Genomic DNA, 115343 nt, shown 5'->3' with positions numbered 1-115343 from the left:
ATGATACATATGGTGCTGGTGTCTGGTATGAATACAACTGCTATCGGACCGAGCAAAAATATTTTGGCCCATATGCATACCGGGATGGTGCGAACATTACCTTTGATGCAGCACTATTCAGCACCGAAGAATATGACTATCCTAATCAGGAATGGTATGTGAATGGCAAATCAGCCAATGGTGAAATTGCCTGGTCGGCGCCATTTAAAGATGAAACCCTGGGAATTTCCATGGTAACCGCTACTTCCGCATTTTACGACAGTGGCAGAAAATTACAGGGGACAGTCACCGGCGATATTGATTTAAGCAGTCTGCAGAAGCTTGTCAGTGAAATCAAAGTCGGTGAAACCGGCCGGGCCTTCCTCGTGGATCAAACCGGCCTTTACATTGCCGATCAGGATACTTCCAAAAGTATGCGTGTCAATCTTCTTGACGACACCGACGAAAGCCTTTCATCACTAGGAGAACGCATTATCAGCGGTGAAACCGGAAGCGGCGTTTTTACGGATAGTGCCGGAAAAAACAATATCTATTATGCACCCATTCCCGCAACCGGTTGGACACTGGCCATCATGGAACCCCAAAGCGAACTGAACAAACCGATTATGATGCTGATTTATCAGCTCGTTGGATTGTTTTTGCTGACCCTTCTTATCCTAAGCATTATCCTAATGAAATTGATTAAAAGCATGGTCAATCCCATCGTTTTAATTACCGAGCTCTTTCGTAAAGCGGAAATTGGAGATTTTGATAATGAAATTACCAATGACATCATCAAGCGTCAGGATGAGCTGGGCATGCTTGGTTTATCCTTCAAAAAATTATCAGAAAACATCCAGGAAAATATAATGACACTTGAACAGATCTCCTTGGGAAATCTCAACGTTCAGGTGGACGTGAAATCAGATAAGGATGTTCAATCCAGGAGTTTAATCAAAGTTGTGGAAAATCTGAAAAATCTGGAAACCGAGGTGGAGATGCTTACCCAATCAGCCGCCGATGGCCATTTATCGATCCGCGGCGATGCCGGCAAATTCCAGGGCAAGTACCGGGATATTGTGGTTGGCGTCAATAACATGTTAAATACCGTGGTCGAGCCCCTGAATACATCGGCAGACTACGTCAATAAAATCAGTCGCGGGAATATACCCGAAAAAATCATCGCCACCTATCATGGCGACTTTAATACCATTAAAGAAAACCTGAATTCCTGTATCGACAATATCAATGCCCTGGTGTCCGATGCCGAAATGCTGGCCCGGGCAGCTACCGACGGCCAACTGGAAATAAAGGCAGACGCTACCCGCCACAGCGGCGATTTCCGTAAAATCATCGCGGGCTTTAACAATACCTTGAGCGCCCTGTTGGTACCCATCAATGAGGGTCGCCAGGTGATGAATAAAATGGCTGTCAATGATTACACTATTTCCATGACCGGCGCCTATAAAGGCAATATGGCCGAGTTTGCCGAGGAAATCAACCGGGTTCATGCCAATCTGCTCAATGTTTCGGATGCCTTTGTCGATATTTCCCAAGGCGATGCCAGTCGGCTTAACGACTTTGTTGCCATTGGCAAGCGTTCCGCTAACGATAAGCTGATCCCATCGATCATTGCCACCCTGACCACCATTGACAATCTGATTGCAGAATCCCGAAATCTGGCTCAGGCCGGGATTAACGGTAAACTGGAAATCCGCAGTGATGCGACAAAATTCGCCGGCGGGTATCGGGATATCGTCGCGGGCTTCAACCAGACCCTGGATTCCATCGAACAGCCTATCAATGAGGCTGTCATCGTACTTGAACAGATGGCCACCGGTAATCTGACCCAATTCATGAAGGGCGATTATCAGGGCAGTTATATGATCATCAAAAACTCGCTGAATGATACCATCCGGTCATTTAATGAGATTATCGGCAATATCAATAATGCCGCCGATGAGGTCGCTTCCGGATCCAAACAGGTATCCTTCGGCAGTCAGGCCTTGGCTCAGGGCGCCACCGAGCAGGCCAGTTCCATGGAAGAACTCAATGCTTCCATCACCGAAGTTGCCGTTCAAACCAGAGATAACGCCCAAAATGCCGACCAGGCCAATCAGCTGACCCGTATCGCCCGGCAAAATGTCGAAAACGGCAACACCCAGATGCAGCAGATGCTTAGGTCAATGGAAGAAATCAATGCCGCCTCGGCTAAGATTTCGAACATCATCAAGGTCATCGATGATATCGCCTTCCAGACCAATATCCTGGCCTTGAATGCAGCGGTGGAAGCCGCCCGGGCAGGACAGCAGGGCAAGGGCTTTGCAGTGGTGGCCGAAGAGGTCCGAACTCTGGCGGGACGCAGTGCCGAAGCTGCCAAAGAAACCACCGAACTGATTGGAGGTTCCATTACCAAGGTTTCCGAGGGAACTGTCATTGCCAACAACACCGCTGAATCGCTCACAGAAATTCTAGACGGGGTTACTAGGGTTGCCGTACTGGTTAGTAAAATTGACACCGCTTCCAACGAGCAAAACACTTCCATCAACCAGATCAACATCGGTATCGATCGGATATCGCAGGTCGTTCAGACCAACTCAGCCACCGCCGAAGAAAGCGCCGCCGCCAGTGAAGAACTTTACAGCCAGTCGGAAATGCTTAAAAACATGGTCAGTAAATTCGAATTAACCAAGACAAAATTAGAGGAGTGACTATTGATGCTAAGATCGTCCTAGGACAATGGTAAATTAGAGACGATACTTGTTGTTATACTGGTGATACTGAATCAATATGCCGCCGTTGGAATAATCTTTGCAGCAAAATTACTGATGTGATATGATAGAATTGATAAAGATCCATCATTTGCAGAATATTATCTTATTGGAATCCTGTTAAGTTTACTGATAGCAATTAGTACAGTGTTAAGCATTTAACCAGAATAAGCGGCGTAAATTTTCCGGAGTATTACAAGATGCTCTGATGGGGAAATTGCATAACCATCAGTATAACTTGGAAAGGAAGCACTAACTGTGAAAAAATTAAATGATTACTTATACTCAGGCGATACCGTTCTTAAGATTTTACAGCGATATTCAGAGGATTTAAAACAGTCAGCGAAAGAAACGAATAATCAGATTGATCTGTTGCATTGTAATTTTCTGCTTCAAATTGCGGAACTTTTGCAGCACAACGATTTCCTGACTTCGCAGTCTCAGCGGATTCGGGAATTCTATAAACTGATGGCAAATGAATATCCTTTTCTTCCATTTACTTTTAAGGGCCGAATTAAATCCCTGATCCGCGCGGAAGCAAAATTTAACGGATATATTGTGGAATACATTTACGAATATTATATCAAACACGGCAATTACCCTTCGCTTCCGAAGCTAAAGAACGCAATAAATTGTTTTCGGGATCTAATTGCTTACAGGATTGTGATTTCGCTTCCAAAATGTCATCTGAAAGAAGGGGAGATTCGTGCGGATGAAGAAATAAAATATCTCTATGATGTAGCCAACCAGTTGCCTGGTTTTCTGGAGGAACGCGGATTTACCGCAGAGCTGTCGTCATTAAAAGATCAGAAAAAATCGCCCTTGTTAAAAGAGAACATCAGCCCGTATTATCGGGATTATATTGCTAATTCAGAGCCTAATGGCTATCGCTCACTGCATATAACATTTTATGATAACATTGCCCGTTGCTATGTGGAAGTACAACTTCGGACAAAAGAAATGGACGATTTTGCTGAGATTGGTCCTGCTAATCATTTAGGTTACGAAAAACGGCAAGAAAGTGAAAGAGCCAGGCGCGATGCAATTCCCAAAGGGGAAAATATTTATTTTGATGATGCCTATGAAAGAGGGATTCTCCTACAGCAACTTGAATTATCAAAATTAGACGTGAATATGTTTTCAGCAATGGATAATTCCCTGATCAACGATGGCTGTGGCCTCTACCGCGGAAGACTGATCCTTCCGTATGAGCATCTGTCAAGATTCCAGTATGATCTTGTTGATTAGTATTTTTTTAGAATAAAATGCAATTATTAAAAAAGTCTTCATAGTGTTTTTCTATGGGGCTTTTTTGATGCAAAATCGAGATAAATATCACATAAAACTTAACATTTTTAAAATACAATACGAAGCCAATCACGGTGTTCATTTTCGGTTGGCCCCACCAAAAGTGATTTAAGTATATTTGTTCGGGTATAAAAATATAAATACATAGTTAAAGCTAGGAAAGTGGTGAACAGGATGGATAAAGAAGATACAAGTAAGAATTCAAAGAAGGACTTATCAAACGAAGAAGTGATACGTGATAAACACAAAACCCATCAGGAGCATAATGACCATCAACATCATCAGGAACACAAGGCGATTTTACAAAAAACAGATGAACATGTGCATCATCAGGGTCATGAGGAAATGAATCAGATACATGACGAAGAACGGGTTCCCGGGGCGGAAAAAGAACATTTGCACCAGCATGTTTCAGCAAATGGAGGACATGATAACCACAATGATCACCATGCAATGATGGTGGCGGATTTCAGAAAAAGGTTTTTTATTTCTTTGATTATTACGGTCCCGATATTATTGTTATCACCCATGATCCAGATGTTTCTGGGTGTAAACTGGCGATTCTTCGGTGATTCTTATTTACTGGTTGGCCTTTCAACGATACTCTTTATTTATGGAGGTAAGCCTTTTCTTACAGGTGCCAGGGATGAGCTTAAAAAAAAGACGCCAGCAATGATGACGCTGATTGCCCTCTCCATAACGGTCGCCTATATTTATAGTACACTCACCGTATTTTTTATTAGCGGGGATGACTTCTTTTGGGAGCTCGCTACATTAATTGTCATTATGCTTTTAGGTCATTGGATTGAAATGAAATCCGTGATGGGAGCATCAAAGGCACTCGATGAACTGGTCAAGCTCATGCCAGAAGAAGCACACCGGATAACGGAGAACGGGGAAACCACGGATATTTCAGTAAAACAATTAAAGCCAGGGGATTCCATTCTGGTAAAGCCAGGCGAAAAGATACCGATTGATGGTTTAGTTTACGATGGAAAATCTGCCGTTAATGAAGCGATGATTACCGGAGAATCCGCCCCTGTTGAAAAGGAAAAGGGCGATCAGATCGTTGGTGGCTCCATCAATGGCGAGGGAATTCTAAAATTCAAGGTGACTCACGTTGGGGAAGAGACCTTCCTATCACAAGTATTAAAACTTGTTCGCGAAGCTCAGGATTCAAAATCGAATACCCATCGATTAGCAGACAAAGCAGCCAAGTGGTTATTCTATATCGCTGTGACTGCCGGAATATTGACTTTCTTAGCGTGGATGTTCATAGCACAAGATCTGAATTTTGCAGTCACACGGGCAGTCACCGTCATCGTAATTTCCTGTCCCCATGCATTAGGTTTGGCAGTTCCTCTGGTGACAGCAGTATCGACCAGTATCGGAGCTCAAAAAGGTCTCTTAATTAGAGATCGGGCAGCATTTGAAAACGCCCGAAAGGTAAATACTGTCGTTTTTGACAAGACCGGAACCTTGACCGAAGGTACCTTTGGGATTACCGATATCAAGGCCATTGGAATATCCCAAGAGGAACTTCTTTTACTTGCCTATTCAGTTGAATCAAACTCAGAACACCCCATTGCACAGGGCATTGTTAACGAAGGAAAAAAACTAAACCTTAAGCTTAAGGCAGTAAAAGATTATCAGAATCTGACGGGTAAAGGACTAAAAGCGACAGTGGATGGACGTGACATTAGGGTTGTGAGTCCAGGCTATATGCGATCGGAAGCGATAGCTTTTGATATAAACCATTATGAAAAACTTGCCCAAATGGGAAAAACAGTTATATTTGTATTAGATGGCGACACCCTCCTGGGCTATCTGGCACTATCCGACATTGTAAGAGATACCGCCAGAGAAGCTGTTGATACACTAAAGTCGATGAAGGTAGAAACCATCCTATTAACTGGGGACAATCAAAGAGTTGCGGCTTACGTAGGCAATCAACTGAACATCGATACCGTCATTGCGGAGGTATTGCCCCAAGAAAAAGCATCCAAAATTGATGGACTTATTAAAGAAGGCAAGATTGTTGCAATGACCGGTGACGGTGTGAATGATGCACCGTCGCTGGCAAAGGCAGATTTAGGGATCGCCATTGGAGCTGGAACAGATGTCGCCATTGAAACGGCGGATGTTATTCTGGTACGAAGTAATCCACTCGATGTGATAACGATTTTAACGCTTTCAAAAGCGACCTATCGAAAGATGATCCAAAATTTGATATGGGCTACAGGTTATAATATGATCGCGTTACCTTTAGCTGCAGGTGTCCTCTATAATCAAGGTATTATTATTAATCCGGCGATAGGGGCTGCGCTAATGTCATTAAGTACAGTCATTGTCGCAATCAATGCAAAACTACTAAAAATTGATTAATCATGCGCTTTGGGTATCCCGGACGAGTTAGTTCAGATGATCGTGCTACTAAGTGTCGCTACCTGGCTAAATCGATACGGGCCGACTAACAATGGCATCATACCCGTCCGGATCGGTATTGCCTTCGGTGCTAAAAAGCAGGACACTTGAATCACGATCGAGCTGAAGCTGCTGTTTTAACGCTGCCAGATTTTTATCTTGACACAAGCAAACCAGTAGTCCCAATCCCACGGCACCAGATTCACCAGAAACAACAGCAGGGTCCAAACCGCAGGGGTGAGCCAGAGTCTGCATCCCCAGTTCTGTTACCCAGTCCGGGCAGCTGGCATAAAAGGCGGCAAAGTCTCTCAGGATTGGCCAGGTCAGGGGGTTGGGTTCCCCACAGTTTAATCCGGCCATAATTGTTTCCGGGTTACCGCCAACAGCCAAGGGGTGGCCATTGCCCAGCTGAACTGATTTGTAAATGCAGGCGACAGTATCGGGTTCCACAATGGTGGTAATCGGTGGATGCTGTTGGTAATAATGGGCCAGATAACCCAGTACCCCGCCAGCCATAGAGCCTACTCCGGCCTGTAGAAAGATATGACTGGGTTTTGGAATGCCGAGGTTAGACAATTGTTCCAAGGCCTCCCCAGCCATGGTCGTATAGCCTTGGGTAATCGCGTTAGGAATCGCTTCATAGCCTTCAAAACCGGTGTCCTGAATCAGATAATAGCCATTTTTCTCAGCCAACTGAGCAGCCAGGCGAACGGCATCATCGTAGTTTAGGTCGGTGATTTCTACCTTGGTATGATTGATGGCCCGGATGGCTTCGGCCCGGCAATCACGAGTACCTCGGGGCATCAGTATAATGGCCCGACAGCCAAAAAGAGAAGCGGCCCACGCCACGCCCTTGCCGTGATTGCCATCGGTGGCGGTAATAAAAACCAGATTTTTAATCTGATCACGCACTGCCGGGGTCGTCAGGAACTGATAATTAAGCTCGCTTTCGTCGGCTTTGATATGTCGGGCAATGATGGTGGCCATAGCATAGGCGGCCCCCAGGCCTTTGAAGGCGTTAAGCCCAAAGCGGCGGGATTCATCCTTGACAAAAACATGGCGCAGCTCCAATTTATCGGCAAGTTCAGGCAGGGAAAGCAACGGAGTCGGTTGATACAGGGGCAGCGATTGATGAAAGCGGCGGACTTCGGCGACGGCTTTCGGGGTCAAAAATGCGGTTAAGGTCTGATTTAATGATGGATTCAGGGACGGATTAGAGATGATTGAGATTGCTGATTTCATAGGCGTCTCCTTTAAATAAAAAAAAAGAATTTGTTGGTAAAAAAGAATCAACAGGCATTGCTTCACACTGACTGACAGCGAAGCAGACAGTAGATTAAAAAAACGATCGGTAACCCTTAAATCGTGTTACAGTGCCAGATAATCTTTGATTTTAAAAGCAAGTAGTAGATTGAACTTTTCTTCCATGGTCAGGAGGTCTGTTTTTAAAAGCTGACGGATTTTTTTCATTCGGTAGTTGATGGTATTGCGATGGGTGAAGGACGCATCAGCCACGGCCTGAATGCTACCATCGTGCTCCAGGTAAAGCCGCAAGGTTTCGCTCAGATTGGATTGGCTGCGGGCATCCTGAGCTTCTAGCAGACTCAAGCTTTCGGCCGCCATGGTGGCGAGGATGGCTTGGCCGGGAAGTGCAAAAAAAACTTTAAACAACCCCAGGTCATTAAAACTGACTTGTCGGAGATGTTGCTTTTGGGCGACTCCTAGGGCGAATAGACTTTGTTGATAGCTCGTGTTAAGTGTTAGCAGGGAGTCAGTCAGAGTACCACTGCCAAAACATACCGGTGCCTCGGGACGAGACTGAGGGGAAGCATCAAAGCTTGATAGCACCTCCATCAGGGCGGTAACATCGGGATTTTGAAAAATTTGAACAAAAGCTTCCCGGAGCGAAAAAAAATAGGATCGGGTACCAATTTGTCTAAGCCGCTCAATCAGTCGGGGTGGAATTTCTGGAGACTCACCAACGATTACCAGGTAGGAGGAATTGGTTTCGTAGCCCAAACTATTTAAGGTGTCAAGGCTCGATTCCGGTTCGTCGGGGTGCAGCAGCAGCCGGGAAAACGCCATGGTGGTCCGGTCTTCCTGGTAGGACTGCATAAAAATCCGGTTGCAGTAATCCTGCATAATGGTAGCGAGGTGGATTTTCCAGGGCATTGTTAACAGTGGGAACTGACACTGGGTACACAAAGTGATGACCGCTTCGGAGATATCATCCGCAAAATGATAGCGTCCGGTATTGAGAATCAGGCCGCAGGTTTTCTGATGGATTAGTCGGGTGATAAAATCAAAGAGCCAGGTGTTGCTGTCGGCGCTCATACCGGTGGTGATAATTAGCTCACCACCTCTTAAAAAATCGGTGGTGGCAATATCCTCAGTAAATTGGACCCAATGGATGGGCCTGTTCAGGCCAGCTTCTCCAGCGATTAGCTGGAGCTGATAGGTGTTTTGGGTGGAATGGAATAAATCGGCTAACATAATCGACATAAAATACCTCATTTTTAATATCGGTGTAAACATAAAGCAAAGAAACTGGAATTTTTCTCGTTTTACTTAGTATACAAAATATATCTTTGTCTGTCCAGCACAAATAATGACAAATAATTTAGGCTAGATGGACATTGCGGAGAAGATTGATTGTGCTATAATGAGAGACATAACAAGACAAGGAAGTCGATTCCCGGTCTTGTTTTTTTTGTTTACTTTCGAAACCGCAGTCAAAGCAATGATGGTTTGACTATAAGGTTATTTAGTTAACTTAGATCGGCGTTTGTAAAACGGAACCCAAAGTTCATCGCACTTTCGCGATGATGGATTAGTTTAAAAATGAGGAGATTAAAATGTTAAAAAACGCATTACCAGAAATAATTACCAAACAGGTGCCGGGGCCCAAGGCGGCGGCCATCATTGCCAGAAGAGGTGACGCCATTCCCGGTGCCATCAAATGTGTTTATCCGTTAGTTATCGACAAGGGCGAAGGGGCCATGGTCGAAGACGTTGACGGTAATCACTTTGTGGACTGGGTTGGCGGTGTGGGAGTGCTAAATATCGGTTATTCCCATCCTGAAGTAGTAGCAGCGGTGAAAGCCCAAACGGAAAAGTATTTTCATGGGATGTTTAATATCGTTACCCATGAAGGGTATGTCAAGCTGGCTGAAACCATGAATGCCATTGTACCGGTCCGGGGCGACGAAAAGATGACTTTTTTTGCTAACAGTGGTGCTGAAGCGGATGAGAACGCCGTAAAAATCGCTAAAGCTTTTACCAAACGGCCCAATATTATTGTTTTTTCCGGAGCTTTTCACGGGCGCACCATGCTGACCATGACGATGACATCAAAAAAAGCGTATGCCCATGGTTTGGGACCATTTCCTGATGGTATTTACCGGGCTCAGTTTCCCTATCTGTATCGAAACCCGGCCGGTATGAAGCAAGAGGACGCCATCGACTATTATACCGAAAGTATCTATAAGGTGTTTGAGGAATCTTCACCTGCCGAACATGTGGCAGCTATTGTGGTGGAACCCCTCCAAGGTGAGGGTGGATTTATTCCCGCACCGCTGGAATGGATCAAAGCAGTCCGAGAAATCTGTGATGAAAAGGGAATCTTATTAATGGCTGATGAGGTGCAAACTGGATTCTGCCGCACCGGAAAGATGTTTGCTTCACAGTACTGGCAAGAAGTTGGCGTGGAACCGGATATTATTACGACGGCTAAATCAATCGCCGCTGGATTGCCACTTAGTGCCATCACTGCCAGAAAAGAAATTATGGAATCCGTAAAAGGTGGCACTATCGGGGGAACCTATTGTGGTAATCCCGTGGCCTGCGCCGCCGCCTTAAAAGTCATCGAAGTTATGAAACGGGATCGTCTGGATGAACGGGCTTGCGAAATCAGTAACACAATTTTTGAATGCTTTAATAAATGGAAAGACAGCTATGACGTGATTGGCGATGTCCGCGGCATGGGTGCCATGGTCGGGATTGAATTTGTCAAAGACCGGACCACCAAAGAACCCTACCCGGAACTGGTGTCGGCGATTGTCAATGAGGCAGTCCAAAATGGCCTGATCATCGAAAGTGCCGGTGTCTACGGTAATGTAATTCGTTTTCTGGCCCCGCTGGTCATCACTGACGATCAACTTCGGGCCGGCCTAGATATTTTTGAAAAAGCTATCTTAAAATGTGTGTAAAACTTTATCAACTGGCTATGTAACAAATAGAGTATTTTGTAACTCAATTTATAGTTAACCTGTCGTAAAATGCTAAAACCAGTACCGACAATTGTTAAATCATGTAGTACGCATCGGAGCGGACACGGCACTAGCCTGTCCGATTCCGCAGCGAACAACAGATTGACAATTGGTCGGTACGGTAGTCAGCATTAAACCCGTAGTGAAAAGACGCATTTGTCGCCAGCTAAACTAACGACCAGCCGGAAAGGAGAGATAATGAAACAATTTGGAATTACACCGAAGATATTGGAATTTGAGCACTGCCACGAAGTGGCGGCGCATTTTCAGATCGGTAAAGGGGATCTGGTTTTTATCAGTGATCGAACCGATGAACACTATTTTAAGGATACCATCAGTAATGAAGCTTATCGTGTCAATTACCGAAAATATGTAAGTGGCGAACCCACCGATGTAATGGTGGAAAAGATTTACGCAGATATAAAAGACTATCAGTATACCCGGGTATTTGGTATCGGCGGCGGTACCATCCTCGATGTTGCTAAGCTGTTTGCGCTTAAAAATACTGTACCGGTGGTGGACCTGTTTAACAAAGAACTGGAAATTATCAAAGACAAGGAATTAATCTTAATTCCCACCACCTGTGGCACTGGTAGTGAGGTCACTAATATTTCTATTCTGGAACTCACCGCCATTTCTTCAAAATTTGGTCTGGCGGTGGATGAACTCTATGCTGACTACGCCGTGTTAGTGCCGGAACTGCTTAATGATTTGCCGATGAGCGTTTTTGCTACTAGTTCCATTGATGCCTTTATTCATGCCATCGAATCTTACACCTCCCCCAAGGCCAACGCCTTTACTCGGCTGTATTCGAAAAAGGCCATGGAAATGATTCTCACCGGCTATCAGACTATTGTAGAACAGGGACCAGAAGCCCGAAAATCCCTGCAGAAAGACTTTATGATCGCTTCAACCTTCGCCGGGATCGCCTTTGGTAACGCGGGTTGTGCTGCGGTTCATGCCATGAGTTACCCCCTGGGGGCAGTTTACCATATCGCTCATGGCGAAGCGAACTACGCGATGTTTACCGAGGTTTTTAAAACCTATGCTGCCATTGATCCCAACGGCAGCATCAAAGAACTCAATCTTTTTCTGGCTGGAATTCTGGGTTGTGAACCCGCCTTTGTTTACGAAGAAATTGAGAAGCTGCTTAATCATATTTTGTTAAAAAAAGCACTCCGGGACTACGGCGTCACCAAAGTAGATCTGGAAACTTTTACCGAAGCAGTAATGACCAAACAAACCCGGCTGATGGCCAATAATTATGTCCCCCTCGCCCGAGAACAGGTGCTAGGAATCTATACGAAACTTTATTAATTTACTTTAGTGCGATACAGCTGTACCGATCAATTATTAATCTGTTGTTCGCTGCGGGATCGAACAGTTTATCAACTGTTTGCCCCGATGCGTACAACATGATGTAATAATTGTCGGTACTGGGTCAGTGCTGATCTATATTCATATGACCGCAACACAAAGATTTATGGTATCCATTGATTTTAGCTTTCTGTTAAGTTAAACTTAGCCTTAAAGAAAGATGAGGCGAAGAGGATGGATTACTTAAATAAAAATATATCAATCAATTTAAAAACAATACGCCGCGAAAAAGGCATGAGCATGGATGAGGTCGCCGAACAGACCGGGGTTAGCAAAAGTATGTTGGGGCAAATTGAGCGGGGGGAAGCCAATCCTACCATTGGGACCCTGGGAAAGATCGTCAGCGGACTCCGGGTGGATCTTTCAGATCTGACCCGAACTCCGGGGATCGGTGTCTATGAGGTCAACCGACAAAAACTGATTCCCTCCAAAGAGGTGCCCGGTCACTACGCAGTTTACACCTATTTTCCCTATGAAAAGAACCGATTGTTTGAAATCTATGAAATTGAAATTGAACCCGGTGCCTGTTATGTCAGCGGCGCTCATGGGCAGGGAACCAACGAGTACATCGTCGTGCACGTGGGTGAATTGACCTTAGAAATTGATAATTCCTTTTATCAGATTAAAAAAGAAGATGCTATCTGTTTTGGCACAGCGATGAAACATACCTATTGGAATAAGGGAAGTGAGCTGCTGAAATTTATTACGGTATTCGTCTTTAAACAGTAGAATAAACTCACTGTTTAATCACAAAAAACTTTCGGGTCAATACTAAAAAAGTACAATATACTGCACAAATTATTATCTTTTAATGCCTTATAACCCTTTAAATAGCGATTTTAAAAAATATTTAAATAAAATCACTGTGTGTATTGACATTATAATGCACACATGTTATATTGTACTTGTCAATTGACAGAACGAAGGCGTTCGAAACATGATGGTTCATGTTCCGGCGTTTTTTTTTATTTATCCGACAAACGAAGATGTTTGTCAGAAATAAAGTACTTATGTAGCGTTAATGGAAAAGGGAAAGGAAAATTGGAATGAAACTTAAAGACACCGGACTTACAAAAGAGGAATTAAAGCAAAAAGTTAACACCTATATGATTGAAACCTATGAACGGTTTGATTTTATCGCCGAAACAGCAAAAGATATGTATATTTATGATGAAAATGGCGAGGCCTACCTGGATTTTTATGCCGGTATCGCCGTCAACAGCGCTGGCAACTGCAATGATAAAGTAGTTGCAGCGGTTCAGGATCAGGTGGCTGATGTGATTCACACCTTCAACTATCCTTATACCATCCCCCAGGTGCTGCTGGCCGAAAAAATCTGTACTAGCATTGGTATGGATAAGATCTTTTTCCAGAACTCCGGAGCTGAATCGAATGAAGCGATGATTAAAATGGCCCGGAAATATGGGGTCGAAACTTATGGCCCAGAGCGCTATAACATCGTTACCGCCAAGATGTCCTTTCATGGTCGAACCTTCGGTGCTATGAGTGCCACCGGGCAGCCGGACAACGCTTGTCAAATCGGCTTTGGGGATATGACTCCCGGTTTTAGCTATGCTGAATTTAATAATCTAGCGTCATTTAAAGATGCTGTCAACGACAATACCATTGCCATTCTCATTGAACCGGTCCAGGGGGAAGGGGGAGTCCATCCGGCAACAACGGAGTTTATGGAAGGACTTCGGGCCCTCTGTGATGAAAAAGGTTTGCTTTTATTACTAGATGAGGTTCAGACAGGCTGGTGCCGAACCGGAGCGATTATGTCATATATGAATTATGGAATTAAGCCTGACATTGTCTCAATGGCAAAAGCCATGGGCGGAGGTATGCCAATCGGTGCGATCTGTGCGACTGCTGAGGTGGCCAAAGCCTTTACCATGGGCTCTCACGGGACGACCTATGGTGGACATCCGGTTTCTACCGCCGCTTCTCTGGCCCAGATCACCGAACTACTCGATCGTGACCTGGCCGGCAATGCCCGGGAAATGGGGTCCTACTTTATGGAACAATTAAAGGGACTGCCAAAGGTTAAAGAAGTCCGAGGACAAGGTCTTTTAATCGGGGTAGAATTTGAAGACGGCGTTTCGGGCGTGGCTATCAAACATGGCGTGCTGGAGAAAAAACTGCTAATTACCGCCATTGGAAAAAACATCATCCGCATGATTCCACCGCTGATTGTATCAAAAGAAGACTGTGACAAGGCTTACAGCATCATCGAAGCGACGGTCAAGGAATTGGTCAACTAATTTTAATCAAATTAACTAAATAAAGTTTTAAACAATGGGGTTTTTACAGCTTTCTAGTATCGGTCTAAATGAGACCGACACCAGAAAGCTTGTGAAGATCCTATTTTTTTATTGACAACCACGCAATTATCTTAACAAATCAAATTTGAAAGGGGTGTATGATCCAGAATTGGATCATACGAAAAGAAAAATGAGTGGAAAAACAAACAAGTCGAAATTTGACAAGGTTTTAAGTACCAAAGATATCTTTGTGCTGGCCTTTGGTGCCATGATTGGCTGGGGCTGGGTAGTGAATACCGGTATCTGGATAGAAACCGCTGGCGCTCTGGGAGCGGCCCTGGCTTTTTTAATCGGGGGGATTATGGTCGTCTTTGTAGGACTGACCTATGCAGAACTTACAGCTGCGATGCCTCAATGCGGCGGCGAACATGTCTTTAGCTATAAGGCCATGGGACCCACGGGTTCCTTTATCTGTACCTGGGCTATTATTTTGGGGTACGTCAGCGTTGTGGCTTTTGAAGCTTGTGCCTTTCCGACGGTCATCCAATATTTGAGTCCTGATTTTTTACAAGGGTATATGTATACTGTGGCTGGATTTGACATTTATGCTTCATGGGTGGCCGTAGGGGTGATTACCGCTATTATTATTACCGCCATTAATATTCTCGGTGCTAAAACAGCAGCCAAACTCCAAACTGTTTTTACCGCTTTAATTGCCGGTGCTGGACTCCTTTTAATTGCTGGATCAGTAATCAATGGTGATCCTTCTAATATTGCCGGAAACATGTTTGGTGGTAGTATTGAATTGGGCACCACCGCTCTGGGGAGTGTGCTTACGGTAGCAGTTATGACACCTTTTCTCTTTGTTGGTTTTGATGTAATCCCTCAGGCCGCTGAAGAAATAAATGCCGGATTTAAGAAAATTGGCGGGATTATGATTCTTTCGATTCTGATGGCAGTCGCTTTTTATGCTCTGATCATTCTGGCTGTGGCTTATGTGATGCCTGCTAGCGCAATGGCCGATTCAACCCTCGTAACGGCTGATGCGATGGGGTTGGCTTTTAACAGTGAAATTATGACCAAGGTACTGATTGTTGGTGGGATGGCCGGAATTATCACCAGCTGGAACTCCTTTTTAATCGGGGGCAGCCGGGCGATGTATTCCATGGCTGAATCCAATATGATTCCAAAAGTGTTTGCTAAACTTCACCCTAAGTATAAAACTCCGGTATTAGCAATCGGCCTAATTGGCGTATTGTCGGTAATTGCTCCGTTCTTTGGACGAAAAATGCTGGTCTGGATTGTTGATGCCGGAAGTTTCGGGGTCTGCCTGGCCTATGCTATGGTATCCTTGTCCTTCCTGATTTTAAGAAAAAAAGAACCGGATATGAAACGACCATACAAGGTTCGATTTGGCACCTTCGTGGGAATTGTGGCAGTTGCTTTATCGGGTATGATGACCCTGTTATATGTGATTCCGTTGCCTTTTGCTTCCACTGCACTGGTAACAGAAGAATGGATCATGGCTGGTGGCTGGGCCGTATTGGGCGTAATCTTCTATGGCTACTGTAAATTCAAATATGGTGATGAGTTTGGCGCTCATATTGATGTAGAGTATGTCGATGTCGATGAAAAGCCTGCCTTTGCCGCTCGCGTTGGCAGTGTAACTGAATAGTCTTGTCGGGAGTTATGAAAGGAAAAGAGATGAATAGTTTTAGTTTTAAAATACCGCAAGAAATAATCTGCGGGGTGAATAGTATTGAGAAATTACCGGAGCTTTTAAATAAGCAGGGATTAAAAAAAGCGATGGTGATTTCGGGACCGCATCTGAATAAGATGGGGGTGGTTAAGAAGATTACGGATATTTTAGAGCGGGCCGGGCTGACTTTTGACAGTTTTACCCAAACGGAGGCCAATCCTTCAGTAGAAACCGTCGATAAGGCCACCAAGGCGTTTGTTGACAGTGGGGCAGACTGTATTATTGCTTTGGGTGGCGGTTCCCCCATGGATGTAGCTAAGGCGGTGGGGATATTGGCGAAGTTCGGTGGGTCAATTGGTACCTATGAAGGGGCTGATAAGGTCCCCGGTGCGATTGTGCCGCTAATTGCCATTCCCACCACTGCTGGCACCGGTTCTGAGGTAACAGCTTTTGCGGTGATCACGGACCGTTCCCGGAATTATAAGCTGACGGTCTTTAGTTATGAACTGATTCCGGCCTATGCAGTACTGGACCCAACCTTAGTTATGACAACCCCGGAAAAAACGGCGGCAGCCTGCGGAATTGATGCTCTGGTTCATGCCATTGAGGCTTATCTATCGAAGGCCGCTTCACCTTTTTCTGATGCAATGGCTGAAAAAGCCTTGGAATTGATCGGTAATAATATCCGTTTGTTTGTGGCAGATCGAACCAATCCAGAAGCAGCAGCCAATATGCTTTATGGTAGCATGTTTGCCGGGATCGCCTTTGCCTGGGCGCGGCTGGGTAATGTCCATGCGATGGCCCATCCCCTGGGCGGTTATTTTGATGTCCCTCATGGGGTTGCCAATGCGATACTGCTGCCAACGGTGCTGGAATATAACGCCCTAGCCGATACCGGACGTTATCAAAAAATTTATGACGCGATTAAATGCGGTGAAGGATGGGAGGATTTTACGTCTCAGACTTTGGTCGATGAGATCCGTAGCTTAACTTGTGCACTGGGGATTCCCAAAACCCTAAGTGAGGTGGGCGTCACGGTCGATAAGATCCCTGCGATGGCTGTAGATGCCATGAAAAGTGGTAATATTCTGGTTAATCCCAGAAGTACAACCCTGGAACAGATTGAAGCGCTGTATCGACTGGCGTTATAGAGGAAGGACAACATGGAAGTAATTGAACAGAAAATAAAACTGGTAGTTGAGGAATCGGGTTGCCCGATATATTCGGCGGGGGATGAAGTCATTTTTGACGGACCCCAGCTGGATAAGGACAAGAGTGGAAATTTCTGCATGATGGCACTCAGTGCAGTGTTTCCCTTTGTCTATGCGGCTCGCAAAGGTGTGATTACCGATGCCCCGCTCCAATGCCCGGACTGTGGAGAAAAAGTGGTGTTTAGAATTAGAAAAGCCTGAAGAACTCAAAGTGTATAAAAAAAGATCAAAGGGATCAAGTATCTGTCCTTTTGATCTTTTTAGTTATTTTGCATCAGTAAGAATTGCATTCTAGTCCATTGATTTTCGCTTTTAAAGTCGTAATATAGCGTATTCCAATATCACTTAAGGTATGTTCCCTGCGCATAATATAACCCGCGTGTAAAATTTGATCACTTTCGCAAAACTCGATCGTCTGAATCTCATTTAGTTTTGAGTGCATCTTATCGCCATCGCTGTTAGTCAGATCTGGACCGATGCTAAAACAATCAGTGCCACGAACCAGGGCGATTTTTGTGCAACGGTCAATGACATGAATGTTTTTATCCAGGATTTCATTAAATAAAATTTCTTCAGAAAAATGAAGCAGATTGTCATCACCCTGATCATAGGTGACAAAAGGGTATGGTTTTAAGTCATCAAGGGTTAGCAATTCTTTCTTAGCGAGGGGATGTAGTTTTCTTATAAAAACATAGGATTTGATTTTTCCCAGAATATGAAAGGAGAGATTGCTGGTATCTAAAAGTTTTTGCATCGTATTCAGGTAATGATCATTAATGCACATAACCCCGATTTCGCTGCGACGGGTGGCCACGTCGTGGATGACCTCATGGGTTGGACATTCCCGAATGGCAATATCATAGCGATCCAAGCCGATTTCATCAACGATTTTGATAAAAGACATGGTCGAAAAGGGCAGTCGCTGGGTGGAGACAGAAAAGCGCATCGGGATCGATTTCTGATGCTGATAACGTCGTTCCAGATAGTCGGCTTGCTCAACGATATCTCTGGCATGGTTTAGATAATCTTGTCCTTCATAAGTTAATTCAATCCCACGGCTGTTTCGCTTGAACAGGAGAATTCCGAGACTCTGTTCGACTTCTTTGATTGCAGTGGATAAAGTGGATTGGGAAATATAGAGGGCCTTAGCCGCCGCCGAAATTGATTGATGCCTTGAAATTTCGATCATATATTTCATATTTTGTAGTGAAATCATTGGTTTCCTCCTTGTTTGTTTAGCCCTATACTATCAAAAATATTGATAGCTGGCAATTGGAAATTAGAAGAACCGCTGAATTGTTTGCTCCTCTTTCTTGTGATATAATACGACTTAATTGAATAACAAAGTGTAGTATGAAAATCGGTTAAAGTCCGATGCGGTACCGCCACTGTAAAAGTGAGCCGCTGTAAATTGATCAACACTGGAAAGAAATTTCTGGGAAGTTGTTACAGCAGGCGATGATCTTAAGCCAGGATGCTTCTATATTTTGTGATAACCAAGCCTAACGGATTATTGGGTGAGGGATTTATTTTTATAATAAACTCTTCTGTCTAATAATTCAGAAGAGTTTTTTTATTGGAGGAAAAATGAAGATAAAACTAAAACGGATCGCATTTTATGGCAAGGGAGGGATTGGTAAATCGACGATTGCCGCCAATGTATCGGCAGCGCTTTCAAAAGCTGGGAAAAAGGTTCTCCATATCGGCTGTGACCCGAAATCGGATTCGACCCGGATTCTGATGAAGCGACGGATTCCCACCGTCTTGAAAACACTCAAGGAAAAAGGAGATCAGCTGAATAAAGCAGATATTTTATATAAAGGAGTTTATGGCGTTACTTGCGTTGAAGCTGGCGGCCCGGAACCGGGGGTCGGTTGTGCCGGGATGGGCATTTCGGCGGTGATCGAGACCCTGGAAAAGCTGGAAGTCTTTGCGATGGACTGGGATCTGATTGTCTATGATGTGCTGGGTGATGTGGTCTGTGGTGGTTTTTCCATCCCCATGCGCAAGCAATGTGTTGATGCGGTTTATATTGTGACCTCATCAGAATTTATGTCGTTGTACGCTGCCAATAATATTTTAAAGGGTATCGCGCACTACGAAACCCCGAAGAAAAAACTATTTGGCGGCTTTATTCATAATCGCTACTCGTCCCAAACCGATAAAGATGTGGTTGATCATTTTATCAAAATGACCGAAAGCCGTCTGATAGCCTCTATTGAACAAAACCAGGCGATCAAGCTGGCCGAGTATCAAAGAAATACCATGATTGAGGCCGATCCCCAGGCCCCCCTTTCACAGGTAATTAAGACCTTGGGGAAGGATCTGTTTTGCGAAGTTCCTGCCAGTGACTCTCGTCCCCTTGATGACGACGCAATGGAAGCCCTCTTTGATTTTGTTTCCGCAAAGAACCAGGAAATCAGCAGATGAGTAGCATCACCATTGAAACGTCGATCTATAATTTAGGTGATATGGAAATGGCGAAACGAATTTTTGCGATACCGGAAACCTTAGTCGTGGCCGTCGGACCGCCAACTTGTATCCGTATTTTATATTTTAGGGCTTTGGAATGTGGGCAGTTGTCCAAGCTCAAACTCGTTCCCATTCGTGCATTGGATTATACCTTTGGGGATTATCTGGAAAAAATCAAAGGCGTTGTTGAAGCGGCGTTACGAAAAGCCTGCTATCAGGGTATTATTCTTTATGTTTCATGTCCCGATTTGCTCAGCCAAACCGATTTTGATACGATGATCGAGGGACTTGATAATCCCCATCAGATACCTGTCGAGATTTTCAAGCGTGGTCCCATGGAGAAACGAAAAACCAGTCCATCCCAACGTTTGGATAAGATTGCAACAAAAATTGCGGACTTTGTCAAGACCCGGCCACTGGTTTTATCAAAAAATGCAGCGGTTTGTGAATTACCGCCGCTGGCCGCAGATTATACGGGGGTACTTTCTTTATTCCCCGATGATGAGGCCGTTTGTCAGTTTTTAATGACGGGCTCCGGCTGTGCAAACTGTCCTAGTTCCATTGATAAACTGAATCACAATCCGTTTATTTTTTCCCGATTTAATGACTTGCAGGCGGTTAATGGCTGCACAAATGAGATCGGTGAAGCCATTACAAAGCGCTTTCAAATGAATCATCAAACCAAAGATATAAAATTATTTCTATCCATTGGCACACCGGTTACCTTTATGACCGGGATGAATGATCATTTTTTACAGACCTGTGATCTATTTGAAATGACCTGTGCAATAGATACCAACGGTTTTCAGACGGCCGAAGAAGGGGTAGCAAAGGCCTTGTTAAAAATCGCCAAAGCAACGTTAAAAAAAGTTGAAAACCGAAAAAAACGGCTCAATATTATTGGCTATAATCCATTTTTGTTTGGGAAAAGGCAACACTTTGATGAAATTGAAACCTGCCTGACGTCGCTGGGTTATGCGGTGAACTTTCTCGGCTATGAGAGTCTGGGTTCCTTTAAAACGGCAGCAGAAGCTGAGCTGAATCTTGTTTTTTCCAGACACGGTCTGTGTTTGGCAAAATGGATGGCGGAGATGTTTGAAATACCCTATCATTTTGCAATGCCGATCGGCATTGACGGCTTTAATCAGTGGCTGAGAGCCGTCGGTACGTTATTAAAAACAGTGATCCCGGAATCGTATTACTTAAATAAAGAGCCGCAGCCATGCCCGGCTTTCCGGGTGCTGCTGCTGGGCGAAAATGAAATTCTGGATCGGCTTGAGACAGCGATCCCAAATGATTTTGGGATTATAACCATCCGGGCAAATAAAATTACGGATCAGGAATTATCGCAAATGACCGTTACCCATGTCATTGCGGATCCGCTTTATCAAAATAGAATCAACACGATATCATATAAATTTATTCCCATGCCCTATCCCAGCCTTAGCGGTAACGCGTTTATCGAGCTGGATTATCAATATATGGGACAAACAGGCTACGCTTATTTAAAGCGTTTCTTTGCAAATGAAGTAACGGCTTAAATTAAAAATAAAAAAATACCAAGGAGTAGAAGAGATGAAAAAAAGAATGTTACTAGTTATCTGTATCGGTCTGATTATGTGTATCGCCATTGCCGGTTGCAGCAGTCAGGCAAAGGAGTCGGAAAGTAAAACCGCCGAAAAACTGACATCGGTGGTAGATCAGGGTGGTAATGAGGTGCAATTACCGGAAACCATCACCAAGGTTGCCATTACCCCGATTCCCTGGGCGTCGGCAATGTGGGCCATTGATGGTGGCAGTCAGCGGATTGTATCGATTAATCCCAGCGCGATGGCTGCGTACAAAACCAGTTTTATGCCCACCCTTGATCCGGCTTTTGCCACTATTTCAACGGCTGAAATTACCAAAGACTTTACCATCAATGTGGAAGCGTTAATGAATTTAAAGCCAGAAATTGCCTTTATTTGGAACGATCAGACGGCTGAAGCCGAACAATTAAAAGCGGTGGGAATTACCCCGGTAATGCTGAATTATGCGGAAAATCTGGAAGACTTAAAAAAGGATTTACTGCTGGTTGGTCAGGTTTTGGGAAAAGAAGATGAAGCTGAAAAACTGACGGCTTATCACACCGAGATAGAAAATTATTTTATTGACAAGAAAGCTGAACTTGACAGTGTTTCAAAAAAGAAAGTAATGTATTTACGTAATAGCAAACTTAGCGTGGCAGGAGCAAAAAACATCAATAATTATCTGTTAGAGTTAACCGGTGGTGCGAATGTCGCTGCCGGACTGGATAAACAATGGTCAGAAGTAAATATGGAGCAAATCCTTCAGTGGAATCCGGAGATCATCTATCTGTCAAATTTTGACGAAATCGTACCGGAAGATCTGTATCAGAATAAAATTGAAGGTCAGGATTGGAGCAATATCGATGCGGTTAAAAACCATCGGGTTTACAAAACCCCGATGGGAATTTATCGTTATGATGCCCCTTGTGTTGAAACACCTCTGATGATTAAGTGGATGGGCAGTATTCAACAGCCGGAACTATTTAAAGATTATGATATCCGTAAAGATCTGAAAGCCTTTTATAAAGCGTTCTTTTCTGCCGATCTGACCGATGAAAATATTGATACGATTTTGAAAGTCGATGCCAACAGTTAAGTCGGCTGCAACCGCAAAATCAGAAAGTTGTAGTAAATGTTAAAAGATATCAATCTTAAAGAAAAGCGCTTGAATTTTTCAGCTTTGCTGGTGCTGTTAGTTATCATTTTGGGAGCCCTGGTGATTGTTTCATTATGCATGGGACGCTTTCCCATTTCAATTCCGGAAGTGATCCATGTGCTGGCGGCCAACATTTTACCGCTACCACAAGTCGGGGATGCGAATGTGGAGAGCGTTGTTATGACGTTGCGTTTCCCCCGGGTGGTGGCAGCGATTCTGGTGGGTGGTTCATTGGCTTTGTCAGGGGCGGTGTATCAGGGGGTTTTTCAAAACCCTCTGGTATCGCCTGATTTGCTGGGGGTATCTTCCGGCGCCTGCGTTGGAGCCGCCATTGCAATTTTAATTGGGATCGGAACCATTGGTATTCAGATTGGTGCCTTTGCTGGCGGCATTCTGGCGGTGGCGTTGACAACAACGACTCCGAAGCTGATTAAAAACAGCTCCAATATGATGTTGGTGATGTCAGGGATTATTGTTGGGGGACTGATGAGTTCAATTATGGGGATTATTAAATATATTGCCGATCCGGAAACGGAATTGGCTGAAATAACCTATTGGCAGATGGGCAGTATCGCCAAGGTATTGCCTAAGAGTATCCTGATGGTGGCACCGGCGATGATCCTGGCAATTATCATTATCATGGTACTGCGTTGGAAAATCAATGTGCTGTCACTCGGTGAGACGGAAGCCCGAAGCCTGGGGATCAATGTGAAAACCACCCGTCGGATTGTCATTATCTGCGCCACCTTATTGACAGCCAGTTCTGTTTGCATTAGTGGAACAATCGGCTGGGTAGGCCTGGTGGTGCCACATCTGGGGCGATTGATGGTCGGTCCCAATAACATGAAATTATTACCGGTTTCTTTCGTTTTGGGAGGAATCTTTTTACTGATGATTGACACCATTGCCAGAACCATCACCAGCGCCGAATTACCGCTGAGTATCTTAACCGGTTTGATTGGCGCACCATTCTATTTTTATCTGTTAAAAAAAGAGAGGATGAATCTGTCATGAATTTAAGGATCGTTGAACTGGGGTTTGCCTATCCTAACGGCAATCAGATATTTACAGAGGTCAATTTCAGTCTGAAAAAGGGTGAAATATTTACCATTTTGGGTCCCAACGGTGCCGGTAAATCGACCTTGCTGAACTGCATCGGCAATCTGAGTGAGCCAACACAAGGAGGGATCTTTTTAGAAAAAGACAATATTAAAGATCTGTCGCTGCGCCAATTCGCTATGCGGATTGGCTATGTGCCCCAGATTCACCAGCCGACCTATGCCTTTACCGTTGAAGAATTTGTTGCCATGGGCAGAACCCCCTATTTAAGTGCCTTTAAAAAACTGAGTCTGCAGGATCAGCGGATGATTGAAGAAGCCATGGAATTGGTCAGGATCACCGATCTCCGGAACAAAGCCTATACGCAGTTAAGCGGTGGGGAACGACAGCTGGTGACTATTGCCAGAGCCATTGCCCAGGAGCCGGACTTTATTTTACTGGATGAACCCACCGCCCATCTGGATTTCGGGAATCAGATTAAAACCATGAAACTGGTTAAAAAATTGTCGGATCAGGGTTATGGTGTTATTATGACAACTCACAATCCGGATCAGGTGTTTTTTATTGGCGGACGAGTCGGGGTGCTCAATCGCTCGGGAACCTTTGAAATCGGAGTGGTGGATCAGTATTTATCAGAAGATTTGTTAAGTCGTCTCTACAATGAACCGGTCCATCTATTTTACTCCAACCAGCTCAATCGCAATATCTGCACGGCTGGTGCTTAGTAACTTCAATGCGTCAGAGCCGATGGTTCACAGGGGATTGCTCCGGGATCATTCATTTCGTTGCATAAACAATTGACACCGCTTCTTGATCAATGTATGCTAGTGATAAATAGGGTTATCATTGTTCACTACCTGCGTTTTAAAAAGGGAGAATTTACGAAAGTTGGATTAATTCGCTGTCAACAAACTGAAGATATGTGTCCCGGCACTACTGATTTTAAGGTGATGCGGAACAAAAAAGCGGCCTTTGAGGGAATTGAAGACGATATTGAGATCGTTGGCTTTGTCAGCTGTGGTGGATGTCCCGGGAAAAAAGCCGTGACCCGGGCGGCGGAAATGGTGAAGCGCGGCGCGGATACTATTGTGCTCTGCTCTTGTATCACCCGGGGTAATCCGAACAACTTATCATTGGTGGCGGTTTTGAGAAACGCAATGACTTAAGCCCGCTTTTGAGCAGTTTTGCCTTTGTCATGATTGGTGTTGGCTTTGCCGCATCGGCAGCTATGAGCCATAATCTAATTGTTTCGGTAATCGGGATCATCGGTGCTATTTCGTTTTCAACCTTTGCACTACTGGTTTTAGTGGTAATGCTGACGCTAGGGATTCAAGCGATCTTAAAAGACGGGATTGCCTTGGAAGGCGCACCAACCCTCTGGATGCTGATCCCGATTATGACCTTGTTGGGGATTACCAGTGTCCGGGTTATCTCGGGTATTTCTCATAATCTGATGGGAACAGAACCCCATCCAGCGGTGATTTTAGTATTCTTATCCGTTTTTGTCTCGATTCAGGTATTGTTTGGACTGATTGGTTATCAAGCGCTACACAAAATGGGTTATTTTAAAACATTTATTAACGGCGATCAGAACAGTGTGGGTAGTTATGCGCTGATCTGTCCGGGTGTTGCAACCTTTGTCATGGGGATGTTCTTTATTGAATGGGCCCTGGTTAAAACGGATGTGATCACAAAATTCAGTATTGCCTATTTTGCCATCATACTGCCACTGGTACTGGTTCAATTAAAAACCATTCATGTGTTGTTTAAAATCAATCGTAAACTGCTATGTAGTGGTAAAAACTGTAGTGCAAAAAATTCCGATTCGGTAAATCCTGCTGTGATCTAAATAGAATTACTGTTAAAAAGTTAGCCCCGAATGGGGCTTTTTTGATGCCCTTTTATTTAGAATCGAATTTCGATTCGGTAACGCGCAATTGTGATTTATCTAGACACTCGATTTTAAATGAATTATTCAAACAACTTAAAAATAATCAGAGTGACGGTAATCCGTTGCAAAAACAGTGGAATAAGTGTAAGATAAGCATAAAGTAAAATTTTGGTTAAGAATGCTATCATTTATCCGGCCTTGATTTATAACGAGCAAAAAAACATGTCAGGTTTAGTTTGAAATCGGTTTTAAAACACAAGGAGCAATAGTTTGGTCAAAGCGACAGATCATAAAAAAGATGAATTTTCCCAGCAGTTTTCAGCGGGCTCTATTTTGTTGTTGATGCTGCTTTTAATGGGCCTTTTTTTATTTCAGTATTCAATGGTGACTGCTTTTTTCTGGATTAGCGGCATTGCTTTTGGTTATACATTGCAACGCTCCCGCTTTTGTTTTGTGGCGGGGCTTCGGGACCCAGCTTTGACAGGAAGCACCGCCATGACTCGGGGGGTACTGGTGGCGCTGGCAGTAACAAGTATCGGGTTTACCGCGATCAAATATTTTTATTATATCACCGGCCAGACGATTCCGGGACAAAGCTATATTTCGTCCATTGGTATGCATACTGTTATCGGCGGTACTATTTTTGGCATCGGAATGGTGATTGCCGGGGGTTGTGCCTCCGGGATGCTAATGCGTATCGGCGAAGGGTTTGAAATCCATCTAATCACCCTGCTCGGCTTTTTTTTCGGCACCTTGTTGGGTAATAATCATCTTGAATGGTGGCAAACTCATTTGATGTGGATAGAAGACGGGGTGTTTCTACCGGATGTGTTCGGGTGGGCGGGTGCATTGATTATCCAGCTCCTGGTGATTGGTCTGCTGTATGGATTAGCCATGAAATGGGAAGAAAAGCAGGAGCTATAGTGGTAGTTTGTACAAAAATGTATTTTCTGAAAGTCCGATACAGAGGATTGCTCGAGTATGATAAAGGCTGAAAAATGGGGAAAAACGATGAATGCAGAAGATCAGAAAAAATTCAGAAAGTGGTTTAAGCCAGCCTGGTCCTATGTGACCGGGGCGGTGTTATTATCGATCCTTCAGATAATTACCCTGATAGTCACCCAGGAACCGTTGGGTATTACCAGCGCCTTTTCTTACTGGGCCATGCGTTTGCAAGGGTTTTTGGGCTTTGGAACGCCCGAGCATTTAGGGACGGTTCTGGGGTTAATGGGAACAACAGAGACCTTGTGGTTCGAGGAGAATCTGGTAACGCTACGAAATCTGGGAATTATTTTGGGGGCTTCATTATCAGCTTTACTGGCGTCACAATTTAGACTCAAGAAAATAAAATCGGGGAAACAGGCAATGGCAGCAGCGCTAGGCGGTCTGTTGATGGGCTATGGTTCAAGTATCGCATCCGGTTGCAATATCGGAGCATTTTTCAGTGGGATTGGATCGATGTCCTTATCCGGCTGGGTATTCGGTCTTTTTTTATTTATTGGTGCGCTAATCGGCGGAAAACTGCTGATCCGATTTTTGATTTAATTAAAAAAACCAGGAGAAAACCCCGGAAAGAACAAATTGCTAATGTTCAGAAAAGCAAACTGTGATAAAATGATAACAAAGAACTAAAAATGAGGAAGTGATAATTCTTGCATATTGAATATCTTGAAAATTTTTATCAGGTGGCAAAAGCTAAAAGCATTTCAAAGGTGGCCACCGAAAACCATATCTCTCAATCGGCATTAAGCCAGCAGATTTCCAAGCTGGAAAAAGACTTTGACAGCACTCTGCTGATTCGCAGTAACAAAGGGGTGGAATTAACAGAAAAAGGGAAGATTGTCTACCAGTATGCAGGTAACATTGTGCGAACGCTAAACATGATGCGCACAAAACTGGAAGAAAGCGATCAAGTTTTAAAAGACATTAAAATTGAAGCCTTCTGGACCATTGCTAATTATTCATTGCCCTGTGTGATGTACAAGGTCAAGAAACGGTTTCCCCAAAACAATTACGAAATCCGCTCCAATAAAGCGTTGGTAATCGAGGAAAATATCATCAATAATATCTGTGATCTCGGGGTTATTTACGGTAAGCCTAAGAATGAACGGCTTTCTTATTACAAAATCGGTATCGATAAGCTGGTACTGGTTGCCCCGGCCGATCTTGAGATTCCTGACATCATCAGTCTGAAGGATCTGCCTGATTATCCGTTGATCATTCTCAATGACAGCATGGATTTAACCCGGGTGATATTAAAAAAAATGCAGCAGACCGGCAATAGTGATACGCCCCTGAATATACTCTACAAAAGCGATTCCATCGAATCGGTGAAGGCTTCGGTGATGAACGAATTCGGAATTGGCTTTTTGCCCTATATTGCCATTAAAAAAGAGTTATACCGCAAGCAGATCAAGGCCATCGCGATTACGGATATGACCATCGAGTATGAAATGTATCTGATTTATGACGAAACAGAGAACAACCATGTAATTATCGATTTTATCAAATATTTTAAGGATATCGCCAGAAAAAGTCTGTGTTAGTTTTTAACAGGATTAAACGCATAGTCAAGACAAAGACGAGGCTTAGGATTTGGTGATAAAGATTTCCCAGACACCGACAATGATCTCATCTGAGCTAACCTGATGTTTTTTAAACTTATTGGTTACGGATTCCAGTGCGCAACTGTGATCGGTAATGATTTTGATGGTTTCGCCGGAGTTGAGTTTTTTAAATTCTTTTTGTGCTTTCAGAACTGGGATGGGACACATTTCTCCCAGACAATCAATGGTTATCATGGATCGACCGCCTTCTCTTTTTTGCATAGTATAACATATTAGGATATCTTTAGGTAGGGTTATTTATCAGCCAGCAAGGAGTCAAATTGGATAAAGCAGTTAAATTAGATCAGGATGTTAGCATTGTCATTCCGGTATATAACAGTGCCCAATCGATCAGAGAATTAATCCGTCGGTTGGTGACGACTCTAGAAGCAAGAGAATCAACTTTTGAGATCATTCTGGTGGATGATTGTTCTAAGGATGATTCCCGCGAAGTGATCCGGGTGCTGGAAGCGGTCGATTCCCGGATTGTTTTAATCGCCCTGGATCAGAATTCCGGTCAGCAATCAGCCATTAAGACCGGGCTGGCCCAATCCCGGGGACGTAAGGTCATCACCATCGATGACGATCTGCAACAGCAGCCGGAAGACATTATGTTGTTGCTGGATGAAATAAAGAAAGGCTTTGACGTGGTTTACGGCATTCCGGACCGGGCCGGATATCCGTTTTACCGGCAATTGGGATCCAATCTGGTGGATCTTTTTTTTACTCTGATTTTAAAAAAGCCCAAAAGAATCCGGGTGGGTAGTTTTCGCGTGCTCAATCGAGAAACCGTTGAACAAATAATTAAAGATCAAACACCCTTTGTTTACATCACGGCGATCACCCTTCGGTTTACCAAAAATATCGGGAATGTCAAGGTGGCTTTTAAGCAACGGCGCTATGGAAAATCAAATTATACGATTAAAAAGCTAAGCCAGTTGTTATTGCGATTGTTTTATTATTATGGTTGCCTTAACAGCGACTACCAGCGAAGAAAATAATGATATCGATAAAATTAAAAATAAAGGACGGAAAAACGATGCGACTGCAAATTTTAGGTGGTGGTAATAATCAGTTGGGAGCCATCCGCCGTGCCGCTGAACTGGGACACGAAGTGGTGCTGGTGGACTATTTAAAAAATCCGCCGGGTCGGATCTATGCGGCCTTCAATGAGGAAGTCAGCACCTTTGATGTAAAAAAGAACTTAGAGATTGCAAAAAAGTACCGGGTTGATGGGGTTATGACGATGGGCACCGACCAGCCCGTTTATACCGTTGCCCGGGTGGCCGAGGCCTTGAAGCTGCCCGCTTTCCTCGATGTGCCGACAGCCCGGGCAGTTACCAATAAAGAAAAGATGAAGAAGATTATGACCGACAACCAGATTCCCACGGTGCCTTATCGTTTTCTAACGAAAGAAGCCCGGGCAGAAGATCTGGGCAAAACCTCATTTCCAGTGGTGATCAAACCCCTGGACAGCCAGGGTCAGCGCGGGGTTTTTAAGCTTTACTCTCCAGCAGAGGTCTTAAAAAATTTGCCGGTAACGCTTTCTTTTTCCCGCGAAGAAAAAGTGCTGCTGGAGTCCTTCTATCAGAGTGATGAAATCACGGTCAGCGCCTGGGTAGACAAGGGGGTACCGGAGATTCTTACCATTACCGATCGGGAGAGCTTTTCCTTCGATCGCAACATCGGGATCTGTTATGCCCATGAATACCCAAGCCGGCACCAAAACCGGGCGGCAGAAATCCGCGATCTGGTTTTAAAAATCACCCGGGCCTTTGCAATTGACGCTGGCCCTCTTTATATCCAACTGCTGGTGGGGGCGCAGGGGATTGTCGTCAATGAGGTCGCTTGCCGGATTGGTGGTGCCCATGAAGACATTTTTATTCCCTATTTGACCGGTTTTGATATTCTCGATCGCGTCATAAATTTCTCCCTGGGGATCGATGATTTATCGGCTGATGATGATCAGCCGCTGATAAACTCAGAGCCTGTGATTGAGCGTCGGAGTGATCATTTGTCGGTGCAGTTGTTTTTTGCCAAACCAGGAAAAATAACCAGTCTCACCAGTCTGGAGACCCTGAGAAAGATTCCCGGCGTGATTGCCGCGGGCTACAATGTTAGCACCGGACAGACGCTAAAAACCATTGCTAACGCCACCGCTAGAGCTGGTTATCTGGTGATTGCCGGAACCTCGGAACAGTCTTTGCATAGCTCCATTAATCAAGCCTTTCGTGATCTAAAAATTATTAACGAGCAAGGTCAGAACCTGGTGATTCAACCTAAAGACTATCTTGCGTGATCATAGCAAGCGGCAGGAATAAGTGTTAGTGTACTGACTAATAAAAAAAGGGGGAAACAATTGAAAAAGTTTGTAATTATCTTATCTATGATGGCGCTGTTACTGACAACTAGCTGTGCCAAAACAGAAACGGCTGGTGGGGAAAAAACCATCCGCATCGCCGAACAATATGGGATTGCCTATGCACCAGTCCAAATTATGAAAGCACAGGGACTACTGGAAAAAAATTGCCCGGGGATTGACATTTCATGGGAACAAATGAGTAATACCGCGGCCATTCGGGAAGCGATGGTAGCCGATCGCCTGGACGCCGGGTTTATGGCCATCCCGCCATTTCTGATTGGCTGGGATAACGGCATGGACTGGAAAATTGCTACGGGCCTCTCATCGGTGCCCACCGGGCTGGTAACTAAAACCAGTGTCAGTGGTCTGGCTGAGCTGGGCGAAAATGACCGCATTGCACTACCACAACCGGGCAGCGTTCAGCATATTCTGCTGGCTATGGCCTGTGATCGGGACTTTGGCAATCCCCAGAAGCTGGACAATAATCTGCTAACCCTGTCGCATCCGGATGGGATGAATGCCTTACTTTCAGGTAGTGATGTGACCGCTCATTTTACCTCCACCCCGTATCTGGAAAAAGAACTGAGCACCGAAGGATTCCATCAGATCCTCTCCGGTAACGAAGCCTTTGGTGACGAGTTTTCATTTATTGTGGGCGTGACGACTAAAAAACTCCACGATCAAAACCCGCAAGTTTATGCTGCTTTTAATCAATCGGTCGCTGAGGCGATTACCTTTATTAATGACCATCCCCAGGAGGCAGCGGTAATTCTCAGTGAAGCCTATAAGCTGCCGGAAGCGGAAGTGCTGGCATATCTGAGTGCGGCTGATACAAAATACAGCACCACCGTCAAAGGTCTTCAGACCTTTTCGGATTTTATGCTTAAAACCGGCTATCTGAAAAAAAGTTACGAAAGCCCGGAGTCGGTCGTTTGGGAGCATACCGATTATGAAGATTAAAGCGCTTTTTTTAAAGCCTTATTCAAAATATATCTGGATTGCGATCATGCTGCTGGCCTGGGAATTAACGGCAAAACTCTCGCCAGTGAGCCCTTTGGCGTTTCCATCTCTGGAATTGATTTTTGCTTCATTGATTGACTCGATCATCAATGGTGACATCCTGCTACAGATGCTTTTTTCCCTGGGCTTGATCGTAATCGGCCTTGGGATTGGTGTGGTTTTGGCTTTTCTGATGTCATTTCTGTCAGTGGTGAGTCCGGTGTTTGCCAGTTTTACCGACACCTGCGTTTCCATTTTTCATCCCTTACCGGGAATTGCCCTGTTGCCACTGATCATTCTCTGGATTGGTACTGGCAGTATGGCCGTTTTGTTTATCATCGTCCATTCGGTTTTATGGCCGATGATTCTCAATATGACTGCCGGCTTTAAGGCCATTCCCGAGGTGTATAAAAAAATCGGTCAGAACTATGAGTTTAATACCTTCCAGAGCATCCTCCGGATCTTTATTCCGGCGTCGCTGTCTTATTTGCTTGCTGGTCTTAAAATTGGTTGGGCCAGGGGTTGGCGGGCGGCCATCTCGGCCGAAATGATTTTTGGGGCATCTGGGGGTATCGGCGGGATCGGCTGGTATATTTTTAATAAACGGGTTTTTATGGATACGGCCGGTGTATATGCCGGGCTTCTGATAATCATTGCAGTGGGAATTTTTGTGGAAGATTTTGTCTTTGGGAAAATTGAGAAAAATACCATCAATAAATGGGGTGTAGCATGAAGCCAATCATTGAAATTCGTTCACTGAACAAATCTTATGAGGACTATCAGGTCCTTTATAATCTCAGCCTAAAAATTTGGCCGGGAGAATTGATCTGTGTCATTGGCCCTTCCGGCTGCGGCAAAAGCACGTTGCTTAACCTGATTGGTGGATTTGTCAAAGGTGATCAAGGAGAGATTCTACTAAATGGTTTGTTGGTCGAAAAACCCAGTCGCAAATGTATTATGGTGTTTCAGGAGTTTGATCAGTTGTTTAGCTGGCAGACAGTCCGACATAATATTGAATTTCCGCTGAAAAAAGCGCCGGATCGGCTAACGAATCAGGAAATACGAACCCGTGTGAACCATTATCTGGCGATGGTAAACCTGTCCGATTTTGGTGATTATTATCCCAATCAGCTTTCCGGCGGGATGAAGCAGCGGACGGCTCTGGCCCGGGCCCTGGCGTTATCCCCCCAATTATTGTTAATGGATGAGCCCTTTGGCAGTCTGGATGCCCAAACCAAACGGGATCTCCAGGACACCCTGCTGAAGATTAAAGAGAAAACCCGGGCCACCACAGTTTTTGTGACCCACGATATCCGGGAAGCTCTTTATTTAGCCGATCGGATTGTCGTGCTAAGAGCCGGTACCGTGGCAGCGGTAATAAAAAATCAGTCCCGCAATGTCAGTGAGACCCGGGTGGCCGAAATTACGGCCCTGCTTTCACCCTGAAAATATGGATCTGCCAGGGCTTCGTATCAATCAGGGGAGCCAGATTGGTGCCGTAGCTGCTGTTACTAAATACTGTGATTTCTTCGCAGTGCTCAGCGAGAAAGGTGGTCATTTCAGCAAAAATCGGGGTGATATCGCCGTACATTACATCATAGGCGGGATGATTTTTGGTGATAAAGGTCAGTTCATCATAATAGATGATGTACTCAATCTGCTGTTTGGCAATGTAGTCGGCAAAGGTCATTCCCCGGTCATCGAGGTATTGCAGATTGCGATAGTCAATTAGTTGGCCATCGGCAAAGGCATACTCGGCGTTTAAATTGCCGAGAATTTTCGGACGTCCGGGAATGGCAGCCTGGATTTGGTTGAGATAGACAGAATAGGGACTGGCTGTGGGTTGCAGCCCAGTTAGTGTCAGCACAGCGGTTATCAGGACTAACAGTCCGGGTAATGGCTTTTTTTTATTTTCTGGTAGCTTGGGTTTGCTTAACATTTGTTCGGGATAGCATTGGTCAGAAATCATTTCGAGTAATAGCACGGTTAGTAAGTACATGAGCGGAAAGACAAAGACAATGCTGGTGACATTGTATCGGCCGATTAGAAAAATCCCCAGATTAACCCCAAAAACGATCAGTAGGGGGAGCTTCAGTTTTTGATAACGCGGGCAAGATCGGTGCTTTGCTAAGAGCAGCAGGCTAAGTAACAGCACCAGCCCAAAGACGATCAGTTGAAAACGGATATTGGGCATATAATACTCGATGCTAAATTGGGTAAACAGGTGCCGATAAAAAATCAGAAAACCCTGTAACTTGCCCGGTAATCCATCACCAACTCCAAAATTTTTACCTTGCTGGAGATAGTGTACCAAATAATCCGGATCCATAATCAGGCTGATGCCGATAAAAAAAAGGGCAGACAGGGCTATTACCAGAACCACTAGAGTTAGATTCTTAAAAGTAATTTTTTTCTGATAGAGAAAGTAAAGATAGCACAGTCCGATGGTTAAAGCGACTATAAAACTGTTGGGATGGACGCCAATCCCTAAACCGACAATTAACCCCAGCCACAGATCATCCGTTAAGTGATGGGTAGCGATTCGGTTAATCAGAAGATACAAGGCCAACACCAGAATAAATAGAATAATAATTTCCTGCCGGGCCAGATGGGAGGCGTAAAGATACTGAATGTCCAGAGATAACAAGAGGGTGGCTAGCAGTGCTGTACCATCAGAAAGACAAAAAAGCCGGCTGAGCTGATAAAAAAAGTAAAGGGTTCCCACTGAAAAAAGCAGAGAAATTAGTCGGAAGGTAAAAATCTGATATCCGAACACCTGCATAAACCCGGCCTGGAGCAGATGAAACAGTAGCCGGATGGCATGGGGATAGCGCTCATAAATGTTAAAAAAAGGCTCAGTGACACCGATATCACCGGTTACTGCGATATGTCGGGATAACCCGCTGAGCCACGACTCGTCAGAATGAACATAGGGAAAAGTAGTTAGCAACACCAGATTGACAAGAAAATAAAGCCCCAGATACCAATAGATCGCCTTATTTGGCCGGGCCAGTTGTTTAAGCGCTGTTTTTATTTTTAGCGCATTTTTTTTTTGTTTATTATTGCTGCTTTTCATGAAAGGTACCTCAAATGGATTTGCAGATACAAGCCAGAACCGGCCAGTTGCTTTTAACTGAGTATAACACAAAGCTGGGAAAGGATCACGCGACAAACAGCAATTCTACAATTAGACGGTGCGGTCAGTCATGAGTGCAACGTTTTGTTGACTGCCATTAATAACATTAATACAGCATTACAAAGTCCGTGAACCAAACCCCTTGATTATCGGTTACAATGTTGTTAATTAAATAATTAACGATCTGGAGGAAAAGAAATGTTAAAGAGAAGTCGTATTTTTGTATTAATGGCCTTAATCGCCACCATGATGTTTGTCAGTGCCTGTACGCCGGCAACAACCGGAAGTACCCAATCAGGTGACAGTAACGAACCAAATGCAGTGGTGACAGCTACCAATGAGTATTTTGCCAACATGCCTGAAGACATCAATAAAATTGATCAGGTTGCCTTTATCGATAAGGTAAAAGCTGGCGAAGAGATGACTATCATCGATATTCGCAGTGCCGATGCTTATGCCGAGGGACATGTAAAGGGAGCCCTTAGTATGCCATGGGGTCCCAACCTGGCTGAAAATCTGAATAAGATTCCTGCTGATAAGCCGGTTATGATCTATTGTGTTACCGGACAAACCGCAGGACAGACGGTGTTACTTTTAAACCTGGCCGGATTTGAGACAAAATCGGTAAATCTTGGTTATAAGCTGGGGATTTCCAAGGTTGAAGGTGTTGATGCCGTGATTGAAACAACCCCCAACGCTTTTGATGATTCTGTGAAAACGGTAATTGATCCTGATATTCAAGAAGCCATTGTTGCTTATTATGCCGGTCTGACAGATGTGAAGGATACTAAATATGCCAACTACAAAATTACCGAGGATGATGCGAAAGCCGCGATGGACGCCAAAGACGAAACCATCACCTTCCTGGATGTCAGAAAAGCAGAAGATTTTGCCAAAGGCCATATTGAAGGCGCAGCCAACATTCCTTTTGGTAAAGGCATGGAAACTGAGTTTGATACCCTGCCCACTGACAAAACCATTATTGTCTATTGTTACACCGGACAAACCGCCGGACAGACCGTAGCGGGACTACGATTACTGGGCTATGATGCCGTATCCCTCAATTCTGGCGCTGGAACAGCTGCTACCGGAACCGCTGGTTGGGTGAACAAAGGCTACCCACTGGTTACCAATTAATTGATCATTCAGATACTAAATATGAAGTGGCATCTTGCCACTTCATGTTTGTTTTAACCTAATAGGAGGTAAAGTTATGGATATTTCCAATCGAGTCGACATTCCCAAAACAATTGATATAAGTAAAAAGCAACGCGTACAGCCTTATATTGGTCTGGTTTTATTAATTGCAGTTATTCTTTTCGGGGCTCTCAAAAGCAATGTGGATCAGAAACTGACCTTGTTTCTAATCACTGGTTTAGCACTGGGTTACATTTTAACGCGGTCCCGCTACGGTTTTGCTGGCGGATTTAAACGGATTTATGTGACTGGCGAAGGCAGTCTCAGTACCGCACTGCTGGTAATGTTTGCTATTTCTATGGTGCTGGCCGCTGGAATTCAGTTTTCTGCCACGATGATGGGGATCGATCCCCCGGGACTTAGTTCTGTCAAGTTTTTAAATGTTTCCGTTCTATTGGGTGGTTTTCTCTTTGGTATTGGCATGATGTTAGCCGGGGGCTGTGCTTCTGGGACACTTAGTGACTTAGGCGAAGGAGCCGGCCGGTCGATGATCGCGATGACGACTTTTGTGCTGGGCTCTCTGCCCGGACTGATGGCCCAGGATGCCTTAAACAATTCCGCCATCGGACAGATTGGGATGAAGCTTTATCTGCCGGATGTGATGGGCTATGTGGGAGCGGTGATCTTCTCAGTCGCACTTCTGGGTATACTCTATCTGGTAGTACGTAAGTATGAGAATTTCCGCAAAAAAGAAGGCTACTATGAAAAGACCGTTTATGAAGATCAGGAATTGCCTATTCCTAATAAAGAACCGTTTAAACTATTTAGTTATGCCACTTTTCACAAAATTTTTGTACAACGTTGGAGCTTTATGACTGGCGGTATTTTGTTGGCGATTATGTTTGGATTCATCTTAATCTCAACCGGACATAGCTGGGGCGTGACCGGACCGTTTGTGACCTGGGGCGTGGCTTTCTTACAGATGTTTGGGATTCATTTTACGGCACCGGTTTTTGCAGACTATGTAGCAACTGCCAATGGTGGAATCTTAAATGATCCCGGTTCCTTGCGAAATATCGGTATTATTCTACTTAAATGATCCCGGTTCCTTGCGAAATATCGGTATTATTCTACTTAAATGATCCCGGTTCCTTGCGAAATATCGGTATTATTCTAGGTGCGGCCATCGCTTTTCTTCTGGCAGGACGCTTCGCATTTGACCGACACTTTAAATTAAAAGATGTTATTTATTACTTAATCGGTGGTTTTTTAATGGGCTTTGGTGCCAGACTGGCTGGTGGTTGTAATATCGGTGCCCTGTTTTCAGGAATTGGCAATTTTTCACTTTCCGGATGGGGATTCTTTGTGACACTGGCTCTGGGTGGATTTTTAGCCCTGAAAGTCTTTGCTGGAAAAGTTAATATTATTCCCCCGGACCGACATCAGAAATAGTAGCTTGGCAGAAAAACATAGAACGTTGTAAATGCAAAAAATCTACATATAAGGAGAAGACAAATGGGTAAAAAAGTAGTTATTATCGGTGGTGTTGCTGGAGGTGCTTCAGTAGCGGCGCGAACACGAAGACTGGATGAATCCGCAGAGATTATTATGTTTGAAAAAGGACCAAACGTATCCTTTTCAAATTGTTGTTTGCCCAATCACCTCAGTGGTATGATTGAAAATAGTGAAGATCTGGTGTTGATGACACCGGATGTCTTTAAAAAACAATATAATATTACCGCCCGGGTTAACCAGGAAGTTGTTGGGATCAAGCCTGAGCAGAAGACCGTTCAGGTTAAGGATCTGCTGGCCGGGAAAGAATATGAAGAAAGCTATGATGTCCTGTTTATGGCACCTGGGGCCAACCCAATCGTACCTAAAATTTCTGGTTATGACAAAGCCCATGTTTTTTCGGTCAAAAATGTGGTAGATATTGATAAGATCAATAAGTTTGTTCAGAATGGCGTCAAAGATGTGGTTGTTGTCGGTGGTGGCTTTATTGGAGTAGAGGTTGCCGAAAACCTGAAACTGGCAGCGGCTGGTTTTAATGTTACCCTGGTAGAAAAAGCTGATCAGATCATGTGTACCCTCGATTACGACATGGTCCAGATTCTCCACAAAGAGCTGATGGACAATGGGGTAGAACTGATTTTAGAAGATGCCATTGCGACCATTGGTGACGATGCAGTCGTTTTGGAATCCGGAAAAACGCTAAAAGCCCAGGCCGTGGTAATGGCCATCGGGGTCACTCCAGATACCCGACTGGCCCAGCAAGCCGGACTTGAAATTGGTGAAACTGGAGCGATACTGGTGAACCACCACTATCAGACCAGTAACCCAAACATCTATGCGGTAGGTGATGCCGTTGAAGTGTATCATCAGTTGACCCACAAGAAAACAAAGTTGGCGCTCGCTGGCCCAGCTCAGAAACAGGCCAGAGCGGCTGCCGATCATCTGTATGGGATACCAACCCGAAATAACGGCGTTATTGGTTCATCCTGCATCAAGATTTTTGAAATGAACGTGGCCTCTACCGGTTTAACTGAATCCATGGCAAAAAGATGCGGTATTCCCCATGACATGGTTTACTTGATTCCCAGCGATATTGTTGGCATCATGCCTGATGCGAATCCCTTCTTTTTTAAACTGGTTTATGAAGTGCCTACCGGAAAGGTGATCGGGGCCCAGGCTGTCAGTCGGGGTAATGCCACCAAACGGGTGGATGTCGTTGCCGGGATGATTTCCATGGGTGCTACCTTAGAAGATCTTAAAGAACTGGAGCTCTGCTATGCACCAGCCTTTAGTACTGCTAAGGATCCAGTAAATTTTGCCGCCATGGTTGCCCTCAATATTCTCAATGGCGATTATAAGCAGGTACCGGTGACCGCGGCTCGACAATTGGTAGAAAGCAATGCCTTTATCATCGATGCCAGAGAACCGGATGAATATCAAAAAAGTCATCTGATCAATGCAGTAAATATCCCCTTAAGTCAATTCCGTCAGCGACTGGCTGAGATTCCCAAAGATCAACCCGTTTACATCCATTGCCGTAGCGCCCAACGTAGCTACAACATGGTTCGGGCGCTGGGACAGCTGGGTTTTGACAATATTTTTAATATTTCAGGTTCCTTCCTGGGAATTTGTACCTATGAATATTTCAATGATCAGATAAAGAATCGCAAACCCATTGTAACGAACTATAATTTTTGTTAAGATAAGACTTAAATAAACAACAGGCTAAAGGCCCAGAAATCAGGAGGACGCATGCAGAACAAGAAGGATTTTGACAAAAACCATCGGATGCTGACGCTTTTGACCTGGGCCTTTATTTTTCTGGTTTGGTTTATCATTACCCGGTTTAATCTCGTTTCAAGCCTGATTGTGCCATCACCCGGGGAAGTGGTCCAGACCTTTTTTGCGATTATTAAAGACGGTTATAATGGTATTAGTCTATGGGAACATCTGGGCATCAGTCTGTTTCGGCTTTTTATTGCTTCAGTATTGGCCATTGTTACGGCTGTGCCACTGGGATTATTTAGCGGCTACTTCAGTAAGTTTGGAGCGATTGTGGATTCCGTCGTACAGTTTTATCGACCATTGCCGCCACTGGCTTATTATGTAGTGCTTATTCTCTGGTTGGGGATTGATGAGTCATCTAAAATTACGCTTTTATATCTGGCTGCATTTGCGCCTATTTACATTGCCTGTGTGTCGGCGGTGTCCAATATCCGGGTTGAGTATCTGCTCAGTGCCAAGTCTCTGGGAGCCAGCGGTAAGGATTTGTTTTTTCAGATCGTTTTTCCGGCCTGTTTGCCGGATATTTTCACCAGCATTCGGACGGCGGTGGGGGTAGCCTATACCACCTTGGTATCGGCGGAGATGATTGCGGCCACATCCGGTCTGGGCTGGATGGTTATTGATGCTTCCCGGTATTTAAAAAGTAGCGTGATTTTTGTTGGCATTATCATTATGGGGATATCAGGAGTCCTAATTGATCAAGGGCTGAAGGCCCTGGAAAAGAAAATTGTCTTTTGGAAGGGATATCAATAGGAGGTTAGGAAATGAAAAGAGTAATAAAGAATAAGGTCTGGGTGCTGGCAGTGCTGGTAATTATGGTTGTAGTGGCAGGGCTGTTTAGCGGCTGTCAAAGTCAGAATGATGGGGGCGCCTTACCAAAGAAAGTGAATATCGGTTATCTGCGGGTACCCAATGATGAGACGGTGAGTAAGACACGCGATATCTTTGACGCTTATTTTAATGAACTGGGTGTACCCTATGAGTTTATCGTTTTTGACTCTGGCGTAGATGCCAACAAGGCCCTGGCTTCTGGCAGTATCGACTTTGCCACCATGGGAAACACCAATGGGATTATTGCTTTGTCCAGGGGTATTGATGTGGAACTGATCTGGATTCATGAGGTGCTGGGGGAAATCGAAGGTCTGGCGGTGAAGAATGGCTCTAATATCACTAAACCAGAAGACCTGGTCGGTCAGAAGATTGCCACCCCTTTTGCCAGTACCGCTCATTATAGTCTGCTTAATTATTTAAAAGAAGCTGGCATAAAAGATCAGGTGCAACTGCTTGACATGCAAACATCGGAAATTGTGGCCGCCTGGGAGCGGGGTGATATTAACGCTGCTTATACCTGGCAACCCACCCTCGGTGATCTCGAAAAAAATGGCAGCATCCTGGTTAACAGTGCAGAGATGGCAAAAAAAGGCTATGTCACAGCTAATGTCTGTCTGGTTCGAAAAGAATTTTCTAAAAACTATCCGGATCTGGTCGCCGGTTTTGTAAAAGGCCTCAGTGAAGGTGGAGATCTTTACCGCAGCAATCCGCAGGAAGCGGCCGAAAGTGTAGCGGCTGAACTGGGTATCACCGCCGAAAATGCTTTGATGCAGATGACCGGTTCAATCTGGCTGACGCCGGAGGAACAACTGGGATCAGATTATATGGGGTCTGTCGGTAAGCCCGGGAATTTTTCTAAAATCATGAAAGATACTGCGGATTTTCTGCAAAGCCAGAAATCCATTGACAATTCACCAAGCCAGGAAGAATTTGACGCTTTTATTAATTCAACGTATATTGAGATGTCATTAGAATAAGGATGGATTAAGATGAAAAACGAGCTGATTATCGAAATTGACAATTTAACCGTGGATTACCCCAACGAAAACGAACCCGTCCGCGCCCTGGATGGGGTAAATCTGAAGATCAATCAGCATGATTTCATCTGTGTCTTGGGACCTTCGGGTTGCGGAAAAAGCACCCTGCTTAATGTTATTGCCGGGTTTACCCTGCCGAGTGAGGGCACCTTTTTAATGCAGGGTCAGCCGGTTTCAGGGCCGGACCGTCAACGGGGTGTGGTTTTTCAGTCGGCGTCTCTTTATCCCTGGATGAGTGTCCGTAAAAATGTCGAGTTTGGCCCTAAAATAAAAGGGCTTCCCAAAGACGAGATCACCCGGATTGCCAACCATTATCTGACCCAGGTGCATCTGCTGGAGGTGGCCGATCAGCCGCCCTTTCAACTGTCCGGGGGGATGAAACAGCGGGTGGCGCTGGCCCGGGCACTGGCCAATGAGCCAGCGATTCTGCTACTGGATGAACCCTTTGGCGCTTTGGATGCACTGACCCGGATTCATATGCAGCAACTGGTGCGAAAAATCTGGAAGGATGATCAGAACACCATTTTTATGATCACCCATGATGTGGACGAAGCCCTGTCGCTGGGCACCCGCCTGCTGGTGATGTCCAAAAGTCCCGGCACCATTATTCAGGAATTTACCGTCGATTTTTGTGACCGGGTTGATAAACGCACCGGACGGGTTCAAGTGGATGCAAGCTATTTGGCCCTGAAAGAAGAAATCCTGGATTTGATTGACGTTTAAAGAACCGGTCAAGTCCCCAATCATTCACCAGATTAAGACAAAAGAGGAAATGACCATGATACCATTTAATATGCCCCTTTATTTGGGAACCGAAATAAAATATATAAAAGCGGCCATCACTAAAAATCATCAGATTGGTGGGGATGGCCCTTTTACGAAAGCCTGTTCGGACTGGTTGTGTCAAAACGCCCAGATCCCCGGGGCTTTTTTAACGAACTCCGGCACCGCGGCTCTGGAAATGACGGCCCTGCTGGCCGGCATCAAGCCCGGAGATGAGGTGATCATGCCGGCCTTCACCTTTGTGACCACCGCCAATGCCTTTGCCCTGCGCGGTGCCACCATTGTCTTTGTTGATATCCGGCCGGATACCTTAAACATTGACGAAACCCTGATTGAAGCCGCTATCACGTCCCGCACGAAGGTGATGGTGCCGGTCCATTACGGTGGCATTGGCTGCGAGATGGATGCGATTATGGCTATTGCCAGACGCCACGATCTGTTGGTGGTGGAGGATGCGGCGCAAGGTGTGATGGCCAGCTACAGAAATAAAGCCCTGGGAAGCATCGGAGATCTGGGCTGTTACAGCTTCCATGAAACCAAAAACTACACCATGGGGGAAGGTGGCGCCCTACTGATTAATCGCGAGGATCTAATCGAGCAGGCCACAATTATCCGCGACAAGGGCACCAACCGCCATGATTTTCTGGCGGGCCGGGTGGACAAATATTCCTGGGTCGATCTGGGTTCCTCCTATTTACCCAGCGAACTCAACGCGGCTCATCTTCTGGCTCAGCTGGAAGCCGCCGAAATGGTTAACCGGCAGCGGCTGAACCTGTGGCAGCACTATTATGAACGGTTAAAACCGCTGGTTGCGGCTGGCTATATTGAGCTGCCGGTAGTGCCGGAACACTGCCAGCATAATGGTCATCTGTTTTATATCAAAACCGCCAGTCAGCAGGAACGGAACGATCTGATTCACTGGCTCAAGCAGCATCAGATCTGTACCGCCTTTCACTATACCCCCCTCCATGAAACCCCCGGCGGCCAGAAATTCGGACGCTTTCACGGTGCCGACCGCTTTACCAGCAACGAAAGCCTGCGGTTGCTGCGGCTGCCATTATACTTTAGCCTTTCGGAGCCAGAGCTGGAGCGGGTGGTCGCAGAAATTGTCGCCTTTTATAAACGTTAACCCTGCAAGATATCGGCGATATTGTCGTAAAATCGGCATCAGAAATGTTTGTTGAGACTAAATAAAAGACTTGACGCGGTAACTGGTTAGTTGTATACTAGGCATACAATTAAATCAGAAATAGAGGTGGCTGGCATAGCAATGCCGGCATAATAGGGAAACAGGTGAAAATCCTGTACGGTACCGCCGCTGTATAAGAGGAGTTTTTCCAGGAATACCACTGATCATTTGGGAAGGTAGGAAAAATGAAGACGCTTGAGTCAGAAAACCTGCCTGTGTGGATATTCTTTTATTCTGCGTGATTACAGAATAGGTGAAGAACAAAGAAAGGCGTAGCGATGCCATTTCTTTGTATTTTAAATTCAGCATAAATACGGAGCTGCAGTTGTCATTATGATAACTGCGGTTTTTTTATTTAGGAAAAAATGGAGGTAAATTTTGGAAAGAATAGCGATTTATGGTAAAGGGGGAATTGGAAAATCAACCACGGTGTCCAATCTTTCCGCGGCTTTGGCCCAAAAAGGGTTAACAGTGATGCAGATCGGGTGTGATCCTAAATCAGATTCAACCATCAACCTGACTGGCGGAAAACGCATCCCGACAGTGCTGGAAGTGATTCGGGATAAGGATATAGCTACGAGACTTTCTGATCTTGTATTTACTGGCAGTGGCGGGGTCCTCTGTGTCGAAGCTGGTGGACCAAAACCTGGAATCGGCTGTGCCGGTCGGGGAATTATTGCGGCCTTTGAAAAACTGGCTGAATTGAAAGCCAATGATGTTTATAACCCGGATGTCGTCATTTACGATGTGTTGGGAGATGTGGTCTGTGGCGGTTTTGCCATGCCGATCCGTAATGGCTATGCCGACAGCGTTTGCATTGTGACTTCGGGAGAAAGCATGTCGCTTTATGCCGCCGATAATATTGCTGCTGCGGTGCGATCTTTTGGTTCCCGGGGATATGCCAGTCTGAAGGGGCTGATCCTCAATAAGAAGGGGATTGTCAATGAAGCGGCTATTGTTGCTCAGTCCGCCCGGGAAATTGACACCGCAATTCTCCACACGATTGAACGCGATCCACTGGTGCAACAGGCCGAAGCCTTACATCAAACCGTGATTGAGGCCTTTCCGGAAAGCCCTCAGGCGCGATCCTATGCGGCGCTGGCGGATAAATTGTTTGACTGTGAAAAAACCGCCGGGAGGGCAGCAGCATGCGTTTAAACAGACTGTCAGAAATTAACCATAATAAGGATATTTATGGGGCGTCGGTGGCTATTTCATGTGGGGTTTTTTGTCCAACCTTCGGGGTGGCCGTAGCAGCGCCGCTGATCAGAGAAGCGGCTGTCCTGGTCGTCGGAACGGCTGAATGCACCTGGTATGCCCGAAACAGCTGCATCTACCACAGTGAAGAACCGGGCTACGAGCGGTTTTTTGCCGGTGTCTTTGAAGACACCGATATTATTTTTGGCAGTCGCGATGGCATCCTGACAGCCTTGCTGCAGATCGCCAAAGATCCCCGGATCCGTTGTATTTTTTTAGTCAGCACCTGCATTCCTGAAATTATCGGTGAAGATCTGGAAGCCATTAGTCAAGCCGCCGAAAAGGAATGTGGCATTCCGATTCTGCCCATTCATGTGGCCCATTATGACCGAAACTGCAATGAATTTGGGGTGGCGGTGTCCCAGACCATGAAAGCAATGGTCCGGCTGATGAAACCGCAAACGGTCAAACCGGGAACGGTTAATCTGTTGGGACGAAATTTTCATGCCGGAATCGAAGGCTCTCTGAAGGATTCGGAACTGCTGGGACTGCTTACGCAAAACGGGATTACGCTTCATCTGATCATTCCGGAACCCTGTAACATTGAAGCCCTTCAGAGCGCCCCGGCGGCGGCCCTGAATATCGTCACCAGCGAGGTCGGTCGGGAACTGGCAATGGCCTTGGAAGACCAGTTTGGCACTCCCTACGTTTTCTTTGAACCCTCTTTTGAGCTGGATAAGATCCGATCAGGTTACCAGCAGCTGGCAGGACATTTGGGTATCTCGATTCAAAAAATAATTGAAAAAGCTCATCAAAACGCCGTTTCGCAGCTGCAAGAGGCGCGGCAGGTGCTGGCCGGAAAAAGCTTTGTCAATGGTGGTCGGCCGCCGGATGCCTTTGAAGCGGCGGCATTTCTGACCTCCCTGGGAATGGTGCCACTGCTGATTAACGCCTATCGGCTCACGGATAACAGTCAGGAGCAGATTGATCGGATTCTCGATCAGGGTTGGGATCCCTATGTGAATTACGTAGCCAATCCCAATGCGGCAGTCAGTCTGATGCCGGAACTTTTACCGGATTTATACATTGGTTTTGGACCGGTGGATTATTTAAAACAATTGGGAATCTTGCACCTGGAACGACTCGTGCCACCGGGAAAAATTGGCTATGAAGCGATCACCTGGGCACTGGCGGCGGTCAAATCAGTTTTAGCGGGAGGTGCACCGGATGTATCTTTCTAACAATTATCCCGTCCCATCGGAACGGATGGGTTTGCTGTGGGCCCTCAGCGGCGTCAGGGAGCTGGTGATTGTGGAGTTCGGGCCGGAGGGCACGACCCGCTATTTGCTGGAATCGTTAAAAGAATTCGGGAATGCGGCGCAGGCCAGCTTTTACACCACCACAATGGATGAGGATGTCGTGGTGTTTGGTAACTATGACCGGCTCAATCAGGTCTTGATGGAAATTGATCAGCGCCTTCACCCCGAAGTGATTGTGGTTCTGGATTCATCAGTGGCCGCGGTGATCGGGGTGGATCTTGATGGCATCTGCCATGAAATCAAACCGCACATTGACGCCAAACTGATAACAATTAAAGGAGGTGGTCTGAAAAACGACTGGACCGTGGGGATTGAAACGGCATTGCGTTTACTGGGTCAGATAGCCATTAAAAATCGGCCTAAAAAGAATCGGTTTAACATCATCGGCTGCTGTGCCGATGAATACAATCATCTGGCCGAAGCCGCTGAAATTAAAGACATGATGGCAAAGTGTTTTGCTATGGAACTTAATTGCAACCTTTCCGGAAACACCAGTGTCGCCAGTTGCAGAAATATCGGGCAGGCGGTGGTAAATCTGGTGCTCCGGCAGGAGGGACTGGCGCTCGCACAAGATCTGCAGCAGCGGTTCGAGATTCCCTATGTTGATGGCCGGCCTTACGGGTTGGTAGGAACCCGGGCCTGGCTGCAGAAGATTGAACGTGTTATTAACCAGAAGGCCGATTATGCCGCCGTTCATCAGGCCGTAACAGCACTGAAAATAGCCAAGGAACAGGTCATTCAAAAGAATTCGGGAAAAACCATCGTACTTTGTGGCCATGAAGATAGCGTCCGGGGTTTAGCTGAGTTTTTTAAAGACGAGCTGAATCTTGAAGTATATTTTCTAAAGAGCAGTTGGTGCTCCCGTTCCACCGAGTTGTCGGTGATCAGTCAGTCGGCCTATGAAAAACTCAGAAGTCATCAGGACGTTCTGGTTCTGGCAGATGGGTTGCAAATCAGAGACCTGCCGAGCGTGGATCGGATTCAGGTTGCCCATCCCAAAATTGCCGGGTTCACTGAAGATCAGCCGGGTTTAATGGGTTTTCGTGGAGCGGCCTATCTGCTGAACAAACTAACTAAATAAATTGATTAAATCTTAAAGGAGACAGGAAGAATGAAAAACAGATTAAAACGTGTCTTAATTATCAGTATGTGTTTGCTGATGGTCAGTCTGTTAGCGGGCTGTGGCGAAACAAAAAAAGATGAAACCAGTGAGGCTTCAAAATCAGAGCGAACGATTACCGATCTGGCTGGAAAAACAGTCACCCTGCCAGCCGTGGCAGAAATCAAAAATGTGGTGATCATTGCGCCACCGCTGTTATCCACCTATGTCAGCAACGGATTGAGTACCGACAATATCGTTGGTGTCAGTGCGATCGCGCTGACCGAAATGAATAAAGTTTTATTGGATTACTTTGTTCCCAATAATAAAGAAATCAACACGACCTTTGTATCATCTGCCTATGAATCTAATGCCGAAGAACTTCTAAAGCTTGATCCGGATATTATTTTAGTCTATGGAGATACCCAAAAAAAAGGTCTGGAGACGATTCAGGTCCCCGTGGTGGACTTTTTTATAAAGAATCAGGTTAACGAAGACTGGTCGGTCCAGATTGATCAGTTGATGCGGGAAATTTTTGGTTTGGAAGATGACAATTCGCTACAACAGGAATGGGATATCGCCAATAAAAAGGTCGATACCATTCTTGCTGAAATCGGCAGTGTCGAAAAACAAAAAGGTCTGATGATTATGAGTAACACCGGAGATAAGATTACTGTTCGTGGTGCCGGTACTTATGGGGATGACTGGTTAGTGAAAAGTGGATTGGTTAATGCTGCGGCTGAGCTAAGCGGTGAAAACATTGAAGTAACCATGGAACAACTGCTAGCCTGGAACCCTGATATTGTCTATGTTTTTCGGGGATTACCGGCAGATCAGTATTTATCAGGTTCGATTGCCGGCCAGGACTGGTCTCAGATTCAGGCTTTCAAAGACGGTAAAATCTATAATACTCCGGTGGGGATTATGAACTGGGGTACTCCTTGTGCTGACTCACCGCTGATGATTCAATGGCTGGTCAGCAAAAACTTTCCCGAAAAACTGTCAGACAATGAATATCAAACGATTCTGAAGGAGTTTTATGAGCGCCGTTATGAAATTAAACTCAGTGACGAAATGATCCAGTCTATCTTGATTCCTGGTAGCGGTAAGTAAGATTTCAATGAAACCAATCACCAGGAATAACACATTTATAGTATTGCTTTTGGGGTTACTAATCGTTTTTTCTTTTGCTTCACTATTTTTAGGTCGGTATTATGTCGAGCCGGAGCATGTTTTAAAGCTGCTCTGGTCCGGACTGTTAGGCAGTCCTCTTGATAGTGTTGATAAAACGGTAGTACTTGACATTCGGCTACCGCGGCTTTTTATAGTTATTCTGGTGGGCGCTGGTTTGTCTGTCAGCGGGGCGGCTTTTCAGGGCTGTTTTCATAATCCTCTGGTCAGCCCTGATGTATTGGGGGTTAGTGCCGGGGCCGGTTTTGGTGCCGCCCTGGGAATTCTTTGGACTAATGGGGTTACCACCGGGGTTACGGCTGCGATGGCTTTTGCTTTTGGGCTTTTAAGTGTAGTAGTAAGCCTACTTCTTTCGCGGTTAAAAAACGAATCCTCAATTTTAGCGCTGGTCTTATCCGGGATCATTGTTTCGGCCGTGTTTAACGCCCTGATTTCGCTGGTCAAATTTGTGGCTGATACCGATTCTCAGTTGCCGGCGATTACCTTCTGGCTAATGGGAAGCTTTTCAAACACGACCTTTGAAGACCTTGGTAAAATCATTGTACCGATTTTGGTTGGCATTGGGGTATTAATCGCTGTTCGATGGCGGATAAACGTTTTAACATTGGGGGATGAAGAAGCCAAAACCTTGGGGATCAACCCCGGAAAAACACGTATGATCATTATTGCCGCGGCTACCATTATTACGGCATCGTCGGTGGTGGTAGCGGGCATCGTCGGTTGGGTAGGCCTGATTATTCCAAATTTGTGCAGAATGATTGTTGGCTCAGACCATAAATATCTGATGCCGGCATCCTGTTTATGTGGCGCGGTATTTTTATTGACAGTGGATTTTATTGCCCGGGTTTTAACCCCCTCTGAAATCCCCATTGGAATTCTGACAGCCATTATCGGAGCGCCTTTTTTCGCGCTGGTTTACAAGAAAACAGAGGGGTGTTGAGATGCAACTGGCAGTAATTAAGGGTAGCTATGGCTATCATCCGGAAAATAAGGTGCTTTCGCAAATTAGTTTTGAACTTGCACAAGGGCGGATTATGACTATCCTGGGGCAAAATGGGATTGGCAAAACTACCTTGCTGAAATGCATGATGGGCCTGCTCAAGTGGCAGGAAGGCGAAACCCGGGTTGATGGCCAGGTGTTTACCTCAATGCTGGATCGTGATGGGATTGGCTATGTTCCTCAGGCGCATAAAACTGTTTTCGCTTTTTCGGTTTTTGATATGGTCACCATGGGACGAAGCCGTCATGTGTCGATCTTTGGGATGCCTTCAAAGCTGGACCGGGAAAAGGTACTGGAGGCGTTGTCCATAGTCGGCATCATCGATTTCAAAGATCAACTTTGTTCTCAATTAAGTGGGGGACAATTACAACTGGTTTATATTGCCAGAGCATTGGCTAACGAACCGAAAATTCTGATTATGGATGAGCCGGAATCCCATCTCGATTTCAAAAACCAGTTTTTGGTTTTAAAACTGATCCAGCGGCTCAAAGACGAACAGGGGATCTCCTGTATCATCAATACCCATTATCCTGAACACGCCTTACGGATTTCAGATGATACCTTGCTGCTGGGAAAAGGTCAGTATGGATTTGGACCGAGTCACGAAATGATTACTGAAGCAAATATCAAAGACTATTTTGAAGTAAATGCAAAAATTTATACCATTCCGGGGCTGAACAACCAGAAAAAAGCCTTTACGGTAGTGGATTAGAGAATTAATGAAAGAGGAAAAAAATGGCTACTTTTGATGAAGAAATAAAAACGGTCTGGAATCAGCATGCAAAACATTATGATAAAAAACATAATCAGCGCGAAGATCGCGATATTTGGAAACAAATTCTGGTGGAACATATTGGTAAAGATAAAAACCAGAGAGTTTTGGATATGGGAACCGGCACTGGTTTTTTGGCGCATTTAGCAGCAGAGGCGGGTTATCGTAGTGTGGGTATTGATTTTGCGGAAAAAATGGTGGCACAGGCAAAAGAAATTGCTAATGAAACTAACCTGGACATTGACTTTATTCAGGGAGACTGGAATGAGCTTCCTTTTGAGAATGATAGTATTGACGTGATCGTTAATCGTCTGATTATGTGGACGGTTTTCACGCCGGAAGAAACCCTGAGGGAGTGGTGGCGGGTTTTAAAACCAGGTGGCAGGATTTTGTGTTTTTGTCCAGAAGATACAAAAGAAAGGATGCCAAGTCATTATACCGAAGCGATTGAAAAGCTGTTACCACTGCGTAATGCCAATTCAGTACAGTTTGCGCAAACGCTGAAAACGACTGGGTATCAGCAGATCAGCATTACTGAATTACCGGAATTATGTGGTGATAAACTCTTTAGGCACTGGGCCCTGATTAAAGGTGAAAAGGAAATTATGTCGTCAACTAATTGAATTATGCCAAACCATCGGTTATAATTTATTCATGAAAGAAGATGTAAATGCTGTAATTAGTGAATATATAAAAATGGTTGAAAAGATTGCCAATGGAAAGACTAACGTTCTTGACTTTGGAGGTGATCTGGTTTTTTATCGCGGGGAAATTCATATGATCAAGATGATCGGCGATTTTCCGGGAATCTTTGTATCGGAGATGGCGAGAAACTTTAATATTACCCGAGCGGTGGTTTCCAAAACCATTAAAAAGCTGGAAGCGAAGAATGTCGTCTATAAGGCAATTGATGAAACGGATAAAAAGAGGATGCGGCTTTATCTGACAGAGAAAGGAAAAGATGCTTATCGGGCGCATCAAAAGTATCATAATCATTATGACAGTCCACTTTTTTCCTACCTTGATGGACTGGCGAGGGAAGAACTTGAAGTAATTGACGCTTTTTTAAAACGGGCAAATTTACTGATTGACAATCATTTTTAGCAAACGGCACCGGGACTTTAAACCAGAGTCCTGGTGCTGTTTTTATTTGCAGTGAAGAGTATTCATCAATGATTCAAATTGCGCAAGTATAAATGAAATAAAACAAGTGATTGCTAAACGAAAAATAAGAGCGTATACTGATTGTAATACATTTAAAATAATTAGTCAGGAATCGAAAATATCAGTTTAAAGGAGGAAAAATGAAAAAGTCTATTATTACTTTAACCCTTGTCTTGGCATTGGCACTGGGAGTTAGTTTTTTTATGATGCCAGCAGCATCGGTTCAGGCTAAGAGAACGGTTGAAATTGGGGTCTTGTTGCCGATTACGGGGACCTGGAAGGCCACCGGAACGGCTGGCGAAACAGCGTTAGATGCGGCGCTGCCATTTGTCAATGATTATCTGGCTGACCGTGGGATGCAGATGGTACTGGAGATTCGGGATACCCAGAGTAACCCGGATAAGGCCTTAAGTGAATTGGAAGCACTAAAGGCAGCGGGAATTACCACGGTGATCGGACCAATGATCAGTGACGAGGCCCTGGCGGTAGTACAGTATGCCAAAGACAACAAGATGCTGTTGCTAAGTCCATCGGCAACTGCTACCGAATTATCTCAGCCGGACACTTTCTTTCGAATGGTGGGTACCGATGCCAGTCAGGTTGATGGTTTGACCCGGATTATGAATACGGTTTACAAAAAGAAACATCTCATCACCGTTTTTGTGGATGATACCTATGGCCGGGGATATGATACCTATCTCCAGCAAATGGCCCCGGCTCAGGGGATGGATGTGATCGGAACGGTTGCCATAGCCGCTGAAAATCCAGATCTTGCCAGTGTAGCGGAAAGCGTGAAATCACTGGCAGCTGGTGCGGATGCGACCAATACCGCCGTGGTGATAATTGCCCCCAGTCAGACTGGCGCAGATCTCATTAAAAAGGTAATGACTGATGATCAGCTGTCGGCTATGAAATGGTTCGCCAGCGCTGATATCATCGGTAATCCAGCAATTTTAACGGATCTTCAGGTAGCTGCCTTCCTGGAAAAAACCGGGATGGAAGGGTTGACCCTTGGAGATAAGGGGGTTTCTCTGGATGCAATGCCGATAATCAGCGAATTGCTCAATGGTGCCACTGATTATTCTCCCTATGCCATCACCACCTGGGACGCCCTGTGGTTGCTGGCAGATACCTACGCTCAGGCGCCGGAACTGGATGAGGTGAGCGATTTTGATACCCTGAAAGCTAATCTGGTTAGGGCTGCGGGCAATTTTAGAAATGCCTTTGGTTCCTTTAATACCATGGATGAAAACGGGGATACCCGCGGCTCTAAATACTTGCGCTATATCTGCATTAAAGATGGTGATAGCTATAGCTGGAACTGTAAGGGACATATTGTCGATCTGGGAAAAGGTGAGCCGATTATTCAAACCATTGACTGGAAAGTGGCCGCCGATGGAGGCAAGGTTCAGGTTGGGGCATTGCTGCCATTGACGGGTAACCGCTCGGAAAACGGTGAAGATATTCAGATGATTCTGGATCAGGCTATCACACGTTTCAATACCTATGCAGCATCGGTGGGATCGGATCTGGAATTAGCGCTGGTGGTGGAAGACACCGGCAGTGATAACGAACAGGCTAAGCAGGCGGCCCAAAAGCTGGTCGATCAGGGCGTTACAAGTATCATCGGTCCGATTAACAGTACCGAACTGGAAGCGGTTAAACCGATCATCGATGCGGCGGGAATCGTGGCGATTTCACCGTTATCCTCCAGTGCTTCATTAAGCGTGACCGATCGGATCTATCGGCTGGTCTTAAATGACAGCATCGAAGCCAAAGCCCTGTCGGGCTTGCTGAAACAGGATAGCATTGACAAACTGGTTATCATCCATGCGGATGATAGTTATGGCACGGATATGGTGGAACTGATGAAACAGGCCTTTGTCGGTGATGTGATGGCTGTGGCTTACGATCCGGCTAGTGATGATTATAGCGCGACGCTGGCCCAGGCTGAGGCGGCTGTCGAAACCGGGGATGCTGCTAGAACAGCCGTATTAACCGTTTCATATGCTGAGATTGTCGATTTGTTTGGCCGTATCGGCGACGCCAGCCCGCTGTTGCAGGTGAAATGGTACGGAACTGACAGCTCAGCCCTTTCCAAGGCAGTGCTGGCTGATCAAACTGCCGCTCAAAATGCGGCTTCGGTTGATTATACCACCATCGACTTTAGCCCCTATGGCGATAAGTTTGATCCGCTCTATTATGTTATCAATAGCAAACTGAAAACCGATGAACCACTAAAGGAAAGTCTGATCAGTTCATTTGATGGGATCTGGCTGTTGGGTTGTGCCTATCTATCTGAAGGCACTGCTGCAACCCCGGAAACAATCAACACCTATGTCGATAATAACGGCTTCCGCGGGGTTGGCGGGGTATTGCGGTTGGATAAAAACGGCGACCGTCAAATTGGCTATTATAAATTCTATCATCTGATACCAGATGAAGCCGGATATTTATGGGAGAATAATGGGATTTACAGTCAGGATATACTCAAACCGGGCGTTATGGAAAGGTGGTGAGCAGGATGGCGTTAGATAACTTATTTAATCGCATAAAATTAAAAGAATCGTCAACTTTACCGGAAAAGGATCAATGGTACCTCGAGAATCGTCGTCATGCTCAGGAAATGATGAAAACGGGAAGTTGGACCTACGAAATTGGGAATGATACGGTCTATTTTACCGATGAGTATTATCGTATTTTTGAGACAGCTCCTGATCAATTAGGAGAAAATGCGGAGTCTTATTTTCAATATGTCAGCAAAGAAGATGTGAGCAAGGTAAAGAATTCACGTGAGCTGGCATTTTTGGGAAAGGATCAGGAACTGGAGTATCAAATTATCACTGGCCAGGGAAATGAAAAATTTGTCAAAGAAAAAACCCGAACCCTGGTGGATGAAATGGGTAAGCCCAAAAAAATTATTGGTGCGCTTCAGGATATTACCAGTGAAAAAATTATTGAAAACAGTTTAAAAGAACTGGGTGAGAACCTGAATTTAGGCCAAAAGGTTGCTGGCTTAGGCAGTTGGAAATACAATGCGGTAAAAAATGAACTCTTCTGGTCTGACGAAATCTATCGAATTTATGATCTCAAACCACAAGAGTTTAGAGGGACCGTTATTGAATTAATTGACTTCACCTATCCGGAAGATCGTTGTGTTTTAGAAGAGCTAACCCAAAAACGGTTAGCCCGTGAAAAATTTGATCTCCAATACCGGATTCAATTAAGAAACGGGACCATTAAATACCTGCGTCTGGTAGGGGAACCCATTAAGAACAAAGATGGACTTAATACAGATCTGGTAGGAACCATCCAGGACATCACTGAGATAAAAAAACTGGAAAATGAAATTATTTTTATTAAAAAAAATCTTGAGCAAGCGCAGCGACTGGCAAAAATTGGAAGCTGGGAAATGAATGTCAGGAAGGAGGAGAATTTCATGTCAAATGAAGCGCTCCGCATTTTTGGCATCACAGCCGGGGAATTTGAAGGGACCTTTGAGGATTTCATGAACCGGGTGCATCCTGAAGATCGTGATATCATTATTGCTTCCATGTCTGGTCAGTTAACTGAAGATCCTTTTGAACTTGAATTTAGGGTAATTAGAAAAGATGGGACCTTTCGTGATGTTTTTCAAGTAGCAGAATTTAAGCTTGATGAAAGCGGTCAGATGATGCGGGCTTACGGGACCATCCAGGATATTACCGAAAAAAAAGAGTTCGAACGCGCCATCGAAACCAAACAGCAGGAGATCGACAAAATACAGCAACGAACAAGAATGCTCATTCAGGAGTCCGGGATGGTTTTTGAGATTATTGACGAGAATGGCATTATTAAATATATCAGTGATACCTCTCAAAAAGTTATTAATTACAATCCCGGGAGTATGATCGGTAAAAGTGTCTATAACTATTATGACCACGATGAAGCGGCTTATTTAAAGGGCCTGATTCATAGCGCCATGGAAAATAAAGAGAGCCCGGAAACGGGGATTATAACCTTTGGTAGAAAAACCGAGAAGCCAATTTACCTTGAGGTTCATATCCAGAATTTTCTGGATCATCCCATTATTCAGGGATTAGTTCTGGATTTTCGGGATGTAACTGATCGCATCATCATGCAACGGAAAATAGAAAAGCTGGCATCCTATGATGAAACAACCTCTCTGCCCAAACAAAATCAGTTTAAAAAAGAGCTAGCTGAAAAATGCCTAAAAGCGACAATTGACCAGCAAAGCCTGATTGTGTTAATGCTGGATTTTGAAGGGTTTAAAGAAATCAATCATTCGATGGGATTTAATGTCGGGCAACAGCTGATTGTTCAGATTGTCATGCGACTACGGGGGCTTTTGGGAAAAGATACCCTGATTTCTCGGTATTCGGAAGACCAGTTTGCCATTGTCATTGAGAAATTAATTAACCTGGAGTCCTACGAAGCCAGAGTTTTGGAAGTTATCAATTTTTTTGACCGTCCCTTTAAAATAGATATCTATGAATTTGATGTCAATGTGAATGTGGGAGTCAGTGTTTATCCGCTCGAAATACAAGCAAAAGACGGGGAGCAAGAGGACGAGTTGACGACAGAAACTCAAGCGCCGGATGAAATTGAACAGTTGGTTCAGTATGCCAACATCGCCCTGGTTTGGTCTAAAAAAGAAGGCAAAAACGGCTATCGGTTTTATTCCTCAGAGCTCAACATCCAAAACTATAAACAGCTCCAACTGCGCCACGATTTACGGATGGCCGTTAAACGCGATCAGTTTATGGTTTTTTATCAACCCATGGTACGGATAAAAAACAATGGGATCTTAGCCGTTGAAGCCTTGATTCGATGGAATCATCCGGATTGGGGAATTGTCTCGCCGGAAGAATTTATTTTCCTGGCCGAAGAAACCGGCGCCATTGTAGAAATGGGGAAATGGGTGCTTAGGAAAGTTTGTGAAGATCATCGTTATTGGATGATGAAGGGCTACGAACCAGTCTATGTTTCGGTTAATTTCTCCAGCATCCAGTTTTACGAGCGTGATTTTGTCAACAATATTACCGCTATATTAGCAGAATATGAGATGGATCCCAAATATCTGATCGTCGAACTGACTGAAAGCCTGATTATCGAAAATGCTTATAAAGCCATTGATGATATTGAAAAACTCCAGTCGGCGGGTATTCAAGTCGCACTGGATGATTTTGGTACCGGTTATTCTTCGCTAAGTTACTTGCAGTACTTTAATATTGATATCATAAAAATGGATGCGTCCTTTTTAAAGAATATTATGGCAGATAGGACAACAGCCATCATTGCCCAGGCGATTATTAATCTGACCAAGGAGTTGCGCATTAAACTGGTTTGCGAAGGTATCGAGAATTGGGATCAGCTTTCATTTCTCAGAGAAAATAATTGTTTTTCAGGGCAGGGATACCTTTACTCACGACCCGTTCCCTTTTTGAAAATTGATGAACTGCTGGAAAAAGGAAAGTGCCGACCGGTTCTCAGCAACACAACATTTAAACCCCGAGTTGAAAGGCGACGCTATTTCAGACAGGCCTTTCGTGATCTATTACGAACAGATCTGACAATTTTGAGAATTAAAGACAAAAAAATGAACGTGGGAAATTCAAAGGCCCTGATTAAAAATATTGGTCCCGGTGGGCTTTGCTTTATATCCAACATCCAGTTTCCACTGGAACGGGATTTCACCCTCAAGTTTAGCACGACTCTTTTAGGAAAAGAAATCATTGCCTTGGGGACCCCAGTTTGGAGCCAGGAAGCGGAGGGCAATCTCTTTGAGTATGGGATTAAGTTTATAATGGATGAAGCTGAAGCCGAGGAACTGACCCGGATTCTTTATGAGCTTCAGGTAAAAATGAAAAAGAATATTCTTTTTTCAGACGGCAGCTTTACCGATAAAACAGCCTATAACTATTTTAACGATCTCACCGGACAGCAGATCCCGGCGAAGGTCGATTTCAGCCAATATAAAAAAAGATGAACCCGCGGGTTCATCTTTTTTATGCCGTTTAAGGGCTAACAGGGAGGGGTTGCTGGGTTTCCAAAAAATCGACGCAGAGGATGTATTTTTTGGCTGCCAGTCGAAAAACCCGGGAATAGGTGATGCAGAGATTCCCGGTAGCCATCGAGACATAGGGTTCGGAAATGTAGGTATCCTGTTTGCGTTTGATCAGATTATAATAGAAGTTTTTAATTGAGTGATCGACCCCCATCTTAGCAGAATGAAACACCAGTTTTTCGCAGGCACCCATGTTTTTGGCACCAATTGTGTCGCTGCATTGAATTCCGGATTCATCCAGCACATAGGCACAATCCACCGCTTCTGTGAGGATCAGGCATTGGAGGAGCTGGTTGTCAAATTCATTGGGGTGATCCACCACCGCCAGAGCTTTGATCATCCCATTAACGGTTTGGGTGTAAGCCATACACTTCTGATTGTAATCCTCCAGCTCCTGGAGCAACAGGGCTTTATAGTTGTCTACCACCAAAGCGGTTTTAGCAATCAGTTCAGCTTTGAGAACAAAATCATCGCTGGGTTTGGCAAAATAGAAACCCTGGATTACCTGACCGCCCAATTTTAACACCTGAATCGCTTCGGTCCGGGTTTCCACCCCTTCGGCGACAATCAGGGCACCAATCTTATTAGTCAGATTTACCAGCGATTTAAAGACTTCCTGCTTGTGATAAATGCGATCGATATCCGCAATAATGGAGCGGTCAATTTTGACGATGTCTGGTTTTAAGCCGGCGATACGGTCCATATTGGAAAAACCGGCACCGACATCGTCCAGAGCGATCAAAAAGCCCTTGTTTTTATAGGTGGTCACAAATTGGGTCAAGCCTTGGGCGTCCATAGCTTTTGACTCATTGATTTCGATGACGATATTTTTAGGACTGATGCCGCTGCTATTAACTTGTTCCCAAAGGTAATTGGAGCCGCCCACCTTATCGATGATGGCCGTGTCCAGGTTGAGAAATAAGAGCAAGTCCCGATTTGTCTGATGATAATCCCGGAAGGCAGTAAGAACTGCATCCCGGCAAGCCCGATCCAGTGGGGTCGTCAGCCCGACTTTAGCAGCAGCGTCAAAAAGCAGCTTTGGTGGAATAATTTGGGTTGAACCCGGAATAATCCCCCGGATCAAGCCTTCCAATCCCAATATTTTTCTCCCAGTGACGGACATAATGGGTTGAAAATAAGCCATTAGTCTCTTTTGTCGGATGACTTCACTGATATTAAATGTCTTTTCTGTACAGATAATTTTGTGCGTTGTTATTTCCAATTTCTTCTCCAGAATTTTGCGATTTTCGTCTCTTTGATAAGTTGCTTTTACTATCCGATCCCGCAGCGAACAAGCGTTTAACAATTGGTCGGTACGGTAGTATAACGATACAGCAGTATGACTTAATTGTACTGTGTTATCCAGATTAATTCAACCTATTTCGCAGTTTCAAAAGTGTAGCAGACATCGCTTTCGGCTTACGCCAGACAATGGGAAGATAAAATTTAATGATCGTGGTGGGTATGGTTGCAAGTGTGGCTGTGAACATGGGGGGCCGTTTCCTTGGATTTGATCTGAATAAAATCCTCATAGGCCTTATGGATCGCATCGTAATTCTCAAAGATGCTGATCGTGTTAATATTGTCTTGGACAGCTTTAAGCAGCTCATGGACGTGATGGCGTTTTAAGTAATCCGGGAGGCTCACATCGAAATTTACATAGGACCCGATGGCCAGAGCTTGTCCATAGAATTCGGCTAATGCCTGCATGTGGGCAGTCAGATCAAAAGAAAGCAGGCTTTCGTATTCCGGGACAGTACCACAGAGATAAGAAAAAAGTACCGCTTTGTTTTCAACGCTGGTCAGGTTGTAGTAAAGGTAAAACCCCCGGAACCAGGCCCGGACTTCGGCCAAGAATAAAAAACAGGCGGAATCGGGGAATTGGGCGGCCCGCAAATTAGCAACACCGTATTTTTCTTTAATATCAGCAAAGTCAATCAATCGGGTGTATTCGTAGGCAATGGCTTGGCCGTATTGCTGGGTTTCATCAAAAAGATCTTCATGGAGTAGTAAATAGTAATGATCATCCTGCTCATCGGGTAGTACCAGCAGTTTTAGGCTGTCATCAAGCTCTTGTTTGGATGCTTTAATAATAGCCTGGTCGCATTTGGTATTAGCCAGTTTTAGCCGCTCATGATAAAGATCGGTGGTGACGATGATTTCCAGGGGATAATCTTTTTGTACCTGATAAACGAGATTATATGTTTGGATCATGTTTTGGATAACGGACATAGGGTTTCCTCCTTAGGTGTATAAATAGCAATGAAATAGTTTGAGGTAAAATAAATACCTGGCACGATGATGCCGTTATCCCAATAAGAACAACAGCCTATCGATAATAAGAAATGCTTACTTAGAATTAGTATAACCGCTTACGGCGATGGTGTAAATGGTAGAAATCAGTACACGTTGATTGGCTACGAAAAAAAACAGCCGCCGTTCGTTTAAATCAACCAAAAATGACAGCCTGAGGCTAGCGGTTTCTTTTCAGTTAAAGAACGGTTTAAAAAAGCAATGTGGAAATACGCCTTTTTAGTAGAAAACTACGCCTTTTCATCGGCAACTTATGTGTTAGGATATTCTTATAAAAAAATATAAGTTTAAATCATCCAGAAGTTAAATGATGCGAAATGATAAAATAGGAAGGTGAAAAGATGAAACAATTGCAGCAGCTTATTTTAGGATTGGCAATTGGACTTGTTATTTTGTGGGGTGGAGGACCGGTGTTGGCGGCTGGGCCAACGGTCAGTACGAAAGCGGCGGTGACGACCGATAAAACGGCGACCTGGTCATGGACTGGCATGACTAGCAGTTATCGCTATAGTCTTGATAATGAAACAGACTGGCAGGCGACGACGGAAACCAGCTTTAGTCCCAGTGGGCCATTGTCCCGGGGGACTCATATCCTTTATGTTCAGGAAGACCAGAGCGGCAGCTGGAGTGAGAGCAGCAGTGCCAGCCTGTATTGCTTGGAAACTGAGTCAGATGCCACGGTACTTATTAGTGATGGGGTTGACTTGACCGCCTTTTCGGATTTTGTCAATGCTGTCCCAGCTAATGGTGTTGTCAATGCCAAATTGACAGCGGATATCGCACTCAGCAATACTGAGACCAATCCCTGGAAGCCGATTGGTAAAAACATCAGCTATCGTTATCAGGGTGTCTTTGATGGTCAGAACCATGTCATCCGCGGGCTTTACCTGAGCTTCGGCAATGACTTTAGCGGTCTTTTTGGCATGAGTACCGGGACTATTAAAAATCTGACACTTACAGATTCAACGATCAGCGGTGGATATGATGTCGGAGCAATTATCGGGTTGGCCAATTCTGGCAGTCAGATCATTAATTGTCATAATACCGCCACCGTCAGCGGCACACAACGGGTTGGCGGGATCGCCGGGACTTTTATGGGCAACTTGGAAAACTGTTCCAATAGTGGAACAGTAACGGGGGTTAAGGGCAGTATTGGGGGCATTGTCGGATTTCAGCAAGGTATTATGCTTAACTGCTTTAACACTGGTACAGTAAAAAGTACCAGTTCGGATGTTAATGATTATAATATCGAAATTGGCGGGATTAGCGGTGACTCATTTTTTGGATCGACCAGTGATTGCTACAATAGCGGAGCAATTATTTTTGCTAGCTTTGGTACCAAGTGTAAGCAGGGATCGATTATTGGTCAAAAAAGTTCGTCTGTAACGGTTTTAAATTGCTATTATCTGAAAAATACAGCGAGTAATGGCATTGGTAGTAATAGTACTGATATCGACACCGAAACGGCCAGAAAAGATACGACCAGTTTTACCAATGGTGAGGTCTGCTACGACCTGCAGGCTGGCCAGTCAAGCCTTAGTTGGGGTCAGACCTTAACTGGAAGTGCTGATCCGCGACCGGTTTTAAGCACCCAGTCCGATAAAAAGGTCTATCGGATAATATTTGATTATTCAGATGCTACAGCTGATCTGATCAGCTATCACAATCAGAACGATAGCGTCAGCACCCTCCAGTCAGTTGATTATGCCTTAACCCTTGATGGGGCCCCCTTTACCGACAGTAATTATCAGGTCGGCAGCAACGATGTGACTTTTACCGCCATAAAACGCGAGGCTTTTAGCGGGGTAAGTGTAACCCCTTATAACGAAAGCTTTGACGGTAGCAACCATTCGCTTGTAACTGTCAGTGGTGCCCCGGAAGGAGCCGCCATAACCTACAGCTCAACCGGTCAAGAGGGCAGCTTTTCAGATACGTTGCCAGAGATGAATGAGGTTGACAGTGTTGATGTTTATGTTAAAATCAGTGACTTTTATCACTATGATTTTTTATGTGGAAAGCTGACTGCCATCGTCACGAAGGCCAGTGCCCCCACAGTGGCACCGGTTGAAAAAAATTATACTTATGGTATCACCAATCTCGACGAGAGTATTGACGTAACAACCTTGTTGCCAGCTAATCGGGGGACGAGTAACTATGTTCTGGGCACACTCAGCGATAACCAGGGCATTCTAGACGGAACACCTAGTATTGGCGTTGATGGCTGTATTAACTATCGTATTAAGGGAGGGGCGGTTGGTGATACGGCAACGATTCCAGTTATTATTGACAGCAACAATTACGACCCAATTACAGTTAGTGTGAAAATAAATCTGATTGATAAGCAAACCCTGATAATTGACGGTATCTCAGTTAGTAATAAAACCTATGATGGTAATCCACTGTTGCCAGCGGGAAGTGTGACAATCAGTGATGCGGGTGGCCAGGCGGTCGATCCCGGGCCGCTAACCTATCGTTACCATAGCACAGATGGTGACAGTTACGACAGCAGTATCGCTCCGACCAAGGCGGGCAGCTTTCAGTTGGATATTTTTGTGCCAACTGAGAATCCAACTTATACTGGGAATTTGGGGCCGATTTCTTTTAACATTCTACCGCGACCGATTGAGGTCAAGGCCCAAAACCAGACCATCACAGCCGGTAGCGAACGGCCAGCCGATGCGTATAGTCCCCCTGATCTGGCTGAGGGTGATACCCTGACAGGGGTTAGTTTTGCCTGTGATTATCTAAAAAACGATATTGCTAAGGGAATAGCGGGCAACTATCCGATTACCCCCAGCGGAGGTGTTGTCAGTGGTGGCAATGAAAACTACTTGATCACCTATAAGCCGGGTGTACTGACGGTCAATCCGGCCAGCACTGGTGGCGGTACTGGTGGGGTGGTGAGCCCGACGCTTCCGGAAGTTAGTTTAAGTACCCATCCGCTTTCCTTTGATGCCGAAGGTCATCTGGCGATTGATATCGCCGGATTGCCGCCAGGGGCCACGGTTTATTACAGCGGCGATGGTCTTTCCTATGCGACGATCCCGCCGGTAATGACCGGAGCTGGCAGCTATCCTTTATATATAAAGATAACTTGTCCTGGTTACACAGATTACCAGACTCAAGCACAAGTGACTGTTACCAAGGCAGTGACTACGCCGCCAGCCGATATAACCATAATCCCGCCCGACGATCAGTCTGGTGGTGTAGCTTTACTGGCGGAGGGGCTACCATCAAACCGGGGTGCAACTCAGTTTGAAATCATCGGGGTATCTGATCCCGATCAGCTACTGGGGAATACTCCAGAGGTCGATCAGAATGGTCAGCTTAGCTATTGGTTACGGCAGGATGTAGCAGCCGTTCGCTATGATGTATCCGAAATGGCTAATAATCAGATGACAACCGGGGCAACGATTTCAATTAAGGTGTCAATGGCCAATTACGAGGATTTGACCCTGAAAGTGATGATTGGTAAAGAGCTAGAGGAAGCAATTGGAATTCGCTACCTCACCCATATCCAGGACATCGGCTGGGAAACCGACTGGGTTACTGAAGGGGGTTTATCTGGCACCTCCGGACAGTCCAAACGATTGGAGGCACTGAAGGTCGAGCTTATCGGCGATGTGCCGGAAGGAGCCAGTATAGAAACCGCAGCACATGTACAGAATCAGGGGGATCTGGGTCCCTTTACCATGGGCACCGCTGCCGGTACCAGCGGGCAGGGCTTGAGGCTTGAAAATATCTGTCTGACCCTTGAAGATCTCTCCGGCTATATCCTTCTTTACACGGTACATGTACAGAATCAGGGCTGGTTGCGGGATGAAGACGACAGCAGCAGTTGGTTTAAATCTGGTGAAATCGCCGGAACGGCGGGTCAGGGGCTGCGACTGGAAGGGATTAAGATTATGCTGGTAAAGACTGAATAAACCGGATAGTTGTTTAATTTATGATCAGCGTTGAATTAATTACACAGCTTTGGTTGTATTACATGAACCCGTAGTTTTTGGACTGCGGGTTTTTGCTAGTTAAGAACGGGTTGTTATAGTGTTGACTGTTGATTTTAAAAATCTACTCCTTTTTACATTAAAAATACGCCATTTAAAAGATAGAATGGTTTTTATAGAAGTGGTAAAATTAAGACAATATTTTAAATAGATGAGAATGGCAGGAGAAAAATGAATAATAAATTTGTTTACCAGTGTGCTTTGATCACAATACTTTTTTTATGGTTACCGCTAACGGCTTGGGCTGCTGATAATCCCGTGGGAGTTTCCTACCGGGGCCACATTCAAGATCAGGGCGATTACCCACTTGACGGCAGCTGGGTCGACAGTCCCGAAATCATCGGCACGGTTGGTCAGAGCAAGCGGATTGAGGGCTTTGAAATTAAGTTGACGGGAACCGTTCCCGAGGGGATGGAATTGCGTTATAACGTCCATGTTCAGAATAAGGGCTGGCTGTATGACGAGAACGATTCCGCCGATTGGCCCAAAGACGGTGCCTATGCCGGTACTCGGGGGGACGGCCTGCGAATTGAAGCGGTCAAGATTGTTTTGACTGATCGCGCCGGGAAAGCGTTGACGGATTACAGCGTTCAGTATCGCGGCCATGTTCAGAATGTTGGCGATTTGCCGGCTGATAAAACCCAGTGGCTGGCCGATGGTGCGCAGTTAGGCACGGTCGGGAGTTCGCTGCGTCTGGAAGCGCTGCTGGTACAGGTAGTTAAAACCGCGGTTGATCCACCGGAACCAATTGAGCCGACGGTTTATGACAAGGTCGGTACTTACGGCCCGACCACTGGCACTGAAACAGTGGCCGGTGATGTAATTGTCGCAGCCGATGGGGTAACTCTCCAGAATCTGCTGATTCAGGGTAATCTGACCATTAGTGAGGCCGTGGGGGACGGCAACGTCACCCTGAACAACGTCACAGTTAAGGGCGATACCGTTGTCCACGGCGGCGGGGTTAACAGCATTAAGATCAACGGCGGTGCGTACAGCCGCATTATCATGGAGAAAACCGCCAGTGGAGCCGTGCGGATTGTGGCCACGGATGTAGATGGGCTGGCGGTCGTGATCGCTGAAGACGCTACCGGGGAAACGATTATTTTGGAAGGTAAGTTTGACAGCGTGGAAGTCAATGCCCCCAACATGACCGTGACCACCCAGGGCGCTACCACCACTATCGGGACGATGACGGTGAGTGCCGGGGCCGCCGGTAGTACGGTAACCGTCGCGGCCGGTACCACGGTCAGTGATCTGGTGCTGGATGGCAAAGCGGCGGTTAAAGGTCAGGGCAATGTGGTCAAAGCCGAGGTTAAAGCCGACGGAGTGGTCTTTGACAAGAAACCAGGTGCCGTTACGGTGGAACCGGGCGTGGTGATTCCACCGGTCTTTCCGACGCCGGATAGTGGCGGCGGCAGTGGTGGGGGAACACCCCCGGGGCCGATTGCTGTTACCGCGGTAAGTCTGAATAAATCGGCTTTGATCTTGTCTTTCAATGATACTGAAACCCTGGCGGCCACGGTAGCACCGGCGGATGCGACGAATAAAACGGTCACCTGGACAACCAGCGATACCACCATTGCCACGGTGGATGCCACCGGGAAGGTCACCGGGAGTGCCAACACCGAAGGGGAGGCTACCATTACCGCCACGTCGGCTGATGGGACGCAGTCGGCTAATTGCACCGTAGCCGTGACCAGATTTAAGGTGACCAAAACCGCGGATGGCATCGGCACGATCACCGGGATGAACGGCAGCAGCACGGACATTGTGATCCCGGAAACCATTGGCGGGTTGACCATTACCGCCATTTCTGATCAGGCCTTTTCCGGGTGCAGCAATTTATCCAGTGTGACGCTACCATCGGGACTGACCGCCATCGGGACTGAAGCCTTTAATAACTGTTCCAAGTTGACGGATATCGAGATCCCTAAAGGGGTCATTTCGATTGGGAATGCTACCTTTGGTTTTGATGCGGGCAAAGCACCAGCCAGCCGCAGCTATACCTTCCGGGGCGATGTGCCGGGGGCGATAGGTGCCAGTGCGATTCCGATCACCGTTACTCACATTCCGACGATCAAGTATTATGAGAATTATATCGGCTTTTCAACAGTGGATTGGGCTGGGTATACCAAAGCGGTTATTCTAGAAAAACCAACTCTGACTGACCCGACGGCCACCAATACCGGCACCCCGACGGTTGATTTAAGCTGGGCAGCAGTTACCAATGCAACGGGCTATCAGGTCTATTTTAGTAAAAAAGGTGATCTTTCAGATGCTACTATTACCCCTGTGACCGAAGCAAAAGCAAAAATCGAAACCGGGTTGGAGCCTAGGCAGCTCTATTATTTCGCTGTCAAGGCTCAGGATGTCCACGGTGAATCGCTGCTGTCGGAAGTAAAATCAGAGCGGATTCCGGCTTTTGAAGTAACAGGGGTCACTCTGGATAAAGCTACCCTGTCGGTGGGGGTGACCAAAACGGCTCAGCTGAACGCTTCGGTAGAACCGACCAATGCCACCGACCAGACGCTGGTGTGGATGTCTGACAATCTCGCGGTGGCCACGGTGGATGTCAACGGGTTGGTTACCGGGATCAGCGAAGGAACGGCAACCATTAAAGCGACGACTCCCAATCATACATTTTTTAAAAATTGCACAGTGACAGTGACCGAGGGTTATGACGTATTAGTTACCGACAACAAAGCCACCATTACCAAATATTATGGCGATAATAAGGATGTGGTGATTCCGGACACGATAGACGTTAATGGAACACCGGCGGATGTTGTCGCTATTGGGGCCTCTGCTTTTTATAATAGTGGTGTAACTCGGGTAACCATCCCCGCGAGGGTAACCAGTATTGGTGCAATAGCTTTTAAAAATTGCGCAAATCTGACAACGGTCACATTTAAGTCTGGTTCCCAACTGTCAATTATTGGTAATTCAAGTTTTATGGGAAGCTATGCCTTGAGCAGTATCGTACTGCCAGACACGGTTACCTCAATTGGCGACTACGCCTTTGGTGACTGTAGTGATTTACGAACCCTGACGTTGCCGGCTTCCCTAACAACAATCGGTATCAATGCCTTTTATTTCACGGGATTAACGGCTATTACGATTCCAAGTCAGGTCACCAGCATTCCAATCTCAGCTTTTTATGGTTGTCAGGGGCTAACAACCATCGATTTGCCCGTCGGATTGCAAACCATTGGAAATACGGCATTCGCTTTGACTGACTTTCAAACCCCGATAGCCCGAACCTTTACCTTTAACGGGGATGCCCCGACGTTGGGAACGGCTGCTATTCCGCCGACGAGCGGCTCCGCCATTACCACTATCAAATACCCTGCTATTTATACTGGCTTTAATAGTTGGACAGATTATACACTCGAACCAATTAGCTAGTATACCAAACAAAAAGCAGCGACGTATCGTCGTTGCTTTTTTGTTTGGTGATTTTTATCAATTCATTTCCAAAAACGGTTCGCCGTTATCACTATCGTCATAACCACTGGCATAAGTGCCCTTGGGGACGACCTCGATCTGGATTGCTTCGAGTCGATAGCCATAGCCGGAAGTGCCGGCCATCTCGCCATTTTTACCCCAACCCATCCAGCCAAAGTTCTGACAATGAACACGGTAATAGACATCAAAGCGATCAGCATCGGCACCGACTAACTGAATCTCGATGGCTTCAAGGCGATAGCCGTAGCCAGTGGTACCGCTGACCTCACCGTCATAGCGCCAGGGTGCCCAACCGATATTCTGGATATGGGTGTGGTAGGCAATGCCGAGGTCATAGTTAGTTTCACCAAGCTGCATCTGGATCGCTTCGAGACGGTAGCCATAGCCTGAAGTGCCACTTATTTCGCCATTGGAACGGTTGCCTTGCCAACCAATGTTCTGAACATGGGTACGGTAATAACAATTAACCGTTGGCTCAGTTGCAGTTTTGATCTGAATCGTATAGGTGGCCGTCTTGCCGCCCACGGTAACGGTCAGTACCTGATTAGCACTGGCTTGGGCGCTGTTAAAACCGGTAACGTTGGCCGTTGTGACAGTTTCTACCCGGGTGCTGCCATCACTGTAGGTTCCGGTAACCTCCAGACCAGCTAGATCAAGAGATTCTCCGATTTGATAAATCAGTTTATTGGCGGGTTTTGTAATAGCAATCGTTTGGAGGGTAACGCTTTGTCCGCCAGTGAAGGCTTTGATACAAACATTTGAATCATCGTAGTAACCAATGTCATACCAATTGCCGGTTCCGACAGAACTGATAAAGCTCTCCCCGAAATTAGCTGAGGCACCACTATTGTAGTTAGGTACCGGTGCTTCAACCGGAACAGGATAATCCGATTGGGGTGTGGTATATTTAATTACCACCGCAAACAATTGAGAAGCCGTCAGGTTCACCGGGGTGTTTAAGTCAACAGTATAGTAGCCTTGATTGGTAAAGGTTGTCGTTTGCGTTGCTCTTAATTGACCACTGCTGGGATTGTCAGGGGAGACGTTGGTATAGATTTTTATTTCTGCAGTGGTGTTGGGGCTTAATGAATAGGTGCTGATGGCAGTAAGGTTTTCGCTGGCAACGGCGGAAAAAATATTAGCTCCCCAGGAAGATTGGTCACCGGTGGCATAACCCCGGGACATGGTGTTACCAAGGGGATCAAATTGGTAGACCCGACTGTAATTACTAGTGGACTGAGCACTATGGAAGGCCACCACGTTATTGGCAGCATAGGTGTCATAATAAGAAAGATAGAAATAGCCACCGTCACCCCAATCGGTGCCCCAGCTATTTCTGACAATCCAGGCGCCGTTACCCGGTGGAATCTTGCTAAAAAGGTTACGGTCGAAATTATCATTCCATCCGACAATAGCGACATCGTGGTTTGTTTGGGCGTAGCCATCGTAGTAAAGGGCAAATGACTGCTCATTATAGTAACTGGGAAAGTCAAAGGCATCGGCAAAGATGGAGGTGGACAAAGCACCACCGGCGATGATCGTTTCTTTAACAGCAACCTGAGATTTAGGGAGGTAGTCTATCTGCTGTACATGATGAATCGGAGTCAGACCAGTTTTTTTAGTCGAGTCGTAAGGATCGCTGCTTTCACTGACCGGACCACTCCAGCGTGCCAGGTAGGCAGTAGCCATGTCGCTGTTACCACCATCATTGGGTCCATAATCGAAGCCATGATTCCACATCATGTTATTTTCGGAAAGATCCTCAGTTTTTATCGGTTTGAGGTAGGATTCCAAAGAACCCAGACTGGCAAAGGTCCAGCAGCTTCCCCACTGTCCTTGATTGCGTACTGCTGTAACCCGGCCGGTGGTGCGCAGATCATAACTGATGGGAAGGGTGGCTGAGGTATCAAAGCTGTTTTCCTTAAGACTATCCACTCGGTTAAGCGGCGCAGGAATGTGGCCGAGTCCATACCCATCCGTGGTAGCGGTGCTAATTTCACCGGCAGCCAGGTCAGTCTGGTATTGCACAAAGTCCGGATTTAATGGAGCAGTTAAGGGTGGAGCCATGTCATTTGCCCAAGTGATCGGGGACATGACAATCAAACAGACCAAACCGACGAAGATTAGCGATAGTCGGTGTTTTAATCGTGTTTTCATGTGGATACATCCTTTCTAAAACAGATTTGGGCAGTTGGAAAGAGTATAATGTACACGCTTGTCAAGACACGAAATTAGAAATTTTTAGATAAATCTCCTTTCGCGTTTTGATTAGGCAGCCAATGCCATATTTTCATAGAATACAGCTGCCGGTGTTTTGTAATTGAATCGCTGGTGACCTCGCTCATTGTTATATTTAGCGATGTATTCCTTTGTCATGGCTCTCACTTCAGTGACGGTTTCCGGGTACAGCAAATACAGGCGTTCCCATTTATATGATCGAAAAAACCGTTCAATGGCAATATTGTCGGTAGCACGGCCTTTACCGTCCATGCTGATTTTTGTCGTTTTAAAGCTTTTAATCAGGTCAATATAGGCATTTGACGTAAACTGACTGCCCTGGTCACTGTTAATGATCTCAGGTGCACCATAGGTTTGAATGGCGGTTTTTATAACACGGGTGACCATGTCGGTTTGCAAGGTGTTGCTGATGGTGTATCCCACAATATAACGGGAATACCAGTCAATAATAGCGGTTAAATACACAAATCCATTTGGGGTTCCTATATAAGTAATGTCAATGGACCACACCTGATTCGGTTGGTTAATTTCAAGATTTCTCAGCAGGTAGGGATAAGTTTTGGCTGCTTTGGCTCGCTTACTCAGATTGGGGCCGGGATAGAAACAAACAATATCCATTTCCATCATATAACGCCTGACAAGACGCCTGCCTACTTGATGAAAGCCCAGTTTATGCAATTCATTCCTGATTCGTCTGACGCCATAGGCTGGCTCCTCAAAATGAATACGATCAATGGCGTTTTTGATATTGATTTCATCTTTGGATGGCGCAACATCTATGGGTTCATGATAAGCTGTTGATCGCGATAGCGTCAGAAGTTGGCACTGTTTTTTTATGGTTAAGAAAGGGTGCTTCCAATCAATTAACGTTCTTTTTTCTTCATTTGAGAGATTTGGATTTGTTTTTTTTTAAGCCAATCGACATCCAATGTTAATTCGCCTATTTTCTTTACGAGCAGCTCCTTTTCATCTTCATGCTCTTGTTTGAGTTTGTCAACATCTTCATTTTTCTTATTGAAGACGGCGGACATATTGGCGATAAATTCGGTTTTCCAGCGGCTTAATAATTGCTGAGATACATCATACTTCTTAGAGATCTCGGCTAACGTATTTTCTTCTCTGAGGATTTCCAGCACGATGGCTGCTTTTTCCTCTGGGGTCCAGGTTCGTCGTTTTCTACTCATGTGTATAGTTTATCTTATTTTCTGGATTTTGTGTCCAACTATTTGTGGACATTATAGAGTTACGAAAGATGTGCTCAACTAGCCGGTGTCTGACCGGAACAGTAAGAAAATGGCAAAAATGGAAACGTTTGCAGTTCTGGACAGAAAAACCATGTCGTTGTATTTAGGTTATATCAAATAAGTGTGGCTTTATTCAAAAAATCTAAATTATTTTTAAAAAACTAAGCGACTTGAAGTAAGGGTAATAAAGAAACCAAAAGCGATATAGTAGCTACCACGCCAAAATGATTTAAATATCGGAAGCTGGGTATAACAAAACTAAATGTTCTTGGCAATTGTAATGGGTTGTTAGACACTTAGCAAATGCAATTGTCAGTTGTCATAATGACAAGAAGGAGGAATTTATGATGTTGATACCAATAAAGAAAATTAGCTTATGGGGGGGTGTTCTGCTGGTGGCAGGGATGCTGTTATTTACAGGCTGTACACCAGTTAAAACCGCTACCCAGGAAGGTGGGAAAACAGAAAGCATCGTGGTCATCAATCCAGAAACCACAGCCGCCGCACAGAAAGTTCTTAAATTCTACCAGGCTGTTAACCTCGACATGCCCCGCAGTCAGTTGGAATCGCTACTGGGAGTTACTGGAGAAGTCCAGTCCGATGGTCGGGTTGCTTATCACGACCCACACAGTGATTATGGGGTATTGATTAAGTACGGGGAAGATGACATGGTCTTCGCCAAACAACTGCTCTTCTCAGAAAAATCTCCGGAACTGGTGGCGTTAAATCCTTTTTTAGTCACCGACAAGCAGGCATACCGGATGGCAGCGGGGATGCCCTTTTATGAGGTTCAGGAGGTGATGGGTAGCGACGGTATCGAAATTAGCTTGAGTAAGCCAGAAACCGGTACGACCAAACAGGTTATTGGGTTGGGTTGGTTTAATTCTGACGGCTCCAAGGCCATCGTATATCTCAATCTGCCCAAGGGTGAGGTTATCTCCTCAGAATTCCTTACCAGTGAGTCATAAGACTTGGCTGGTAAAATGGATCGAGGGGATACCGGGTTTTTATAAAAAGCATAAAAAGGCGATAATTTACACCCGATATGCTTTGAAATCTGTGGAGAATAACGTATAATAAAACAATGAGTTAAAATCTACAATTAATCAGAGATTTCTGTAAAAATAAACCCATCAGGGCAGTGAAAGGGTAACGGCATGGATAAGAATCCCCACAAAGGTCATCGGCAACGGGTTAAAAACCGGGTCATCAAAGAAGGAATCGACAGTTTCGAGGATCATCAAATTCTCGAGCTGTTGCTTTTTTATTGCGTCCCGATGAAAGATACCAACGAGTTAGCCCATCAACTGATCAGCCATTACGGGTCGTTGTCGGGGGTCTTTGATGCCGATCCCAAGGACCTCTGCGACAAGGCTGGGGTTACCGAAAACATCGCCATTTTGCTGTCCCTGATTCCCGCGCTGGCCCGGCGTTATCAGCAAGGCAAGTTTAAGGAAAAGGCAGTGCTAAACAGTACTACCAAAGCCGGCGAATATACCATGGCCCTTTTTACCGGCCGCCTCAATGAGGCCTTTTATGTCATCTGTCTGGACAGCCAGAACAAGGTCAACCAGGCCACCCTGCTCCATGAAGGCACCATCAACGAAGCCCCGGTCTACCCTCGACTGATCGTCGAAACTGCTCTGCGCCACCAGGCCGCCAGTATTATCCTGGCTCACAATCACCCAGGCGGAAGCCGACAGCCTTCGCAGGCTGATGTAGCGGTGACCAAGAAAATTAAAGCCGCCACCGAAGCCATTGCTATCACGGTAGTGGATCATATTATTGTGGCGGGGGAAGGGTATTATAGCTTTGCGGAGAATCGGATGTTGTGAAAAAGGGACTGATGCCAAATTGAAATGTCTGCTAGAGCTGGAAATCGGATTTTGAGACCTTACCGGAAGAAGTTAAACAGTTGACGCCGGATTATCGCTACCTGATCTATGATTTATCGCAATTTTCAGATGAAGATATTAAAGGAAATGCAGAACTGACGATTGTATTATCCATTTTCAGAGACATTTTCAAGAAAAACAGTCAGGAATTTCTTGGAAACATTTTTAAGGCCGCCAGAGCTCTGGATGAGTTAGAGGAAAAGGAAACAGGACTGCAGTATTTTGAAACCTGCATGCGCTATATCCTGTCATCAGGACCCCAGCTTTCAACGGATCAACTGAATACTGTTATTAAGCAATTTGAAGTAACCTACAAGAAAGGGAGTGAAGTGACCATGACATTAGCTGAAGTTTAAGAGAAGAAGGATTTGAAAAAGGCATTGAAAAGGGTGAAGCACGGGCTTATTCAAAAATGGCAATTAAAGCTTTGTCTAAAAAACTGGGAATTCTGCTAGCAGAATATTGTGAGAAACTGTCCCAATTGAATTTAGTCACTTTAGAAACTTTGAATGAAGAAATCGACAACTTCAAAAGTATTGAAGATGTCAAAAAGTTTCTGGGACTCTGACTTACACCAATGAGGTTTTTAAAAAAGCTGTCGTCGCAATTGAAATGTTCGGCGAAGGACAGCTTAACGAAGCCGACAATCTGAGCGATGCGGCTCTCACTAGTGCCGATTTTCCCAGAGCCGAGATTGTGGAAGGTCTGGCCGATATTAAAAAGATTTACTATAGGATATAGAAACATTTCCTGCCGGTTCATCCCTTGCGATGGACGGGCTGGATTTTTTTATTTTAAAAAAACCTAAAAATGACGGAGCTGTCGCATTTTCGACCAGACCACCACCACAAAAATCATCACTCTGGCAAGCTGGCTACCATAATGACAGCTCAATGACCGGGCAACAGACCCCTAAATAAAATGGCGGTCATTCGATAAAAGCACGTTTAATTCTGGCACACAAGTTGCCACATCTTGCCAGACAGGATAAACCGGTTATAATAAAAGATAGCGGGTTTTCTGCTGTGATGTAGTTGCTCACACCGGCTTTTTTAGCAGATGACAAGTTTTTGAAATAAAAAGAAAATAACAGAGTCGTTTTTGATAATAAAAAAGGCGGTTTTTTACTCATAAAGTTTTGAAAAAAATAAAAATGGGCGTATAATGGAATAGTGTTTTTAAATCAAGCGAAAAAAACTAAAAATAAACAAGACCAACAAGTAAAGCGATAGTCTTTTAGATTTAGCTTTTATTTGATAAAACTGATATAATATAAAACAAAATAACATCGTTTAGAACTGTTGTTTTTTCGATGCGTGAAAAGAGGTGATTGGTTTGTGGTGTAAAATATGTAACACCGAAACACCAAAAGCAGAATGTGATATCTGCGGTGTAAAAACAGAAACAGAAATGCCCGTGGAAGTGTGTTGGTGCGATAACTGCAAAACGCCAGTCATAAAAGAAGCCAATGCAATTGATAAAAACAGTTGCCCACTTTGTGGCGAGACAACCCGACATTTAGGTGCAGATCTGCGACCGGTATTCCCGGAAGAGCGTTTATTAATCGAGATAATTCTAGGAAAACCCCTAGAATATTTAAATAAAACGGTTTGGGTTGTCAATAATCGCTATTTTATTGACGGCCAGTTAAAAGTATTGACCTCGACAAAATTTGAGAAAGCAAATATCCCTGAAGTGGTTGAACAGATCAGTCTTTACAAAACTCAAAATTCCTACGATATGTTTAATGAATCCATTAAAACATTTATTAGCGCAAACAAAAGGCGGCTCGAATATTTAGAGAGCGAGGCGTTTGCTTTTATTAATAGTTCAGTAAAAAAGTATCCGATTGAAAATGTCGTCATTTCTTTCTCTGGCGGGAAAGATTCAACGGTTACTGCAGATCTGGTCACCCGAGCACTCAGCAATCCCAGCATCGTCCATATTTTTGGTGACACGACCCTGGAGTTTCCGCTGACAATGGAATATGCTAAGCGTTTTCGGGTTGATAATCCATTAACCATTTTTAAAACCGCCAAAAATAAAGACCAGGATTTTTTCAAAGTCTGTGAAGATATCGGGCCACCAGCCCGAATGATGCGCTGGTGTTGCTATATGTTTAAGACTGGCCCGATTACTCGTACCCTTAACAATATGTATAAAAATGAAAATATTTTAACCTTTTACGGGATCAGAAAATGCGAATCGGCAGCACGAAGTAAGTATAAACGGATCGAAGACGATGCGGAATCTATTAAAATCCAAAAGCAAACCGTGGCTTCGCCTATTTTCTTTTGGAAAGACATCGATATTTGGTTATATATTTTAGGCGAGAACATCGATTTTAATGATGCTTACCGACTGGGTTATGATCGGGTTGGTTGCTGGTGTTGTCCAAACAATAGTATTCGGGCACAGTTTCTATCTAAAATATATATGCCGGAGCAATCTGAGAAATGGCGTGAATTCTTAATTGATTTTGCGAAAAAAATTGGCAAGCCTGATCCTGAAGTTTATGTGGATACCGGTAAATGGAAGGCCAGGCAAGGCGGGAATGGGGTTGAATCAGCTCAAGATGTCAAAATTAAATTTACCAATTGTACCACCGAAAATAATGCTAAAATATACCGTCTTAATAAGCCGATTACTGATGAATTTATCAATATGTTCATTCCTTTTGGAGAAGTCAAAAATGAATTGGGCCGCAAGCTGATTGATGAAAAAATCATCGTTGATATTAAAACAAAAATTCCCATTATTTCCATCCAGCCCTTTGAACAGGATGGTTATGAAAATGCCGTTAAAATAGCGACCATGAACGTGAAAAAACATGATGATCTGCAACGGATGATTGGTTATCAAATTAGAAAGTATAATGCCTGTCGTAAATGTTTAAAATGCGAATCTTTATGCAAGTTTGGAGCCATCACCATCAATGCCGATCTTTACAAAATAGATAGTCAGAAATGCAAACGGTGTAAAATGTGTGTCACCGCTAAATACCTTGAAGGCGGTTGCATGATGGATAAGTTTTTAAAAACAAAATAAGTGTAAAGAAACGGAGTTAAAATGAAAATCCGGGGACATGAAACATTCTATATTAGAAAAGGTTGGCTGTATAAAGGTTTGAAAAACGTCAAACAGAATCCAACCGTTTTTACAAATAAAGCCGAAAATCCAATGGATGTTTTAGGGATTGGTTCGAATATGGTGAAGTCTTTACGTTACTGGCTACAAGCAGTGGGTTTAACAAACGAGCCTAAATCTGGCATTCGAGAACAAACATTTACAGAATTAGCTGAACTGATTTGGAAAAATGATCGCTACCTAGAAGAACTGGGAACCTTGTGGCTGCTGCATTATTATTTAGCAAGCAACAAAGAAAATGCCACCAGTTGGTATTACTTTTTTAATGAATTTGATTTAAGTGAATTTAAAAAAGAAGATTTTGTGACAATGCTCACAAATTTCACCATTACCGAATTTGGAGTGGAGTCAGCATTATCATCGTATGAAGATGATTTTACCTGTTTGATAAATACCTATGTTACCCGGCATAAAGTCAACCCTGAGAAGGTGTCACCTGAAAGTAATATGGAGTGTCCCTTCGGTGAATTGGGATTAGTGGATTTAGTAAACAAAAAAGAAAAAATTTACCGTAAAACCGAACCACAAAAGAATATGCTCCATTCGCTAATTGTATTAGCGGTGATTTTAGAACAGACAAACGGTAATAGCGAAATAAGGATTCAGGATTTGCTGAGAAAACCATGCAATGTGGGAAAGGTTTTTAATTTAGATATTATCGAACTGACTGGGCATTTGTATCAAATCGAAAAATTGGGTCATATCAAAGTCGTTCGTACGGCAGGGCTGGATGTCATCAAAATCTTAACTGATATGGATTATGCCACCTGTATACAAACCTATTACGATACGCTGGTTTAGAAATGTTGGAACTAAGAGGAGATAAAGATGACATTAACTGATTATATACAAATTGAAGGTGGCTTTTTATCAGCTGTAAATATCGCTTTTGATTTGAACAACGACAAAAAAATAAAGAGCTTTATTCCAACATTTGGTTCGCTCGAACTATTGAAAGACCTGCTACTCAGTACCCATGACAAGTCAACAGACCGTGCCCGGATTTTAATTGGTGCCTATGGAAAGGGAAAGTCTCAGATTATCCTGGTGCTCTTGGCACTTGTTTATCGAAAAGAACCAGCTCTTTTTGAGAATTTGCTTCAAGCCTTAAAAGAGTGTGAACCTGAATTGTATGACTATGCCCTTGATTATATGAATGGTGATAAAAAATTATTGCCGATTGTCATTCAGGGAAGCCATACCAGTTTAAACCAGTCCTTTTTAAGTGCGCTCCAAAAATCCCTTGAATTCGCAGATTTAGCAGATTTAATGCCGGATACTCATTTTCAGGCTGCTCTGAATGCCATCGACCGTTGGAAGAATAAGTATCAAAATACCTACCTTCAGTTTAAGGATAGTATTGACTGTCCGTTAGACGAATTCACTATGGCTCTCGGTGATTTTGATGTTAGCGCTTATGAAAAATTTGAAAAAATTTATCCAACCCTGACTTCCGGTAGCCAGTTTAACCCGTTTTTAGGTTTTGATGTAGTTGAACTTTTTAGCGACGTGGTCGATGCCCTTTGTAAAAGAGGTTATGCAGGGATTTATGTTGTCTACGATGAATTTAGCAAATACCTAGAGTCCAGTATTACCAAGGCTTCCATCACTGATATTAAAATGCTTCAGGATTTTGCTGAAAAATGCAGTCGCAGCAAAGAAAAACAGATGCATTTATTATTGGTATCGCATAAGGATATTGCAAACTATATTGATAAGCTGCCGTTGCAGAAAGTAGATGGTTGGAAGGGCGTTTCCGAACGATTTAAACATGTGGAGCTGCTTAATCATTTTGCGCAGATTTATGAAATCATTGCGAACGTAATTAAAAAGACCGATTCCTTCAAAACTGAATTCTTAGAAACCCATTCTAATGAATTCGAAGAATTGCTAAATAACTACCAGGTGGGAGAACTATTCTCTGAGTTGGAGACAAATCACTTAAAATCTGTGATTAGTGGGTGTTATCCGCTGCATCCGGTGACAACCTTTATTTTGCCACGGTTATCTGAGCTGATTGCCCAAAATGAACGAACCTTATTTACATTTTTGTCGTCTAATCACAAAAATACCTTGAGTGAGTTTTTGAGAAATGAACAGGGAAACTTTCCTTTGCTTACACCGGATAAACTGTATGACTATTTTGAACCACTATTAAAGAAGGAACCCTATACGAGTGAAATAAGAAAAGTCTATAATACGGCTGCCAGTATTTTATCGCAGCTTGATTTAGACAATCTTGAAGCCAAGCTTGTTAAAACCATCGCTTTAATTGAGATCGTCAACCAACCTGTAAAACTGCCACCAGTAGCAGATGTCATAACGAAATTATACGGCAATAGCGTGGCCGAGGCTCAGAAAGTGGGAAATGCTCTAGCCGATCTTAAAGATAAAAAATTTGTGGTTTATGTTAGTCGCAAAACCACACATTTAAAACTGAAAAGTCCCATTGGCAGTGATATCAGAAAGAAAATTTTGGATCTGGCTGAAAAAAATAAACACCTCTATGATGTCAAGGCAATTTTATCAGAAATGACATTAGATCAGTATCTCTATCCAACCAGCTACAATGACGACATGGAGATTGTCCGATATTTTGATTTTACATTTATCAATGGCAATGAATTTTTGGCCGTTGATGACTGGTCAAAGAAAATACTTGATCTGAAAGCAGATGGTGTCGTTTTCGGGATAATCCCAGAAAATCCAGAAATCATACCAACGATTGAAGCGAAAATTTTAAAACAAGGTGAGCTTGACTCCCGCATCCTCTTTATCTTGCCAAGAAAATATAAAGTAATAAATGACACTGCCTATGAGTATCAAGCCGTTAAAACAATCAAAGAGTCTGCCAAAGATGATGAAGCCTTTGTCTTTGAGTGCAATCTTTATGAAGATGATCTTGTCGAAGCCTTAAACGCATTTGTTATGGGCTACACCAAACCGGAGCTGCGTGAAGCGCATTATTATTACCAGGGTGAGAAAAAAACATTTTATCGGAAAGCTCAGCTATCCCAACAATTGTCCACCATTTGCAAAGTAATTTATCATAAAACCCCGATTATTAAAAATGAGATTTTAAATAACCACGAATTAACTTCAGTAGCCACCCGGAGCCGAAATCGTGTGGTTAAGGGTTTATTAGCTACTAAACTTGAACCCATGCTGGGTTTATCAGGATCGGGGCAAGAGGTTTCATTTATGAGAAGCGCTCTTATCGTTACCGAAATTTTGGAAAATTATACCTTGATACCTAAACTTAAATTATATCATTTACCAGACGAAAACTTGCAAAATATTGTCAACGAGATCAATCAATTTTTTCTGGAATCAGGAGATAGTAAGGGAATATCCTTTGGCAAACTTTATGAGAAACTGACAAAACCTGAGCATCACATCGGTTTAAAGCGCGGAGTAATACCAATCTATATTGCCTGTGTAATAAACCAATACAAAGAACACCTCGTTATACTTAGCAATGATAGTGAGGTGGAAATCACCGCCGATTTACTCAATAGCATCGATAAAAACCCAACTGATTATGTGGCGTACCTTGAAGAATGGAATGCTGATAAAACTGAATATATCAATCAACTAGAAAGCTTATTCGCAGAATTCATTACTGAATCAGAAAAAGAATTCAACTCATTTGCATACATCACTCGGGGCATGCAGCGTTGGTTTATGTCTTTGCCAAAATATGCCAGAGAGTTAAAAACCATTTATTTAGGCAATCATGCTTTCAAAAATTTAGATAAAGTCGACAAAAAGCTGATTCAGAGTTTGATGAAACCAAGCCTGAATTCCCGAGAATATTTATTTGATAAACTTTTTTCAATCTACGGTCTGGATGGATTTAGCCTTACTGTAATTAGTCATTTGGAAAAGTCAAAGCGTATTTTTGATCAGTCAAAAGCTCATTTAATAGAAAAACTCATGGCCGACTTAGGTACCTTATTTAAAACCGAAGAAATACAAAACGATAATTCTACCTATATCTCAATTATAAAAGACTGGCTTGATACCTTAAAAACAAATACAAAAACCCATAGTTTTAATGGCATCAATGGAACCGTTTTTCAGGTCATACAAAGCATCACCAATGATCAAGTCACTTTCATGGAGCGTTTGTCAAAAGCCGCCGTTGGCTTGAGAATTGATGATTGGAATGAGACCACGATTCAAACGTTTTTAAATGCGATGAATGCGTCTAAAAATACAATTGAACAGTATGATCAAGAAACAGTTGAGAGTAATGAAGTAAGTGGACACGAGAACTATGTTTTAACCGTGCGTAAAGAAAATGGGGAAGAAGCCATCAAAAGTTTTTCCCGGATTGAGACAAGTCGACGGGGAAAACAATTAAAAAATGAAATCAGCACCGCCATCGAAGACATGGGTCAAGCCATCACCGAAGAAGAAAAACGGCAGATCCTTTTGGAAATCTTAGAAACTATGATTTGATCGGAGCGAAAAATGAATTCAACAGAAAAAATAGCTTATTTTGATAATGCTGCAACAACCTTTCCTAAGCCAGAAAAAGTATATCAGTACATGGACTCTTTTTATCGAACCTATGGCGTCAATGTGGGAAGGGGACAACATCGCCTTGCCAATCAAGCAAGGTTATTAGCAGAGGATACGAGAGAACGATTATTAAAGCTTTTTGATTGCAATCACAATCAGAAAGTGATTCTTACCCCATCAGCCACAGAAAGTTTAAATGTTATTCTCCAGGGTTTGCCCTGGAGAAATAACATGAACGTTTATATTTCTCCCTTCGAGCATAATGCCGTTACCCGCATCTTACATCATCTTTCCAATACATATCAATTTGATTTACATCAGTTATCCGTCGAATCATTAACGCTTTCTTATGATTTAGAGAAAATAAAATATCAATTTCAAGACAACTCTCCGCACATCGTTGTAATTAGTCACGGCAGTAATGTTTGCGGCGCAGTCGCACCGATAAAAGAAATATTTGAACAGGCCAAACTTTATGAGGCTATCACAATAACCGATATGGCTCAAACCGCCGGTCTCCTCAACACAAGTTTAAGCAATGTAAAATCGGATTTTACTGTTTTTGCAGGGCATAAAACGCTGTATGGCCCCTTGGGGGTCGGCGGGTTTATTATGGATAACTCGATCAAATTAAAACCCTTACTTTACGGTGGTACGGGAGTGGATTCTGCTAATCAAGATCTTCCAGAAACCCTGCCAGAACGCTTTGAAGTTGGCAGCCCCAACGTTTCGGCAATCGCCGGTCTCAATGCGGCCCTGCAATGGATTGAAGAAACAACAATCGATGCAATTTTAAAAAAAGAACATGAAAACAGAAGCCAACTGGTTAATATTTTAAAAAAATACGACATCATCAAAACATTTTTGCCGGACGAGCGTAACAGCATTGGCGTGGTTTCAAGCATCTTTGATGGTTACGGCAGTGACAGCATCGGAAAGGTGTTAGATAAACATCAGGTAGCCGTGAGAACGGGGCTTCATTGTTCCCCAACTGCCCATCGGTTTTTGAAAACCTTTCCAGGCGGTACGGTGCGGTTTAGCGTGAGTTATTTTACGAGTGAAGAAGATTTTGAGATGTTGGGTGAGGCGTTAGATTATATTGAAGATAATAGTTAACTAAATATTAGCTGAGGTAGAATAATGAGTTTAAGAGATGTAGAAATTAAAAATGAATATCGGTCATTGCTAGATAATGTCGTGAAAGGCTTTTACAATCCGTTATTGAAAGAAGCAATTTCATATCAAAGAGCTGTTGGTTTTTTTTCATCATCAGCACTGATTGAGATAACAAAAGGAATAAGTGGATTGATAAAAAATGGTGGAAAAATTCAAATAGTTGCTTCACCATATTTATCAGATAAAGATATAGAGGCTATTCGTAATGGCTATGAAATTAGAGAGAAGATCATTTACAAAGCTATTTTGGATGAGCTTAAAGATGTACATACTGAGTTTGAGGTAAAAAGCCTTAATCTTTTATCAAATCTGATATCAGATGGAATACTAGATATAAAAATAGCATTTACTGAGAATAAGAATAATATGGGAATGTACCATGAAAAGATGGGCATCATTTGTGATCAAGAAGAAAATAAAGTCGCTTTTTCTGGCTCAATGAATGAGTCTTCTACTGCAATGTATTTAAATTATGAAACGATTGATGTATTTTGCAACTGGAGTAGCAAGAATGAAAGTGAACGTGTGATTGCAAAAGAAAAGGCTTTTGATTCGATTTGGAATGATCGCGAGCCAAATATTCATATCATTGAATTTCCCGATTTAAAACAAGAAATTATTGATAAATATAAAAAGGTAGTAATAAACTACAATACTGATATTTTAGAATATCGAGATGATAACTGGGTTAAAGAAGATGATGCGCCATATATTTCTGGACCAGCCATCCCAAAGAATGTTAAGTTGCACGATTATCAAATAGAAGCAATAGACGCTTGGGAAAATAATTACTACCGAGGAATATTTGATATGGCTACAGGTACAGGCAAAACGTATACTGGTTTAGCCGGAATAGTAAGGTTGTCAAAAAGCGTTTCAAATAAACTTGGTGTATTCGTTGTCTGTCCTTATCAACATCTTATAGAGCAATGGGTTGAAGATATTACGGCATTTGGAATTAAACCGCTAATTTGTTATTCCTCATATGATTGGAAGAAAAAATATCGACATCTGTTGAATGATTACAAGTTAGGGGTTATTGATAATTTCTGTGTAATAACTACCAACGTAACTTTTGCAACAGACTATTTTCAAAAAGAAATTGATAAGTTGGACGGAGAAATTTGTCTTCTAGTTGATGAAGCACACAATTTTGGTGCGAAAAAGCAATTGTCATGTATGAAAGAAGTATTCAAGTATCGTTTAGCTTTATCGGCCACTCTCGAAAGACATTATGATGAAGATGGTACTCAAAAACTAAAAGACTATTTTGGTGAAAAGTGTATCGTATACTCATTAGAACGAGCAATTAAAGAAGATAAACTTTGCCCGTATTATTATTATCCGGTGCCAATATATTTAGATGAGGACGAATTAGAACTATACAATGAATTAACCGAAAAGATCGGAAAAATCTTATTAAGTAAAGGCAAAAACGAAGGGATGCCGCAATCAGCCGAAATGTTGTTAATTAAGAGAGCCCGAATAATTGCCGGTGCTAGAAATAAATTAACAGCCTTATATAAAATTATAAAATCAGAATATTCCGAGGATAATCAAATATTAGTGTATTGTGGAGCAACAACAATAGAAAATAGTTGTTATATCGAAGGACAGGTTGAAGAAGAGGAAAAGCGACAGATTGAAATAGTTATTGATATGCTCGGCAATGAATTAGGGATGAGGGTATCTCGATTTACCTCAGAAGAAAACTCAGTTCAGCGAGAAATTATAAAAGCTAATTTTACAGAAGGTAAAATGTTGCAAGCATTGGTTGCAATTAGGTGTTTGGATGAAGGTGTTAACATCCCAGGCATTAAAACAGCATTTATCCTTGCTAGTAGCACAAATCCTAAAGAATATATACAACGAAGGGGTAGAGTTTTAAGAAAGGCTCAAAATAAACCTTATGCTAAGATTTATGATTTTGTAACATTACCTCGGGATTTAGATATAAAAAAGTGCAAAAGTGAATTATTAAAAAGTGAATATTCTTTAATTAAGCGTGAGATGGAACGTATGGAAGACTTCGCAGCTTTAGCAGAAAACTCTTCAGAAGTTATAAAATTGCAGAAAAAAATAGAAGATTATTATGATCTTAATTACATAGGAGGTGACGAATATGAATTTTGAAGAAAAAGATGAAACTTATCTAAATCAAACGGTGTTATTCAGTTTGAAAATGAGAATTTATGAATTAGAGAAAGAAAATAACAAAACAAAAAAACTTACAAATAACCAGATGACGGATAAGATAAGACATTTAATAGAAAGGGCAGCAGAAAATGATAATTAAAAGTATAACAATAAATAATTTCCGCCAATATAAAGGCAATCATGTTATTGAATTCTCAACAGATAGTGAAAAAAATGTAACTGTTATATTAGGTGTTAATACTAGCGGTAAAACTACAATTATTCAAGCGTTTAACTGGTGCCTATATAATAATACCTCATTCAAATCACAGGAGGTTTTAAATTTAGAAGTTTGCAAATCAATGAGCGTATGTTCTACTCAAGAATGTTTTGTAGAAGTTATTTTATTGCATGAACAGAAGGAATATTTCATCAGGAGAACTCAATCTTTTTATAAAAACGAATCCAAAAAAATAAAAGCCAGCAAACCAGAATTGAATGTTCAATTTAAAGAAACCACAGGAGGTATGCAAAGTATACCAAAGGCTAGAGGTATCGAAGGTGAATACGATTTACATATGAAAGAAACAATTAATAAGATACTTCCGGAATCTCTGTCAGATTATTTTTTCTTTGATGGTGAGAGGATAGCAGATATAAATAATAAAGGAGATGTTGTTGATGCAGTACGTGGACTAATGGGATTAGATGTTATTAGCACTGCTATGGATCGGCTTGATCCGTCAAAAGTAGCATCGGTTACATCCAAATTAAGCAAGGAGTTAGATGTTGGCAATGACACAAAGTTTAATAAGTTGAAAGTTGAAGTTGAAAATGCAAAAGAAAAACTTGAAGGGTACAAAAATAGAAAGGTTATAATAAAAGAAGAGATTGAGTTTTTCGAGAGACGAAAAATAGAACTTAATGAACTACTTCTCAAAAATCGCGAGGTAAAAGCAAATCAAACGATTAAAACGAATTTAGAGCGTGATATTAATGTAGTAACAGGAAATATCATTAAAAATGAGAATCGATTAATCAATGATTTCAGTACAAAATCGATGGGTTATTTCGCATTACCTTTAATAAAGAAAGCACTTAAAACCATTGATGAAGCTAAACAGGATGGTGAAGGTATACCAGGAATGAGAGCGTCGTCAATAGACCATATTCTAAATCGAGGGAATTGCATTTGTGGATGTGATTTAACGAAAAATGAAGGTGCAAAAGAAAAAGTTTTGCATGAAAAAAGTTTATTACCACCTCAGCATATGGGCACAATTTTAAGAGAATATAAAAAAACCTACCAACGTATTGAACGTGAAGCTGAAGGGTTTGATAGTGTGATCAAAGACGACTACGTTGAGCTTCGAGAAAATAAGCTTCTATTGGAAGAAAAAAAAGAAGGTCTAATTGACATTAGTAAGCGAATAAAAAATATGATAGATGTAGCAAAAATTGAAGATGACTACCAAAAAAATGAGATTGAATTGAGAAAAAAAAGGGATATTTTACTTGTTGTTACGGGTTATATAAGTTCGTTAGAAACAGAAATTGTAAATAATGAAAAACAGATTGCTGGTATAGCAGTAGTTTCTGAAAAAAATAGAAAAATAACAAAAAGTATAGCATACTCAAAGGCGGTATACCAGTGGTTTAAGCAGAGTTATGATAAACAAGAGGCTGAAGTCAAGAATCGTCTCCTTAAAAGTGTAAACAATATCTTTGAACAAATGTATCACGGGACACGTAAAATTACTATTAATGAAAAGTATCAGATAAATTTAATTACAATGGTTGGTGATGAAGAAATGGAGACAGAAGAAAGCAAGGGATTAGAATCTGTCAAAAACTTCTCATTCATTGCAGGTCTTGTTGATATGGCGAGAATAAAAGCAAGAACAACTACTGGAAAAGAAAATGAAGATCCGAATGTCATAATCGGCGTAGATGGAGAATTAGCAATTACAACTGAACCATATCCATTAGTAATGGATGCACCGTTCTCGAATGTTGATGAGATTCACATCAACAATATAGCAAAAATTCTACCGGCAGTTTCAGAGCAAGTAGTATTGATATTAATGAACAAGGATTGGGAATTTGCGAAGGCTTCATTAGATGATAAAGTGGGCTGTGCTTATATGATCGAGAAAAATAATAATTCTGACGTAAATTCATCGATTAGGAGGTTGTTATAATGTTTGAAAAACAATACATGTTAAAAGGTAAGCATGCTACTTACGCAAAATTTTTAAGTTTGACCACATTAAAGAAGAATAAAGATGCAAAAATTGCTGGTGTATTTAGAGCAAATATTGATATTTATCTTGTTGCACCCTTAATTGGTGTAAATTTTAACTTGAAATCTGAAGAAGACACTATCTCAAACGATGAGTTAGCAATATTTGCTGAGCAACTAATCAGCCAACAAGACAATTTGATTAATGTTTTTCGGCTAGTCATGTTAAGCGAAAATTCATCAAATCTTTCAGACGATGAAAGAATTGAACGAGCATTTAAAGAGGATGAAGATTCAGAAAAACTAGCTGCGAATATGGAACTATTTCATAAATATATGCGTGGCGGCATTGAATGGTTATATGATCAATTTACTGAAGAAGCGTCAACAAAAGATGATTACTTAGCAAAAATTCTAAAAGTTACGCAAACGTATAAACTTGAGACATTTATGTGATACCTCAAGAAATCACGAAACCCAAATAGAGAACGGTTTTAAATTAGCTCCATTTAAGGTGTGTAAGTAAAAGACGCTTAGGCATGTGGTAGATTGGTAAAAATAGAATAGAAATCTTTAATTTGAGAATATTATGAAATAAGAGGTGTAATTATGGCAAGTGTGTTAACAAATTTTAGTGATATAGTCAAAGATATCAAAGAAAATAAAATACTATTACCAGATTTTCAAAGACAATTTGTGTGGACTGATGAAGAGCAACAGCGTAAAATTGTAGCATCAGTTTTGTCTAGAATGCCTATTGGCAGTATATTACTATTAAAATCTAAACCAGATGAGTTTTCTTCAAAAGCAATAGGTAATAAAACAGAAATTGATATAACAACGCTATCTGTTGATACTTAATTTCTGCTAGATGGCCAGCAACGTATAACTGTATTAACAAATGTTTTTTCAAATGCCATATTTGATGATTGTAAGAGGATTAGTGATTTAGTTTCTACATCATTAAAAAGAAGATTTTTTTTGAGAATTCCAAAATGGTGTAAGCGTGGGTCTGAAGAAGATATTTTTGGGGTTCATGAATTGGATTTTCCTATCACACGCCCAGATTCGGAGGAACCCGATTTTCTATCAAGCAATATTCTTCCGTTTGTCGAAGTTAAATATTTTAAAAAGAATGATTGTCAGCCATATAATCCTGATACAGACCTCGGGATTGAACTTGATGATTTTTGCATTTCCAATGAAGATGGTTATTTGGTACCATTATATTTGATTATACCTACTGAAAAGAAAAGAAGTGGTGTAATCACTTTGTGTTATCAAAGAATAGTCAAGAAAATTTCTGATTCCATAAAAGATGAAATTATTCATGAGTTTACAAAAAAAACAACTATCGAAGATAAAAATTTCTTTATTGATGAAATATTTATTGAAGAAGAACGAAATGATATCAAAGAAGACTATACAAAATTTATGAAGGAGTTAGAAAACCGTAGCCAGCTATGGGGTCGTTATTTGCAGGATTATTTAGATTCATGCATACGGAATATGACATTAAACCAGATTATCGTTGAAGAATCAAAAAGAGCAAGAGCAATAGATATATATATGAAAATTTGAATCGTGGTGGAATTAGTTTAAATACGTTTGATCTAGTGATGGCTAGAGTGGCGACTGTAAGTAAAACAAATTTTTACAATCGTATTGCTGAAAATATTGGAAAACCTAGAACTTATAATGTCGACGTGATTCCTGATGGAGTTCAAAATTTATTAAAAAATAGCATTGAAAATGAACATTACAACGCATCAATTAGATTAAAATGCTATGACCTAAGCAAAAATGTTATATCGACTACATATATTGATGTCTTTTTAAACGTTTGTTCATTATATTATAATAATCTAACCTTCACTGCTGATGTGTTTAGAATAGATCATATGAAAAGAAATAAAATATTAGATATGAATCCGAAATTCATAGATGACAAGTGCGAAATTATTTGTGATGCTATAGATAGAGCAATGTTCTTTTTTAATACACGGTGTGGTATTAGAGATATTAAGGAAATTAATTATTCACTTATGATTGTTTTAGTTTCAACAGTTTTCATTGATGATACGTGGTTCAATGATAAACAGGTTCATAAAAAATTGGAAGCTTGGTATTGGAGTGCCATTTTTTCGGGTGAATATGACAAAGATCAGAATGTTCGTATGATTACAAATTTACAGGCAATGGTGAGACAATTTACAAAAAAAAGTAACGCTGATTGGCTGAATAAAATGATGAAAAATGTTTTGGAAACAAAATATTTTTCCGACGAAGGTGTTTTACTGTTAGAGTATGCGGATGAAGATCGTTATCCAAAAACTGTATTGCGTAATTTCTTTTGCCAGTACTTATTAGCGCAAACATATCGTGATATGTTTGATAATAGTAAACTTGTTAGTGTTTTTGCGGAAGAAGAAAATGAACTTGAAGCCCATCATATAATACCTTTAGGTTCAGCAACGAAGGTCGGAGATTCTACGAAAGATCTTAGAAATAAAAATAGTTCAATTTATAATTCTCCCTTGAATTTTGTGTTAATAACAAAAAATTCAAATAGAGATATATCAGATAAAAGTCTTCATGATTATGCACAAAGCTTGACAGTTGAAGCAAAAGCAAAATTATACATTTCGAATTACGATGGAAAAGTAGATGATTTAACTACAAAATCATACCTAAAGAATAGATACAGCATGCTTAATGGTGTTATCAGAAGTCATATAGCAGGACTCCTAGTTTAATCAAAACTAAGTGCATATGAAACCTCTGAAACAGCATACAGTGCCTGACATAAACTAATAAACATGCCATGCCTGCCATTATAGATTATTAATTTATAACAAGCACCATTTAGGTGGGTGTGCTGATAACAGGAACTGAGCTCTAAATGAACGCTGCTAAACCCTCTTCAGCTCGTCGGGAAATAATAAACCTGTCGGCTTTGAAGGAGCCGGGGACGTGTACTGGATCTTGAACTTTTCGAAGTCGCTGAGTCTTTTGAATGGAAGTAGGGTTGATCAAAACAAAAAGCTTCAGCTCGGAACCAGTTAGCCACATCGATCTGATCGAGCTGGAGCTGATGATCAATGTTCGCAAAAAAATCGTCAGATAATGGCGTTCAGCCTCATCTAGTGTGGCAATTTCCAATGGCACGGTCAGGTTTTCCAAAAAGGCCTGGTCTTTAGATGTCAGTAATTCAAGCAGTTGGTTGATACTGGGATCTACATCGGGAAAGTCGTACAGGTTCTTGAGATATTTATTGTCAATCATAACCGAGATCCTCCGCCAGGTATTAAATAAAATTTATCTGACGCTCCCCCAGCAGTTGTTCGGCTTTGGGGTTAAGGATTTTCAGATTGGAATAGGTTTCCAGTTTTTCTGCGATAATCGACGTTAACGGTTCTTTGATTTCGTCATTGATCCAGCCATCGGAAAGGTCGAAAAGATCATGCCCGTGCCTGACATTAATTTATGGCTGTCCTGATCAAGGTTGAGAAATACGGTCAGGGGATTATCGCATTATTAGTTTAGCTTTATCAATGCGGATAAAAGGAGGGTGATCGATGTGTTTCTTAAAAAAGTTCTTAGCTGAACGGCGCCGCAAGAAAGACCATGCCAATCGTCACAATGACACCATCAGCACTGAACTCAATACCGCAACACTTTCGTTGGATGCCCTCTTTGCCGATCCAGATCACTATATTGATGCGTCTGAACTAGATCAATGGCAATATCAGTGGCGTTACTTAAGCAGTGGCGATGGGATCATTCGAACGGCTAGGCAAATGACGGCCGCGGAAAAAAACACCCTTGAGCGCATCGCGGCTTTTTCGCAACGGTTCTCCGAATTGGCGGATGAGGTGAATCGACACAACGACGCCTACATTACAGCGCGGCTGGAAAATATAAAAAATATGATCCTGCCGATTGAAGGGAAAAACCTCGACGCCCAGCAGTTGGCCTGTATTTTAAAAGAAGGTCGCAATCACCAGGTCGTTGCGGGCGCCGGAACCGGAAAGACCATCACTGTGATTGGCAAGATCAAATTTTTGCTTAAAGCGGAAAAATACAAACCAGCCGAAATTCTGGTACTTTCCTTTACCAACGCCTCGGCCACCGAAATGTGTCAGCGGATTAACAAAGAAACCGGCGAAAACATCGCGGCCATGACCTTCCACAAGCTGGGGATGAATATCATCACGGCAGTAAATGGGGTCAAGCCAAACATCACTCAGATCAATCTGTCAACCTTTGTTAAGGAAACCCTCAATCAATTGCTCAAAGATCCGATTTACCTGAGAAAATTTATCCAATATCTCAGCTTCTATCGGATCAGAGAAAAGTCAGCCTTTGATTTTAAAGACCAGACGGAGTACCAGGATTATCTGTCCGTTAATCAGCCGGTGACCCTGAAAAATGAGCTGGTCAAAAGTTATGGCGAAATGGAAATCGCCAATTATCTGTATCAAAAAGGCATTAATTACCAGTATGAACGCCCTTACCAGACCGATACCGCAACCATCGAGTATGCCCGATATGTTCCAGATTTCTATTTGCCGGATGCGGATCTCTACCTTGAGTATTTTGGCATTGACCGCAAGGGGCAGGTACCCGATTATTTTAAGGCTAAGGCCAACAAAACTGCCACCCAAAGCTATCAGCAAGGGATGGTGTGGAAACGCAAGATCCATGCCGAAAACAATACTACGATGCTGGAGCTCTATGCCTATGACCATTTAGACGGCAAGCTGATACAGGTGCTGGAAGAAAAATTGCTTGCCGCCGAGGTGGTCTTTAAGCCCAAATCAGATGCTGAATTGTGGGCTGAGATCAAAAAATATCAGGGTCATTTTTTCGAGAATCTGGGACAATTGTTTGAAACTGTGATCAACCTGGTGAAGATTAATAATCAGCTCTTTGATCAGCTTTATCAATTAAACCGCATCCATCAGGGGCATCAGTTACGCAGTAATTACCGGATCATTGAGTTGATTGAACCGGTTTTTAAAGCTTATCAGACCCAGCTCGAAAAAAATAATGAGATCGATTTTAACGATATGATTAATCTGGCCACAAAATATGTGATCAGTGGCCAGAATCGGCACCATTATGGCTATGTGATTGTGGATGAGTATCAGGATATCTCCCGGGCCCGGTACAACCTGCTGAAAGCGATGCGCAATCAGTCGGATTTTGGTTTATTTTGTGTCGGGGATGACTGGCAGAGTATTTATGGTTTTGCGGGCAGTGATATCAATTATATTCTGGACTTTGAAAGCTACTGGGGGGCTGCGGAAGCCAGCAAGATCGAAACCACCTACCGCTTTTCCAGGAGTTTGATTGACGTCAGCGGCCATTTTGTGATGAAAAACCCCAAGCATATCAAAAAGAAATTGAGTGCCGTGGCGGGTGATCGATCCCATCCAGAGGGTGAGTTTTCACTGGGTCTGATTGAAGGGCACAATGAAAGAAGTCTGGTAACATTTATGGAAGCGACCATTATGGAGCTGCCCCAAAATAGCAGTGTCTTTTTTATTGGTCGTTATAATCATGATATTAAATTGTTTGACCAATCGCCGTTTAAGTGCCAGTATGATAATCGAGGCGGTAAGACTCAGGTCAGCTATCCGTCCAGAACTGATTTACAGATGGAATTTTTGTCGGCTCATAGATCCAAAGGTTTACAGGCGGACTATGTTTTTATTCTAAATAATAAAGAAAAAAGCTATGGTTTTCCGAGCAAAATTCAAAATGATGCGGTGGTTCAATTGCTGCTTGACGATACCGAGGATTATCTTTATTCGGAGGAACGGCGCCTGTTTTATGTGGCCATGACCCGGACGAAGAAAAAGGCTTGGCTGTTGGTTCAAGATGGTAACAAGTCGGTCTTTGTGAAAGAGTTGATGGCTGATTTTCCCAGTGAGCTGCAATCCCGGCAGCAGATCTGCCCCAAATGTGGGGGCAGCCTGGTGATTCGCCGTAGTGTTCATGGTGAATTTTGGGGTTGCTCTAATTATCACAAGGGTTGTGCTTTTACTCAGGGGATTGGACCAAAAAAAGACAGTCATTCCCGGCCGCAGCCGGTGCAACGGCAACAAAAGAATTTTAAAAAGGATTGAAAACTAAATAGAGATCTGAACCAATATTTGTCCCTGCCATAGATTATTAAACCTGAAGATTAATAGATTAAAACGATGTATAAGAAAGGAAATGTTGTATGAAATGCAATCAATGCCAACAAAATGAAGCCATCATACATATTAAAGAAAGTGGTGATTTCTGCCTGAGTTGCCATAACCAGATTATGACAAAGCACTTGGGGATCGCAGCCGTCGATCCCTGTGAGATGGTCGTGTCTCTAAAAGACCCTCAGGGGAATGACCATACATTTGAAATCTCACTGTTGCTGCTTCCGGGCATTGCCATCTGGCGGGGCTGGGAAATTGATGGCGGCTATGAATTTGAAACGCAGTCGAGACCGGAGGACAATCAGGCATTTGCCTATCTGCAGTTAATCCAGAAGATCGCAAAGGGGTTGGCCCAGAAGACCCTGGTGCGTTATTCAGAGAATCAGCCAATCAGTAATGCAATTCATTTGAGTGATGGCCAGTACGGCTTAAATAGTGTTGGTACCGGCCGGATTACCTTGGATGAAGAATCCAGAGATCTGGCCAGCCTGGTTATTGATGGGCAAGTCGTGTCCATCGAAGCTTTTGGCCAGGCACTTACCTGCTATGAAGGAGCCACCCTGGTCTTTCAGATCCAAGATCAGTCAGAACCGGTGCTGGAGCAAGGGATGGTCCTGCAACCACTCAGCATCGATCCCGAACAGATTTACCAGCATTTTGAAAGAACCCTGAGCTGGTTTCTGGACGAAGGGTTTCTCAGCTATAAACGGGTCAGTGCCTGCGGGGATGCTTTGACTGACAGCGTGTCTGAACTGAAACGGCTGTTGTGCTATGGTGATCAGGAAACAGCCAGGAAACTGGGTCAACGGATGAAAGAACGGCTGATTTCAATAGAAAATGACGATGATTATTTTCCTAACCATCTCATAGAAATGATAAATGCTACCCTTTCATTGAATCAAACTTAAAAAGAAGTGTAGAAATGAGTAAACAGATCATGGAAATTGGGAAACGACGGGCTACTATTTTTTCTGGTGAAGTAAGCAGTGGAACCATTGTGACGTCGGTGGAAATAAGTATTGGTTTTACCCCATCCTGCCAGGTTGAGGTCGAATTAAATGCTGTTAATTAACCCGCCTGATAGAGTATAATAAAACAGATACACACGAAAGTGGTAAAAGGAGATCATGCGATGCGACGAAGAATTATTTTAGTGGTGGGGGTAATTGCAGTGGTGGTTGCCATTTACTTTATCAGTAACATGAACTTGTTTTCAAAAGTTGATAATGGAAAGGAAGATGCTGTTTCCCAGGCGACCGCCAGCCGCTATCAGGAACTGGAAATTCGGGAATATCAGGGGGTTCGGCTCGACCCTGCCATCGGGCCCAGAGACAATTCAATTTCTGGGATTCAAGAAGTAGATCTTAGTACCTATCAGTTGCAATTGACCGGTCTGGTTGATAAGCCTGTAAGTTATACCTATGAACAGGTATTGGAAAAAGAGAAAGCGCAGCGCTTGATTACCTTGTATTGTGTCGAAGGATGGCAAGCCACGGTGCTTTGGGAAGGCGTGCACATTAACGATTTGCTGGCTGATGCAGGGATTAAAGATAATGCCACCGTCGTGATCTTTCACTGTGTCGATGGCTATACCACATCGATGCCACTAACAGTCATTAAAGACGAAGACATGTTATTAGCCTATTCGGCCAATGGCGTGTCATTGCCAGCGTCAATGGGTTTTCCTTTTATTGTGGTGGCCGAAGATAGACTTGGGTATAAATGGGCCCGCTGGGTTAATAAAATTGAACTATCCAGTGATGAAAGCTACAAAGGTTACTGGGAAAAGCGTGGCTATTCCAATGACGCCACTGTGAATTAATGTTCTAATTAAGAACTTATCTGAAAAGTATAAAGGAGAAATTTCATGAAAACAATGACCTGCTCCAAGCCAACCAGCCTGGCGAGAGTTAAACTCACCGAAGAAAATTTCTGTCCTCATTGTCGTACGCCGATCCGATCGGATTAGCCGGCATCCATTTAGGAGCTTAAATCGTATATTATTAACGAAATGAGGTTAATCTATGGAAAAATGTCGGGTAACAGATAATCATCAGATTCGCATCACCATCGTCGGTCTCTGTTTGTTGGGGACGATTTTTGTGGCGGTTTATTTCAACTATTTTAAGGGTATTGACGTCGTCTACACTCATCTTTTTTATGTGGTGATTGTAATGGTAGGTCTATGGTACAAACAATACGTGGTCCAGCTGGCCATGTTTCTGGGAATGTTCCATATCGTCATGGACTATCTCAGCAACGGCATATTTTTGATGGCGCCAGTACTCCGGGCTAGCATTCTTTTATTTGTGGCTTCAGGGATTTATTTTCTGATTAATCAGCTGGAATGCAGTCATAAAAATCTTAACCAGGTGATGAAAAGCGTTGGAGATGGGATCATTGTGGTCGATCTGGAGAAGCGCGTCACAATGCTCAATCGGGTGGCCGAAGAACTCACCGGATGGACCAATGATGAAGCACAGGGGAAGAGTTTTAATTTAATTTTTAATCTGTCCCATGAGAATCAGGAATATCTGGTGTCTAATCCGGTCGACGAGGTGCTTAGGACGGATTTCACTACCACTTCAACCAAACATGCCATGATTACTGATCGATATGGAAATCGTTTTAGTATCGAAGACAGTGCGACTCCAGTAAAAGATAGCAATGGGGTTACTACCGGGGTGGTTCTCATTTTTCGGGATATTTCGCAACGAAAAGCCCAAAATGAGCGAATTGAATATCTGAGTTATCATGATCATTTGACGGGGCTTTACAATCGACGCTATTTTGAGGAAGAACTCAAACGCATCGACGGTCGTCGTCATTTCCCACTTTCAATTATTATGGGGGATATTAATAATCTTAAAATGATCAATGATGCTTTTGGTCATCTGGCAGGGGATCGAGTGATTTATGCTACTGGAAAAATCATGAAAAAATTCTGTCGGCCTAACGATATTGCCGCCCGTTGGGGTGGTGATGAGTTTGTACTGTTGTTGCCCAACACCGATGAGGTAGTTACTGCAAAAATCGTCGAACGTATGAATCAGGCTGTGGCCTTGGCACCGGTAGATCACGGTGTGCTTTCTATTGCCTTTGGCTGGGATACTAAAAAAAACCTGTCCGAAGATATGATGGTGGTCTTCAAAAATGCGGAAAACCAGATGTATAAGCACAAACTACTGCTCAAACCTCAGGTTCGGGATGATACCATTCGCGCGATCATGGCGTCTCTGTATGCCAAAAGCGGGTTTGAAAAAACCCATGGTTACAATATCAGCCAGTATGCCCGAAGGATCGGTGAGGAACTGCATTTAAGCAGTCGGGAAATGGAGACCCTGAACTGGGCATCGCTGCTCCATGACATTGGCAAGGTTACCCTTAATCCGGACGTTTTAAACAAAAAGGGAGACTTGACTGCTGATGAGTGGGTGACCGTTAAACGACATCCCGAAATCGGTTACCATATTACCAACACCTCACCAGATATGGCTGAGATTGCCTTGGCAATTTTGGGTCACCATGAATGGTGGGATGGTAGTGGTTATCCCAAGGGGCTATCGGGAAAAAAATACCCCTTCAATCACGAATTATCGGGATTGCCGAGGCCTATGATACGATGGTTACGGACCGCCCCTATCAGTTGGCAATGGATAAAAGCCAGGCAGTTTGCGCCATCGTTAACGGTTCCGGCACTCAATTTGATCCGGAAATTGCTGCTATATTTATAAATTGGGTGATGAATGATCATTAAATAAAGAACTAAGACTTAATGAGGAACCTTCTATCTCAGTAACTGGTTACACTGCCTGGATAACGGTTTTCCGACTACAAACTGTTATTTTAATAAAAATATTGTTTAAAAATTTAAGTCTGGAGAAATTAATGAATGAAATTACAAACTATTTTATTGAAAATAATCACACCCTGAATATTATCTTTTCGATCGGATGGTTGATCATCACAATTCTAGTTGTCACGATCATCAATCGACTTTTATTTCGCTACATCGATGATAACAGTCGTTATCATATTTTCAGAAAGCGGATTTATTACCTTTTTTCAGGTGTTTATCTGATCATCTTATGGGTTTTGTGGGCTCAAAATACAGCTTATATTGCCACTTATGTTGGTTTGCTCTCAGCGGGGATTGCAATCGCCCTTAAAGATCTCTTTGCTAACATAGCAGCCTGGTTTTTCATCATGATTCGAAAACCCTTCGAAATCGGTCAACGCGTCCTGATCGGCGATAGTCGGGGGGATGTGATCGACATTCGCTTGTTTCAATTTTCGCTAATGGAAGTCACCGATATTCAGGTTGGAGAACAGAGCACCGGACGGATTGTCGATATCCCCAACCATTATGTTTTTGTTTATCCCACCGTTAATTACACCAAAGGCTTTAAATATATCTGGAATGAAATCTCAGTTTTAATTACCTTCGAAAGTGACTGGGAATTAGCTAAAGAAAAGCTGACCGAAATTGTCAATCATCATGCTCTTCATTTTACTGAAGAAGCAGCAGAACAAATAAAATCAACAGCCAGAAAGTACATGATCCTATATAACAATCTGACCCCGATTGTCTATACCGATGTTAAAGAAAGTGGGGTTGAATTGACATTAAGATACCTGTGTCTGCCAAAACAAAGACGTGATACCAATAATGACATCTGGGAAGATATTCTTAGACTGATATCTGACGCATCCGAAATTGATTTGGCCTATCCCACACTCAGACATATTGTTTGACTGGCTAGATTCTTAGTTTTATTAGGTTTTGTTTTATATTGTCGGTTGCTGTATAATATTCAATAACACAGCGTGAATTCATCGCAATAGATGCTGGATCAATTTGATTTTGTTAGTTATGATAAAAAATATAAATATAAGTAGGAGAATCTTATTATGTTAATTTATGCTATCATATCCATTACCTTGGCACTGGTATTCTATACGATCGGTGTATGGGGTGAAAAAATTCAAGGACAGCTAAAAACATGGCATTTAGTTGTGTTTTATATCGGATTGGTTTGTGACACCACGGGAACAATAATGATGAGCAAAATTTCGTCTGGGGGATCGTTTCTAAATTTTCACGGCATGACGGGGATGCTCGCGATTGTACTGATGATGTTACATGCCGTTTGGGCAACGGTGGTCTTAGTTAAGGGTGATGAAAAAGCCAAGGTAAATTTCCATAAACTCAGCTTAATTGTCTGGCTGATCTGGTTGATCCCGTTTATTTCCGGAGCTATTTTTGGTGTATCGATATAACCAGTCAGTTCTGATAAAGACAAATAAAAAACGAAAGTGGATTTTTTAAATAGGATTGGATGCTAGGGGTTCCATTTCCCCCCAAAAGTGAGCTAAAATTAGCTAGCCAGTTTTTTTAAAGCTTATTAATCTTTGTCAATGTCAAAGAAACCTAGGACACCTACGACTTGGATGAATTAGTGCATTTAGGTTTCATTTGCGGCAGTTGATGATACAAAACTATTTGTTTCACCAAAAATCCCGTAAAATTTGAACAAAGATTTAAAGTAGATTGTTAAGGTTTTATGATACAAAAAAATAATTGTGTAAATGTTACTAAATGAAGGGAGGCCAGAGAAAAATGTTAAGTCACGACGCTAAAGCGATGATTAATTATGTTAATACAATTTTAAATAATAAAAAGTTAAGTAACGACATCCCCAATATAGCAGAGGGAGATGCAGACTTTTTAGTGCTGGAACAGAGTCTTCGGACGGTAAGAAGTGTTGCAGAAGCACTGCGTGCAGGAAATATTCACCATAAGATCCAGGGCAATGGTTTTATTCTGGACTCGTTTCAACAATTTCAAAATAATGTCAAACGATCCAGCAGTGGGGTTATTAAGAGCATCGCCTCAAAAAGTATCAGAATTAAGGGCGAAAAAAACATACCAGGTAAGCTTCAGGAAGCTAATATTATCAAAAAGCGGGATAAGACGAGCAAAGAAATTGAAGAGCACTATCGTCTGATGACTGATCATGCTTGTGACATTATTGCAACGGTGGATCTGTCAGGTAATTTTACCTATATTAGCCCTTCGGTAGAAAAACTAACCGGCTATACCCCTGAAGAAGTTTTGAACCACTATCGCGAAATTGGTTATTTTCTCCCTGGCGTACAAAAAGAGATGGACCGACAAAGGGTCGCAATTAGAAAAATGGTAGAAAAGGGAGAACCGTTCTACCCGGTCAATTTTGAGCAACGACAGGTACGCAAGGATGGCGAAAGTATTTATACTGACACCGTGCTATCCGGAATTTATGACGAAGAAAATAACTTTCGGGAACTGCTGGCGGTTACCCGTGATATTACTGAAAAAGTAAAAATACGACGGGAAATGAAAGAACTTTCAGAAACCGATAAATTGACCAAGCTCTGTAATCGCGTTAAACTGGATTGTGCTCTGGAGCATGAATTGGATCGGGCAAAAACAAAGGCCACAGCTTTTGCTTTGATTATGATCGACATTGATCACTTTAAAAATATTAATGACCGTTTCGGTCATTTAGCTGGTGATGCAGTATTAATTGAACTGGCACAGCTTTTTAAAGACGTTATCCGATCATCTGATCTGATTGGTCGATGGGGTGGTGAAGAATTTCTGGCAATTCTTCCGGATGCAGATTCTAGTGAGGCGATGGAGCTGGCAGAAAAAATCAGGGGACGAGTCAGTGAGCATTATTTTCCAGAACAAGAACGTATTACGATCAGTCTGGGTGTATCTGTTTTTAGGGACGATGAAACGGCTGACAGCATCGTTTACCGAGCAGATCAGGCTTTGTATCAGGCCAAGAAAAATGGTAAAAACCAGGTCCGTCTGATGTGAAATGCTTTTTCCGATCGCTTAAAATCAAATTTCAAATATTGAGCTGAAAACGGTTGAAATGGAGTTGTTTTAATAGTATACTAAGAATTGTAAGTGTCAGTTTGACTAAATTATCAGCAGTATACTAATTCGACAAAATTTGGAGGGAAAGAGATGTTAAAGAATTACATGGAGGATGTGGTTGATTCATTTTTACCACATATGCTAGAACAATATCCAGAAATATGCAGATGTGAACTTTGCATGGAAGACATTAAGGCAATTGCGCTCAATAAATTAAAACCTGCTTATTTTGTAACACGCGAGGGGCTTTTATTTTCGAAAATTGATGAAATGACCTCCCAGCATAAGGCCGATCTGACCAGTGAACTAACCCGCGCCATCGACATTGTATCGAAAAACCCCCGTCATCCCCAAAAATAATAGGAAGTTTTCCTAATTCAATAAGCCAGTAATCCAGACACGCCGTTTGGATTACTGGCTTATTATGATAATCGGGATTTGCTGTTTTTAATTAATGCTCAGTTAATTTTATAAATCAAAGGCTTTGGCGGTGGCGGTGACAGCCTGATCCTTATCGTCTGATAGAATGATGCAACTGATACGAATTTCTGACGTGGTGATCATCAACATCTGGATGTTATTATCGGCTAAAAGTTGAAAAAATTTGGCAGCAACACCAGACTGACTGCGCATGCCAATGCCAACAACAGATAACTTTGAAATTTTCTCATTGATGATGACCCCGATTCCAGCATGTTTTCCCTGAAAAGCAGACAGAATTTTTTTGGCATCATTTAGATCAGAAGCCGGCGCGGTAAATGAGATGTTAATAAGACCATCAATGGGAGCGCTTTGGCTGATCATGTCGATGTTAATACTTTTGGTGGCAAATTGACTGAAAAACTGAGAAGTGATATTCGTATCAAAAGGAATATCACGAATGGTGATCATCATTTCGTCATTATCAATGGCCACACCGGTGATGGATTGTCCTTCCATATTTTTTTCTCCTTTTTTGATGATGGTGCCGGGTACTTCGTATTCACTTGAAGCCACCCAAATGGTCGTGTCGTATTTACTCGCTAATTCAATGGCGCGAGGATGCATAACCCCAGCACCCAGACTGGCCATCTCCAGCATTTCGTCATAAGAGACGGCGTTCAGTTTTTTAGCTTTGGGGTAAAGCCGGGGATCTACTCCGAAAATCCCTTCGACATCGGTGTAGATTTCACAGGGGGCATCCAGAACACAGGCTAAGGCGACGGCACTGGTGTCAGAGCCGCCCCGTCCCAGGGTGGTGACATCATCATTTTCATTGACCCCCTGAAATCCGGCAATGATGACAATTTTATCATCATTTAAGGCTTCCATAATTTTGGTGGTGTCAATGCCTTCGATACGCGATTTAGTATGGCGGCCGCTGGTGCGGATACCGACCTGGGGCCCAGTGAAAGAAATGGCATTATGACCTAAAGATTGGAGCGCCATCGATAGCAGCGAAATAGAGATCTGTTCGCCGGTAGATAGAAGCCGGTCCAACTCCCGTTTGGGTGGGGAGGGATTGATTTCATAGGCTAACTTTACCAGATCATCAGTGGTTTTGCCCATGGCTGAAACCACCACCACAACCTGGTGACCGTTTTGTTTCTTTGCAATGATGCGCTTGGCAACATTTAAAATCCGTTCGGTGGAACCCACTGAGGTTCCACCGTATTTTTGAACAACGATATGCATGAGATTAACCTCTAAATCAGTAGCAGTTATGATTAATCGACTGTTTATTGATCCTTTCTTAGATATTAGTCGTTGACGACCATCGACATGTCGTAGAGCCCGGGGGCTTTTCCAACCAGGTATTGGGCAGCTTTGACGGCGCCTTCGGCGAAGACTTTTTTGGATAAAGCCATATGGCTGACTTCGATGATTTCGTCGTTGCCAGCAAATATTACAGAATGCTCGCCGGGGATTGTGCCACCGCGGATGGCGTGGATGCCCAGTTCATTTTCAGTGCGTTTGGTATCACGGCCATGGCGGCCAAAAGAATAATCTTTTTTTGTTTCCAGCCCCTCATTGATGGCGTCGGCCAGCAGCAGTGCGGTGCCACTGGGAGCATCTTGTTTTTTATTATGGTGCTTTTCGATAATTTCAATATCAAAGCCGCTTTCCAGCTTGGCTACCATTTCGTTTAACATTTTGGCAATTAGATTGATGCCCAGCGATAGGTTGGCGGTTTTAAAAACCGGAAATTCAAGGGAACCTTCTTTGATGGCCGTCAGATCGGTTTCCGACAGACCAGTAGTAGCAATGACAATGGGGATTTTTTTGCTTTTGGCAAAGCCGAAAATTTTCGGGAAAGCCGCAAAGTGTGAAAAATCGATGATCACATCCACTGCTTCGGCGCAGGTTTCCAGATTGGTGTAAACCGGAAAGGGCAGACTGGTGTTAGCCTGCTGATCAAATCCGGCCACCACCTGGGTGTTTGGGTTTGCGGTAATAATCTGCTGGAGGGTGGTGCCCATGGCCCCAGAGACGCCACTGAGTAAAATATTGATCATGGCAGTCTCCTATAATAAGCCATAGGCTTTTAAATCGGCAACCAGTTTTTCTTTGTTGGATTCTTCCATATCGACTAGCGGCAGTCGCATTTCTCCAGAGTCCATTCCCATCAAACCCATGGCGGTTTTAATAGGAATGGGGTTGGTTTCATAGAACATCGCCAGATTGACCAGGTTGGTTTTAAATTGTAGTTCCCGGGCTTTAGCCAGATCGCCGGCCATAAAGCTGGTCACCAGATTGTGCATATCAGCGGGAATAATATTGGCTGAGACAGAGATGACCCCTTTGCCGCCAACAGATAGTATTGGTAGTACATGATCATCATTACCACTGTAAATATCAATATCGCTACCACAAACACGGGCGATTTCGGTGACCTGGCTGATATCGCCGCTAGCTTCTTTAACAGCAGCTACATTGGCGATTTTGCTCAATTCTTTAATGGTGGATACGGCTATGTTCATGCCGGTGCGACTGGGAACATTGTAAATAATCACGGGAATAGTGATGGCATTGGCTATAGCAGAAATATGAGCGATGATTCCTCGCTGGGTCGATTTATTGTAGTAGGGGTTAATAATCAGAGCAGCATCGGCACCAGCTTTTTCGGCTTCCTTAGAAAGCATGATGGAATAAGCGGTGTCATTACTACCAGTTCCAGCAACATAAGGAACCCGGCCGTTAATGTATTTCCCGGCATCTTTTAGTAGTTCTAAATGTTCGGCATCGGTGAGGGTTGAGGTTTCACCAGTGGTACCGGCAATTAGAATGGCGTCGGTTTTTTGTTCGATCTGCCAGTCGATCAGTTTGTGAAAACGTTCAAAATCAACTTTTCCATTTTTAAACGGGGTAACCAGTGCAACACAGCTTCCTGTAAAAATACTCATTTTCAATCTCCTTTGATTTGTTTTTGGGGGTTGACGTATTAAATAATTGTTCTTCAAAGCCAACGATACTTAATTTAGTGGCCTAGATCAATCCGCGTTCGATTAGTGAAAAGGCAATCTGGACTGCATTGGAGGCAGCGCCTTTGCGGATGTTGTCAGCAACAACCCATAGGTTTAGACCATTGTCGACGCTATAATCACGACGCAGACGACCTACATAGACAGCATCGGTGTTCTCAGCTGTCCGAGCCAGGGGATAGACATTGTTGGCGGGATCATCCTGAAGCACAATTCCTAAGGAATTGCCATAAATATACCGGATCGAGTCCAACTCAAAAGGCTTTTTCAGCTCCACGTTGATACTTTCACTGTGGCTGTAGTAAACGGGCACCCGCACGGTGGTAGCGGTAATCCGTAGGCTATCGTCATGGAGAATTTTCTGGGTTTCATTGATCATTTTCATTTCTTCTTTGGTGTAGCCATTATCAAGAAAGGAATCAATGTGGGGCAACACATTATAGGCGATGGGGTGGGGATAGAAAGCATTGGCTTCGCCCTTGATCCCTCTTTCCAGGTCAGCATAACCGTTGACGCCAGAACCGGAAACAGCCTGATAGGTGGAATAGACAATCCGATTAATCCCGAAAGCATCATACAGTGGTTTTAAAGCGACCACTGCCTGGATGGTGGAGCAGTTGGGATTGGCGATGATGTTTCCGTGCCAGTCCAGGTCTTCCGGGTTGACTTCGGGAACGACCAGGGGCACCAACGAATCCATCCGGAAGGCACTGCTGTTGTCAATAACAATGACACCTTTGGCGGCAGCGACTGGGGAAAATCGTTCGCTGGTGTCGCCGCCAGCTGAAAATAAGGCAATATCAATATCCTGGTCAAAGGCTTCATCACAAAGCTCCTGAACGACATAGGTTTTTTCGTTAAAAATAATTTCTTTGCCAGCGGACCGCTTAGATGCCATGGGGTATAGGTTTTTAACTGGAAATTTAAGCTCAGCCAGTACCTGTAGCATCTTTTGACCAACCATGCCAGTGGCACCAACAACGGCAACATTATAAGATTTCATAAGACCTCCAAAAATTTGATATAAAAAAAGCCAGTAACGTGTACCGGCTAAAAATCAAAGAAACGCGTACATGCGATTTCTATGGGTTCTAGATAGCACTCCATCATAAAAATGATGACAGTCTTACTGCTCTTTACAGTAAGCCCAGGATCATGGGGGCAATTCATGGTCCTTCGGCGAGCTTTCCTTTCACAGCGCTTCATCCCACTTGCCATGGTCTTCGCCGATAATCTTAAAGTCCGCACCTCTATCGTATTGATTTAATTCTATTCATTGTAACAATTATATCTGGTTATTTCAAGGGGATAATTATAAAAAGCTAATAAATATTAAAAAAAAGCAACGCATTTGTAAAAATACGTTGCTAAGTGCTAACTTGATTATTTTGTCAGATCAACTGCGTCCAACGCATCGTTGATTGACTTAATGAGCACATCGACGTCGATTCCGTGTGCCAGGGCACCTTCTTCAATGTTTTCGAAACGTGCAGCCATACAACCAAAGCAATGCATTCCATAAGCCTGGAATACGTTGACAGAATCCGGATATGCGTTAACAGCATCCATGATGCCCATATCTTTAGTAACTTTCATTTTTTTCACCTCCGCAAAGTATAGATCTCATTTTACATATCATACATTATAAAACTTAAAAAAAGATTTTACAAGTGAAAAGAAATAAAAGTGCAATACTTGCTAAAATGTCACGGTGAGGTTATAATAGTACCATAGGGGAATTTTATAGTAAAGGGGTGGATTATTGTGATAGTTGATAAAGTAGTCGTTACGAACAAAGCAGGGCTTCATGCAAAACCAGCATCTCTTTTTGTACAAAGAGCCAATGACTTTAAAAGCGAAATCTATATCAAAAAAGAAGCAACCCGGGTTAATGCCAAAAGCATTATGGGTGTGATGATTTTAGCCGTTCAAAAAGGCGATGAGATCCAAATCGAAGCAACTGGCGATGACGAAAAAAAAGCAGTTGAACAATTAAAACAACTGATTGTCGATCGATTTGATTTTGTGGATGAAGTATAAATAGAGTGTTTATGAGGTAAATTAAAAACTAAATTCAGAAAATAAAGATCGCATAAAGTATGAATGCAAATTCATGCTTTTCTTTTTTCTGGGTTTTGCCATACAGAAATTTAAATTGGTTATTGCAAAATTGGTAGCGATCCGTAAAATATTTTGCAACGGCCTGACGACTAACAATAACTGGAGAAACAGATGCGAAAAATTTTAATAGCAATTTCTTTTTTTACCCGAATACCCATTAAACTAAAGGATGTCAGTTCCGAGGAGTTTTATGACGCAATGATTTTAATCCCTCTGGTGGGTGTTTTCATCGGGCTGATCCTCTTTGCGGCCTCCATTGTTTTTTCGTTTATTCACTTTGTTCAGCTCCAAGCCCTGAAGCCCTGAAGCCCTGCTCATGGTGATCGCCTATATCTGGCTTACCGGTGGCTTACACCTGGATGGATTTGCCGACACCACCGATGCTCTGTTTTCCGCCAGAGATCGGGAGAAGATGATGGAAATCATGAAAGATAGCCGTTTGGGTGCTTTTGGTGCGATTGGCCTGATCTTGATTATTTTAACAAATTGGATGAGCTATACCATCATTTTACCAGAACACAGCACTGCGATTTTGATTATACCAGTCTTTGGACGGGTAGCTGCGATCATGTCGACATGTTTTTCCACCTATGCTCCTGGGGGCGGCGGCTTGGGTAAACGCTTTGTCGAAATGACAAGGCTACACCATTTTATTATTTATCTGGTCTTATTACTGGGTTATACAACCCTGATTTTAGGCTTGCCGGGATTACTGACTGCAGTTATTTGTTTACTGCCCGCCTGGCTGTTAATGAAAAATCTCCAGCATAAAATTGGTGGTATGACCGGAGACACCATCGGGATGACCATTGAACTGAATCAAACCTTCTTTATGGTGGTTTACAGTGTGATTTTGATTAATTTTCCAATCTATTTCAGACTTTTTCAGTAAATATTAAATCGAAGGTGCTTCAAAATTTGAGTGTGTCAATAATAACAGCAGCATAACGTTTGGGCATTCTGAATTTATTGTAATCATTTCAGAGGTTTATTATTAATTGATGTGAAAAATTATTAAGAAAGGGTATGAATGAAGAAATCAATGAACGATGATCGGCAAAAATCCCGTTTTGATCAAAAAAATAACAAAAATACGGTTTTTTTACCGATGTCAAAAAATGAGATGAACGCCCAGGGCATTGATCAGTGTGATTTTATTCTCGTGACTGGCGATGCCTACGTAGACCATCCCTCTTTTGGAGCGGCTATTATTGGCCGAGTACTCCAATCCAGAGGCTTTGCAGTTGGTGTCATCGCCCAACCCAACTGGCGGGAAAACGCTGATTTTAAAAAGTTGGGCGTTCCTCGACTGGGGTTTTTGGTGACAGCCGGCAACCTGGATTCGATGGTAAATCATTTTACGGTAAACAAAAAACGCCGTCATGAGGATGTTTATGCTCCTGGGGGAAAAGCAGGTCTACGGCCGGATCGAGCGACCATCGTTTATTGTGGAAAAATTAGAGAGCTCTATGGTGACATCCCTCTGATTATTGGTGGTATCGAAGCCAGCTTGCGCCGCTTTGCCCACTATGATTACTGGCAGGAGAAGGTCAGACGACCAATTCTGTTTGATTCCCGGGCGGATCTACTGGTTTATGGGATGGGCGAGCTGGCCATGATTGAAATTGCTCAGGGGTTGGAGGCTGGAATTCCAGTGGATCAGTTAACCCATATTAAAGGAACCGCGGTGATTCAAAAGGAAGCAGATGTAAATGATGGGGTGGTATTACCGGCTACCGAAGCAGTGATGACTGATCCAATGGCTTATGCCAAAGCCACTGCCCTCATTTATCAGAGTAACAATGCTCACGATCCTAAGACCTATTTTCAGCAATCCGGAAATCGCTACCTGTGTCAGAATCCGCCGCAACTGCCCTTAAGTCAAGAAGCCTTTGACGACCTTTATGATCTGCCCTTTACCTATAACTGGCATCCCGCCTATGATGAGCTTGGGGGGATACCAGGCCTGGAAGAAGTAAAGTTTAGCATTACTGCTAACCGGGGCTGCTATGGCAATTGTACTTTTTGCGCCCTGGCCATTCATCAGGGTAAATACGTGCAGATGCGCAGCGGGGAGTCGATCGTCCGCGAAGCCAGCCGGATGACCAAGGACCCGGATTTCAAAGGGTATATCCATGATATTGGAGGACCCACCGCAAATTTTTCCCACCTGGCCTGTAAAAAACAGGAAACCCGAGGTTATTGCAGCAATCGTGAATGCTTAGCTCCAGAACCCTGTAAAAGTATTGATCCCAGCCACAAACTCTATCTGGAAACGCTTCGGGCGGTCCGAAAGTTGCCGGGGATTAAGAAGGTTTTTATCCGGTCGGGCATCCGTTATGATTATATGGCTCTGGATAAGGATAAAACCTTTTTTAAAGAACTGGTGGAGCATCATATCAGCGGACAGCTCCGGGTTGCTCCGGAACATGTGTCTGATGAGGTGTTGCGTCATATGGGTAAACCGGCCTTCAAGGTCTATGAAAAATTTGCCCGAGATTTTAAACAGATTGATCAGCAACTTGGAAAAAATCAATTTATTTTACCCTATTTCATCACTGGGCACCCCGGCTGTACGCTTCAAGAGGCGATCAAACTGGCAGAGTATATCCGGGACATGGGCTTTTTTCCGGAGCAGGTTCAGGATTTTTATCCGACTCCGGGTTCAGTGGCTACTGCAATGTACTATACAGGGATCAATCCCCTGACGCTGGAAGTGGTTTATGTACCTAAGGGACGGGAAAAGAATATGCAACGGGCTTTGGTTCAGTATCAAAAGCGAGATAATTATTTGCTGGTTTATGAGGCACTGACGAAAGCCTACCGTGAGGATTTAATCGGATCGGGGAAAAAGGCGCTGATACCGGAAAAGGTAAAAAGTTCCAACCGTCAGAATTCCCAGGCAAAAAAAGCAAGCTCATCCCAGTCAGTTCAGACAAAACAATCAAAAATAAATCAAAAGGATAAAAGCAGAGGTAAAAATGGAAAAAAAATTAACCGAATCCATTGAGGATTATATCGAAACCATTTATCTGGAGAGTGAAAAACATGGCAAAGGTGTCAGGATTACCGACATCGCATTAGAGTTAAGTGTCAGCAAGGCTAGTGCCAATGACGCAGTGCGTAAGCTCAAGGAGTTGGGTTATGTGGAGCACGAACGTTATGGACAGATCTATCTTACCGAAGCAGGGAAAAATCGGGCGGTGAAGGTTTATGAAAAACACCGCTTAATTACTGAATATCTGGTAAAAGCCTTGGATGTGTCCTTGCCCGTTGCTGAAAAAGATGCCTGTAGCATCGAACATATCATCTCGGAAGAAACCTTCAAAAAAATGAAGGCTTATCTCAAACAGTAAAAAATAAGAAAATTAAGGAAGTAAGAATGAACGAAACAAACAACCAGATTAAAGTTGGCGAGAAGTATACCATGGAAATAATGGACATTACCCATAGCGGCGAAGGGGTGGGACGACTTGACAACATGATTGTTTTTGTTGAAGGCGGCCTCCCCGGAGATGTGTTGGAAGTGGAAATTAAAAATGTAAAAAAAACTTATGCTCAGGGTAAACTTCTGTCCATTAACCAGTCTTCACCCGAACGGGTGACTCCTGCTTGTCCATACTTTGAAGAATGTGGGGGCTGTCAGATCCTGCATATGCGTTATGATGGTCAGCTACGGGCGAAATCTAAGATGGTAAAGGATGCACTCCAGCGTATTGGGGGACTAAAGGAAATTGAAGTTAGCCCCATAGTTGGTATGGAAGATCCGCAGCGATATCGAAATAAAGCCCAGTTTAAACTGGACAATAAAGGTATGGGTTTCTATGCGAAAAAATCCCACAACCTGGTTCATATTCAAGATTGTCTAAACCAGCCTGAATCGGCAGCGGATGCAATTAAAACCATCAATGCTCTGATAAAGGATCTGAATTTAAGTATTTATGATGAACGTACCCATAAGGGTTACGTCCGGGGTGTGCTTCAGCGCACGAACCTCCAGGGCGAGAATATGATCACCCTGATCATCAACGGGAAAGATTTAAGTCAGCGTCAAGCCATTGTAGAAGGCATACTGGCAGGTATTCCTAATGTTAAAAGCATTTATGTGAATATCAACCGCGAGAAAGGCAACGTCATTCTGGGCCGAAAAAGCCTTTGTGTTCATGGTGCTGCCCGCTTAGTTGAACAGATCGGAGATCTCAGTTTTTCGATTTCACCTAACTCATTTTTCCAGGTGAATTCCAAACAAACCGTTAAGCTCTATGATACGATTAAAGCTTTTGCCGATTTGAAAGGTACTGAAACGGTTTTTGATCTTTATTGCGGTACTGGCACCATCGGTCTTTATCTGGCGGCTCAAGCCAAACAAGTGATTGGGATTGAAAGCGTGGGTGATGCTATTCTTGATGCGCGCGAAAACGCTGGTTTAAATCAAATTGAAAACGCCAGCTTCCATCTGGGCAGAGCAGAAGATGAGATGCTCAAGATTATCAAAGAAGAAGGCGTCAAACCGGACCTAATCATTCTAGACCCACCTCGTAAAGGTTGTGAAGAATCACTGCTGACAGCCATCAATGACCTTGGAACTCCCCGGATTATCTATGTTTCCTGTAACCCTTCAACCCTGGCTAGAGATCTTAAATTTATGACTGATGCCGGTTATGCAATTAAGGCGGTTCAGCCAGTGGATTTATTCCCGGGAACGGGACACGTTGAGACGGTCGTATTGATGTCACGAGTAGAAAAATAAATGTCTTAAAAGTCCAGTATTACTGGGCTTTTTCTTTTTTTGTGCTATAATTTTATTATATGAAAACAGGTGAATTATTGCTTCGTGGGAATCGATCCAAAGAGCTGATTTTGGACCGTACAGTACGATTTAGATGTCAGTGCTAGGCGAGAAGTCGATATATGATTATTTCACGCTAAGAGTACCGCCAGTACACGCTAATGATACTGGCAGTACTTGAGATGATACCATTGGTTCACAAAATGATACCGGTAATACCGGCATTCCCTAAAATGGGTTCATTAAAGGTTTAATACAAAATCACGCATATTTATACTGCCTGAGCTGACAATGTGAGCACCATGTATAATGCGATCCATAATAGAATCAGCCAGAACACCACCACCGAGACGAGCATGCCACTCCTCGATCTTATACTGCGTGCAGAAAATGGTAGCACCGTTGTCATAACGGCGTTCGACCAGTTCAAAAAGAAAATGGAGTTCATCATCAGAAAGATCAGTAATTAGCCATTCATCAAGGATCAATAAGGGATAGTTCGTATATTTTTTGAGTTCCCTGCTTTGCCCATTCGGCTGGTTCTTTGCTTCGCCGTATTCCATCAGAAGGTCGGGCAAGCGAATATACCGGGTGCGAATGCCCTGTTTACAGGCTTCTTTTCCAATGGAACAAGCCAGATACGACTTTCCCGAGCCAGTGAACCCGCAAATGATGATATTCTGATTGTTGCTGATAAAAGTACCGGTAGCAATTTCCAGAATCAGATCTTTATCAAGATGTCGTTCAGCAAAGAAAACATCCTGAATGGCGGCATTCGGAATTCTGAATCGAGCCCGTTTTATAAGGCTTGCAACACGCTTGTTGTGCTTTTCCTGATAAACATAATCAACAATCATTTTCATGCGTTCGTCAAAAGAGAGGGTGGCATAAATCGTATCTTTGGCCTGTCTGTCAATCACCTGAATCATTTCCTCAAGCTGAATTTCGCGGAGTTTGCGTCGGGTTTCGTCATTAATCATTGTCGTAACCGCCGTAGTAAGATGCCCCACGGATAAAACCGGTGGTACTCGCTGTTTCAGCTTGATGAGCGGCATCCCGGTCTTTGGCATAAAGGATATCTTCGCCAGCGGCTAATATCGGTTCGAGATGTTTGTATCTCGGCGAACGAAGCGTTTTGAGGGCCATTTCGCAGGCATTTTCAAGCCGTACCGCCGAATATTTTTTAGCCAGTTTCAGTACCGACTTTGACGGATTAAAAGCTCTTTCCGGGAGCCGGGTATTTTCGAAAATCAGCTGAATCACCGCCAAAGTTGAAGCACCGATGCTCTGTGCTTCTTTCATAAAACGTTCCTGATTCCATTCCGCCTGTTTAAAACTTTCAGGCAAATCTTCATCATGAGTCGACCAACCATCAATGGTATAGTATGGGAAACGATGATGACTGGCAATCCGCTCATTGTGGCAATAAATCTCAATAAATGAATCACCGACACGTAAATCGGCTTTTTTACCCGCAAACTGATAAGGACAGGAATAATGATTCTTTTCAAAAACGATATGACAATCCGAATAGATTTTATTGTTGTAAAACCAGGTAACTGGCTCATAGGGATGCACCGGTAATGGTCTCAAACAGGTGCGCTCAATGGTGTCGTGGATTTCAGTACGACTGCCTTGCCGTTTCTGGAAAGGCCGGTCATTAAACACTTTGAGAGCCGCCAGGACATCGACTCTCAAGTCGGCAAGGGTGTAGTAGACATTATTTCGAAGTTTGGCAATCACCGCCGTGGCGAGTTTACCAACGCTGCCTTCAACCGAAGCCTTTGCTTTTGGTTTTCGCACCGGGGCGGGCATAATAGCCGTGCAATAGTGATCACCCAAAGCTTCATAAGCTTCAGTGAGAATGATGTCACCTTCCCTGGGATGCGTAACAACACCCGTCTTGAGATTATCACAAACCGTGCGAACCGTTGAACCACCAAAGTATTCATACATGTGCACATGACAATTGAGCCAGGTATTTTGTTTCATATCTAAACATGGTTCAACATAGGTATACTGGCTGTAAGGCAAGGTGCCAACAAAGAGATAAACTTTTATCTCATCACCGGTCACCTGGTCAATCAGCTTTTGGGTTTTGCCACTCCAGTCAACTTCGGCGATCACACCCGGCTTATGGGTCAGATGATTGGTTAGCTTTTTACGCGCCACTTCATCGCGATAACCATTACAGAATTTCGTATAACCAACGTTGAGATGTGACGTGGCAGTGCATTGATCCCGATACTCTTGCCAGAGAATTTTGAGGGTGACGCCCACTTTGGTCAACTCATTATGAACATAGTCATAATCCGGCAGCGCATAAACGGTTTCTTCAGCATGTTTATGCGGAAAGAACAGATGATAGACTTCGTCTGAAGACCGGTCTTTGATCTCATCATAAGAAAGATGCTGTTCTTCAGCAATACGGAAAACTTCATTAACAGAAGTTTTTGACATGTGTCGGCTGCGTGCGATTGATGATTGCGAAAGCCCATTAGCACGCAATTCCATAATGAGCTTCACGGCAATTTTTCTGGACATATTTATGTCCTCCTTTATAATGTATTAAGGAATATTGGATATTTATTCCCTGATATACATTATAAGGCAGCAGTATCATTCCATGAATAGCCAGTATTGATTTGTGAATCGTCCACGGTATCAATGTGTGTGCTACCGGTATCCAATTGAATATCGTTGGTATCATTACCGTGAAATATTCAATATAGATGTTTTTGGCTTTTGGGACTTGTGGAATGGTCGATTTAGATGTTTTTTTGATCTACTTCGGCAACTTCTCAGGAAACGGCCGCCGCCAGCGAAGAATTGGCAAGTCAGACGGAAATGCTAAAAGAGCAAGTTGCCCGGTTTAAACTAAAACGGGGGGGCTTCATGGGAACCGAAGCTTATGAAAACTTGAGTCCGGAAATGATGCGGATGTTTGAAAACATGAAAGAGCAGAACCGTCAGGCAGTCAATAAACGATCTGGTCAGTCTAGCCAAGCGCCACCTGCGAAAAGCATCATATTGAGTGATGACGAGTATGGAAAATATTAACACCTCTAACAAACGTAAGTAAGGGCCTAAACTATATTAACCTGGAGAAATCGAATGGATGAAATGAGACAGCAAATTATAAATAAAGATAAAGCTTGGCTGGTATCAACCCTGAACAGCGCCGGGGATGCTATCATCACTTGTAATATGGATGACCGCATGGATTTTGCCAATGCCGAAGCATTGAATATACTTGGCTTGAGTCTAGCAGAAATTTTGGATAAGCCTTTTTTGGAGGTTTTTAAACTATTTCGGGATGGGCAGGATATGCCGATCCAGTTCTGGACAAATGCCAAAAAGGGAGAAATGGCGGATAGTGTTGGTTTACCAGGACGATCCTATTATTTAAAATCGGATGGTACAAAGTGCTATCTGTCGGCCCGATTGTCCCCGCTTCTTTCGGATAGTGGGGATTATATAGGAAGGGTAGTCGTATTTCGGGATATCTCCAGAATTATCGAGGCCGAAATAACCATTAAAAACGAGCGCAATAATTTGAAAACGATGTTTGATCTGTTGCCAACCAGTATGCTGGTTGTCGATGAGAAGCTGTTAATAACCCGGGCTAATCGGGCCTTTTTTAAAACCTTTAATCTTGACATGAAAAATGTTATTGGCAGGCAATTCGGCGATGCGTTGGGATGCGTTTTCAGTTTTAATGGGGGGTGTGGTTATTCCAAGAATTGTGAATTTTGCCATTTTAGAAAAATAGTGACCCGCGTTTTGGAAGAAAAGAAAATAATCAGAGACAGATCCATTAAAGTGAATTTTATAAACCATGGGATCAAAGATACCCGGTATTTAAATTTGAGTGTGATGCCAATTATTTCAGCCAATTATTCCGAGTATATCATCACTCTGGAAGATATGACTGAACAGTATTATTATGAGAAAGGTTTAAAAGAAGCGCGGGAAGCCAGCCTCTCTATTTTAGATAGTTTGCCGGTCATGATTTACCGTATTGATCGTGATCAACGCTGTGATTTTATTAATCAAACGTTTAAAGCTTTCATGAATATATCCCGAGACTTTTTTTTGAAGAACCTGAAAAGTCATATGAAAACTGACGATCATCAACGCTTTATCAATACGTTAAAACGTTCCCTAAAAGAAAAATGCAACTTTAATATTGAACTAGAACTATTAGCACCAAACAATACCTATCGTATCTTTCGAGGCATGGGGCGACCTTTTTACGATAAAAATCAAGAATATGCAGGGATGATTGGGTTATTTTTAGACATTCACGATGAACGCTTTGCAGAAGAGCTTTTTACTAAGAGTCAGAAAAAATATTTTTCGCTGTTTAAATACATGGACAGTAGCATCTCATACTTTAAAGCCCTTTACGACAATGACCGAAACCTAATTGATGCGGAACTGGTGGAGATGAATCTGGCAACTGAAGAATTGTTTGGTGTCAATCGGGATGAGGTAATCGGCCACAAATTGTCAGAAATGGGATTTCTTGAAACCAAAGAAAGCTTGGGACTTTTTAAAAGATTCCGAGAGGTTCTCACCCATGGCGAAAATATACCACTTGAAGAGTATTATATGATTCGCCTTGAAAAATGGGTGGAAGGCTCAATATACAGTCCAGAATCTGGTTATGTGGCGGTTCTTGCTTCAGATGTTGATCAAAAGAAAAAAACCGAAATAAAACTTAAGCAAGCAATTGAACGATCGGAAGAAGCTAATCGGGCCAAGAGTGAGTTTTTAGCAAATATGAGCCATGAAATTCGGACGCCACTTAATGGCATTGTCGGGATGATTGATCTCACTGCTTTAGAACCCCTTTCTGAGGAACAAAAGGATAATCTGAGAACTGCCAAAGGATGTGTGGCGTCGCTGATTGCGATTATCAATGATATATTAGATTTTGCAAAAATTGAAGCTGGAAAATTGATGCTTAATCCAATGAGTTTTAATTTGATGTCTTTTGTTGAATCGACAGTCAAAACGCACAAAAAACATGCCCTTGAAAAATATCTGGATTTGACCGTCAATTATGAGAACATTATCTCAAATTTTGTTATCAGTGACAGCATGCGGCTCAAACAAATTCTAAATAATTTGATCAGCAATGCCATAAAATTCACTAATCAAGGATCAGTTACAATCACAGTCAGCCAAGAACCGTTGCCGGGTAAAACGGATCAAATTGTCCAGAAAATCACGATAGCTGATACCGGGATAGGAATCGATGAAAAAGACTATCCGATGCTGTTTCAGAGCTTTACTCAGATTGATGGCTCCTATACCCGGGAATATGGCGGAACAGGATTAGGTCTGGTGATTACAAAGCAACTCCTGGAAATGATGGGGGGAGAGGTAAGGTTCATCAGTCAGCTCGGAGTAGGGAGCACCTTTTCCGTTATTCTACCGATGATCATCACCAAAAAATCCGGTGAAACAGACGTCGAAACGGATGGGGAGGATAGTTTCGCGGGAAGTCGGATTTTGCTCGTTGAAGATGATCAGGTCAATCAAATCGTGATTGCAAAAATGCTTGAAAGTTTCGGTGCTGTGGTTGATGTGGCGGGAAACGGTGTTGAGGGTGTAAAAGCGGCTTCGAAAAATAATTATGATATTATTTTTATGGATGGGCAGATGCCTGTAATGGATGGAATTAAAGCGACCAAGTTGATTCGAGGGACGGAAACAACAACAGAGCCCTATTTTAAGTCTAATGAACTGGAAGAGTCTCTTAATCGAGAAACGCCAATAGTTGCTTTAACTGCCTTTGCGCTAAAAGGAGATGAAGCTATTTTTAAAGCAAGTGGAATGGATGACTATTTGTCTAAACCATTGGATCGACACCAAATGCAGCAGCTCTTAAAAAAATACCTTGGCCATTTGAAAGTAACCGCTCCAAAGCGATCTGTGGTAAATTTAGGTAGCTATTACGAGAAAGAGTGGGATATCAGCAAATCTAATTCGACAGAGCATTTAACTCCGGGCGAAAAAGAAAAGTGGGAAGTGACTCAAAAGATTGAAAGTCTTGAGCAGCTGTTGGCGCAGGAAAACCTGATCCTGATGGAAGTCATTGCCCATCAATTAAAAGGAATATTTGAAGAAATGAATATCGAGGTATTAAAAAACCTTGTTTTTAAAATAGAGTTGGAAATCAGAAAGGAGCGATTAGAAAAGGTGTCGGGATATTTAGAGCAGATCAGAGAAATCTGGCGGATGCATGTGCTAACGTAAGGGGGAGTGTATGAGATGAAGCGAATTTTAATTGTAGAAGATGATTTGATCAGCCGAAAATTTTTATCTAAATTCATGAACCGATACGGAGATTGCGATTTGGTAGTGGATGGCCTTGAAGCTATCGATGCCTATCTTTTAGCGACGAAAGAAGGCGTACCTTATGATCTGATCTGCCTTGATGTGATGATGCCTAAAATTGATGGGATTCAGGTGCTAAAAACCATCCGCGATTTGGAAAAACAAAATGGTGTTAACGATAATGAAAAGTGTAAAATAGTCATGACTACCGTATTGGGGGAAATCCTGACGGTCCAGTCAGCTTTTGATTTTGGCTGCAATGCCTATGCATCAAAACCCCTAGATATTGCAAAATTGACTGAAGTGCTAGGAAAAATCGGATTCATAGAAGAGCGGCTTTAAATCAGGAGGAGAGTATCTTTTTATCAACCTGATCAAGAAAAAAACCGTAATCTCAGAAGAGACTGCGGTTTGATTTTTATAAGGTTTTAGCATAAGCACCAATTTTTTTATCAACGTTTGAAATATGTTTA

94 protein-coding genes, 2 pseudogenes and 3 riboswitches (2 of these 99 running past the window's edge) are annotated in these 115343 nt (G+C 43.2%); of the genes and pseudogenes, 78 read left to right on the top strand and 18 right to left on the bottom strand.

Going from position 1 to position 115343, the window contains the following annotated elements:
- The 3 genes from DOZ58_RS03760 to DOZ58_RS03750 all read left to right on the top strand — a co-directional run.
- Nucleotides 1-2690 carry the 3' portion of a methyl-accepting chemotaxis protein gene (locus tag DOZ58_RS03760; RefSeq protein WP_111887080.1) on the top strand. 301 nt of this gene lie to the left of the window's left edge, so only the last 2690 of its 2991 coding nucleotides appear in the window; its start codon lies off the left edge, out of view; its stop codon occupies nt 2688-2690.
- A gap of 318 nt (nt 2691-3008) precedes the next feature.
- Nucleotides 3009-3998 (top strand): guanosine polyphosphate pyrophosphohydrolase, encoded by a 990-nt coding sequence (locus DOZ58_RS03755; RefSeq protein ID WP_111887079.1) that lies wholly within the window; start codon nt 3009-3011, stop codon nt 3996-3998.
- Between the two features lie 234 nt (nt 3999-4232).
- The gene (locus DOZ58_RS03750) at nt 4233-6443 is read left to right on the top strand and encodes a copper-translocating P-type ATPase (protein ID WP_111887078.1); all 2211 of its coding nucleotides are present in this window, start codon (nt 4233-4235) and stop codon (nt 6441-6443) included.
- Between the two features lie 66 nt (nt 6444-6509).
- Here DOZ58_RS03750 and DOZ58_RS03745 read toward each other — a convergent pair whose 3' ends face one another.
- Nucleotides 6510-7724: a diaminopropionate ammonia-lyase gene (locus DOZ58_RS03745; RefSeq protein ID WP_111887077.1), complete on the bottom strand. Its 1215-nt coding sequence runs from the start codon at nt 7722-7724 to the stop codon at nt 6510-6512.
- Nucleotides 7725-7850: 126 nt separating this feature from the next.
- Nucleotides 7851-8984, bottom strand: a complete 1134-nt coding sequence (locus DOZ58_RS03740; protein WP_162624404.1) for a PucR family transcriptional regulator — start codon at nt 8982-8984, stop codon at nt 7851-7853.
- Between the two features lie 353 nt (nt 8985-9337).
- Between DOZ58_RS03740 and DOZ58_RS03735 the strand changes: the two genes are divergently transcribed.
- The 7 genes from DOZ58_RS03735 to DOZ58_RS03705 all read left to right on the top strand — a co-directional run bounded on the left by DOZ58_RS03735 (nt 9338) and on the right by DOZ58_RS03705 (nt 17502).
- Nucleotides 9338-10690 (top strand): aspartate aminotransferase family protein, encoded by a 1353-nt coding sequence (locus tag DOZ58_RS03735; protein ID WP_111887075.1) that lies wholly within the window; start codon nt 9338-9340, stop codon nt 10688-10690.
- Nucleotides 10691-10948: 258 nt separating this feature from the next.
- Nucleotides 10949-12067 carry a 4-hydroxybutyrate dehydrogenase gene (locus tag DOZ58_RS03730; RefSeq protein ID WP_111887074.1) on the top strand — a complete coding sequence of 373 codons (1119 nt, stop codon included), beginning with the start codon at nt 10949-10951 and terminating at the stop codon, nt 12065-12067.
- 234 nt (nt 12068-12301) lie between these two features.
- A complete protein-coding gene (locus DOZ58_RS03725) occupies nt 12302-12856 on the top strand; it encodes an XRE family transcriptional regulator (RefSeq protein WP_111887073.1) in 555 nt (184 codons plus the stop codon).
- A 317-nt stretch (nt 12857-13173) separates the two neighbouring features.
- Nucleotides 13174-14391: an aspartate aminotransferase family protein gene (locus tag DOZ58_RS03720; protein ID WP_111887072.1), complete on the top strand. Its 1218-nt coding sequence runs from the start codon at nt 13174-13176 to the stop codon at nt 14389-14391.
- Nucleotides 14392-14581: 190 nt separating this feature from the next.
- A complete protein-coding gene (locus tag DOZ58_RS03715) occupies nt 14582-16066 on the top strand; it encodes an APC family permease (RefSeq protein ID WP_111887071.1) in 1485 nt (494 codons plus the stop codon).
- Nucleotides 16067-16095: 29 nt separating this feature from the next.
- Nucleotides 16096-17241: an iron-containing alcohol dehydrogenase gene (locus DOZ58_RS03710; protein WP_111887070.1), complete on the top strand. Its 1146-nt coding sequence runs from the start codon at nt 16096-16098 to the stop codon at nt 17239-17241.
- 12 nt (nt 17242-17253) lie between these two features.
- Complete coding sequence (locus tag DOZ58_RS03705; RefSeq protein ID WP_111887069.1) at nt 17254-17502, top strand: TIGR04076 family protein; 249 nt, start codon at nt 17254-17256, stop codon at nt 17500-17502.
- A gap of 73 nt (nt 17503-17575) precedes the next feature.
- Here the strand turns inward: DOZ58_RS03705 and DOZ58_RS03700 are convergent, their stop codons facing one another.
- The gene (locus tag DOZ58_RS03700; protein ID WP_111887068.1) at nt 17576-18517 is read right to left on the bottom strand and encodes a LysR family transcriptional regulator; all 942 of its coding nucleotides are present in this window, start codon (nt 18515-18517) and stop codon (nt 17576-17578) included.
- A 102-nt stretch (nt 18518-18619) separates the two neighbouring features.
- Nucleotides 18620-18800, top strand: a riboswitch (cobalamin riboswitch).
- 88 nt (nt 18801-18888) lie between these two features.
- On the opposite strand from DOZ58_RS03700, the gene DOZ58_RS03695 reads away from it, so the two are divergent.
- The 9 genes and pseudogenes from DOZ58_RS03695 (at nt 18889) to DOZ58_RS03650 (ending at nt 27993) form a co-directional block, all read left to right on the top strand.
- Nucleotides 18889-19731, top strand: coding sequence for an AAA family ATPase (locus DOZ58_RS03695; RefSeq protein ID WP_111887067.1), 843 nt, complete (start codon nt 18889-18891; stop codon nt 19729-19731).
- A complete protein-coding gene (locus DOZ58_RS03690; protein ID WP_111887066.1) occupies nt 19728-21314 on the top strand; it encodes a nitrogenase component 1 in 1587 nt (528 codons plus the stop codon). Before DOZ58_RS03695 ends, DOZ58_RS03690 begins: the two co-directional genes overlap by 4 nt.
- A 34-nt stretch (nt 21315-21348) precedes the next feature.
- Nucleotides 21349-22437 (top strand): ABC transporter substrate-binding protein, encoded by a 1089-nt coding sequence (locus DOZ58_RS03685; protein ID WP_111887065.1) that lies wholly within the window; start codon nt 21349-21351, stop codon nt 22435-22437.
- A 36-nt stretch (nt 22438-22473) separates the two neighbouring features.
- Nucleotides 22474-23511 (top strand): iron ABC transporter permease, encoded by a 1038-nt coding sequence (locus DOZ58_RS03680; RefSeq protein WP_111887064.1) that lies wholly within the window; start codon nt 22474-22476, stop codon nt 23509-23511.
- Nucleotides 23508-24281 carry an ABC transporter ATP-binding protein gene (locus DOZ58_RS03675; protein WP_111887063.1) on the top strand — a complete coding sequence of 258 codons (774 nt, stop codon included), beginning with the start codon at nt 23508-23510 and terminating at the stop codon, nt 24279-24281. Before DOZ58_RS03680 ends, DOZ58_RS03675 begins: the two co-directional genes overlap by 4 nt.
- Before the next feature lie 96 nt (nt 24282-24377).
- Complete coding sequence (locus DOZ58_RS03670) at nt 24378-24722, top strand: CGGC domain-containing protein (protein WP_111889673.1); 345 nt, start codon at nt 24378-24380, stop codon at nt 24720-24722.
- An 8-nt stretch (nt 24723-24730) separates the two neighbouring features.
- Nucleotides 24731-25405 (top strand): hypothetical protein, encoded by a 675-nt coding sequence (locus DOZ58_RS03665; protein WP_111887062.1) that lies wholly within the window; start codon nt 24731-24733, stop codon nt 25403-25405.
- A gap of 384 nt (nt 25406-25789) precedes the next feature.
- Nucleotides 25790-26992 (top strand): annotated as a pseudogene (locus DOZ58_RS19220) (YeeE/YedE family protein).
- A 107-nt stretch (nt 26993-27099) separates the two neighbouring features.
- Nucleotides 27100-27993 (top strand): LysR family transcriptional regulator, encoded by an 894-nt coding sequence (locus DOZ58_RS03650; protein ID WP_111887060.1) that lies wholly within the window; start codon nt 27100-27102, stop codon nt 27991-27993.
- 42 nt (nt 27994-28035) lie between these two features.
- On the opposite strand, the gene DOZ58_RS03645 is transcribed toward DOZ58_RS03650, so the two are convergent.
- The gene (locus DOZ58_RS03645) at nt 28036-28248 is read right to left on the bottom strand and encodes a sulfurtransferase TusA family protein (protein ID WP_111887059.1); all 213 of its coding nucleotides are present in this window, start codon (nt 28246-28248) and stop codon (nt 28036-28038) included.
- 86 nt (nt 28249-28334) lie between these two features.
- On the opposite strand from DOZ58_RS03645, the gene DOZ58_RS03640 reads away from it, so the two are divergent.
- The 5 genes from DOZ58_RS03640 to DOZ58_RS03620 are packed head-to-tail and all read left to right on the top strand — an operon-like array spanning nt 28335 to nt 32860.
- Nucleotides 28335-29054: a glycosyltransferase family 2 protein gene (locus DOZ58_RS03640; protein WP_162624402.1), complete on the top strand. Its 720-nt coding sequence runs from the start codon at nt 28335-28337 to the stop codon at nt 29052-29054.
- A gap of 38 nt (nt 29055-29092) precedes the next feature.
- Nucleotides 29093-30352, top strand: a complete 1260-nt coding sequence (locus DOZ58_RS03635) for an ATP-grasp domain-containing protein (RefSeq protein ID WP_111889671.1) — start codon at nt 29093-29095, stop codon at nt 30350-30352.
- Between the two features lie 60 nt (nt 30353-30412).
- Entirely contained in the window at nt 30413-31375 is a 963-nt protein-coding gene (locus DOZ58_RS03630; protein WP_242988597.1) for an ABC transporter substrate-binding protein, read from the top strand.
- Nucleotides 31365-32147: an ABC transporter permease gene (locus DOZ58_RS03625; protein WP_111887057.1), complete on the top strand. Its 783-nt coding sequence runs from the start codon at nt 31365-31367 to the stop codon at nt 32145-32147. Before DOZ58_RS03630 ends, DOZ58_RS03625 begins: the two co-directional genes overlap by 11 nt.
- On the top strand, nt 32144-32860 hold the full coding sequence (locus DOZ58_RS03620) for an ABC transporter ATP-binding protein (RefSeq protein ID WP_242988596.1): 717 nt from the start codon (nt 32144-32146) through the stop codon (nt 32858-32860). Before DOZ58_RS03625 ends, DOZ58_RS03620 begins: the two co-directional genes overlap by 4 nt.
- Here the strand turns inward: DOZ58_RS03620 and DOZ58_RS03615 are convergent.
- Complete coding sequence (locus DOZ58_RS03615; RefSeq protein ID WP_111887055.1) at nt 32838-34490, bottom strand: glycosyltransferase family 39 protein; 1653 nt, start codon at nt 34488-34490, stop codon at nt 32838-32840. The genes DOZ58_RS03620 and DOZ58_RS03615 overlap by 23 nt on opposite strands.
- A 258-nt stretch (nt 34491-34748) precedes the next feature.
- Here DOZ58_RS03615 and DOZ58_RS03610 point away from each other — a divergent pair, with 258 nt between their 5' ends.
- From DOZ58_RS03610 to DOZ58_RS03525, 18 genes are all read left to right on the top strand, one after another.
- The gene (locus DOZ58_RS03610) at nt 34749-35687 is read left to right on the top strand and encodes a rhodanese-like domain-containing protein (RefSeq protein WP_111887054.1); all 939 of its coding nucleotides are present in this window, start codon (nt 34749-34751) and stop codon (nt 35685-35687) included.
- Nucleotides 35688-35763: 76 nt separating this feature from the next.
- Nucleotides 35764-36786 (top strand): YeeE/YedE family protein, encoded by a 1023-nt coding sequence (locus DOZ58_RS03605; RefSeq protein WP_111887053.1) that lies wholly within the window; start codon nt 35764-35766, stop codon nt 36784-36786.
- Nucleotides 36783-37139, top strand: a complete 357-nt coding sequence (locus DOZ58_RS03600; RefSeq protein WP_111887052.1) for a YeeE/YedE thiosulfate transporter family protein — start codon at nt 36783-36785, stop codon at nt 37137-37139. Before DOZ58_RS03605 ends, DOZ58_RS03600 begins: the two co-directional genes overlap by 4 nt.
- Nucleotides 37140-37202: 63 nt before the next feature.
- Nucleotides 37203-38900 (top strand): FAD-dependent oxidoreductase, encoded by a 1698-nt coding sequence (locus DOZ58_RS03595; RefSeq protein ID WP_111887051.1) that lies wholly within the window; start codon nt 37203-37205, stop codon nt 38898-38900.
- 51 nt (nt 38901-38951) lie between these two features.
- On the top strand, nt 38952-39737 hold the full coding sequence (locus DOZ58_RS03590) for an ABC transporter permease (RefSeq protein ID WP_111887050.1): 786 nt from the start codon (nt 38952-38954) through the stop codon (nt 39735-39737).
- Between the two features lie 11 nt (nt 39738-39748).
- Nucleotides 39749-40792, top strand: a complete 1044-nt coding sequence (locus tag DOZ58_RS03585) for an ABC transporter substrate-binding protein (protein ID WP_111887049.1) — start codon at nt 39749-39751, stop codon at nt 40790-40792.
- A 12-nt stretch (nt 40793-40804) separates the two neighbouring features.
- Entirely contained in the window at nt 40805-41575 is a 771-nt protein-coding gene (locus DOZ58_RS03580; protein ID WP_111887048.1) for an ABC transporter ATP-binding protein, read from the top strand.
- A 55-nt stretch (nt 41576-41630) separates the two neighbouring features.
- Nucleotides 41631-42764: a dTDP-4-amino-4,6-dideoxygalactose transaminase gene (rffA, locus tag DOZ58_RS03575; RefSeq protein ID WP_111889669.1), complete on the top strand. Its 1134-nt coding sequence runs from the start codon at nt 41631-41633 to the stop codon at nt 42762-42764.
- A gap of 107 nt (nt 42765-42871) precedes the next feature.
- Nucleotides 42872-43056, top strand: a riboswitch (cobalamin riboswitch).
- A gap of 146 nt (nt 43057-43202) precedes the next feature.
- Complete coding sequence (locus DOZ58_RS03570; RefSeq protein ID WP_111887047.1) at nt 43203-43982, top strand: AAA family ATPase; 780 nt, start codon at nt 43203-43205, stop codon at nt 43980-43982.
- Nucleotides 43973-45262 (top strand): nitrogenase component 1, encoded by a 1290-nt coding sequence (locus DOZ58_RS03565; protein ID WP_111887046.1) that lies wholly within the window; start codon nt 43973-43975, stop codon nt 45260-45262. Before DOZ58_RS03570 ends, DOZ58_RS03565 begins: the two co-directional genes overlap by 10 nt.
- The gene (locus DOZ58_RS03560) at nt 45249-46421 is read left to right on the top strand and encodes a nitrogenase component 1 (RefSeq protein WP_111887045.1); all 1173 of its coding nucleotides are present in this window, start codon (nt 45249-45251) and stop codon (nt 46419-46421) included. Before DOZ58_RS03565 ends, DOZ58_RS03560 begins: the two co-directional genes overlap by 14 nt.
- Before the next feature lie 30 nt (nt 46422-46451).
- Nucleotides 46452-47552 (top strand): ABC transporter substrate-binding protein, encoded by a 1101-nt coding sequence (locus tag DOZ58_RS03555; RefSeq protein ID WP_111887044.1) that lies wholly within the window; start codon nt 46452-46454, stop codon nt 47550-47552.
- 7 nt (nt 47553-47559) lie between these two features.
- Nucleotides 47560-48570, top strand: a complete 1011-nt coding sequence (locus DOZ58_RS03550; RefSeq protein WP_111887043.1) for an iron ABC transporter permease — start codon at nt 47560-47562, stop codon at nt 48568-48570.
- Between the two features lies 1 nt (nt 48571).
- A complete protein-coding gene (locus tag DOZ58_RS03545; protein ID WP_111887042.1) occupies nt 48572-49342 on the top strand; it encodes an ABC transporter ATP-binding protein in 771 nt (256 codons plus the stop codon).
- Nucleotides 49343-49365: 23 nt separating this feature from the next.
- On the top strand, nt 49366-50025 hold the full coding sequence (locus DOZ58_RS03540) for a class I SAM-dependent methyltransferase (protein ID WP_111887041.1): 660 nt from the start codon (nt 49366-49368) through the stop codon (nt 50023-50025).
- Between the two features lie 31 nt (nt 50026-50056).
- On the top strand, nt 50057-50506 hold the full coding sequence (locus tag DOZ58_RS03535) for a MarR family winged helix-turn-helix transcriptional regulator (protein ID WP_111887040.1): 450 nt from the start codon (nt 50057-50059) through the stop codon (nt 50504-50506).
- 200 nt (nt 50507-50706) lie between these two features.
- Complete coding sequence (locus DOZ58_RS03530; protein WP_111887039.1) at nt 50707-53085, top strand: ABC transporter substrate-binding protein; 2379 nt, start codon at nt 50707-50709, stop codon at nt 53083-53085.
- Nucleotides 53086-53090: 5 nt separating this feature from the next.
- A complete protein-coding gene (locus tag DOZ58_RS03525) occupies nt 53091-56555 on the top strand; it encodes an EAL domain-containing protein (protein ID WP_111887038.1) in 3465 nt (1154 codons plus the stop codon).
- 28 nt (nt 56556-56583) lie between these two features.
- Here DOZ58_RS03525 and DOZ58_RS03520 read toward each other — a convergent pair whose 3' ends face one another.
- Together DOZ58_RS03520 and DOZ58_RS03515 are read right to left on the bottom strand one after the other, a co-directional pair.
- The gene (locus DOZ58_RS03520) at nt 56584-57855 is read right to left on the bottom strand and encodes an EAL domain-containing protein (protein ID WP_111887037.1); all 1272 of its coding nucleotides are present in this window, start codon (nt 57853-57855) and stop codon (nt 56584-56586) included.
- A 224-nt stretch (nt 57856-58079) separates the two neighbouring features.
- Nucleotides 58080-58865, bottom strand: a complete 786-nt coding sequence (locus DOZ58_RS03515) for a hypothetical protein (protein ID WP_111887036.1) — start codon at nt 58863-58865, stop codon at nt 58080-58082.
- Between the two features lie 422 nt (nt 58866-59287).
- Between DOZ58_RS03515 and DOZ58_RS03510 the strand changes: the two genes are divergently transcribed.
- Together DOZ58_RS03510 and DOZ58_RS03505 are read left to right on the top strand one after the other, a co-directional pair.
- Entirely contained in the window at nt 59288-62872 is a 3585-nt protein-coding gene (locus DOZ58_RS03510) for an MBG domain-containing protein (protein WP_111887035.1), read from the top strand.
- Between the two features lie 249 nt (nt 62873-63121).
- Nucleotides 63122-66355, top strand: coding sequence for a leucine-rich repeat protein (locus tag DOZ58_RS03505; protein ID WP_111887034.1), 3234 nt, complete (start codon nt 63122-63124; stop codon nt 66353-66355).
- A gap of 57 nt (nt 66356-66412) precedes the next feature.
- Here the strand turns inward: DOZ58_RS03505 and DOZ58_RS03500 are convergent, their stop codons facing one another.
- Nucleotides 66413-68572, bottom strand: a complete 2160-nt coding sequence (locus DOZ58_RS03500) for a lectin like domain-containing protein (protein WP_111887033.1) — start codon at nt 68570-68572, stop codon at nt 66413-66415.
- A gap of 111 nt (nt 68573-68683) precedes the next feature.
- Nucleotides 68684-69837 (bottom strand): IS3 family transposase gene (locus tag DOZ58_RS03495; RefSeq protein WP_256372196.1). Its coding sequence is split into 2 segments (ribosomal slippage): nt 68684-69555 and nt 69555-69837, totalling 1155 coding nucleotides; the frame shifts between segments, so codons are not numbered across the junction.
- Nucleotides 69838-70241: 404 nt separating this feature from the next.
- Between DOZ58_RS03495 and DOZ58_RS03490 the strand changes: the two genes are divergently transcribed.
- The 16 genes from DOZ58_RS03490 to DOZ58_RS18815 all read left to right on the top strand — a co-directional run bounded on the left by DOZ58_RS03490 (nt 70242) and on the right by DOZ58_RS18815 (nt 87776).
- Nucleotides 70242-70865, top strand: coding sequence for a hypothetical protein (locus tag DOZ58_RS03490; RefSeq protein WP_111887032.1), 624 nt, complete (start codon nt 70242-70244; stop codon nt 70863-70865).
- A 189-nt stretch (nt 70866-71054) separates the two neighbouring features.
- Nucleotides 71055-71732, top strand: coding sequence for a DNA repair protein RadC (gene radC / locus DOZ58_RS03485; RefSeq protein ID WP_111887031.1), 678 nt, complete (start codon nt 71055-71057; stop codon nt 71730-71732).
- 80 nt (nt 71733-71812) lie between these two features.
- The gene (locus DOZ58_RS18840) at nt 71813-72148 is read left to right on the top strand and encodes an Rpn family recombination-promoting nuclease/putative transposase (protein ID WP_242988595.1); all 336 of its coding nucleotides are present in this window, start codon (nt 71813-71815) and stop codon (nt 72146-72148) included.
- A gap of 56 nt (nt 72149-72204) precedes the next feature.
- The gene (locus DOZ58_RS18835; protein ID WP_242988594.1) at nt 72205-72360 is read left to right on the top strand and encodes a DUF4351 domain-containing protein; all 156 of its coding nucleotides are present in this window, start codon (nt 72205-72207) and stop codon (nt 72358-72360) included.
- A gap of 44 nt (nt 72361-72404) precedes the next feature.
- Nucleotides 72405-72533, top strand: a complete 129-nt coding sequence (locus DOZ58_RS18830; protein WP_242988593.1) for a DUF6483 family protein — start codon at nt 72405-72407, stop codon at nt 72531-72533.
- A gap of 585 nt (nt 72534-73118) precedes the next feature.
- The gene (locus DOZ58_RS03475; RefSeq protein ID WP_322520043.1) at nt 73119-74840 is read left to right on the top strand and encodes a phosphoadenosine phosphosulfate reductase family protein; all 1722 of its coding nucleotides are present in this window, start codon (nt 73119-73121) and stop codon (nt 74838-74840) included.
- Between the two features lie 21 nt (nt 74841-74861).
- Nucleotides 74862-75740 carry a DUF4007 family protein gene (locus DOZ58_RS03470; RefSeq protein ID WP_111887029.1) on the top strand — a complete coding sequence of 293 codons (879 nt, stop codon included), beginning with the start codon at nt 74862-74864 and terminating at the stop codon, nt 75738-75740.
- Between the two features lie 27 nt (nt 75741-75767).
- Nucleotides 75768-79403, top strand: a complete 3636-nt coding sequence (locus DOZ58_RS03465) for a hypothetical protein (RefSeq protein ID WP_111887028.1) — start codon at nt 75768-75770, stop codon at nt 79401-79403.
- A gap of 12 nt (nt 79404-79415) precedes the next feature.
- Nucleotides 79416-80582, top strand: coding sequence for an aminotransferase class V-fold PLP-dependent enzyme (locus tag DOZ58_RS03460; RefSeq protein WP_162624401.1), 1167 nt, complete (start codon nt 79416-79418; stop codon nt 80580-80582).
- 24 nt (nt 80583-80606) lie between these two features.
- Nucleotides 80607-82775: a DEAD/DEAH box helicase family protein gene (locus DOZ58_RS03455; RefSeq protein WP_111887027.1), complete on the top strand. Its 2169-nt coding sequence runs from the start codon at nt 80607-80609 to the stop codon at nt 82773-82775.
- Nucleotides 82765-82938, top strand: coding sequence for a hypothetical protein (locus tag DOZ58_RS18455; RefSeq protein ID WP_162624400.1), 174 nt, complete (start codon nt 82765-82767; stop codon nt 82936-82938). Before DOZ58_RS03455 ends, DOZ58_RS18455 begins: the two co-directional genes overlap by 11 nt.
- The gene (locus DOZ58_RS03450; protein ID WP_111887026.1) at nt 82928-84979 is read left to right on the top strand and encodes an AAA family ATPase; all 2052 of its coding nucleotides are present in this window, start codon (nt 82928-82930) and stop codon (nt 84977-84979) included. The genes DOZ58_RS18455 and DOZ58_RS03450 overlap by 11 nt, the downstream gene beginning before the upstream one ends.
- Nucleotides 84979-85476: a hypothetical protein gene (locus DOZ58_RS03445; protein WP_111887025.1), complete on the top strand. Its 498-nt coding sequence runs from the start codon at nt 84979-84981 to the stop codon at nt 85474-85476. Before DOZ58_RS03450 ends, DOZ58_RS03445 begins: the two co-directional genes overlap by 1 nt.
- A gap of 153 nt (nt 85477-85629) precedes the next feature.
- On the top strand, nt 85630-85881 hold the full coding sequence (locus DOZ58_RS18825) for a DUF262 domain-containing protein (RefSeq protein ID WP_242988592.1): 252 nt from the start codon (nt 85630-85632) through the stop codon (nt 85879-85881).
- Nucleotides 85882-86001: 120 nt separating this feature from the next.
- On the top strand, nt 86002-86601 hold the full coding sequence (locus DOZ58_RS18820; protein WP_242988591.1) for a hypothetical protein: 600 nt from the start codon (nt 86002-86004) through the stop codon (nt 86599-86601).
- A gap of 38 nt (nt 86602-86639) precedes the next feature.
- Nucleotides 86640-87776 carry a DUF1524 domain-containing protein gene (locus DOZ58_RS18815; RefSeq protein ID WP_242988590.1) on the top strand — a complete coding sequence of 379 codons (1137 nt, stop codon included), beginning with the start codon at nt 86640-86642 and terminating at the stop codon, nt 87774-87776.
- A 142-nt stretch (nt 87777-87918) separates the two neighbouring features.
- Here DOZ58_RS18815 and DOZ58_RS03435 read toward each other — a convergent pair whose 3' ends face one another.
- A complete protein-coding gene (locus tag DOZ58_RS03435; protein ID WP_111887024.1) occupies nt 87919-88305 on the bottom strand; it encodes a hypothetical protein in 387 nt (128 codons plus the stop codon).
- 293 nt (nt 88306-88598) lie between these two features.
- Here DOZ58_RS03435 and DOZ58_RS03430 point away from each other — a divergent pair, with 293 nt between their 5' ends.
- From DOZ58_RS03430 to DOZ58_RS03395, 9 genes and pseudogenes are all read left to right on the top strand, one after another.
- Nucleotides 88599-91154: a UvrD-helicase domain-containing protein gene (locus DOZ58_RS03430; protein ID WP_111887023.1), complete on the top strand. Its 2556-nt coding sequence runs from the start codon at nt 88599-88601 to the stop codon at nt 91152-91154.
- Between the two features lie 98 nt (nt 91155-91252).
- The gene (locus DOZ58_RS03425; protein ID WP_111887022.1) at nt 91253-92131 is read left to right on the top strand and encodes a hypothetical protein; all 879 of its coding nucleotides are present in this window, start codon (nt 91253-91255) and stop codon (nt 92129-92131) included.
- A gap of 14 nt (nt 92132-92145) precedes the next feature.
- The gene (locus DOZ58_RS18450) at nt 92146-92295 is read left to right on the top strand and encodes a hypothetical protein (RefSeq protein WP_162624399.1); all 150 of its coding nucleotides are present in this window, start codon (nt 92146-92148) and stop codon (nt 92293-92295) included.
- Nucleotides 92296-92355: 60 nt separating this feature from the next.
- On the top strand, nt 92356-93045 hold the full coding sequence (locus DOZ58_RS03420; protein ID WP_111887021.1) for a molybdopterin-dependent oxidoreductase: 690 nt from the start codon (nt 92356-92358) through the stop codon (nt 93043-93045).
- A 202-nt stretch (nt 93046-93247) separates the two neighbouring features.
- Nucleotides 93248-94980 (top strand): annotated as a pseudogene (locus DOZ58_RS03415) (HD domain-containing phosphohydrolase).
- A gap of 131 nt (nt 94981-95111) precedes the next feature.
- Nucleotides 95112-95978: a mechanosensitive ion channel family protein gene (locus DOZ58_RS03410; RefSeq protein WP_111887019.1), complete on the top strand. Its 867-nt coding sequence runs from the start codon at nt 95112-95114 to the stop codon at nt 95976-95978.
- A gap of 156 nt (nt 95979-96134) precedes the next feature.
- Entirely contained in the window at nt 96135-96503 is a 369-nt protein-coding gene (locus DOZ58_RS03405; protein WP_111887018.1) for an HsmA family protein, read from the top strand.
- Nucleotides 96504-96843: 340 nt separating this feature from the next.
- The gene (locus DOZ58_RS03400) at nt 96844-98088 is read left to right on the top strand and encodes a sensor domain-containing diguanylate cyclase (protein ID WP_162624398.1); all 1245 of its coding nucleotides are present in this window, start codon (nt 96844-96846) and stop codon (nt 98086-98088) included.
- Between the two features lie 153 nt (nt 98089-98241).
- Nucleotides 98242-98511 (top strand): late competence development ComFB family protein, encoded by a 270-nt coding sequence (locus DOZ58_RS03395; protein WP_111887016.1) that lies wholly within the window; start codon nt 98242-98244, stop codon nt 98509-98511.
- Between the two features lie 108 nt (nt 98512-98619).
- On the opposite strand, the gene DOZ58_RS03390 is transcribed toward DOZ58_RS03395, so the two are convergent.
- The 5 genes from DOZ58_RS03390 to DOZ58_RS03370 all read right to left on the bottom strand — a co-directional run bounded on the left by DOZ58_RS03390 (nt 98620) and on the right by DOZ58_RS03370 (nt 103208).
- Nucleotides 98620-99825 carry an aspartate kinase gene (locus DOZ58_RS03390; protein ID WP_111887015.1) on the bottom strand — a complete coding sequence of 402 codons (1206 nt, stop codon included), beginning with the start codon at nt 99823-99825 and terminating at the stop codon, nt 98620-98622.
- A gap of 65 nt (nt 99826-99890) precedes the next feature.
- Nucleotides 99891-100646, bottom strand: a complete 756-nt coding sequence (gene dapB, locus DOZ58_RS03385; RefSeq protein ID WP_111887014.1) for a 4-hydroxy-tetrahydrodipicolinate reductase — start codon at nt 100644-100646, stop codon at nt 99891-99893.
- A gap of 9 nt (nt 100647-100655) precedes the next feature.
- Entirely contained in the window at nt 100656-101534 is an 879-nt protein-coding gene (dapA, locus tag DOZ58_RS03380) for a 4-hydroxy-tetrahydrodipicolinate synthase (protein WP_111887013.1), read from the bottom strand.
- Nucleotides 101535-101616: 82 nt separating this feature from the next.
- Nucleotides 101617-102615, bottom strand: coding sequence for an aspartate-semialdehyde dehydrogenase (locus DOZ58_RS03375; protein ID WP_111887012.1), 999 nt, complete (start codon nt 102613-102615; stop codon nt 101617-101619).
- Between the two features lie 85 nt (nt 102616-102700).
- Nucleotides 102701-102873: riboswitch (Lysine riboswitch) on the bottom strand.
- 122 nt (nt 102874-102995) lie between these two features.
- On the bottom strand, nt 102996-103208 hold the full coding sequence (locus DOZ58_RS03370) for a DUF1858 domain-containing protein (RefSeq protein ID WP_204355465.1): 213 nt from the start codon (nt 103206-103208) through the stop codon (nt 102996-102998).
- A 168-nt stretch (nt 103209-103376) separates the two neighbouring features.
- Between DOZ58_RS03370 and DOZ58_RS03365 the strand changes: the two genes are divergently transcribed.
- The 6 genes from DOZ58_RS03365 to rlmD all read left to right on the top strand — a co-directional run bounded on the left by DOZ58_RS03365 (nt 103377) and on the right by rlmD (nt 108483).
- The gene (locus DOZ58_RS03365; RefSeq protein WP_111887011.1) at nt 103377-103652 is read left to right on the top strand and encodes an HPr family phosphocarrier protein; all 276 of its coding nucleotides are present in this window, start codon (nt 103377-103379) and stop codon (nt 103650-103652) included.
- Nucleotides 103653-103844: 192 nt separating this feature from the next.
- Nucleotides 103845-104039 carry an adenosylcobinamide-GDP ribazoletransferase gene (locus DOZ58_RS19070; RefSeq protein ID WP_256372203.1) on the top strand — a complete coding sequence of 65 codons (195 nt, stop codon included), beginning with the start codon at nt 103845-103847 and terminating at the stop codon, nt 104037-104039.
- Between the two features lie 10 nt (nt 104040-104049).
- Nucleotides 104050-104625, top strand: a complete 576-nt coding sequence (gene cobS / locus DOZ58_RS03360; protein ID WP_256372202.1) for an adenosylcobinamide-GDP ribazoletransferase — start codon at nt 104050-104052, stop codon at nt 104623-104625.
- A gap of 138 nt (nt 104626-104763) precedes the next feature.
- On the top strand, nt 104764-106743 hold the full coding sequence (locus DOZ58_RS03355) for a YgiQ family radical SAM protein (protein WP_111887010.1): 1980 nt from the start codon (nt 104764-104766) through the stop codon (nt 106741-106743).
- Entirely contained in the window at nt 106715-107089 is a 375-nt protein-coding gene (locus DOZ58_RS03350; protein WP_111887009.1) for a metal-dependent transcriptional regulator, read from the top strand. Before DOZ58_RS03355 ends, DOZ58_RS03350 begins: the two co-directional genes overlap by 29 nt.
- 26 nt (nt 107090-107115) lie before the next feature.
- Nucleotides 107116-108483 carry a 23S rRNA (uracil(1939)-C(5))-methyltransferase RlmD gene (rlmD, locus tag DOZ58_RS03345; protein ID WP_111887008.1) on the top strand — a complete coding sequence of 456 codons (1368 nt, stop codon included), beginning with the start codon at nt 107116-107118 and terminating at the stop codon, nt 108481-108483.
- 281 nt (nt 108484-108764) lie between these two features.
- On the opposite strand, the gene DOZ58_RS03340 is transcribed toward rlmD, so the two are convergent.
- Nucleotides 108765-109502: an ATP-binding protein gene (locus tag DOZ58_RS03340; protein WP_111886795.1), complete on the bottom strand. Its 738-nt coding sequence runs from the start codon at nt 109500-109502 to the stop codon at nt 108765-108767.
- Complete coding sequence (gene istA, locus DOZ58_RS03335) at nt 109495-111066, bottom strand: IS21 family transposase (RefSeq protein ID WP_111887007.1); 1572 nt, start codon at nt 111064-111066, stop codon at nt 109495-109497. The genes DOZ58_RS03340 and istA overlap by 8 nt, the downstream gene beginning before the upstream one ends.
- A 285-nt stretch (nt 111067-111351) precedes the next feature.
- Here istA and DOZ58_RS03330 point away from each other — a divergent pair, with 285 nt between their 5' ends.
- From DOZ58_RS03330 to DOZ58_RS03320, 3 genes are read left to right on the top strand one after another with little or no spacing between them, the layout of a single operon-like run.
- On the top strand, nt 111352-111582 hold the full coding sequence (locus tag DOZ58_RS03330; RefSeq protein WP_204355464.1) for a hypothetical protein: 231 nt from the start codon (nt 111352-111354) through the stop codon (nt 111580-111582).
- 54 nt (nt 111583-111636) lie between these two features.
- On the top strand, nt 111637-114789 hold the full coding sequence (locus DOZ58_RS03325) for an ATP-binding protein (RefSeq protein WP_111887006.1): 3153 nt from the start codon (nt 111637-111639) through the stop codon (nt 114787-114789).
- A 15-nt stretch (nt 114790-114804) separates the two neighbouring features.
- Nucleotides 114805-115212 carry a response regulator gene (locus tag DOZ58_RS03320; protein ID WP_111887005.1) on the top strand — a complete coding sequence of 136 codons (408 nt, stop codon included), beginning with the start codon at nt 114805-114807 and terminating at the stop codon, nt 115210-115212.
- A gap of 76 nt (nt 115213-115288) precedes the next feature.
- Here DOZ58_RS03320 and DOZ58_RS03315 read toward each other — a convergent pair whose 3' ends face one another.
- Nucleotides 115289-115343, bottom strand: the end of a protein-coding gene (locus DOZ58_RS03315; protein ID WP_111887004.1) for a bacteriohemerythrin. It continues 347 nt past the right edge of the window; 55 of the gene's 402 nt are visible here — the last part of the coding sequence; its start codon lies off the right edge, out of view; its stop codon occupies nt 115289-115291.

It is taken from the genome of Acetobacterium sp. KB-1 (genome assembly GCF_003260995.1).
In the GTDB taxonomy this organism is placed as follows: domain Bacteria; phylum Bacillota; class Clostridia; order Eubacteriales; family Eubacteriaceae; genus Acetobacterium; species Acetobacterium carbinolicum.
The sequence above is the reverse complement of the archived record's forward strand: the minus strand, read 5'-3'. Positions and strand labels throughout refer to the sequence as shown.

What these genes read in the sequence shown, in the direction of transcription:
- DOZ58_RS03410 (WP_111887019.1), top strand. Translation starts at nt 95,112, where the DNA reads ATGAATGAAATTACAAACTATTTTATTGAAAATAATCACACCCTGAAT.
- DOZ58_RS03420 (WP_111887021.1), top strand. Translation starts at nt 92,356, where the DNA reads ATGCGACGAAGAATTATTTTAGTGGTGGGGGTAATTGCAGTGGTGGTT.
- DOZ58_RS19070 (WP_256372203.1), top strand. Translation starts at nt 103,845, where the DNA reads ATGCGAAAAATTTTAATAGCAATTTCTTTTTTTACCCGAATACCCATT.
- DOZ58_RS03740 (WP_162624404.1), bottom strand. Translation starts at nt 8,984, where the DNA reads ATGTCGATTATGTTAGCCGATTTATTCCATTCCACCCAAAACACCTAT.
- DOZ58_RS03425 (WP_111887022.1), top strand. Translation starts at nt 91,253, where the DNA reads ATGAAATGCAATCAATGCCAACAAAATGAAGCCATCATACATATTAAA.
- DOZ58_RS03540 (WP_111887041.1), top strand. Translation starts at nt 49,366, where the DNA reads ATGGCTACTTTTGATGAAGAAATAAAAACGGTCTGGAATCAGCATGCA.
- DOZ58_RS03605 (WP_111887053.1), top strand. Translation starts at nt 35,764, where the DNA reads ATGGATATTTCCAATCGAGTCGACATTCCCAAAACAATTGATATAAGT.
- DOZ58_RS03625 (WP_111887057.1), top strand. Translation starts at nt 31,365, where the DNA reads ATGAAGATTAAAGCGCTTTTTTTAAAGCCTTATTCAAAATATATCTGG.
- DOZ58_RS18815 (WP_242988590.1), top strand. Translation starts at nt 86,640, where the DNA reads ATGGCTAGAGTGGCGACTGTAAGTAAAACAAATTTTTACAATCGTATT.
- DOZ58_RS03355 (WP_111887010.1), top strand. Translation starts at nt 104,764, where the DNA reads ATGAAGAAATCAATGAACGATGATCGGCAAAAATCCCGTTTTGATCAA.
- DOZ58_RS03430 (WP_111887023.1), top strand. Translation starts at nt 88,599, where the DNA reads ATGTGTTTCTTAAAAAAGTTCTTAGCTGAACGGCGCCGCAAGAAAGAC.
- DOZ58_RS03340 (WP_111886795.1), bottom strand. Translation starts at nt 109,502, where the DNA reads ATGATTAATGACGAAACCCGACGCAAACTCCGCGAAATTCAGCTTGAG.
- DOZ58_RS03600 (WP_111887052.1), top strand. Translation starts at nt 36,783, where the DNA reads ATGATCCCGGTTCCTTGCGAAATATCGGTATTATTCTACTTAAATGAT.
- DOZ58_RS03670 (WP_111889673.1), top strand. Translation starts at nt 24,378, where the DNA reads ATGCTAGTGATAAATAGGGTTATCATTGTTCACTACCTGCGTTTTAAA.
- DOZ58_RS03465 (WP_111887028.1), top strand. Translation starts at nt 75,768, where the DNA reads ATGACATTAACTGATTATATACAAATTGAAGGTGGCTTTTTATCAGCT.
- DOZ58_RS03580 (WP_111887048.1), top strand. Translation starts at nt 40,805, where the DNA reads ATGAAAAACGAGCTGATTATCGAAATTGACAATTTAACCGTGGATTAC.
- DOZ58_RS03590 (WP_111887050.1), top strand. Translation starts at nt 38,952, where the DNA reads ATGCAGAACAAGAAGGATTTTGACAAAAACCATCGGATGCTGACGCTT.
- DOZ58_RS03645 (WP_111887059.1), bottom strand. Translation starts at nt 28,248, where the DNA reads ATGATAACCATTGATTGTCTGGGAGAAATGTGTCCCATCCCAGTTCTG.
- DOZ58_RS03500 (WP_111887033.1), bottom strand. Translation starts at nt 68,572, where the DNA reads ATGAAAACACGATTAAAACACCGACTATCGCTAATCTTCGTCGGTTTG.
- DOZ58_RS03720 (WP_111887072.1), top strand. Translation starts at nt 13,174, where the DNA reads ATGAAACTTAAAGACACCGGACTTACAAAAGAGGAATTAAAGCAAAAA.
- DOZ58_RS03350 (WP_111887009.1), top strand. Translation starts at nt 106,715, where the DNA reads ATGGAAAAAAAATTAACCGAATCCATTGAGGATTATATCGAAACCATT.
- DOZ58_RS03565 (WP_111887046.1), top strand. Translation starts at nt 43,973, where the DNA reads ATGCGTTTAAACAGACTGTCAGAAATTAACCATAATAAGGATATTTAT.
- DOZ58_RS18455 (WP_162624400.1), top strand. Translation starts at nt 82,765, where the DNA reads ATGAATTTTGAAGAAAAAGATGAAACTTATCTAAATCAAACGGTGTTA.
- DOZ58_RS18835 (WP_242988594.1), top strand. Translation starts at nt 72,205, where the DNA reads ATGGCAATTAAAGCTTTGTCTAAAAAACTGGGAATTCTGCTAGCAGAA.
- DOZ58_RS03400 (WP_162624398.1), top strand. Translation starts at nt 96,844, where the DNA reads ATGTTAAGTCACGACGCTAAAGCGATGATTAATTATGTTAATACAATT.
- DOZ58_RS03450 (WP_111887026.1), top strand. Translation starts at nt 82,928, where the DNA reads ATGATAATTAAAAGTATAACAATAAATAATTTCCGCCAATATAAAGGC.
- DOZ58_RS03320 (WP_111887005.1), top strand. Translation starts at nt 114,805, where the DNA reads ATGAAGCGAATTTTAATTGTAGAAGATGATTTGATCAGCCGAAAATTT.
- DOZ58_RS03685 (WP_111887065.1), top strand. Translation starts at nt 21,349, where the DNA reads ATGAAAAAAAGAATGTTACTAGTTATCTGTATCGGTCTGATTATGTGT.
- DOZ58_RS03620 (WP_242988596.1), top strand. Translation starts at nt 32,144, where the DNA reads ATGAAGCCAATCATTGAAATTCGTTCACTGAACAAATCTTATGAGGAC.
- radC (WP_111887031.1), top strand. Translation starts at nt 71,055, where the DNA reads ATGGATAAGAATCCCCACAAAGGTCATCGGCAACGGGTTAAAAACCGG.
- istA (WP_111887007.1), bottom strand. Translation starts at nt 111,066, where the DNA reads ATGTCCAGAAAAATTGCCGTGAAGCTCATTATGGAATTGCGTGCTAAT.
- DOZ58_RS03595 (WP_111887051.1), top strand. Translation starts at nt 37,203, where the DNA reads ATGGGTAAAAAAGTAGTTATTATCGGTGGTGTTGCTGGAGGTGCTTCA.
- DOZ58_RS03550 (WP_111887043.1), top strand. Translation starts at nt 47,560, where the DNA reads ATGAAACCAATCACCAGGAATAACACATTTATAGTATTGCTTTTGGGG.
- rlmD (WP_111887008.1), top strand. Translation starts at nt 107,116, where the DNA reads ATGAACGAAACAAACAACCAGATTAAAGTTGGCGAGAAGTATACCATG.
- DOZ58_RS03435 (WP_111887024.1), bottom strand. Translation starts at nt 88,305, where the DNA reads ATGATTGACAATAAATATCTCAAGAACCTGTACGACTTTCCCGATGTA.
- DOZ58_RS03530 (WP_111887039.1), top strand. Translation starts at nt 50,707, where the DNA reads ATGAAAAAGTCTATTATTACTTTAACCCTTGTCTTGGCATTGGCACTG.
- DOZ58_RS03725 (WP_111887073.1), top strand. Translation starts at nt 12,302, where the DNA reads ATGGATTACTTAAATAAAAATATATCAATCAATTTAAAAACAATACGC.
- DOZ58_RS03545 (WP_111887042.1), top strand. Translation starts at nt 48,572, where the DNA reads ATGCAACTGGCAGTAATTAAGGGTAGCTATGGCTATCATCCGGAAAAT.
- DOZ58_RS03375 (WP_111887012.1), bottom strand. Translation starts at nt 102,615, where the DNA reads ATGAAATCTTATAATGTTGCCGTTGTTGGTGCCACTGGCATGGTTGGT.
- DOZ58_RS03515 (WP_111887036.1), bottom strand. Translation starts at nt 58,865, where the DNA reads ATGTCCGTTATCCAAAACATGATCCAAACATATAATCTCGTTTATCAG.
- DOZ58_RS03750 (WP_111887078.1), top strand. Translation starts at nt 4,233, where the DNA reads ATGGATAAAGAAGATACAAGTAAGAATTCAAAGAAGGACTTATCAAAC.
- DOZ58_RS03585 (WP_111887049.1), top strand. Translation starts at nt 39,749, where the DNA reads ATGAAAAGAGTAATAAAGAATAAGGTCTGGGTGCTGGCAGTGCTGGTA.
- DOZ58_RS03325 (WP_111887006.1), top strand. Translation starts at nt 111,637, where the DNA reads ATGGATGAAATGAGACAGCAAATTATAAATAAAGATAAAGCTTGGCTG.
- DOZ58_RS03680 (WP_111887064.1), top strand. Translation starts at nt 22,474, where the DNA reads ATGTTAAAAGATATCAATCTTAAAGAAAAGCGCTTGAATTTTTCAGCT.
- DOZ58_RS03745 (WP_111887077.1), bottom strand. Translation starts at nt 7,724, where the DNA reads ATGAAATCAGCAATCTCAATCATCTCTAATCCGTCCCTGAATCCATCA.
- DOZ58_RS03705 (WP_111887069.1), top strand. Translation starts at nt 17,254, where the DNA reads ATGGAAGTAATTGAACAGAAAATAAAACTGGTAGTTGAGGAATCGGGT.
- DOZ58_RS03390 (WP_111887015.1), bottom strand. Translation starts at nt 99,825, where the DNA reads ATGCATATCGTTGTTCAAAAATACGGTGGAACCTCAGTGGGTTCCACC.
- DOZ58_RS03470 (WP_111887029.1), top strand. Translation starts at nt 74,862, where the DNA reads ATGAAAATCCGGGGACATGAAACATTCTATATTAGAAAAGGTTGGCTG.
- DOZ58_RS03370 (WP_204355465.1), bottom strand. Translation starts at nt 103,208, where the DNA reads ATGAAAGTTACTAAAGATATGGGCATCATGGATGCTGTTAACGCATAT.
- DOZ58_RS03730 (WP_111887074.1), top strand. Translation starts at nt 10,949, where the DNA reads ATGAAACAATTTGGAATTACACCGAAGATATTGGAATTTGAGCACTGC.
- DOZ58_RS03675 (WP_111887063.1), top strand. Translation starts at nt 23,508, where the DNA reads ATGAATTTAAGGATCGTTGAACTGGGGTTTGCCTATCCTAACGGCAAT.
- DOZ58_RS03555 (WP_111887044.1), top strand. Translation starts at nt 46,452, where the DNA reads ATGAAAAACAGATTAAAACGTGTCTTAATTATCAGTATGTGTTTGCTG.
- cobS (WP_256372202.1), top strand. Translation starts at nt 104,050, where the DNA reads ATGGTGATCGCCTATATCTGGCTTACCGGTGGCTTACACCTGGATGGA.
- DOZ58_RS03560 (WP_111887045.1), top strand. Translation starts at nt 45,249, where the DNA reads ATGTATCTTTCTAACAATTATCCCGTCCCATCGGAACGGATGGGTTTG.
- DOZ58_RS03445 (WP_111887025.1), top strand. Translation starts at nt 84,979, where the DNA reads ATGTTTGAAAAACAATACATGTTAAAAGGTAAGCATGCTACTTACGCA.
- DOZ58_RS18825 (WP_242988592.1), top strand. Translation starts at nt 85,630, where the DNA reads ATGGCAAGTGTGTTAACAAATTTTAGTGATATAGTCAAAGATATCAAA.
- DOZ58_RS03700 (WP_111887068.1), bottom strand. Translation starts at nt 18,517, where the DNA reads ATGATTTCACTACAAAATATGAAATATATGATCGAAATTTCAAGGCAT.
- DOZ58_RS03395 (WP_111887016.1), top strand. Translation starts at nt 98,242, where the DNA reads ATGTTAAAGAATTACATGGAGGATGTGGTTGATTCATTTTTACCACAT.
- DOZ58_RS03610 (WP_111887054.1), top strand. Translation starts at nt 34,749, where the DNA reads ATGTTAAAGAGAAGTCGTATTTTTGTATTAATGGCCTTAATCGCCACC.
- DOZ58_RS03615 (WP_111887055.1), bottom strand. Translation starts at nt 34,490, where the DNA reads ATGAAAAGCAGCAATAATAAACAAAAAAAAAATGCGCTAAAAATAAAA.
- dapB (WP_111887014.1), bottom strand. Translation starts at nt 100,646, where the DNA reads ATGATCAATATTTTACTCAGTGGCGTCTCTGGGGCCATGGGCACCACC.
- DOZ58_RS03460 (WP_162624401.1), top strand. Translation starts at nt 79,416, where the DNA reads ATGAATTCAACAGAAAAAATAGCTTATTTTGATAATGCTGCAACAACC.
- DOZ58_RS03715 (WP_111887071.1), top strand. Translation starts at nt 14,582, where the DNA reads ATGAGTGGAAAAACAAACAAGTCGAAATTTGACAAGGTTTTAAGTACC.
- DOZ58_RS03525 (WP_111887038.1), top strand. Translation starts at nt 53,091, where the DNA reads ATGGCGTTAGATAACTTATTTAATCGCATAAAATTAAAAGAATCGTCA.
- DOZ58_RS03695 (WP_111887067.1), top strand. Translation starts at nt 18,889, where the DNA reads ATGAAGATAAAACTAAAACGGATCGCATTTTATGGCAAGGGAGGGATT.
- DOZ58_RS18450 (WP_162624399.1), top strand. Translation starts at nt 92,146, where the DNA reads ATGAGTAAACAGATCATGGAAATTGGGAAACGACGGGCTACTATTTTT.
- DOZ58_RS03690 (WP_111887066.1), top strand. Translation starts at nt 19,728, where the DNA reads ATGAGTAGCATCACCATTGAAACGTCGATCTATAATTTAGGTGATATG.
- DOZ58_RS03490 (WP_111887032.1), top strand. Translation starts at nt 70,242, where the DNA reads ATGATGTTGATACCAATAAAGAAAATTAGCTTATGGGGGGGTGTTCTG.
- DOZ58_RS03710 (WP_111887070.1), top strand. Translation starts at nt 16,096, where the DNA reads ATGAATAGTTTTAGTTTTAAAATACCGCAAGAAATAATCTGCGGGGTG.
- DOZ58_RS03505 (WP_111887034.1), top strand. Translation starts at nt 63,122, where the DNA reads ATGAATAATAAATTTGTTTACCAGTGTGCTTTGATCACAATACTTTTT.
- DOZ58_RS18830 (WP_242988593.1), top strand. Translation starts at nt 72,405, where the DNA reads ATGTTCGGCGAAGGACAGCTTAACGAAGCCGACAATCTGAGCGATGCG.
- DOZ58_RS03535 (WP_111887040.1), top strand. Translation starts at nt 50,057, where the DNA reads ATGAAAGAAGATGTAAATGCTGTAATTAGTGAATATATAAAAATGGTT.
- DOZ58_RS03455 (WP_111887027.1), top strand. Translation starts at nt 80,607, where the DNA reads ATGAGTTTAAGAGATGTAGAAATTAAAAATGAATATCGGTCATTGCTA.
- DOZ58_RS03635 (WP_111889671.1), top strand. Translation starts at nt 29,093, where the DNA reads ATGCGACTGCAAATTTTAGGTGGTGGTAATAATCAGTTGGGAGCCATC.
- DOZ58_RS03735 (WP_111887075.1), top strand. Translation starts at nt 9,338, where the DNA reads ATGTTAAAAAACGCATTACCAGAAATAATTACCAAACAGGTGCCGGGG.
- DOZ58_RS03405 (WP_111887018.1), top strand. Translation starts at nt 96,135, where the DNA reads ATGTTAATTTATGCTATCATATCCATTACCTTGGCACTGGTATTCTAT.
- rffA (WP_111889669.1), top strand. Translation starts at nt 41,631, where the DNA reads ATGATACCATTTAATATGCCCCTTTATTTGGGAACCGAAATAAAATAT.
- dapA (WP_111887013.1), bottom strand. Translation starts at nt 101,534, where the DNA reads ATGAGTATTTTTACAGGAAGCTGTGTTGCACTGGTTACCCCGTTTAAA.
- DOZ58_RS03510 (WP_111887035.1), top strand. Translation starts at nt 59,288, where the DNA reads ATGAAACAATTGCAGCAGCTTATTTTAGGATTGGCAATTGGACTTGTT.